At 70.6% G+C, this 111,242-nt stretch carries 110 protein-coding genes, 3 pseudogenes and 1 riboswitch (2 of these 114 cut by a window edge); of the genes and pseudogenes, 53 read left to right on the forward strand and 60 right to left on the reverse strand.

Annotated elements, in window-relative coordinates; translation table 11 throughout:
* On the reverse strand, positions 1–607 hold the 5' portion of the coding sequence (locus ACYVGD_RS07520) for a methylenetetrahydrofolate reductase (protein ID WP_460742595.1). Its footprint begins 296 nt before the window's first position; 607 of the gene's 903 nt are visible here — the first part of the coding sequence; its start codon is at positions 605–607; its stop codon lies off the left edge, out of view.
* A gap of 120 nt (positions 608–727) precedes the next feature.
* Between ACYVGD_RS07520 and metH the strand changes: the two genes are divergently transcribed.
* A complete protein-coding gene (metH, locus tag ACYVGD_RS07525; RefSeq protein ID WP_460742597.1) occupies positions 728–4,237 on the forward strand; it encodes a methionine synthase in 3,510 nt (1,169 codons plus the stop codon).
* A gap of 62 nt (positions 4,238–4,299) precedes the next feature.
* On the opposite strand, the gene ACYVGD_RS07530 is transcribed toward metH, so the two are convergent.
* The 3 genes from ACYVGD_RS07530 to ACYVGD_RS07540 all read right to left on the reverse strand — a co-directional run bounded on the left by ACYVGD_RS07530 (position 4,300) and on the right by ACYVGD_RS07540 (position 6,740).
* The gene (locus tag ACYVGD_RS07530) at positions 4,300–4,683 is read right to left on the reverse strand and encodes a DUF3040 domain-containing protein (RefSeq protein ID WP_460742599.1); all 384 of its coding nucleotides are present in this window, start codon (positions 4,681–4,683) and stop codon (positions 4,300–4,302) included.
* A gap of 105 nt (positions 4,684–4,788) precedes the next feature.
* Positions 4,789–6,006 carry a DNA polymerase IV gene (gene dinB / locus ACYVGD_RS07535; RefSeq protein WP_460742601.1) on the reverse strand — a complete coding sequence of 406 codons (1,218 nt, stop codon included), beginning with the start codon at positions 6,004–6,006 and terminating at the stop codon, positions 4,789–4,791.
* A 5-nt stretch (positions 6,007–6,011) separates the two neighbouring features.
* On the reverse strand, positions 6,012–6,740 hold the full coding sequence (locus ACYVGD_RS07540) for a methyltransferase (RefSeq protein ID WP_460742603.1): 729 nt from the start codon (positions 6,738–6,740) through the stop codon (positions 6,012–6,014).
* Between the two features lie 189 nt (positions 6,741–6,929).
* Here ACYVGD_RS07540 and ACYVGD_RS07545 point away from each other — a divergent pair, with 189 nt between their 5' ends.
* A complete protein-coding gene (locus ACYVGD_RS07545; protein WP_460742604.1) occupies positions 6,930–7,796 on the forward strand; it encodes a hypothetical protein in 867 nt (288 codons plus the stop codon).
* A gap of 5 nt (positions 7,797–7,801) precedes the next feature.
* Here ACYVGD_RS07545 and ACYVGD_RS07550 read toward each other — a convergent pair whose 3' ends face one another.
* From ACYVGD_RS07550 to ACYVGD_RS07560, 3 genes are read right to left on the reverse strand one after another with little or no spacing between them, the layout of a single operon-like run.
* Positions 7,802–11,533 (reverse strand): DNA polymerase III subunit alpha, encoded by a 3,732-nt coding sequence (locus tag ACYVGD_RS07550; RefSeq protein WP_460742606.1) that lies wholly within the window; start codon positions 11,531–11,533, stop codon positions 7,802–7,804.
* Positions 11,526–11,918, reverse strand: a complete 393-nt coding sequence (locus tag ACYVGD_RS07555) for an SAV_6107 family HEPN domain-containing protein (RefSeq protein WP_460742608.1) — start codon at positions 11,916–11,918, stop codon at positions 11,526–11,528. The genes ACYVGD_RS07550 and ACYVGD_RS07555 overlap by 8 nt, the downstream gene beginning before the upstream one ends.
* A 10-nt stretch (positions 11,919–11,928) precedes the next feature.
* Entirely contained in the window at positions 11,929–12,285 is a 357-nt protein-coding gene (locus ACYVGD_RS07560; protein ID WP_460742609.1) for a DUF6504 family protein, read from the reverse strand.
* 301 nt (positions 12,286–12,586) lie between these two features.
* On the opposite strand from ACYVGD_RS07560, the gene ACYVGD_RS07565 reads away from it, so the two are divergent.
* A complete protein-coding gene (locus ACYVGD_RS07565; RefSeq protein WP_460742611.1) occupies positions 12,587–13,816 on the forward strand; it encodes an Nramp family divalent metal transporter in 1,230 nt (409 codons plus the stop codon).
* Positions 13,816–14,481 carry a metal-dependent transcriptional regulator gene (locus tag ACYVGD_RS07570; RefSeq protein WP_460742613.1) on the forward strand — a complete coding sequence of 222 codons (666 nt, stop codon included), beginning with the start codon at positions 13,816–13,818 and terminating at the stop codon, positions 14,479–14,481. Before ACYVGD_RS07565 ends, ACYVGD_RS07570 begins: the two co-directional genes overlap by 1 nt.
* A 563-nt stretch (positions 14,482–15,044) precedes the next feature.
* Here ACYVGD_RS07570 and aceB read toward each other — a convergent pair.
* Both aceB and aceA read right to left on the reverse strand, forming a co-directional pair.
* Complete coding sequence (gene aceB / locus ACYVGD_RS07575) at positions 15,045–16,763, reverse strand: malate synthase A (RefSeq protein WP_460742615.1); 1,719 nt, start codon at positions 16,761–16,763, stop codon at positions 15,045–15,047.
* A gap of 295 nt (positions 16,764–17,058) precedes the next feature.
* Positions 17,059–18,342: an isocitrate lyase gene (gene aceA, locus ACYVGD_RS07580; protein ID WP_460742616.1), complete on the reverse strand. Its 1,284-nt coding sequence runs from the start codon at positions 18,340–18,342 to the stop codon at positions 17,059–17,061.
* A gap of 133 nt (positions 18,343–18,475) precedes the next feature.
* Here aceA and ACYVGD_RS07585 point away from each other — a divergent pair, with 133 nt between their 5' ends.
* Together ACYVGD_RS07585 and ACYVGD_RS07590 are read left to right on the forward strand one after the other, a co-directional pair.
* Positions 18,476–19,933 carry a helix-turn-helix domain-containing protein gene (locus ACYVGD_RS07585; protein WP_460742617.1) on the forward strand — a complete coding sequence of 486 codons (1,458 nt, stop codon included), beginning with the start codon at positions 18,476–18,478 and terminating at the stop codon, positions 19,931–19,933.
* A gap of 143 nt (positions 19,934–20,076) precedes the next feature.
* Positions 20,077–20,430 carry an ArsC/Spx/MgsR family protein gene (locus tag ACYVGD_RS07590; RefSeq protein WP_460742618.1) on the forward strand — a complete coding sequence of 118 codons (354 nt, stop codon included), beginning with the start codon at positions 20,077–20,079 and terminating at the stop codon, positions 20,428–20,430.
* A 13-nt stretch (positions 20,431–20,443) separates the two neighbouring features.
* Here ACYVGD_RS07590 and ACYVGD_RS07595 read toward each other — a convergent pair whose 3' ends face one another.
* Positions 20,444–20,719 carry a hypothetical protein gene (locus tag ACYVGD_RS07595; protein ID WP_460742620.1) on the reverse strand — a complete coding sequence of 92 codons (276 nt, stop codon included), beginning with the start codon at positions 20,717–20,719 and terminating at the stop codon, positions 20,444–20,446.
* Between the two features lie 57 nt (positions 20,720–20,776).
* Here ACYVGD_RS07595 and ACYVGD_RS07600 point away from each other — a divergent pair, with 57 nt between their 5' ends.
* The 4 genes from ACYVGD_RS07600 (at position 20,777) to ACYVGD_RS07615 (ending at position 25,677) form a co-directional block, all read left to right on the forward strand.
* On the forward strand, positions 20,777–21,283 hold the full coding sequence (locus ACYVGD_RS07600; RefSeq protein WP_460742621.1) for a GNAT family N-acetyltransferase: 507 nt from the start codon (positions 20,777–20,779) through the stop codon (positions 21,281–21,283).
* Positions 21,283–22,245, forward strand: a complete 963-nt coding sequence (locus ACYVGD_RS07605; protein WP_460742622.1) for a hypothetical protein — start codon at positions 21,283–21,285, stop codon at positions 22,243–22,245. Before ACYVGD_RS07600 ends, ACYVGD_RS07605 begins: the two co-directional genes overlap by 1 nt.
* Before the next feature lie 116 nt (positions 22,246–22,361).
* Positions 22,362–24,560: a HelD family protein gene (locus tag ACYVGD_RS07610; protein WP_460742624.1), complete on the forward strand. Its 2,199-nt coding sequence runs from the start codon at positions 22,362–22,364 to the stop codon at positions 24,558–24,560.
* A 19-nt stretch (positions 24,561–24,579) separates the two neighbouring features.
* Entirely contained in the window at positions 24,580–25,677 is a 1,098-nt protein-coding gene (locus tag ACYVGD_RS07615; protein WP_460742626.1) for a polyprenyl synthetase family protein, read from the forward strand.
* On the opposite strand, the gene ACYVGD_RS07620 is transcribed toward ACYVGD_RS07615, so the two are convergent.
* From ACYVGD_RS07620 to ACYVGD_RS07635, 4 genes are all read right to left on the reverse strand, one after another.
* A complete protein-coding gene (locus ACYVGD_RS07620) occupies positions 25,678–26,226 on the reverse strand; it encodes an ATP-binding cassette domain-containing protein (RefSeq protein ID WP_460742628.1) in 549 nt (182 codons plus the stop codon).
* Positions 26,227–26,306: 80 nt separating this feature from the next.
* Positions 26,307–26,696 (reverse strand): barstar family protein, encoded by a 390-nt coding sequence (locus tag ACYVGD_RS07625; RefSeq protein ID WP_460742629.1) that lies wholly within the window; start codon positions 26,694–26,696, stop codon positions 26,307–26,309.
* Positions 26,693–27,193 carry a guanyl-specific ribonuclease gene (locus ACYVGD_RS07630; protein ID WP_460742630.1) on the reverse strand — a complete coding sequence of 167 codons (501 nt, stop codon included), beginning with the start codon at positions 27,191–27,193 and terminating at the stop codon, positions 26,693–26,695. Before ACYVGD_RS07630 ends, ACYVGD_RS07625 begins: the two co-directional genes overlap by 4 nt.
* Before the next feature lies 1 nt (position 27,194).
* On the reverse strand, positions 27,195–28,055 hold the full coding sequence (locus ACYVGD_RS07635; protein ID WP_460742631.1) for a thiamine phosphate synthase: 861 nt from the start codon (positions 28,053–28,055) through the stop codon (positions 27,195–27,197).
* 259 nt (positions 28,056–28,314) lie between these two features.
* Between ACYVGD_RS07635 and ACYVGD_RS07640 the strand changes: the two genes are divergently transcribed.
* Positions 28,315–30,477 (forward strand): protein kinase domain-containing protein, encoded by a 2,163-nt coding sequence (locus ACYVGD_RS07640; protein ID WP_460742632.1) that lies wholly within the window; start codon positions 28,315–28,317, stop codon positions 30,475–30,477.
* Here the strand turns inward: ACYVGD_RS07640 and ACYVGD_RS07645 are convergent.
* The 8 genes from ACYVGD_RS07645 to ACYVGD_RS07680 all read right to left on the reverse strand — a co-directional run bounded on the left by ACYVGD_RS07645 (position 30,458) and on the right by ACYVGD_RS07680 (position 38,131).
* The gene (locus ACYVGD_RS07645) at positions 30,458–31,363 is read right to left on the reverse strand and encodes a DUF4031 domain-containing protein (protein ID WP_460742633.1); all 906 of its coding nucleotides are present in this window, start codon (positions 31,361–31,363) and stop codon (positions 30,458–30,460) included. The two genes, ACYVGD_RS07640 and ACYVGD_RS07645, sit on opposite strands and share 20 nt — an antisense overlap.
* 5 nt (positions 31,364–31,368) lie before the next feature.
* Positions 31,369–32,013 (reverse strand): MBL fold metallo-hydrolase, encoded by a 645-nt coding sequence (locus ACYVGD_RS07650; protein ID WP_460742634.1) that lies wholly within the window; start codon positions 32,011–32,013, stop codon positions 31,369–31,371.
* Between the two features lie 9 nt (positions 32,014–32,022).
* Positions 32,023–33,051 (reverse strand): threonine aldolase family protein, encoded by a 1,029-nt coding sequence (locus tag ACYVGD_RS07655; RefSeq protein WP_460742635.1) that lies wholly within the window; start codon positions 33,049–33,051, stop codon positions 32,023–32,025.
* Positions 33,052–33,053: 2 nt separating this feature from the next.
* Positions 33,054–34,454, reverse strand: a complete 1,401-nt coding sequence (locus ACYVGD_RS07660) for a class II 3-deoxy-7-phosphoheptulonate synthase (protein WP_460742900.1) — start codon at positions 34,452–34,454, stop codon at positions 33,054–33,056.
* A 166-nt stretch (positions 34,455–34,620) separates the two neighbouring features.
* Entirely contained in the window at positions 34,621–35,283 is a 663-nt protein-coding gene (locus ACYVGD_RS07665; RefSeq protein ID WP_460742636.1) for a response regulator, read from the reverse strand.
* 36 nt (positions 35,284–35,319) lie between these two features.
* Entirely contained in the window at positions 35,320–36,495 is a 1,176-nt protein-coding gene (locus ACYVGD_RS07670; RefSeq protein ID WP_460742637.1) for a sensor histidine kinase, read from the reverse strand.
* Positions 36,492–37,343 carry a lysophospholipid acyltransferase family protein gene (locus ACYVGD_RS07675; protein WP_460742638.1) on the reverse strand — a complete coding sequence of 284 codons (852 nt, stop codon included), beginning with the start codon at positions 37,341–37,343 and terminating at the stop codon, positions 36,492–36,494. The genes ACYVGD_RS07670 and ACYVGD_RS07675 overlap by 4 nt, the downstream gene beginning before the upstream one ends.
* Positions 37,343–38,131: a lysophospholipid acyltransferase family protein gene (locus ACYVGD_RS07680; RefSeq protein ID WP_460742639.1), complete on the reverse strand. Its 789-nt coding sequence runs from the start codon at positions 38,129–38,131 to the stop codon at positions 37,343–37,345. Before ACYVGD_RS07680 ends, ACYVGD_RS07675 begins: the two co-directional genes overlap by 1 nt.
* Positions 38,132–38,292: 161 nt before the next feature.
* Between ACYVGD_RS07680 and ACYVGD_RS07685 the strand changes: the two genes are divergently transcribed.
* The 4 genes from ACYVGD_RS07685 (at position 38,293) to ACYVGD_RS07700 (ending at position 41,249) form a co-directional block, all read left to right on the forward strand.
* The gene (locus ACYVGD_RS07685) at positions 38,293–39,072 is read left to right on the forward strand and encodes an alpha/beta hydrolase (RefSeq protein WP_460742902.1); all 780 of its coding nucleotides are present in this window, start codon (positions 38,293–38,295) and stop codon (positions 39,070–39,072) included.
* Positions 39,072–39,455 carry a hypothetical protein gene (locus ACYVGD_RS07690; protein ID WP_460742640.1) on the forward strand — a complete coding sequence of 128 codons (384 nt, stop codon included), beginning with the start codon at positions 39,072–39,074 and terminating at the stop codon, positions 39,453–39,455. Before ACYVGD_RS07685 ends, ACYVGD_RS07690 begins: the two co-directional genes overlap by 1 nt.
* 67 nt (positions 39,456–39,522) lie before the next feature.
* Complete coding sequence (locus ACYVGD_RS07695; RefSeq protein WP_460742641.1) at positions 39,523–40,647, forward strand: S-(hydroxymethyl)mycothiol dehydrogenase; 1,125 nt, start codon at positions 39,523–39,525, stop codon at positions 40,645–40,647.
* Positions 40,644–41,249, forward strand: a complete 606-nt coding sequence (locus ACYVGD_RS07700) for an MBL fold metallo-hydrolase (RefSeq protein WP_460742642.1) — start codon at positions 40,644–40,646, stop codon at positions 41,247–41,249. Before ACYVGD_RS07695 ends, ACYVGD_RS07700 begins: the two co-directional genes overlap by 4 nt.
* A 52-nt stretch (positions 41,250–41,301) precedes the next feature.
* Here the strand turns inward: ACYVGD_RS07700 and ACYVGD_RS07705 are convergent, their stop codons facing one another.
* The 4 genes from ACYVGD_RS07705 to ACYVGD_RS07720 all read right to left on the reverse strand — a co-directional run bounded on the left by ACYVGD_RS07705 (position 41,302) and on the right by ACYVGD_RS07720 (position 45,195).
* Positions 41,302–42,432: a glycosyltransferase family 4 protein gene (locus ACYVGD_RS07705; protein WP_460742643.1), complete on the reverse strand. Its 1,131-nt coding sequence runs from the start codon at positions 42,430–42,432 to the stop codon at positions 41,302–41,304.
* A 2-nt stretch (positions 42,433–42,434) separates the two neighbouring features.
* The gene (locus tag ACYVGD_RS07710; RefSeq protein ID WP_460742644.1) at positions 42,435–43,502 is read right to left on the reverse strand and encodes a hypothetical protein; all 1,068 of its coding nucleotides are present in this window, start codon (positions 43,500–43,502) and stop codon (positions 42,435–42,437) included.
* Positions 43,503–43,587: 85 nt separating this feature from the next.
* Positions 43,588–44,751, reverse strand: coding sequence for a C40 family peptidase (locus ACYVGD_RS07715; RefSeq protein ID WP_460742645.1), 1,164 nt, complete (start codon positions 44,749–44,751; stop codon positions 43,588–43,590).
* A gap of 4 nt (positions 44,752–44,755) precedes the next feature.
* Positions 44,756–44,894, reverse strand: a riboswitch (cyclic di-AMP (ydaO/yuaA leader).
* Between the two features lie 61 nt (positions 44,895–44,955).
* Entirely contained in the window at positions 44,956–45,195 is a 240-nt protein-coding gene (locus ACYVGD_RS07720) for a hypothetical protein (RefSeq protein ID WP_460742646.1), read from the reverse strand.
* A 234-nt stretch (positions 45,196–45,429) separates the two neighbouring features.
* On the opposite strand from ACYVGD_RS07720, the gene ACYVGD_RS07725 reads away from it, so the two are divergent.
* Positions 45,430–47,145 carry a DEDD exonuclease domain-containing protein gene (locus ACYVGD_RS07725; RefSeq protein ID WP_460742647.1) on the forward strand — a complete coding sequence of 572 codons (1,716 nt, stop codon included), beginning with the start codon at positions 45,430–45,432 and terminating at the stop codon, positions 47,143–47,145.
* 10 nt (positions 47,146–47,155) lie between these two features.
* Here ACYVGD_RS07725 and ACYVGD_RS07730 read toward each other — a convergent pair whose 3' ends face one another.
* A complete protein-coding gene (locus ACYVGD_RS07730; RefSeq protein WP_460742648.1) occupies positions 47,156–47,713 on the reverse strand; it encodes a dienelactone hydrolase family protein in 558 nt (185 codons plus the stop codon).
* A gap of 381 nt (positions 47,714–48,094) precedes the next feature.
* On the opposite strand from ACYVGD_RS07730, the gene ACYVGD_RS07735 reads away from it, so the two are divergent.
* Both ACYVGD_RS07735 and ACYVGD_RS07740 read left to right on the forward strand, forming a co-directional pair.
* A complete protein-coding gene (locus ACYVGD_RS07735; RefSeq protein ID WP_460742649.1) occupies positions 48,095–48,562 on the forward strand; it encodes an SRPBCC family protein in 468 nt (155 codons plus the stop codon).
* A gap of 25 nt (positions 48,563–48,587) precedes the next feature.
* On the forward strand, positions 48,588–48,863 hold the full coding sequence (locus ACYVGD_RS07740) for an Lrp/AsnC family transcriptional regulator (RefSeq protein ID WP_460742650.1): 276 nt from the start codon (positions 48,588–48,590) through the stop codon (positions 48,861–48,863).
* A gap of 157 nt (positions 48,864–49,020) precedes the next feature.
* Here ACYVGD_RS07740 and ACYVGD_RS07745 read toward each other — a convergent pair whose 3' ends face one another.
* Together ACYVGD_RS07745 and ACYVGD_RS07750 are read right to left on the reverse strand one after the other, a co-directional pair.
* Positions 49,021–49,917, reverse strand: a complete 897-nt coding sequence (locus ACYVGD_RS07745) for a rhomboid family intramembrane serine protease (RefSeq protein WP_460742651.1) — start codon at positions 49,915–49,917, stop codon at positions 49,021–49,023.
* A gap of 7 nt (positions 49,918–49,924) precedes the next feature.
* Positions 49,925–50,443, reverse strand: coding sequence for a peptidylprolyl isomerase (locus ACYVGD_RS07750; RefSeq protein ID WP_460742652.1), 519 nt, complete (start codon positions 50,441–50,443; stop codon positions 49,925–49,927).
* 889 nt (positions 50,444–51,332) lie between these two features.
* Between ACYVGD_RS07750 and ACYVGD_RS07755 the strand changes: the two are divergent.
* From ACYVGD_RS07755 to ACYVGD_RS07765, 3 genes and pseudogenes are all read left to right on the forward strand, one after another.
* Positions 51,333–51,494: pseudogene (locus tag ACYVGD_RS07755) on the forward strand (sunset domain-containing protein); the annotation flags it as partial.
* A gap of 193 nt (positions 51,495–51,687) precedes the next feature.
* Positions 51,688–52,242: a hypothetical protein gene (locus ACYVGD_RS07760; RefSeq protein WP_460742653.1), complete on the forward strand. Its 555-nt coding sequence runs from the start codon at positions 51,688–51,690 to the stop codon at positions 52,240–52,242.
* Between the two features lie 9 nt (positions 52,243–52,251).
* The gene (locus ACYVGD_RS07765) at positions 52,252–52,902 is read left to right on the forward strand and encodes a prepilin peptidase (RefSeq protein WP_460742654.1); all 651 of its coding nucleotides are present in this window, start codon (positions 52,252–52,254) and stop codon (positions 52,900–52,902) included.
* Positions 52,903–52,905: 3 nt separating this feature from the next.
* Here ACYVGD_RS07765 and trpD read toward each other — a convergent pair whose 3' ends face one another.
* Positions 52,906–53,958 carry an anthranilate phosphoribosyltransferase gene (gene trpD / locus ACYVGD_RS07770; RefSeq protein ID WP_460742655.1) on the reverse strand — a complete coding sequence of 351 codons (1,053 nt, stop codon included), beginning with the start codon at positions 53,956–53,958 and terminating at the stop codon, positions 52,906–52,908.
* A complete protein-coding gene (locus ACYVGD_RS07775; protein WP_460742656.1) occupies positions 53,955–54,383 on the reverse strand; it encodes a response regulator in 429 nt (142 codons plus the stop codon). The genes trpD and ACYVGD_RS07775 overlap by 4 nt, the downstream gene beginning before the upstream one ends.
* A 215-nt stretch (positions 54,384–54,598) precedes the next feature.
* On the opposite strand from ACYVGD_RS07775, the gene ctaE reads away from it, so the two are divergent.
* The 6 genes from ctaE (at position 54,599) to ACYVGD_RS07805 (ending at position 60,957) form a co-directional block, all read left to right on the forward strand.
* The gene (gene ctaE, locus ACYVGD_RS07780; RefSeq protein ID WP_460742657.1) at positions 54,599–55,255 is read left to right on the forward strand and encodes an aa3-type cytochrome oxidase subunit III; all 657 of its coding nucleotides are present in this window, start codon (positions 54,599–54,601) and stop codon (positions 55,253–55,255) included.
* A gap of 43 nt (positions 55,256–55,298) precedes the next feature.
* Positions 55,299–56,102 carry a cytochrome bc1 complex diheme cytochrome c subunit gene (gene qcrC / locus ACYVGD_RS07785; protein ID WP_460742658.1) on the forward strand — a complete coding sequence of 268 codons (804 nt, stop codon included), beginning with the start codon at positions 55,299–55,301 and terminating at the stop codon, positions 56,100–56,102.
* Entirely contained in the window at positions 56,069–57,211 is a 1,143-nt protein-coding gene (qcrA, locus tag ACYVGD_RS07790; RefSeq protein ID WP_460742904.1) for a cytochrome bc1 complex Rieske iron-sulfur subunit, read from the forward strand. The genes qcrC and qcrA overlap by 34 nt, the downstream gene beginning before the upstream one ends.
* Positions 57,212–57,217: 6 nt before the next feature.
* Positions 57,218–58,990, forward strand: a complete 1,773-nt coding sequence (gene qcrB, locus ACYVGD_RS07795; protein WP_460742659.1) for a cytochrome bc1 complex cytochrome b subunit — start codon at positions 57,218–57,220, stop codon at positions 58,988–58,990.
* A gap of 108 nt (positions 58,991–59,098) precedes the next feature.
* Positions 59,099–59,467 carry a zinc-ribbon domain-containing protein gene (locus tag ACYVGD_RS07800; RefSeq protein ID WP_460742660.1) on the forward strand — a complete coding sequence of 123 codons (369 nt, stop codon included), beginning with the start codon at positions 59,099–59,101 and terminating at the stop codon, positions 59,465–59,467.
* A 26-nt stretch (positions 59,468–59,493) separates the two neighbouring features.
* Positions 59,494–60,957, forward strand: coding sequence for a GuaB1 family IMP dehydrogenase-related protein (locus ACYVGD_RS07805; protein WP_460742661.1), 1,464 nt, complete (start codon positions 59,494–59,496; stop codon positions 60,955–60,957).
* A 78-nt stretch (positions 60,958–61,035) separates the two neighbouring features.
* Here the strand turns inward: ACYVGD_RS07805 and ACYVGD_RS07810 are convergent, their stop codons facing one another.
* From ACYVGD_RS07810 to ACYVGD_RS07835, 6 genes are all read right to left on the reverse strand, one after another.
* Complete coding sequence (locus tag ACYVGD_RS07810) at positions 61,036–62,202, reverse strand: trans-sulfuration enzyme family protein (protein ID WP_460742663.1); 1,167 nt, start codon at positions 62,200–62,202, stop codon at positions 61,036–61,038.
* 97 nt (positions 62,203–62,299) lie between these two features.
* The gene (locus tag ACYVGD_RS07815) at positions 62,300–62,713 is read right to left on the reverse strand and encodes a cytochrome c oxidase subunit 4 (protein ID WP_460742664.1); all 414 of its coding nucleotides are present in this window, start codon (positions 62,711–62,713) and stop codon (positions 62,300–62,302) included.
* Positions 62,710–64,470: an aa3-type cytochrome oxidase subunit I gene (ctaD, locus tag ACYVGD_RS07820; protein ID WP_460742666.1), complete on the reverse strand. Its 1,761-nt coding sequence runs from the start codon at positions 64,468–64,470 to the stop codon at positions 62,710–62,712. Before ctaD ends, ACYVGD_RS07815 begins: the two co-directional genes overlap by 4 nt.
* Position 64,471: 1 nt before the next feature.
* The gene (ctaC, locus tag ACYVGD_RS07825; RefSeq protein ID WP_460742667.1) at positions 64,472–65,296 is read right to left on the reverse strand and encodes an aa3-type cytochrome oxidase subunit II; all 825 of its coding nucleotides are present in this window, start codon (positions 65,294–65,296) and stop codon (positions 64,472–64,474) included.
* Between the two features lie 210 nt (positions 65,297–65,506).
* The gene (locus tag ACYVGD_RS07830) at positions 65,507–65,854 is read right to left on the reverse strand and encodes a HesB/IscA family protein (RefSeq protein WP_460742668.1); all 348 of its coding nucleotides are present in this window, start codon (positions 65,852–65,854) and stop codon (positions 65,507–65,509) included.
* A 115-nt stretch (positions 65,855–65,969) separates the two neighbouring features.
* A complete protein-coding gene (locus ACYVGD_RS07835) occupies positions 65,970–66,872 on the reverse strand; it encodes a glycerate kinase (RefSeq protein ID WP_460742669.1) in 903 nt (300 codons plus the stop codon).
* Positions 66,873–66,911: 39 nt separating this feature from the next.
* On the opposite strand from ACYVGD_RS07835, the gene ACYVGD_RS07840 reads away from it, so the two are divergent.
* On the forward strand, positions 66,912–67,430 hold the full coding sequence (locus tag ACYVGD_RS07840) for a hypothetical protein (protein ID WP_460742670.1): 519 nt from the start codon (positions 66,912–66,914) through the stop codon (positions 67,428–67,430).
* Between the two features lie 119 nt (positions 67,431–67,549).
* Here ACYVGD_RS07840 and pspAA read toward each other — a convergent pair whose 3' ends face one another.
* Positions 67,550–67,843 carry a PspA-associated protein PspAA gene (gene pspAA / locus ACYVGD_RS07845; protein ID WP_460742671.1) on the reverse strand — a complete coding sequence of 98 codons (294 nt, stop codon included), beginning with the start codon at positions 67,841–67,843 and terminating at the stop codon, positions 67,550–67,552.
* Positions 67,844–68,112: 269 nt separating this feature from the next.
* Positions 68,113–68,850, reverse strand: a pseudogene (locus tag ACYVGD_RS07850) (PspA/IM30 family protein); the annotation flags it as partial.
* Between the two features lie 122 nt (positions 68,851–68,972).
* Here ACYVGD_RS07850 and ACYVGD_RS07855 point away from each other — a divergent pair.
* Together ACYVGD_RS07855 and ACYVGD_RS07860 are read left to right on the forward strand one after the other, a co-directional pair.
* Complete coding sequence (locus ACYVGD_RS07855) at positions 68,973–69,575, forward strand: DUF3043 domain-containing protein (RefSeq protein WP_460742673.1); 603 nt, start codon at positions 68,973–68,975, stop codon at positions 69,573–69,575.
* Positions 69,575–69,751 (forward strand): hypothetical protein, encoded by a 177-nt coding sequence (locus tag ACYVGD_RS07860; protein WP_460742674.1) that lies wholly within the window; start codon positions 69,575–69,577, stop codon positions 69,749–69,751. Before ACYVGD_RS07855 ends, ACYVGD_RS07860 begins: the two co-directional genes overlap by 1 nt.
* Here the strand turns inward: ACYVGD_RS07860 and ACYVGD_RS07865 are convergent, their stop codons facing one another.
* Both ACYVGD_RS07865 and gcvT read right to left on the reverse strand, forming a co-directional pair.
* The gene (locus ACYVGD_RS07865; protein WP_460742675.1) at positions 69,752–70,507 is read right to left on the reverse strand and encodes a hypothetical protein; all 756 of its coding nucleotides are present in this window, start codon (positions 70,505–70,507) and stop codon (positions 69,752–69,754) included.
* A gap of 4 nt (positions 70,508–70,511) precedes the next feature.
* Positions 70,512–71,612, reverse strand: a complete 1,101-nt coding sequence (gene gcvT / locus ACYVGD_RS07870; RefSeq protein WP_460742676.1) for a glycine cleavage system aminomethyltransferase GcvT — start codon at positions 71,610–71,612, stop codon at positions 70,512–70,514.
* Between the two features lie 144 nt (positions 71,613–71,756).
* Between gcvT and ACYVGD_RS07875 the strand changes: the two genes are divergently transcribed.
* On the forward strand, positions 71,757–73,241 hold the full coding sequence (locus ACYVGD_RS07875; RefSeq protein ID WP_460742677.1) for a leucyl aminopeptidase: 1,485 nt from the start codon (positions 71,757–71,759) through the stop codon (positions 73,239–73,241).
* A gap of 321 nt (positions 73,242–73,562) precedes the next feature.
* Here the strand turns inward: ACYVGD_RS07875 and ACYVGD_RS07880 are convergent, their stop codons facing one another.
* The gene (locus tag ACYVGD_RS07880; RefSeq protein WP_460742678.1) at positions 73,563–73,919 is read right to left on the reverse strand and encodes a DUF5997 family protein; all 357 of its coding nucleotides are present in this window, start codon (positions 73,917–73,919) and stop codon (positions 73,563–73,565) included.
* Positions 73,920–73,955: 36 nt separating this feature from the next.
* Between ACYVGD_RS07880 and ACYVGD_RS07885 the strand changes: the two genes are divergently transcribed.
* Together ACYVGD_RS07885 and ACYVGD_RS07890 are read left to right on the forward strand one after the other, a co-directional pair.
* Entirely contained in the window at positions 73,956–74,594 is a 639-nt protein-coding gene (locus ACYVGD_RS07885) for a LysR substrate-binding domain-containing protein (protein ID WP_460742679.1), read from the forward strand.
* A gap of 109 nt (positions 74,595–74,703) precedes the next feature.
* Positions 74,704–75,249 carry an ATP-binding protein gene (locus tag ACYVGD_RS07890; protein ID WP_460742680.1) on the forward strand — a complete coding sequence of 182 codons (546 nt, stop codon included), beginning with the start codon at positions 74,704–74,706 and terminating at the stop codon, positions 75,247–75,249.
* Positions 75,250–75,291: 42 nt separating this feature from the next.
* Here the strand turns inward: ACYVGD_RS07890 and ACYVGD_RS07895 are convergent, their stop codons facing one another.
* On the reverse strand, positions 75,292–75,810 hold the full coding sequence (locus ACYVGD_RS07895) for a GNAT family N-acetyltransferase (protein ID WP_460742681.1): 519 nt from the start codon (positions 75,808–75,810) through the stop codon (positions 75,292–75,294).
* A complete protein-coding gene (locus ACYVGD_RS07900; RefSeq protein ID WP_460742682.1) occupies positions 75,810–76,151 on the reverse strand; it encodes a hypothetical protein in 342 nt (113 codons plus the stop codon). The genes ACYVGD_RS07895 and ACYVGD_RS07900 overlap by 1 nt, the downstream gene beginning before the upstream one ends.
* 92 nt (positions 76,152–76,243) lie before the next feature.
* Here ACYVGD_RS07900 and lpdA point away from each other — a divergent pair, with 92 nt between their 5' ends.
* The 7 genes and pseudogenes from lpdA (at position 76,244) to ACYVGD_RS07935 (ending at position 84,590) form a co-directional block, all read left to right on the forward strand.
* Complete coding sequence (gene lpdA, locus ACYVGD_RS07905) at positions 76,244–77,629, forward strand: dihydrolipoyl dehydrogenase (RefSeq protein WP_460742683.1); 1,386 nt, start codon at positions 76,244–76,246, stop codon at positions 77,627–77,629.
* A gap of 260 nt (positions 77,630–77,889) precedes the next feature.
* Positions 77,890–79,791 carry a 2-oxoglutarate dehydrogenase, E2 component, dihydrolipoamide succinyltransferase gene (gene sucB, locus ACYVGD_RS07910; protein WP_460742685.1) on the forward strand — a complete coding sequence of 634 codons (1,902 nt, stop codon included), beginning with the start codon at positions 77,890–77,892 and terminating at the stop codon, positions 79,789–79,791.
* A gap of 120 nt (positions 79,792–79,911) precedes the next feature.
* A pseudogene (locus ACYVGD_RS07915) lies at positions 79,912–81,553 on the forward strand (MFS transporter).
* A 169-nt stretch (positions 81,554–81,722) separates the two neighbouring features.
* Positions 81,723–82,445, forward strand: a complete 723-nt coding sequence (gene lipB, locus ACYVGD_RS07920) for a lipoyl(octanoyl) transferase LipB (protein WP_460742687.1) — start codon at positions 81,723–81,725, stop codon at positions 82,443–82,445.
* Positions 82,446–82,623: 178 nt separating this feature from the next.
* Positions 82,624–82,845 carry a hypothetical protein gene (locus ACYVGD_RS07925; protein WP_460742688.1) on the forward strand — a complete coding sequence of 74 codons (222 nt, stop codon included), beginning with the start codon at positions 82,624–82,626 and terminating at the stop codon, positions 82,843–82,845.
* A gap of 46 nt (positions 82,846–82,891) precedes the next feature.
* A complete protein-coding gene (gene lipA, locus ACYVGD_RS07930) occupies positions 82,892–83,818 on the forward strand; it encodes a lipoyl synthase (protein ID WP_460742906.1) in 927 nt (308 codons plus the stop codon).
* On the forward strand, positions 83,811–84,590 hold the full coding sequence (locus tag ACYVGD_RS07935; RefSeq protein WP_460742689.1) for a DUF4191 domain-containing protein: 780 nt from the start codon (positions 83,811–83,813) through the stop codon (positions 84,588–84,590). Before lipA ends, ACYVGD_RS07935 begins: the two co-directional genes overlap by 8 nt.
* 88 nt (positions 84,591–84,678) lie before the next feature.
* On the opposite strand, the gene ACYVGD_RS07940 is transcribed toward ACYVGD_RS07935, so the two are convergent.
* A complete protein-coding gene (locus ACYVGD_RS07940; protein WP_460742690.1) occupies positions 84,679–85,578 on the reverse strand; it encodes a hypothetical protein in 900 nt (299 codons plus the stop codon).
* 148 nt (positions 85,579–85,726) lie between these two features.
* On the opposite strand from ACYVGD_RS07940, the gene ACYVGD_RS07945 reads away from it, so the two are divergent.
* Together ACYVGD_RS07945 and ACYVGD_RS07950 are read left to right on the forward strand one after the other, a co-directional pair.
* A complete protein-coding gene (locus tag ACYVGD_RS07945; RefSeq protein ID WP_460742691.1) occupies positions 85,727–87,538 on the forward strand; it encodes an ABC-F family ATP-binding cassette domain-containing protein in 1,812 nt (603 codons plus the stop codon).
* 1 nt (position 87,539) lies between these two features.
* Positions 87,540–88,058: a hypothetical protein gene (locus ACYVGD_RS07950; protein WP_460742692.1), complete on the forward strand. Its 519-nt coding sequence runs from the start codon at positions 87,540–87,542 to the stop codon at positions 88,056–88,058.
* A gap of 12 nt (positions 88,059–88,070) precedes the next feature.
* Here the strand turns inward: ACYVGD_RS07950 and ACYVGD_RS07955 are convergent, their stop codons facing one another.
* Positions 88,071–88,499 carry an RDD family protein gene (locus tag ACYVGD_RS07955; protein ID WP_460742693.1) on the reverse strand — a complete coding sequence of 143 codons (429 nt, stop codon included), beginning with the start codon at positions 88,497–88,499 and terminating at the stop codon, positions 88,071–88,073.
* A 108-nt stretch (positions 88,500–88,607) separates the two neighbouring features.
* On the opposite strand from ACYVGD_RS07955, the gene glnA reads away from it, so the two are divergent.
* Positions 88,608–90,029 carry a type I glutamate--ammonia ligase gene (glnA, locus tag ACYVGD_RS07960; RefSeq protein ID WP_460742694.1) on the forward strand — a complete coding sequence of 474 codons (1,422 nt, stop codon included), beginning with the start codon at positions 88,608–88,610 and terminating at the stop codon, positions 90,027–90,029.
* Between the two features lie 145 nt (positions 90,030–90,174).
* Here the strand turns inward: glnA and ACYVGD_RS07965 are convergent, their stop codons facing one another.
* Entirely contained in the window at positions 90,175–91,056 is an 882-nt protein-coding gene (locus ACYVGD_RS07965) for a dioxygenase family protein (RefSeq protein ID WP_460742695.1), read from the reverse strand.
* A gap of 178 nt (positions 91,057–91,234) precedes the next feature.
* On the opposite strand from ACYVGD_RS07965, the gene ACYVGD_RS07970 reads away from it, so the two are divergent.
* Complete coding sequence (locus ACYVGD_RS07970) at positions 91,235–92,149, forward strand: polysaccharide deacetylase family protein (RefSeq protein ID WP_460742696.1); 915 nt, start codon at positions 91,235–91,237, stop codon at positions 92,147–92,149.
* Between the two features lie 118 nt (positions 92,150–92,267).
* Here ACYVGD_RS07970 and ACYVGD_RS07975 read toward each other — a convergent pair whose 3' ends face one another.
* Positions 92,268–92,999 (reverse strand): AAA family ATPase, encoded by a 732-nt coding sequence (locus ACYVGD_RS07975; protein ID WP_460742697.1) that lies wholly within the window; start codon positions 92,997–92,999, stop codon positions 92,268–92,270.
* 78 nt (positions 93,000–93,077) lie between these two features.
* Between ACYVGD_RS07975 and ACYVGD_RS07980 the strand changes: the two genes are divergently transcribed.
* On the forward strand, positions 93,078–93,539 hold the full coding sequence (locus ACYVGD_RS07980; RefSeq protein WP_460742698.1) for a PPOX class F420-dependent oxidoreductase: 462 nt from the start codon (positions 93,078–93,080) through the stop codon (positions 93,537–93,539).
* Between the two features lie 27 nt (positions 93,540–93,566).
* Here the strand turns inward: ACYVGD_RS07980 and ACYVGD_RS07985 are convergent, their stop codons facing one another.
* The 6 genes from ACYVGD_RS07985 to ACYVGD_RS08010 all read right to left on the reverse strand — a co-directional run bounded on the left by ACYVGD_RS07985 (position 93,567) and on the right by ACYVGD_RS08010 (position 98,879).
* Complete coding sequence (locus ACYVGD_RS07985) at positions 93,567–94,226, reverse strand: hypothetical protein (RefSeq protein WP_460742700.1); 660 nt, start codon at positions 94,224–94,226, stop codon at positions 93,567–93,569.
* Between the two features lie 49 nt (positions 94,227–94,275).
* Entirely contained in the window at positions 94,276–95,463 is a 1,188-nt protein-coding gene (locus ACYVGD_RS07990; protein ID WP_460742701.1) for an acyltransferase family protein, read from the reverse strand.
* Between the two features lies 1 nt (position 95,464).
* A complete protein-coding gene (locus tag ACYVGD_RS07995) occupies positions 95,465–95,683 on the reverse strand; it encodes an AbrB/MazE/SpoVT family DNA-binding domain-containing protein (protein WP_460742702.1) in 219 nt (72 codons plus the stop codon).
* 156 nt (positions 95,684–95,839) lie between these two features.
* Complete coding sequence (locus ACYVGD_RS08000; RefSeq protein WP_460742704.1) at positions 95,840–96,595, reverse strand: SDR family oxidoreductase; 756 nt, start codon at positions 96,593–96,595, stop codon at positions 95,840–95,842.
* Positions 96,571–97,629: a phosphotransferase family protein gene (locus tag ACYVGD_RS08005; protein ID WP_460742705.1), complete on the reverse strand. Its 1,059-nt coding sequence runs from the start codon at positions 97,627–97,629 to the stop codon at positions 96,571–96,573. The genes ACYVGD_RS08000 and ACYVGD_RS08005 overlap by 25 nt, the downstream gene beginning before the upstream one ends.
* A complete protein-coding gene (locus ACYVGD_RS08010; protein ID WP_460742707.1) occupies positions 97,626–98,879 on the reverse strand; it encodes an acyl-CoA dehydrogenase family protein in 1,254 nt (417 codons plus the stop codon). Before ACYVGD_RS08010 ends, ACYVGD_RS08005 begins: the two co-directional genes overlap by 4 nt.
* A gap of 39 nt (positions 98,880–98,918) precedes the next feature.
* On the opposite strand from ACYVGD_RS08010, the gene ACYVGD_RS08015 reads away from it, so the two are divergent.
* The 6 genes from ACYVGD_RS08015 to ACYVGD_RS08040 all read left to right on the forward strand — a co-directional run bounded on the left by ACYVGD_RS08015 (position 98,919) and on the right by ACYVGD_RS08040 (position 105,890).
* Entirely contained in the window at positions 98,919–99,473 is a 555-nt protein-coding gene (locus ACYVGD_RS08015; RefSeq protein WP_460742708.1) for a TetR/AcrR family transcriptional regulator, read from the forward strand.
* 249 nt (positions 99,474–99,722) lie between these two features.
* Positions 99,723–101,876: a transketolase-like TK C-terminal-containing protein gene (locus ACYVGD_RS08020; protein ID WP_460742709.1), complete on the forward strand. Its 2,154-nt coding sequence runs from the start codon at positions 99,723–99,725 to the stop codon at positions 101,874–101,876.
* Between the two features lie 220 nt (positions 101,877–102,096).
* Positions 102,097–103,089: a siderophore ABC transporter substrate-binding protein gene (locus tag ACYVGD_RS08025; protein WP_460742710.1), complete on the forward strand. Its 993-nt coding sequence runs from the start codon at positions 102,097–102,099 to the stop codon at positions 103,087–103,089.
* A gap of 11 nt (positions 103,090–103,100) precedes the next feature.
* A complete protein-coding gene (locus ACYVGD_RS08030; protein WP_460742711.1) occupies positions 103,101–104,093 on the forward strand; it encodes an ABC transporter permease in 993 nt (330 codons plus the stop codon).
* Positions 104,086–105,138, forward strand: coding sequence for an iron chelate uptake ABC transporter family permease subunit (locus ACYVGD_RS08035; protein WP_460742712.1), 1,053 nt, complete (start codon positions 104,086–104,088; stop codon positions 105,136–105,138). Before ACYVGD_RS08030 ends, ACYVGD_RS08035 begins: the two co-directional genes overlap by 8 nt.
* Positions 105,135–105,890, forward strand: a complete 756-nt coding sequence (locus ACYVGD_RS08040) for an iron ABC transporter ATP-binding protein (RefSeq protein WP_460742713.1) — start codon at positions 105,135–105,137, stop codon at positions 105,888–105,890. The genes ACYVGD_RS08035 and ACYVGD_RS08040 overlap by 4 nt, the downstream gene beginning before the upstream one ends.
* 10 nt (positions 105,891–105,900) lie before the next feature.
* Here the strand turns inward: ACYVGD_RS08040 and ACYVGD_RS08045 are convergent, their stop codons facing one another.
* From ACYVGD_RS08045 to ACYVGD_RS08060, 4 genes are all read right to left on the reverse strand, one after another.
* Positions 105,901–107,379, reverse strand: coding sequence for an aminotransferase class III-fold pyridoxal phosphate-dependent enzyme (locus ACYVGD_RS08045; RefSeq protein WP_460742714.1), 1,479 nt, complete (start codon positions 107,377–107,379; stop codon positions 105,901–105,903).
* A 119-nt stretch (positions 107,380–107,498) separates the two neighbouring features.
* On the reverse strand, positions 107,499–108,260 hold the full coding sequence (locus ACYVGD_RS08050; RefSeq protein WP_460742715.1) for a sulfite exporter TauE/SafE family protein: 762 nt from the start codon (positions 108,258–108,260) through the stop codon (positions 107,499–107,501).
* A gap of 186 nt (positions 108,261–108,446) precedes the next feature.
* On the reverse strand, positions 108,447–108,989 hold the full coding sequence (locus tag ACYVGD_RS08055) for a YbaK/EbsC family protein (protein WP_460742716.1): 543 nt from the start codon (positions 108,987–108,989) through the stop codon (positions 108,447–108,449).
* 3 nt (positions 108,990–108,992) lie between these two features.
* The gene (locus ACYVGD_RS08060; RefSeq protein WP_460742717.1) at positions 108,993–109,175 is read right to left on the reverse strand and encodes a DUF5302 domain-containing protein; all 183 of its coding nucleotides are present in this window, start codon (positions 109,173–109,175) and stop codon (positions 108,993–108,995) included.
* A gap of 98 nt (positions 109,176–109,273) precedes the next feature.
* Between ACYVGD_RS08060 and ACYVGD_RS08065 the strand changes: the two genes are divergently transcribed.
* Positions 109,274–109,501 (forward strand): hypothetical protein, encoded by a 228-nt coding sequence (locus tag ACYVGD_RS08065; protein WP_460742718.1) that lies wholly within the window; start codon positions 109,274–109,276, stop codon positions 109,499–109,501.
* 66 nt (positions 109,502–109,567) lie between these two features.
* The gene (locus tag ACYVGD_RS08070) at positions 109,568–110,632 is read left to right on the forward strand and encodes a GNAT family N-acetyltransferase (protein WP_460742719.1); all 1,065 of its coding nucleotides are present in this window, start codon (positions 109,568–109,570) and stop codon (positions 110,630–110,632) included.
* Positions 110,633–110,637: 5 nt separating this feature from the next.
* On the opposite strand, the gene ACYVGD_RS08075 is transcribed toward ACYVGD_RS08070, so the two are convergent.
* Both ACYVGD_RS08075 and ACYVGD_RS08080 read right to left on the reverse strand, forming a co-directional pair.
* Positions 110,638–110,958 carry a putative quinol monooxygenase gene (locus tag ACYVGD_RS08075; RefSeq protein ID WP_460742720.1) on the reverse strand — a complete coding sequence of 107 codons (321 nt, stop codon included), beginning with the start codon at positions 110,956–110,958 and terminating at the stop codon, positions 110,638–110,640.
* A gap of 37 nt (positions 110,959–110,995) precedes the next feature.
* Positions 110,996–111,242 carry the 3' end of a DUF3352 domain-containing protein gene (locus ACYVGD_RS08080; RefSeq protein WP_460742721.1) on the reverse strand. The gene runs 1,331 nt beyond the window's last position, so the window shows 247 of its 1,578 coding nt (coding positions 1,332–1,578); the start codon falls outside the window, past its right edge — the gene reads right to left on this strand; the stop codon is at positions 110,996–110,998.

Raw genomic sequence — 111,242 nt, forward strand, 5'->3', positions numbered from 1 at the left:
CGCAGCCGACCTCGCGCGAGCGCTCGACCAGCCTGGCGTACGCGTCGGCGTCGAACAGCAGCTGGGTGATGGCGAACTCGGCACCCGCGTCGCACTTCTCCTTGAGGATGCGGGCGTCCAGCTCGGCCGACCCCTCCGGGTGGACGTGGGGGAACGCGGCCACGCCCACGCAGAAGTCGCCGCGCGACTTCACCAGCTCGACGAGCTCGGTGGCGTTGGCCAGCCCTTCGGGGTGGGGGCGCCAGACGGCGTCCCCCGCGACCGGGTCGCCGCGGATGGCGAGCACGTGCTCGACGTCGGCTTCGGCGTACTCGTCGATGACGGCCTCGAGCTCGGCCCGGGACTGGTCGGTGCACGTGAGGTGCCCCATGACACGTACGCCATGGCGGCGGGCCAGGGCCGTGGCGGTCTCGACGGTACGCCCGCGGTTGGAGCCGTTCGCGCCGTAGGTGACCGCCACGAAGTCGGGTGCGAGGTCCTGCAGGTCGAGGACGGTCGACTGGAGGTCCCAGGCCTCGATGACGTTGCGGGGCGGAAAGAACTCGAACGACATCATGGGGCGCGCCGTCGACACGAGGTCTTCGGTAATGCTGGCGCGCTGGGTCATGACGGCTCCTCGTGAAGGTGTCGGGGAGCCAAGCCCACCACGACCGGGCCGTCAGCACGGACCCCGTTCAACCGGTGGACGGGGGCTGATCCTGCGCCGACGCGCCCCTAGGCTGCTGGGATGACCAATCCTGCGCACTCGTCCCTCCGGGCCGCCCTGATTGACTCCGTCGTCGTCGCCGACGGGGCGATGGGCACGATGCTGCAGACGTTCGACCTCACCCTCGACGACTTCGAGGGCCACGAGGGCTGCAACGAGGTCCTGTCGGTGACCCGCCCCGACGTGGTCGACGCTATCCACGAGGCCTATCTCGCCGCCGGTTCGCAGGCGATCGAGACCAACACGTTCGGCACGAACCTCGCCGCCCTCGGCGAGTACGGGATCTCCGACCGCATCGCCGAGCTCGCCGAGGCGGCAGCACGGATCGCGCGTACGGCCGCCGACCGTCACGCCGCACCCGACTCGCCGCGCTGGGTGCTGGGATCCGTGGGGCCGGGCACGAAGCTGCCGACGCTGGGCCACGTGCGCTTCGCCGAGCTGCGCGAGGCGTACCGCACGCAGGTCGCCGCCATGATCGCTGGCGGCATTGACGGCGTACTCGTCGAGACCTGCCAGGACCTCCTCCAGGCCAAGGCCGCCGTCATCGCCGCCCGCGACGCCATCGCCGAGGCCGGCCGTGACATCCCGCTGGTGGTGAACGTGACGGTCGAGACGACCGGCACCATGCTGCTGGGTTCCGAGATCGGTGCGGCGCTGACCGCGCTCGAGCCGCTCGGCATCGACGTGATCGGCCTCAACTGCGCCACCGGTCCCGCCGAGATGGGCGAGCACCTGCGCCACCTCTCCCGCCACGCCCGCATCCAGGTCGGCTGCATGCCGAACGCCGGCCTTCCCGAGCTCACCTCCGACGGAGCGCGCTACCCGCTGGGGCCCGACGACTTCGCCACGGCCATGACCGACTTCGTGCGCGACCACGGGCTCGCTCTCGTCGGCGGCTGCTGCGGCACCACCCCGGAGCACATCTCCCGCCTCGTCGCGGCCCTCGACGGCGTCGAGCGGGGGATGCGTACGCCGGAGCCGGTGAGCGCGGTCTCGTCGCTGTACGCCGAGGTGCCGCTCGCGCAGGAGGTGTCGTACCTGTCGATCGGCGAGCGCACCAACGCCAACGGCTCGAAGGCGTTCCGCGAGGCCATGCTCGCCGGGGAGATCGACGAGTGCGTCGAGATCGCCCGCGAGCAGGTGAAGGACGGCGCCCACCTGCTCGACCTGTGCGTCGACTACGTGGGCCGCGACGGCGTCGCCGACATGGATGAGATCGCCGGACGCCTCGCGACGGCGTGCACCCTGCCGATCGTGCTCGACTCGACCGAGCCGCCCGTGCTGCAGGCCGGCCTGGAGCGGCTCGCCGGTCGCTGCGTCATCAACTCGGTCAACTACGAGGACGGCGACGGCCCCGGGTCGCGGTTCGCGCGGATCATGCCGCTGATCAAAGAGCACGGCGCCGCCGTCGTCGCCCTGACGATCGACGAGGAGGGTCAGGCCCGCACGGCCGATTGGAAGGTACGCGTGGCCTGCCGGCTCATTGACGACCTCGTCGGCAACCACGGCATGGACATCGGCGACATCATCGTCGACTGTCTGACGTTCCCCATCGCCACCGGCCAGGAGGAGACCCGCCGCGACGCGCTGGAGACCATCGAGGCCATCCGCGAGCTGAAGCGCCGTCACCCCGGCGTACGCACCACCCTGGGCGTGTCGAACGTGTCGTTCGGGCTGTCGCCGGCCGCGCGTGTGGTGTTGAACTCGGTGTTCCTGCACGAGTGCGTTGAGGCCGGGCTCGACTCCGCGATCGTCCACACCGCCCGCATCCAGCCCATGAACCGGATCCCCGACGAGCAGCGCGAGGTCGCGCTGGACCTCGTCCACGACCGCCGCCGTGAGGGCTACGATCCGCTGACCCGCTTCCTCGAGCTGTTCGACGGCGTCACGACCGCCGACACGAAGGCCGAGCGGGCGGCCGCGCTCGCCGCGCTGCCCGTCAGCGAGCGGCTGCAGCGTCGCATCGTCGACGGCGAGGACAAGGGGCTGGAGGCCGACCTCGACGAGGCGCTGCAGTCGAAGAAGGCGCTGGAGATCGTCAACGACGACCTGCTCGAGGGCATGAAGGTCGTCGGCGAACTGTTCGGCTCCGGGCAGATGCAGCTGCCGTTCGTCCTCCAGTCGGCGCAAGTCATGAAGAAGGCCGTCGCCCACCTCGAGCCCCACATGGAGAAGGTCGAGGGCGACGAGGGCAAGGGCACCATCGTCCTGGCCACGGTGAAGGGCGACGTCCACGACATCGGCAAGAACCTCGTCGACATCATCCTGACCAACAACGGCTACACGGTGGTGAACCTTGGGATCAAGCAGCCCGTGAACGGCATCCTCGACGCCGCGACCGAGCACCGTGCGGACGCCATCGGCATGTCCGGCCTGCTGGTGAAGTCGACGGTGGTGATGAAGGAGAACCTCGAGGAGATGAACTCCCGCGGTGTGGCCGACCTGCCCGTGCTGCTCGGCGGCGCGGCGCTGACCCGCGCGTACGTCGAGCAGGACCTGCGCGAGGTGTACGCCGGCGAGGTCCGCTACGCCCGCGACGCGTTCGAGGGGCTGCGGCTCATGGACGCGGTGATGGCGGTCAAGCGTGGCGTACCCGGCGCCGCGCTGCCCGAACCGCGGCAGCGCCGCGTGCGCTCCACGACGCCCGACCTGGAGGTCGAGGAGTCGACCGAGCGCTCGGCCGCCGTCGAACCCGCGCCGGTGCCGACGCCGCCGTTCTGGGGCACGCGCGTGGTGAAGGGCATCAAGCTGGCCGACGTCGCCGAATGGCTCGACGAGCGCGCGACGTTCATGGGCCAGTGGGGCCTGAAGGGTACGCGCGGCGGCACCTCCTACGAGGAGCTGGTCGAGACCGAGGGACGCCCGCGCCTGCGCGCGTGGCTCGACCGCATCCACCGCGAGAAGATTGCCGAGCTCGCCGTGGTCTACGGCTATTTCCCCTGCTACGCCGAAGGCAACACCCTGGTGCTCCTCGACCCGGAGACCACCCGCTCTCCGAGCGAGCGTCATCGAGACGAGGAGATCGCCCGGTTCACGTTCCCGCGCCAGCGCCGCGGCGACCGGTTGTGCCTGTCGGACTACTTCCGTACGCGGGAGCAGGCCGCCGAGCACGGCCCCGACGTGGTGCCGCTGCAGCTGGTGACGATGGGCGCCCGCGTGGCGCAGGTGACCGCCGACCTGTTCGCCGGCGACGACTACCGCGACTACCTCGAGCTGCACGGCCTGTCGGTGCAGCTGACCGAGGCACTGGCGGAGATGTGGCACGCCCGCGTACGCGAGGAGCTCGGTCTGGGCGCCGACGACGACGCCGACATCGACACGATGGTGCGCGACCAGGCCTACCGGGGCTGTCGCTACTCGTTCGGCTATCCGGCCTGCCCCGAGCTGGAGGACCGGCGTACGCTCGTGCGACTGCTCGAGCCCGAGCGCATCGGAGTGGAGCTGTCGGAGGAGCTGCAGCTGCACCCGGAGCAGTCGACGGATGCGATGGTCGTGCACCACCCGCAGGCGTACTATTTCAACGCGCGCTGAGATCTGGCCGGAGTGGCGCGGGTGGGGCCACGGCCTCGCCCGCGCGGACGCCGATCAGGAGATCAATTGTCTTCCTGGCGCTTCTTCCAGCGCTCTTCCATCTTGTCCATGAAGGCGTTGGACGAGTTCGTCGAGCCGGTGCTGACACGGGGCCCGGGCTGGGCGGGCTGGGGGTTCTCGACCTTCTCGAACGACGTGATGGCCACGACGGTCGAGGCGAGCATGGCGACGAATCCGAGGACCGAGACGACCCAGTGGGTCTGGATGCCGGCGACCAGCATCACCGCACCGAGGACGAACCCGAGCCCGGCGAGCGCGGCGCGACGGCGGCGCAGGCGGCGGTTCGAGGCACCTCCACGGAGGGCATGGGCGAACTTGGGGTCTTCGGCGGCCAGCGCGGCCTCCATCTGCTCGAGCAGTCGACGCTCTTCTTCCGACAGTGCCACTGGTCCTCCTCCCACCTTCTTGTCAAGCAACCCCCTCGGCGGGGCTGGAACCATTCTAGGTGTCCGACGGCCCAAACCGGAACCCACCCGAGGGTGAGGATTGGTTCACGCTCGACGCCGAGGACGGGTCAGCGATGCCCGGCTGACGGCCTGGGGCCCGAACCGTTGGATGGCGGCATCCATCGCCTGCTCGGCCTCCCGCCAGCCGCGCTCGGGCTCGGTCAGCTCGGGCTGCCAGTGGGCGTCGTCGGCGTCGACGAGCCCCTCCACGCGTACGCCGACCTTGCGTACGCGCGCCCGCTGGAGCGCGAGCCGGTCCCACAGGGCGACGGCCTGGGCGTGGATGGCACCGGTCTCGTCGGTGGGCGTACGCATCGTGGCCGAGCGCGTGATCTGGGTGAAGTCGGAGAACCGGACGGTGAGGACGACCGTGCGCCCCATCACCCCCGAGGCGCGCATGCGCGCCGCGGTGCGCTCGGCCATCCGCAGCAGCTCGCGGCGCACCACGGCCGGGTCGTCGGTGTCTCGGCCGAACGTCTCCTCCGAGCCGACGCTGCGCTCGGCGACGTGTCCCACGACCGGACGCGGGTCGCGGCCCCACGCGAGGTCGTGGAGCAGGCGCCCCTGGTGGGGGCCGAACGCGCGCTGGAGGGTGGCCGGGGGCAGGTGAGCCAGATCCGCGACGGTGTGGAGGCCGAGGCGGTGGAGCTTCTCGGCGGTCGCCTCGCCGACGCCCCACATCTTCTCGACCGCGAGCGGGTGGAGGAACGCGACGACGTCGGCGGGCACGACCTCGCGCAGGCCGTCGGGCTTCGCGGAGGTGGAGGCGAGCTTGGCGACGAACTTGGTGGGGCCGATGCCGACCGAGCAGGTGATGCCCTGCTCGTCGGCGACCTGGGCGCGGACCATCTCACCGATCCGGGAGGGCGCGCCCAGGCGGCGCAACGAACCGGTGAGGTCGCAGAACGCCTCGTCGATGGAGGCGTGTTCCACCGTCGCGGTGACGGACTCGAAGATGGCGAACACGCCGCGGGACGCGTCGGTGTAGGCCTCGAAGTCGGGCGGCACGACGACCGCGTCGGGGCACAGGCGTCGGGCACGGGTCATCGGCATGCCACCGCTGACCCCGTGGGACCGAGCCTCGTAGGTCGCCGACAGCACCACCCCGCGGGTGGCCCCGCCGACGATGACCGGGCGCCCGCGCAGCTCGGGGCGGCGACGCAGCTCGACCGAGGCGTAGAAGGCGTCGATGTCGACGTGCATGATCACCGGCGCGCCGCGCGTGGCGCCGCCTGGTTCGTGCTCGTCGAGAGGGACGGCCACCGCGCTCACTCCCGGCGGGCCAGCACGTGGAGCTGAGTGGCGGTCTCGAGCCAATCCGGGTTCTCGGCGCACGCCAGCTCGAGGCGCAGCAGCGCGTCGAGGTCGTGGGCCGCGTCGCCGACCTGGTCGGACAGCACACCGATGCCGTGCTCGTCCACGACCGTGCACCCGGCCTCGGCCAGCAGACCCAGCAGCGCGGGCCGGTCGAGGAGATCGGCGTCGGAGAGCGTGCGCGAGGCCCCGACGAGGTCACCGACGACGGCCCGCTTGAGCACTTGGCCGTAGCGCTGGGAGATCAGCAGGGACAGCAGGCCTCCGGGGGCGAGTGTGGCGACCATCGTCGCCAGCGCCTCGGCCGTGCCCGGGACCCGGTCGAGCACCCGGTGGCACAGCACGACATCGGCGGATCCCGGCTCGGCCACCTCGGCGAGCGTGGTGGTGTCGCCCTGGACACCGGTGAGGCGGTCACCCAGCCCGAGCTCGGCCGCGCGTCGGGCGGTCGCGGCGAGGGCGTCGGGGCTGGGGTCGACCACGAGCACGCGGTGACCGGCCTCGGCCAGCGCGGCGGACACCCCACCCGTTCCGCCGCCGAGGTCGACGACGCGCAGGCCCTCGCCCTCGCCGGCCAGACCCCTGGTGAGCAGCTCGGCCAGGGCACGCTGAGCGACCGAGCGACGGCGCCCCCGGGACTGGGATGTGGACGGCTCCGTGGTGCGCTGGGACTCCGTGGACATGGTGACCTCCTGGGATCGGACCGGACGGCTTCGTGCGGGCTCCGGGAGAACGGGCTTCGTCGGCGAGCCTAGCGACTGGGTCCGACAGCTTCTCCACGGATCGGAGGATCCGTATGGTTGCTCGGTTTGCCGCGTGGGATGGGCCGCCCTAGGTTGGGCAGGCATCCTCCAACGAACCGGGGCGACACCATGAACCGAACTCTCTGTCTGGCCGCTGCGGCGCTCGCCGCCACGGCGCTCGTCGGCTGCAGCTCGAAGCCCGAACCCGTCACGGTGGCCGGCCCGACCCGGGTGTCGACCCCCACCACCGGCGCGGTCGCCACGACGCCGCCCGCCATGACGGCGGGCCCCTCGGCCTCGACCGACCCGTCGGCCACGCCGATGGCCTCGGCGAGCGTCACCGACGTCAAGGTCACCCAGAGCGGTGACCGCGTCCAGGTCAGCGGCCGGCTCCTCGACGGCGAGCGCCGCCCGATCATCGGCGCCGTCGGCGACTTCTTCCTCGACGGGTCGCCCCAGAACCTCGTGCAGAGCTATGCGACGAAGGAGGACGGGACCTTCTCGGCGACCTTCACCACCCGCGAGCTGCCGCCCGAGGCGACGCTGATGATGCACTACCGCGGGGACTCCACCAATGCCGCGGGGACGTTCCTGATCCGCAAGGGCACGCCGAGGCCCAACAGCGCTCCCCCGACGAGCGCCGCCCCCGCCACGTCCGCCGCGGCGCACCCGGGCGCTCCCACCACCCCGGCACCGGCGGCCTCCGCCCGGGCCGTCGGCTTCACCGACCTCGACGGCAACGGGCAGCCCACGGTCACCGTGACCGGTCAGCAGGCCAAGGTCACCGGCCGGCTCATCACCACCGCCGACGGCCGCCCCGTGCGCAACGCGACCGTCACCTGGAAGGTGGGCAACGACGCCACCGGTCAGGGACAGACCGGCGGCGACGGCGCGTTCGAGCTCACGGTAGAGGCCCCCCAGGGCGCCCACGAGATCGTGCTGGAGTACGCGGGCACCCCCGACCGGTCCCCCGCCACCGTGCGCCTCACGTTCTGACACGTTCATCGGCCCGAGCTCCCCGGGCTCGAGTGCCACAGCTTCCGCGGTGCGCCGGCAGCCCCGGCAACCGGCCCGTCGCCGAGCGCCTGGACCCCACCGGGTCGGATGTCGGCGTACGCGGACTGGCGGAACCCCGACGGGTGGACCAGCACACGACGCGGCTGCGGCGCGTACCCCTCGGGCTGGACGGAGAGCACGTCGCCGACCGCCGCCAGCGCCCGGTCGCGTGAACCGGTGAGCTCGAGTGTCGCCGACCAGGTGTGGAACAACGCGCCCAGGTCCCAGCAGCCCTGCGCGAGCAGCGACGCCCCGCGACGGCCGGTGCGGCGCAGGTCGCCGCGCACCAGCAGCATCCACGAGTCGAACAACGTCTTCGCGTACGGGCCCTGGACGTCCTCGAAGAACGTCGCGTCGACCGGGCCGGTGGTGTCGTCGAGCGTCAGGAACACCACGCGCCGCCCCGACCGCACCGGCGGTGTCTGGGTGGCGACCTTCACACCGGCGACCAGCAGGCCGTGACGACGGCGCGTCTTGAGCAGGTCCTTCGACCACGTGATGTCCAACGCCTCCAGCAACGGGCGGTAGAAGTCGACGACGTGGCGGCTCACGTCGAGCCCGAGCACGTCCAGCTCGGCGCGGACACGCTCGGCATCGGTCATCTCGGGCAGCCCCGACGGCAGGAGCTCGTCGCGCCCGCCGAGGTCGAGCGGGAGCTGGACCTCCTGGGGAGTCGGGCGGGCGGGCGTACGCGCCTGGGCAGCGGCCCGGTCGCGGGGGTCGACCAGGCCGGCACCAGCGCTGCGCGAGATCGGTCGACGCAATCCCCGGGCCCGCGACGCCGCACGCCGGTCGGCCCGCTCGTCGCGCTGGAGGTCGGCCAGGGCGAGCAGCAGGTCGCGGCGCGTCAGCCGGCCGCGCGGCGTGATGTCCTCCGCCCGGCCGATGCCGTGGACCGCATCGAGGCCACCGGCGAGCACGAGCCGCTCCGCGACCGGCGCGCTCACCCGGGCCCGCGACCACAGGTCGGACAGCGAGCTGTAGGGCTGGCCCGCCACGAGGCGGTCGATCTCGGGCTCGCTGATGCCCTTGACGTCGGACAGGGAGAGGCGGATGCCCCAGGCCGGCTCCTCACCTCGTCGCTGCGCTCCTCGCTCGGAGAGCGAGGCATCGGGGTCGAGGCGCTCCACGCGGTAGTCGCGGCCGGAGCGGTTCACGTCGAGGCCCAGCACCTCGACACCGCAGCGGCGTACCTCCTCAAGGACGAGGCGCTTGGGATACATGCCGGGGTCGTGGGTGAGGACACCGGCGAGGAAGTGGGCCGGCCAGTGGGCCTTCAGCCACGCCGACTGATAGGTCGGCAGCGCGAATGCCGCGGCGTGGGCCTTGCAGAACCCGAACGACGCGAACGACGTCAGCACCTGCCAGGCCCGCTCGACGACCGCGTCGGTGTAGCCGCGTTCCCGCGTACGCCGCCGGAACCAGCTCTCCACGTCGCCGATGAGCCCGGTGTCACCCAGCGCACGACGCACCTCGTCGCCCTGGGCGAGCGAGCAGCCCGTCATGGTCGCGACGATCTGGATGATCTGTTCGTGGAACACCACCACCCCTTCGGTCTCGGCGAGGAACGGCTCGAGGTCGGGGTGGATGCGGATCGGTGCGGCGAAACCGTGGCGGGCGTCGAGGAACGGCCGGATCATGTCGGACTTCACCGGCCCGGGCCGGAACAGGGAGATGTCGATGATGATGTCGGTGAAGTCGGCGGGGCCGAACTTGCCGATCAGCTCGCGCTGGCCGGGCGACTCGATCTGGAAGCAGCCCAGCGTGTGGGTGCTGGCGATCAGGTCGTAGGTCTCGGCGTCGGAGAAGTGGTCGTCGGCCAGGGCGTCGAGGTCGATCCGCTCCCCGGTGGTGCGCTCGATCTCGGCGGTCGCGTGAGCCATCGACGACTGCATGCGGATGCCGAGCACGTCGAGCTTCAGCAGGCCGATGTCCTCGACGTCGTCCTTGTCGAACTGGCTCATCGGATAGCCGCCGTGGCTGGCCTCGACCGGGGTGCGGTCGAGCAGGGTCGCGTCGGACAGGATCACCCCGCACGGGTGGAGCGCGACGTGGCGCGGCAGCCCGTCGAGCGACTCGACGAGCTCGAACAGCAGGTCGAGCCGCCGCTCGGCCAGGCCCGCGGCACGCAGCTCGGGCAGGTCACGCAACGCCGCCCGCGCGTCGCGGGCCCGGATGTGCGGGAACGCCTTCGCGATGGCGTCGACCTCGGCCGGTGGCAGGCTCAGCGCCGCACCGACGTCACGGACGGCGTGGCGTACGCGGTAGGTCTCGAGCATCGCCACGCAGGCCACCCGCTCTCCCCCGAAGTCGGCCAGCACGCGCTCGTAGATCTCGGTGCGCCGCGCCGACTCGACGTCGAGGTCGATGTCGGGCAGCGCCTTGCGCAGCGGCGACAGGAAGCGCTCCATGATCAGGCCGTAACGGAGGGGGTCGACGCCGGAGATACCGAGCAGGTAGTTCACCAGCGAACCCGCACCCGAGCCGCGCGCCGCACAGCGGATGCCCATCTCGCGCACCGTGGCGACGACATCGGCGACGGTCAGGAAGTAGGACGCGAACCCCAGCCGGGCGATCACGTCGAGCTCGTCGTCGAGGCGACGGCGTACGCGGTCGTCGGCGTCCCCGTAGCGCCACGCGATGCCGGCCTCGCAGCGCCGTTGCAGCACCTGCTGGGCCGTCGCCCCCTCCTCCACCAGACCGCGGCCGGACAGGACGTCGAGCTCGGGCAGGTGGATCTCGCCAAGACCGAGGTCGGCGCGCGGGTCGAGCCTGCAGCGCATCGCCAGCCGACGGGTGTCGGCGACGAGCCGCTCGGTCCCCCGCTCGTCGCGCCCGCCGCGGCGCGCGACCATCGCGGCGACCTCGAGCATCTGCTTGCCGGGCTTGAGCCATGCCTCGGCGTTGCGCCGGTCGACGTTGCGGGTGTCGAGCGGGACGAGCCGACGCGACGCGTCGAGCACGTCGATCGTCGGGGCCAGCCGCGGCTCGGCCATCCGCACCGCGTTCGTGAGCACCACGGGAACCCGGTGGGCGTCGGCGAGCGACAGCAGCCGGCCGGCCTGGTCGAGCGATCCCACCCCCGAGCCGGGAACCTGGTGGTCGGTCACGGCCACCACGAGGTCGGGCACCGCCGAGCGCCAGCGCAGCAGCACCTCCTCAGCCAGGTCACGCCGGCCGTTCGCCGCGTGGACGCCGAGCTCGGAGTCGGCCCCAAGCACCACCACGAGGTCGCCGGCGGCCGCGGCCTCGACGACCTGGGCCTCCGTCGCCACCGGATCACCACGCTCACCGCTGAGATGGACCGCCGACGTCAGCCGGCACAGCGCCGCCCAGCCCGCGCGCGACGTCGCGTACGCCACCACACGCGGGAGGTTGTGGTCTCGGACGGCGCCACCCTTGGCGGGGGCGGACGCTCGCTCTGCCCTCCCCCTCCAGCTCTCGGAGCGAGACGAGGAGGGCAGCACCGCCAGATCGACCCCCAACACCGGTGCGATGCCGGCCTTCGCACAGGCCTTGGCGAACCGGACCGCACCGTAGAGGCCGTCACGGTCAGTCAGGGCGAGGGTGTCCATGTCGGCGTCGGCCGCCGCGGCGACCAGGTCGGCCGGGTGGGAGGCTCCGTGACGCAACGAGTAGCACGAGGCCACCCGCAGGTGGACGAACGGGTCAACCATGGGCGCGGCTCCCCCGGGCGTGGCGCGTGCACCAGTCCTCGACGACGGCGCAGAAGCGCTCGGCGTCGCGCAGCATGTCGTCGGCCTCGCGCTGGCTGACCAGCGTGCGTACGCCGGCCTCGACGGCCTCCCGGCGGGCGCCCGTGGCCAGGAAGAAGCCGGCCCACTCGGCGAGCTCGGGGGCGACCCGGGCGACGAGCTGCCACGCGCTGTGGCGGCCCGTGGACCGTGGCGACCGTACGGCCAGCACCGCGCTCGTCGCGCGCAGCGCGGCCCGGTGTGCCAGCAGATAACGCTCGGCGGGGTGGTCGGCGAGCTCGGCGGCGACCAGGTCGCCGCGGACGAACCCCGTGGTCGAGATCTCGGGCGGGAAGTCCTCACGCATCGTCGTCACCTCAGTCGAGGACCCCGGCGAGCCGCCACTCGCCGGAGGACAGCCGATGGGTCAGGACGAACACGCCGGAGCGCTCCCCCAGCTCGGGGTCGACGCCGCGCGGCACGTCGACGTGGCGCCCGGCGGCGACGCGCCAGGTCTCGCGCTCGTCGAGGAGGTCGGCCTCGGGATCGGGGTCGACGCCGCCGCTGCGGACGGCCGTGGCCGCCGGGGAGTCCCACCAGGCACCGGTGGTCACCACGCGGGACTCGATCTCGAAGACGGTCCACACACGGTGGCGCCAGCGGAACGCGGCGGGGCCCTCGACGGCCCCGACCAGCCCCGGGCGGACTTCGATGGGTTCTTCGTAGACGCGCATGGACACTCCCCGTGGTCACCTCGGACACCGACATGAAGCACTCGACCCGGGAGAGCCCGGCGGGAGGGGTCGAGGTCTCCCGCCGGGCTGGCCCTGCTGTCCGCCCACCCGTGCATGATCGGCTCTTCCCCAAGCGCCGATCGAACAGGTGTTCGAACAGGAAGAACTATAGGCGACACCTCCGACGATTCGTCAAGACGAGGCAAGATCCCCACACCGCGCGCGCACAACTGGCCTCCGCGCCGCGCCTCGACTAGGGTCGGGTCAAGAGTTGACATCGCTTAACTTTCCGGAGGACCCCTTGGCCGTCGCCCAGGAGCTCGTCGATCGCGTACGCCTACCCCTGCTGCTGGGGCCGGCCTTCGTCGCCGCCGTCGCGTACGTCGACCCGGGCAACGTCGCCGCGAACCTCACCGCCGGGGCGCAGCACGGGCACCTGCTGGTGTGGGTCCTGGTCGTCGCCAATGCGATGGCCGTGCTGATCCAGTACCTGTCGGCGAAGCTCGGGTTGGTCACCGGACGCAGCCTCCCCGAGCTCGTCGGTGAGCGCTGGCCGCTGGCCGCGCGGCTCGCCTACTGGGGCCAGGCCGAGCTCGTCGCGATCGCGACCGACATCGCCGAGGTGATCGGCGGAGCGGTCGGCCTCCACCTGCTCGTCGGTCTCCCGCTGTGGCTCGGCGGCCTGGTGATGGGCGTGGTGTCGATGGCGCTGCTGATGCTGCAGACCCACGGCCAGCGCCGGTTCGAGGTCGCGATCGGTGGCCTGCTGGGAGTCATCGTCGTCGGCTTCCTCACCGGCCTGTTCGTGACGCCGGTCGACTGGGCCGGCGTGGCGGGCGGCCTGATCCCCCGGTTCGACGGCACGGGAACGGTGCTGCTGGCCGCGTCGATGCTGGGGGCGACCGTGATGCCCCACGCGATCTACCTGCACTCGTCGCTGGTGCGCGACCGCCACCACTCGTCGGCGCACGACCCGCGTCTCCCCCGCCTGCTGCGGGCCACCCGGTGGGACGTCCTGCTGTCGCTGGCGATCGCGGGCACGGTCAACATCGGCATGATCGTCCTCGCGGCCACGGCGCTGCAGGGCGCCTCCGGAACCGACACCCTCGAGGGGGCGCACGTCGCGCTGTCTGCCGCACTGGGGCCCGTGGTCGCCGCGGTGTTCGCCGTGGGCCTGGTCACCTCGGGGCTCGCATCCACCTCGGTCGGCGCCTACGCCGGCTCCGAGCTGATGGCGGGCCTGCTGCGCGTACGCCTCCCCCTGTGGGTGCGGCGGGCGGTCTCGCTCGTGCCGGCACTGGTCGTGCTCGCCGCGGGCATCGAGCCGACGTGGGCGCTGATCCTGTCGCAGGTGGTGCTGAGCATCGGCATCCCGTTCGCGGTGGTGCCGCTGCTGCTGCTCACCGGCGACCGCGGGCTGATGGGTACGCATGTGAACATCCGCCCGGTCGCTGTCGTCGCCTGGGTCGTCGTGACGCTGGTGATCGCGCTCAACGCCGTCCTCGTCGTGCTGACGCTCGGGGGTGCCTGATGGTCGAACCCGTCGACACCCCGGGCGCCACCGCGCTGGAGCTGCTGGCCACGATCTGGAAGGCCACCGAGTGGGGCGGCCCGCCCATCACCACCAAGGGACTGGCCGAACGCACCGGCACGACCCAGGCCAACGTGTCGGCTGCACTGCGTCGGCTCGCCGACCAGGGCTACGTGACCCGCGAAGCCTATCGACCGGTGGCCCTGACCGCCGCGGGTACGCGGCTCGCCGTCCGGCAGGTGCGGCGTCACCGCGTCCTGGAGACGTGGCTGGTCGACGAGCTGGGGTACGGCTGGGGCGAGGTCCACGCCGAGGCGGAACGCCTCGACCACGCCGTGTCCGACCTGCTGGTCGACCGCCTCGCCGCACGGCTGGGCGACCCCGCCACCGACCCGCACGGCGACCCCATCCCCACCACGGACGGGGCGGTGACCCGCCCGGCCGCCGCCACCACGCTGGCGGCTGCGCCACCCGGCCCGTGGGAGGTGCGTCGCGTCGACGACGCGTGCCCGCACGCGTTGCAGATGCTGCTCGCGCACGACCTGGGGCCCGGCACCCGGGTCGAGGTGCTGGCCACCCGCAGGGGGCGCGTACGCCTGCTCGTCGGGGGCCGCCACATCACCGCCGGCCACGAGGCCGACCACGTCTGGGGCGTGGCGCCCTGACGCCCGAAGCAGGAAATCTGCACCATCCACACCGACCAGCTGCTGGTCGCCCGCAACGCCCTCACCGACGACCTCGTCTGATATGCCCCACGCAGGAACGATGGCCTGCTCCATACCGCGTGGTCGCGTCCCGGCGGCCAGGTCGCTGTGGCGACGCTGTCGGGCGAGATCGTGCTCGTCGACGGGCGCACCGGCACCCGCCTGTGACAGGCCGATGTCAGCTGGTGGGGGCACGCGTGATGCAGACCGTCGAGACGATCGGCCCGCAGACCGTGGGCGTTGCCCTGCGCCGCCTGGCAGTGGTCACGCTGGTGGCCGCGGCGCTGCCGGCCGGCGTACGCGTCCCGCGGTCGCCCCGCAGCGGTGACGCTCCTCGTCTCGCTGTCGCTCGCTCGGAGAGCAGAGAGGCAGGAGACTGGCGCTCGCACGAAGACCAAGGGGCGCACCCGCGCGGAGACCAAAGCGCGCGCTCGGAGACGGGGCGGTGGAAGCGGCGAAACAGAAAGGAACGCCGGGCCCCCGAAGGGGCCCGGCGTTCCCACCAAGGGGACGGCGCCAACCGCTCAGACGGGGCTGTGCGGGCTGCGCGGGGTCGGGATGCGGCGGGGGGTCATCGCGTCGGACGACTCCGCCTCGTCGGCCGACACGTCGCGGTCGGGGGCATGGGTCTTGCAGAGGTAACGGACGTAGGCCGGGATCGTGAGGAAGGTCGGGTAGTCCTCCTCGAGGGCGACCTCCTCGAACAGCTCGCGGGCCAGGTCGAACTTGTCGCCGTCGAAGCGCTCAAGCTTGTCGAACTCCTCGCCGATGATGTCGGCGACCCACTCGCCGGTGATGGTGCGGCCGTCGTCGGTCTTCGACTCGGCGTAGATCCACTGCCAGATCTGCGAGCGCGAGATCTCGGCGGTGGCGGCGTCCTCCATCAGGTTGTTGATCGCGGCCGCGCCGTTGCCGCGGAGCCACGACTCGATGTAGCGGATGCCGACCTCGACGTTGGTACGCACGCCCTGCTCGGAGATGGAGGAGCCGGGGATCTCCAGGTCGATGAGGGCGCGGTCGTCGGGCTGGACGTCCTCGCGGAGGCGGTCGATCTGGTTGGGCTTGTCGCCGAGGACCGAGTCGAACACCTCGCGGCAGACGGGCACCAGGTCGGGGTGGGCGACCCAGGAGCCGTCGAAGCCGTCGTTGGACTCGCGGGTCTTGTCGGCGCGGACCTGCTCGAGCGCACGCTCGGTGGCGTCTGGGTCGCGGCGGTTCGGGATGAACGCGCTCATGCCGCCGATGGCGTGCGCCCCCCGGCGGTGGCAGGCGCGGACGAGCTGCTCGGTGTAGGCGCGCATGAACGGCGTGGTCATGGTGACCTGCGAGCGGTCGGGCAGCACGAAGCGCGGGCCGCGCTTACGGAAGTTCTTGATGACCGAGAAGATGTAGTCCCAGCGGCCGGCGTTGAGACCGCCCGAGTGCTCGCGCAGCTCGTAGAGGATCTCCTCCATCTCGAACGCCGCGGTGATCGTCTCGATGAGCACGGTGGCGCGGATGGTGCCCTGCGGGATGCCGAGGGCGTCCTGCGCGGCGACGAAGATGTCGTTCCACAGGCGGGCCTCCTGGTGCGACTCGGTCTTCGGCAGGTAGAAGTACGGGCCGCGGCCGCGCTCGATGACCTCCTTCGCGTTGTGGAAGAAGTACAGGCCGAAGTCGACGACGCCACCGGCCATGGGGTGGCCGTCGACGAAGACGTGCTTCTCGGCGAGGTGCCAGCCGCGGGGACGCATGACGATGGTGGGCGTCTGCTCGGCGGTGACCTTGTACTCCTTGCCCCCGGGCGAGGTGAACTCGATCTGGCCGCGAATGGCGTCGCGCAGGTTCACCTGGCCGCCGATCATGTTCTGCCAGGACGGCGTGTTGGCGTCCTCCTGGTCGGCGAGCCAGACCCTGGCGCCGGAGTTCATGGCGTTGATGGTCATCTTGCGGTCGGTCGGACCGGTGATCTCGACGCGGCGGTCCTCGAGGCCGGGGCCGATGGGCGCGACCTTCCAGGAATCGTCCTCGCGGATGTGGCGGGTCTCCTCCAGAAACTTCGGGTCCTTGCCGGAGGCGATCTCGTTGCGGCGCTCGCGGCGGGCGTGGAGCAGCTCCTGGCGGCGGTCGTGGGCCACGTCGTGGAGCTTGACGAGGAACTCCAGGGCCTCGGGGGTCAGGACCTCGTCCTGTTGTGGGTGCGGATGGGCGGCGCGGACCTTGATGCGATCCAGGGCCGTGCCGGTCGTCGTTGACTCAGTCATTGCACTTGTCCCTTCCTGGGATGTGTTCGGGTGCGGCCGCGCGAGGCGCGTGTCCGGGAAAGTTCTTGGGTGGGCCGAGGCCTCGAGGAGGAACCCTGAGCCTCTGCGAGGAGGTCCGCACGAGCGTGAGCGGACCCCCTCGCGAGCGTCGGTCAGGCGTGCCCCTTGCCTGGAGGCCCGAGCGAGCCAGCGCACGCCTTCACAGCGAACCGGGGCTCACAGCGAAGGTCGCATACGCTGCGCGAGCGAGGGCTGAAGGCAAGGGACTCAGCGCGCCGGGCGCGAGCGAGACCGATCAGTGGAACTGGGCGGTCTCCGTCGAGCCGGCGAGCGCGGTGGTCGAGGACTCGGGGTTGACGGCCTGGGCGATGGCGTCGAAGTAGCCGGTGCCGACCTCACGCTGGTGCTTGGTCGCGGTGTAGCCACGATCCTCGGCGGCGAACTCGGCCTCCTGCAGCTCGACGTAGGCCTTCATCTGCTGGCGGGCGTAGCCGTGGGCGAGGTCGAACATCGAGTAGTTGAGGGCGTGGAAGCCGGCCAGCGTGATGAACTGGAACTTGTAGCCCATGGCGCCAAGCTCGCGCTGGAACTTCGCGATGGTGTCGTCGTCGAGGTGCTTCTTCCAGTTGAAGGACGGCGAGCAGTTGTACGCCAGCATCTGGTCGGGGTGCGTCTCGTGGATCGCGTCGGCGAACTTCTTGGCGAGCTCGAGGTCGGGCGTGCCGGTCTCCATCCACAGCAGGTCGGCGTACTCGGCGTACGCGCGGCCGCGGGCGATGCAGGGCTCGATGCCGTTCTTCACCTTGTAGAAGCCCTCGCCGGTGCGCTCACCGGTGATGAACTCCTGGTCGCGCTCGTCGACGTCGGAGGTGATGAGCGTGGCGGCCTCGGCGTCGGTGCGGGCGATGATGAGCGACGGGGTGCCCGCGACGTCCGCGGCGAGACGTGCGGCGTTGAGGGTGCGCTCGTGCTGCTTGGTGGGGATGAGCACCTTGCCGCCGAGGTGGCCGCACTTCTTCTCGGAGGCGAGCTGGTCCTCCCAGTGCACGCCGGAGGCACCGGCGGCGATCATGGCCTTCATGAGCTCGTAGGCGTTGAGCGGGCCACCGAAACCGGCCTCGGCGTCGGCGACGATCGGGACGAGCCACTCGTCGACGGACTGGATGCCCTCGGCGCACTCGATCTGGTCGGCGCGGAGGAGGGCGTTGTTGATGCGGCGCACGACCTGCGGCACGGAGTTGGCCGGGTAGAGCGACTGGTCGGGGTAGGTGTGGCCCGACAGGTTCGCATCTGCGGCGACCTGCCAGCCGGAGAGGTAGATGGCCTTGAGACCGGCCTTGACCTGCTGGACGGCCTGGTTGCCGGTCAGCGCGCCGAGGGAGTTGACGAAGTCCTCGGTGTGGAGCTTCTCCCACAACTGCTCGGCGCCGCGGCGGGCCAGCGTGTGCTCCTCCTGGACGCGGCCGCGCAGGCGGACGACGTCGGCGGCGGTGTAGTCACGACGAACACCCTTCCAGCGGGGGTTCTCGTTCCAGTCCTGCTCGAGCTGCTCGGCGGTCATGGGAACGTTGTTGGTCATAGCGTGCTCCTTCTCCTCATCGAGATAGCTGGCGGTCACCCGCCCCTTGGTGACATCAACTCTGCGCGAAGAACGTCACGAAGTGGAGAGGATCAAAGGTGGAATAAATAAAGAATTTCACTACACTGGAAGAGTGACTGGATCCGACTGGCAGCTGGAGCGCAACCACCCTGAACCGGAGTCGGTTTTCGGCCCCTTTTCACTCGGACGCAGGCTGCGTGAGCTGCGCAAGGAGCGAGATCTCACTCTCTCGGAGGTGAGCGAGATGACCGGTCTGGCCTCGTCCCACCTGTCGATGCTGGAGAACGGCAAGCGCGAGGCGAAGGTATCGGTTCTTCAGAAGCTGGCGGCGGCGTACGACGTCACGATCGACGACTTCCTCAACGAGGTGCCGAGCAGGCGCACGATGCTGGAGATCGAGCTCGAGAAGGCGATGCGCTCCCCGCTGGCCCAGCAGCGCGGGCTCCCCCGCGTACGCATCTCGCCGCGCATGCCGATGGACGTGCTGGAGGCGCTGGTGAAGCTCCACCGCGAGCTGGCCCGCCAGGCGGAGGAGCACATGGCGACGCCGGAGGAGGCGCGGCGCGCGAACACCCAGCTGCGCGCGGAGATGAAGGCGCGTGACAACTACTTCCCCGAGCTCGAGGAGCAGGCGGCGGCGCTGCTGAAGAAGGTCGGTTACCGCAGCGGTCCCCTGTCCCAGCACGAGATCGGCGCGATCACCAGCCATCTGGGCTTCACGCTCCACCACGTGGGCGACCTGCCCCACTCGACGCGCTCGGTGACCGACCTGAAGCAGATGCGCATCTACCTGCCGCGCTCGACCGGCGGCGACCAGGACCCGCGCTCGGTGCTGCTGCAGGCGCTGGGTCACCACGTGCTGGGCCACGGCACCCCGGAGTCGTACGGCGAGTTCCTGCGCCAGCGCATCGAGACGAACTACTTCGCCGCGGCGCTGCTGATGCCGGAGTCGTCGACGGTGCAGTTCCTGGCCCAGGCCAAGCGCGATAAGCAGCTGTCGGTCGAGGACCTGCGCGACTCGTACGCGGTGTCGTACGAGGCGGCGAGCCACCGGATCACGAACCTCATCACCCACCACCTCGACATCCCCGTCCACTTCCAGAAGGTCCACGAGTCGGGGATCATCTACAAGGCCTACGAGAACGACGGGGTGACGTTCCCCGCCGACCACACCGGAGCCATCGAGGGCCAGCCGGTGTGCCGGTTCTGGACGAGCCGCCAGGTGTTCGACGTGGAGGACAAGTTCAACGCGTTCGATCAATACACCGACACCCCCTCGGGCACGTTCTGGTGCACCGCGCGCGTGGAGAAGGCGTTCTCGACGTGCATCGGCGTCCCCTACGTCCACGCCAAGTGGTTCCGCGGCCGGGGGACGAAGGAGCGCTCCCGTTCGCGCTGCCCCGACCTGGCGTGCTGCCGCCGCCCGCCGGCCGAGCTGGCGCGCACATGGTCGGGCAAGGCATGGCCCTCGGCCCGCGCCCACTCCCACCTGCTCGCCGCGCTGCCCCCGGGTGCGTTCCCGGGCGTCGACGAGACCGAGGTCTACGAGTTCCTTTCGTCCCACTCCTGAGCCGCCAGGAATCGTGGCGGTGGTGGGTCTCGTCTCGATGGCCGCGGTGTTCCCGATCCCGGCGGCGATCGTCGTCGCCCGCCGTGGCAGACCCCCGCGCCCACCTCAGCCGGCCTACGGGCCCGGGCCGTACGCTGGCCCGCATGGCTGACATCACCGTCCTGCACAACCCGCGCTGCTCGACCTCGCGCGCGGCCCTCGGGGCCGCCGAGGCGGCGGGCGTGGAGGTCGACGTGCGCAACTATCTGGTCGACCCGCTCACCCGCGACGAGCTCGTCGACCTGCTCGGCAAACTGGAGGACTCTCCCACCGACCTGGTGCGCCGCGACACGACGTTCACCGCGCTGGGACTCTCCGACGCGGACGTCGAGACCGCCGACCAGGTGGCCGACGTAGTCGCGGCGAACCCGAAGGTGATGCAGCGCCCGATACTGGTGCGCGGCGACCGCGCGATCATCGGCCGCCCGAAGGACCGGGTACCGGGCTTTATCGCCTGACGCCGCCGGGGCGTCACATCAGGCGCGGCTCGTCGCTTCGATGCACGTCGTCGGTGAGGCGGACGAGTCGGCCGAAGACCTGGGCCTGCTTCCACCACTCCTGGGCGTTGGTGTGGGCCTCGACGACGCCCCGCGGCGCGTCGGGGGCCAGCGGCGGCCAGTCCTGGGCGATGCGCCCCATGGCCGCGACGATCTCGAGGGCGGCGGCACGCTGGTCGGACGCGGTGGCCTCGGCGAGGCGCTGGGTCAGCTGGTCGACGACGGCGAGGCGGCGGTCGGGGGTCTCCATGGCGCTCATCGTACGCAGATCCGCGCCGGGCCGGGCGCAGAGCCGTACGCTGATGGGGTGACCCTCACCCTGCGACGTGTGGAGCCCGCCGACCACCGGGCCGTGGGCGAGCTGCTGGCCGCGGCCTACGCCCCCTCGGGCATGCACACAGACGACCCCTACTACGAACGGCTGCGCGATGTCGCCGCCCGCGACACGCAGGCCGAGGTGTGGGTCGCCGCCGACGGGTCCGGCGAGGTCGTCGGGACCGTGACCTGGTGCCCGGCGGGTTCGCCCCTGCGGGAGATTGCCGCCGACGACGAGGCCGAGTTCCGCATGCTGGCCGTCGCACCGGACCACCAGGGCCGCGGCATCGCGTCGGCGATGGTCCACTGGGTCGTCGACCGTGCCAGCGCCGAGGGCCTGGCCGCGGTCGTGCTCTGCAGCGCGGAATGGATGAAGACCGCCCATCGGCTCTACGAGCGTGAGGGCTTCTTCCGAATCCCGAGCCGCGACTGGAGCCCTGGCCCCAACGTGCACCTGCGGGCGTACGCACGCCCCGCCTCCGCCCCCTGCGGCTGCTGATGGGCGCCGTCACCGTCGTCGGCGACTCGCTGGCCGGCATGGCCGCGGCCGCCCGGCTCGCCAAGGTCGGCCACCGGGTGACGCTGGTCGATGTCCCCGGGGCGGCGCCGAGCGGCCTCCCGGATGTCTTCGCCTTCCCCGCGCCGTGGCGCGATCTGTTGAAGAAGTCCGGGCGGGCGTTCGACGCCGAGCTCACTCGAGCCGGGCTCGCTCTGGCCCCGGTCGCCTCGCGCACGATCGACGCCCCGGACGGCCCCTTCGAGCTGCCCGCGGAGCGAGGCGCCCAGTGGCACGCGCTGTCGGCGCGCTTCGGCGAGCCCGTGGCCGCCCGGTGGCGCGACCTGCTCGACGAGCTCGACGACGTGTGGCAGGAGCGCCGCCGCCAGGGGCTCGAGTTCGAGCACGACCCCGCGTACGCGAAGGCGCACCGCCACCAGCTGTGGGCCGACCGGACGGTGGAGAAGGTGGCGCGCCGGCTGGACCACCCGGTGCTGTCGGAGGTGGTGCGGGGAGCGGCCGAGGGAGACCCGCGCCGCAGCCCGGCCACCGACTGCGTGTGGCTGTCGGTCGAACGCACGTTCGGCCTGTGGCAGGTCGTCGATGCCGGCGGTGCCCCCGCGGGCACCGGCGCGCTGGTCGGCGTGCTCCGCCGCCGGCTCGCCACACGCGGCGTCGTCCGCGGCCCGGCCGACGACGACGCGCCAGAGGCGGACGCGGTCGTCTCCGCGACCGGCTCCATCCCCACCGACTGGCTCGGCCGCCCACGGCCGTGGTGGCGCCGCACCGGGCCGCGCACCGGCGGCCACACCTACGCGTGCGGGTCCCACACCGCGGCGGGATCGACGATGCAGGGACAGCTGTTGTCGGCGGCGCTGGCAGCGTACGCGGTCCACCGCGACCTCACCGGCGAGGACATCCACCCCACCAACAAGGACGTGAACCGGCGCAGGCCCAGAACCTGACCGGGGACGTGAACTTCCAGCGAACACATCCACCGGCGGGAACGACTCGCGTCCCACGGCCCCCGGGGTCGGCGTAGACTCACGTGTCTGTTTCTTCCACGTTAGGACTGAGCCACTTGAGTTCTCACGCCGAACCCAGCGGATCGACCGTCGAGCGCGAACTCGCGATCGAGCAGGCACACGTCGACGCCGTCTACGAGCGCCTCGGCGAGGCCACGCGTTCTGCCCAGCAGGTCGCGACGGAGGGTCGTTCCCTCTATCAGGGCGACCGCATGAGCTGGGCGCGCGAGGAGGACGGCACCGGCCTGTTCGAGCGTGACGTGTTCGCCTACCAGGCCGCCAAGCGGCTGGCCACGCTGGACGCCGAGCACGAGGGTCTGGTCTTCGGCCGGCTCGACCGTACCGACGGCGAGGTGCGCTATATCGGCCGCATCGGCGTACGCGACGCCGACTACGAGCCGCTGGTCATCGACTGGCGCGCGCGGGCGGCGGAGCCGTTCTACCGCGCCACGCCGACCGACCCGATGGAGGTCGTACGCCGTCGCGTGCTGCGCTGCCGCGGCGACAAGGTGATCGGCATCGAGGACGACCTGCTCGACGGCGAGAACGCGAACGACGAGCTCGTGGTCGTCGGCGAGGGCGCGCTGATGGCCGCCCTGTCGCGGGCCCGCGGCCCGCAGATGCGCGACATCGTCGCGACCATCCAGGCCGAGCAGGACGAGGCGATCCGCGCGCCCTACCAGGGCGTGACCACCATCACCGGCGGTCCGGGCACCGGCAAGACGGTCGTCGCACTCCACCGTGCGGCCTACCTGCTCTACTCGAATCGGAAGCGCTTCGAGGCCGGCGGGGTGCTCGTCTGCGGCCCGAGCCGGGTGTTCATGAACTACATCGAGCGCGTCCTGCCGAGCCTCGGTGAGGACTCGGTGACCCTGCGGTCGCTGGGCTCGGTCGCCAGCGACGTTCTGGGCTTCCGCGCCGAGGCCGTCGATCCCGCCCAGACTCACGTCGTCAAGGGTTCGACGCGCATGGTCACGATCCTTCGTCGCCTGGTCAATGAACCGCTCTCGTCCACCAGCGACGAGGGCCGCCGCCTTCGGGTCGCGGTGAAGGGCGAGGTGCTCACGCTCGACGAACCGGTCTTGATGCGGATCCGCAACGACGTCCTGCGCTCGACCAAGCTCAACGCCGGCCGTGCAGCCGCCGAGCGTGGCCTGCTCGACGCGCTGTGGTCGCGCCTGTCCGACGAGGTCGACCTCGAGCGCGACGAGTTCGACGACATCGTCACCGGCCAGGCGGCCTACCCGGCCTTCCTCGCCGCCTGGTGGCCGGCCCTGCGGCCCACCGACGTGCTGTCGCGTCTGGCCGACCCCGCGCTGGCAGCGAGGGTGTCCGCCCACGTGCTCAGCGCAGCCGACGCCGCCACCCTGTCGGCCTCGTACGCCGAGGACAACGGCTGGACCGTTGCCGACACCGCGCTGCTCGACGAACTCGCCCACATGCTCGGCCCCGTCCCGCCCGACGACGACACCGACCCGACGCTGTTCCTCACCGAGGGCGCCAACGTCAACGAGGTCGTCACCACCAGCGAGACGTGGCGCCCCCGCGCCGAGGCCGACCCCGACGCCGACCAGCACGACACGTTCACCCATGTGCTGGTCGACGAGGCCCAAGACCTCACGCCGATGCAGTGGCGCATGCTGCGCCGCCGCGGCTCGCAGGCGTCGTGGACGATCGTCGGCGACCCGGCGCAGTCGTCGTGGCCCGACCCCGAGGAGTCGCGCCGCGCGCTGGAGGACCTCATCGGCAACGCCCCCCGGCGTACGTTCCGCATGTCGACGAACTACCGGTCGCCGGCCGAGGTGTTCAACCTCGCCGCCAAGGTCGTCGTGAAGGCGTTCCCCAACGCCGACCTGCCCACCGCCGTGCGGTCCATCGGCATCGAGCCGCGCCTGCTGAAGTCGTCGCCCGACGCTCTGGAGCGTGACGTCATCGCCCAGGTCGCCGCGCTGTCGGACGAGGTCGAGGGCTCCATCGGCGTCATCGTCCCGCCGTCGCGCATGGGCCAGGTCTCCCGTGCGCTGGACCGGGGCGACCTGTCGGGCCAGGTGGCCGAGCGCGTCGCGCTGGTCACACCGCTGGAGTGCAAGGGCCTCGAGTACGACGCCGCGGTCGTGGTCTCGCCCGACGAGATCGTCGCCGAGTCCCCGGGAGGCGTACGCGTCCTCTACGTGGCGCTGACGCGCCCGACCCAGCGCCTGGTCACCGTCGACGTCGTCGGCTCCGGGTGGCGGCCCCGGCCGGACGCGGGTTGAGCGCGGGTAGGCTCGCGGTGTGAGCCTGTTCGATCCCGCGTCCCCGACGTCCCCCGCGCTGCGCGAGGCGGTGTCGTCGTCCATCACCCGGTTCATCGACGGCCAGCGCCCCCAGTTGGCCGCGATGGGTGACGAGCTGGAGACGCTGGCCGACCTCGCCGCGCTGTTCACCGGGGGCGGCAAGCGGTTGCGCCCCGCCTTCGCCGTCTGGGGATACACGGCTGCGGCCGGGCTCCCCGACGAGGCCGACGCCGAGGCCCTGGTCACAGCGTGCGCGTCGCTGGACGTCCTGCACGTCTCCGCGCTGGTCCACGACGACGTCATGGACGGCTCCGACACCCGCCGCGGCGTGCCCGCCGCCCACCGCCAGCTCGAGACGATGCACGGCGAGCGTGCCCTGCTGGGCTCGCCCGAGAAGTTCGGTCATGCGGGAGCGATCCTGCTGGGCGACCTGCTGGTGATGTGGTCGGTCGAGATGCTGGAGCGCGCCGGGCTGTCCGCCGAGGCTCTGGCGCGCGGTCAGGGGGTCGTGGAGGCGATGCGCACCGAGGTCACGTGCGGGCAATACCTGGACGTCCTCGCCCAGCACCTGCCCTGGGGCGACCCGCAGGACCTCCTGGCGCGCGCCCACCAGGTCGTGGAGCACAAGACGGCCCGCTACACGGTGCAGCGGCCCAGCCAGTTCGGGGCGGCGATCGGTGGCGCGTCCGCCGAGCTGATGGCCGCGCTGGCGGCGTACGGCTCTCCCCTGGGCCGGGCTTTCCAGTTCCGCGACGACGTGCTGGGCGTGTTCGGCGACGAGGCGACCACCGGCAAGCCGGCGGGTGACGACCTGCGCGAGGGCAAGCGGACGGTGCTGGTCGCCGAGGCGATGGCGGGGACCGACGGGGCCGGGCGTACGCGTCTGGCCGAGCTCCTGGGCGACCCGGGCCTGACCCCCGACCAGGTCGACGAGGCCCGCGGGATCATCCGTGCGTCGGGCGCGCTGGAGCGTGTCGACGCGACGATCGACCGCGGTCTCGGCGCGGCGCTGGCCGCGCTGGAGGCGCCGATGACCGAAGAGGGTCGTCGGGCGCTGACCGAGCTGGCCCACCAGGCCGTGCGCCGCGACTTCTGATCAGAGGTCCTCGGCGAGGTGGCCCGCGTCCATCACGAGGACGCGGTCGGCGATCAGCGCCGACGCGAAGTCGCTGGTGACGAGCAGGACGGTCATGTCACGCTCGCGGGCGACGGTACGTAGGCTCGAGAGCACCGCGTCGCTGGTCGCCCAGCCGAACGTGTCGACGACGACGAGCTCAGGGTCGTCGGCGAGCGCGCGGGCCACGGCGTCGGACAGGCGTGCGGCATCGAGCTGGGCCGGCACGAAGGCCACCCGGTCGACGGCCCGGACGACGAAGCCGACGTCGAGCCCTCGCTGACCGGCCAGGACATGGCCGAGCTCGCGGGCGCCGCTGCGCGGGCGGCCGGTGATGGCGGTGAACGATCCGCGCCGGATATTGACCGAGACGCCGTCGAGCAGCGGCTGGCCGAGCGAGGGGGACTCGACGGTGGCGTTGAGCGCCGAGCAGGCGATGACGTGGCGGGAACCCGCACGCAGGTCCGGACCGGGCTGGCGTCCGGGGCGGGGGGCGGCGTCGACGTCGCGGGGGAGAATGATGATCGTCATGCTTCCACGCTAGGTGGGCGACCGCCTGTGGCGGATCGTCCGGCGGGCCATCGTGGTGGGGCCGCGACCAGACCCCGGGCCTAGGGGGAAACCCCTGAGCGTCGGCCGGTGGCGACCAGAACAAGGGCGAATTCTGGCTCCTCGTCGACGCGCTCGCCGAGCAGCCCCCGCAGCGCGGCCCAGTCGCGGGGGTGGTTCACGGCCATCTCCTCCCAGCCCGACCAGACGAGCGCGGTCGGCCCGGTCAGGTCGGTGAGGCAGTCCCACAGCGCGTCGAGGTTGCGCCCGTACCAGCGCGGGAGGTCCAGCGCGCGCCCGACCTCGCCCAGGAAACGGGCCTTGTCGGCGGCACCTCTGACGACTCCCGTACGCCAGCCGGCAGCCTCCAGCTCGGCCGCTACCTCGCGCGCGTCGGCGCGTACGCGGACCACCCCCGCCTGGCCGGCGAGGATCTGGGCCAGCGTGCTCATCGGCGCACCCGCGCGAATGTCTCGTAGTGGTCGTCGGTCCAGAAGAACTGGGTGTCCCCGGCACCGGTGACGATGCGTCGGGCGCCGCGGTCACCCTCGCCGGGGGTCTTCACCGTGTACTCCTTGTAGTAGCCACGCTGCTTCTTCGGCAGTCGTCCCTCGAGGTTGCCGAACGTCGAGCCGTCCTTGTCGTAGGCGTAGGGGCCGCCCCTGTCGATCTGGGCCAGCACCTGCTGGGCCTCCTTCGGCAGCGCCGACTGCTCCACCCAGGGCAGCCCCGTATCCGGGTCGATGCCGGCGGTCGTACGGGTTGTTCCCCCTCTCGTACGCGATGCCTCGGGCGACGTGCTCACCTTCCGGATGCTCGAGGCGGTCGGCTTTCCGGACGTCGAGGTGTCGGCGGGGCGGTTCAGCCACCAGGCCACCGCGGCGAGGGCGACGACCAGAACGAGGACGACGACCGGGGCGTACTTGTTGGAAGCCGAGGTGTCGGCCACCTCAGCGACCGCGGCCGTAGTCGCGGTCGTTGCGCGACTGGTGGCGCGACGACCCCGTGCCGGGCGTGGGGTCGTGGACCTCGTCGTCGACCGGAATCGCGGCGGGCGCGCCGACCGGTGTGATGGTGCCGTCGGCGTTGGTCTCGAAGCCGTCGGCGCTGGCCCCCGACTGGGCACGCGACAGGAAGTCCTTCATCGCCGGGTCGGAATGCCACGCGGCGTGGAGGCGGTCGTTGAGGTCCTGGGCGGCGGCCCGGGGATCCTTCGCATCGGTGATCGTGGTGTCGACCATGACGCGGCGCGCGCCCGCGGCGAGCACCGAGTCGAGGTTGTCGGCGTCGATCCCGCCCGAGGCGAACCACGGCTCGGATGTGATGTCGCCTGGCGCCTGCACCGTCGCCGCGAACTCGACGAGCTCGAGCCCGGCCGCGTCGTCGCCGAAGACGGGGCCCACGGTCAGGTAGTTGACCTCGGCCTCGTTCATCGCCGCCTTGACCTCGTCCTCGGTGTGGACCGAGCGGCCGATGATGCCCCACTGGTGGAGCGACTTGCGCGCCACGTGGGGATCGAGGTCGCGCTGGCCCAGATGGAGCATGTCGGCCGAGAACTTCTGGGCCACGACGGCGGAGTCGTTGACGCACACGAGGCCCTGGTAGTTGTGCGAGATCGTCCGGGCCTGCTCGAGCGCTGCAAGGAGGTCCTTCTCGTCGACGTCGTTGTCGCGCACGAGTACCGCGTCGACGCCACCGGCGAACGCCGCGTCAAGGAGCTCGACGAAGTCGCCCTGCTCACGACGCGTGTCGGTGCACAGGTAGAGGCGGGCCATCTTGAGGCGGACGTCGAGTCCCAGAAGGAAAGTCACGCGGTCAGCCTAGTGGAGGCGCACTCCGCCGAGAAGGACCATCGCGGTGAGGAACCCTTCACACCCCGGCGCCGTCCATGGGACGTGCACGACGTCTGCTCCTACCACACGTCGCTGACAGATTTTTCGCCGGATCCATCCCTCCGGCGCGTTGCGAGGAGAAAGATTGAAGCCCACTCCTAGACTCGCACCCGAGGCCCAGCCCGCACCCCACTTCCCCAATCTGTGTGATGGAGCGCCGAACGTGACGACGAGAAGCATGTCCGACCCCATGGTCGGTGCCGTGCTCGACGGTCGCTACGAGGTGGTGCGCAAGCTCGCCCGCGGCGGCATGGCCACGGTCTACGAGGCCACCGACCTGCGGCTGACCCGCCCGGTCGCGGTCAAGATCATGCACCAGGGCCTGGGCGAGGACCACGACTTCGCCGCGAAGTTCGACCGCGAGGCCCGCTCGGCCGCCCGCCTGTCCCACCCGAACATCGTGTCGGTGTTCGACCAGGGCCACGACCACGAGCGCCCCTACATCGTCATGGAGTACGTGCCGGGCTGCACGATGCGCAACATCATCTCCCGGGAGGCGCCGCTCACGCCCACCGACGCCCTCGAGATGATCGACAACGTCCTGTCGGCACTGTCGGCCGCCCACGAGGCGGGCATCGTCCACCGCGACGTGAAGCCCGAGAACATCCTGATCTCCGAGCGCGGCCAGCTGAAGGTCGCCGACTTCGGGCTCGCCCGCGCGATCACGTCCCAGACCGCCACCCACACCCAAGGCATGCTCATCGGCACCGTGTCCTACCTGCCGCCCGAGCTCGTCACCTCCGGACGCGCCGACGCGCGTTCCGACGTCTACTCCGCCGGCGTGGTGCTGTTCGAGATGCTGACCGGTCAGAAGCCTCACACCGGCGAGACGCCGATCCAGGTCGCGTACGCCCACGTCCACAACGAGATCCCCGCACCCTCGACGCGCCTCACGACGAGCTGGCGCACCTCGCGCGACGGCGTACCCCCCTATGTCGACGCGCTGGTGCGCGCCGCCACCCAGCGTGACCCGAGGCGCCGCCCGCTGGACGCCCGCGCCTTCCAAAAGATGGTGCGCCGGGCCCAGTCCGCGCTGAACGCGGGCGTCATGAACGACCCCGCCCTCACCGCGGAGTTCTCCAAGTCGTACGCCGACCTCGAGACCACCGAGCCGATGGACTGGCACACACCGCTGTCGCCGTCGGTCGGCGAAGTCTCCTCGGACGGCCTGCACGTCTCGCGGCGTATCCCCGCCTCGCCCCAGAATCAGTCGGTCCAGGGCACCGTCGACACCGCGTCGTCGCTGCAGCGCCTCGGCCGGCTCCACTCCGGGTCGGCCCAGTCGGCGACCCCGCTGAGCCCGTCGATGATGGACGCCTATGAGACGTTCCCCTCCTCCGGTGCCCGCGAGACCGTCGCCGCCATCCCGATGACCGCTCCCCCGCGTCCTGGTGGCGGATCCCACGGAGCCGTCCCTCGCGGTGCCGTCGCCCACCCCGCGAAGCTGCGCCGCCCGCCCAGGCGTGGCCGGATCGCCGTCCTCGTGCTCACGCTCGTGCTGCTCGCGGGCACCGCGCTCGGCGGCGGCTGGTGGTTCACCCAGGGCCAGTTCGTCGCCACCCCCGACCTGACCAACCAGCCGCGCGTCGTCGCCGCCGAGACTGTGGCCGCCGCCAAGCTGCAGGTCGCGTGGCAGGAGGCGTACTCCGAGAACGTGCCCTCCGGATCCGTGCTGTCGACCGACCCAGCTCCCGGCCTCGACGTGCGCCGCGGCGGCACCGTAACCGTCGTCGTGTCGAAGGGCCCCGAGCGCTACGAGATGCCGACGGTCGTCGGGCAGCCCGTCGACCAGGCACGCGCCCAGCTCGCCCGGACCAACCTGGGCGTCGGTGCCGTGACCGAGGACTTCGACGACTTGGCCGTCAGCGGCACAGTCATCCGCGCCTCAGTGGAGCCCGGCACCCAGCTGCGCCGGGACGACCGCGTCGACCTTGTGGTTTCCAAGGGCCCGCGCCCCATCGACATCACGTCCTGGGCCGGCAGGTCGGCCGACGAGGCGAAGTCGTCACTCGAGAAGGCCGGGTTCAAGGTCGTGCTCAAGGACGAGAACCACAAGACGGTCCCCGCCGGCCGCGTGATCTCCCAGACCCCCGACAAGGGTCGTGGCCATCGCGGTGACACGATCACGATCGTCCGCTCGCTCGGCCCGGTCATGGTCGAGGTCCCCCAAACGCGCACCATGGGTGTGGCCCAGGCGACCGACATGCTGAAGAAGGCCGGTTTCCAGGTCGACACCAAGCCGTCTGGCACCTACCTCGGCCTCGGCTACGTCGCCTACTCCGAGGCCGCCGGCGGCACGAAAGCCCCCGAGGGCTCGAAGATCACGCTGTTCCTGGTCTGAGCCGGTACAGCGGGGCTCCCTCGCTCAGCTCGCGGGCGAGGTTCGCGTACGCCTGCTCCTGCCACAGCTCCCGGGCCCGGGCAGTCGCGTACAACGACGGACGCCCGGCGAGCGAGGTCAGCACCTGCCGCCGCCTGGCGGTGAACGTCGGGTCGTCGAGGTGGGCGTGCTCGAGGCGGACGTCGCGGGCATACACGTCGTACCGGCCGGGAACCGCGCCCAGCACCGCCAGGTCGGCGTCGCACAGCAACTGCCCTCGCTCGTCGACACGGTCAGGGGTGTGGGTCGCGGTGAGGCGGACCAGGCGCCCCACCTCGGCGACCTCGGCGGGCGCGACGAGACCGGGCAGCATGTCCTCCGCGAGCCGTGCCGACGCCTCCTCGTCCGCGGCTGGCTCGCCCGCGTACACCGCGTCGTGGAACCACGCAGCGAGGTGGAGGCGACGATCGGCCGCCCCGAGCAGGTCGAGCGCGGCCAGCATGGCGTGGAGGTGGCGTACGTCGTGGTAGTGGCGGCCCGCGTCGGCCCAGCGCGCGATCAGGTCCTCCCCCACCTCCGGCGCGTGCGGGAACAGGTCGTGCCAGCGCGCCCGCAGGGCCGCCACGGCGGCGGTCCGGCGAGGTGCGCGGGCACCGGGGCGTACGCGGAGCCCTGACGCGGCCAGACGGCTCGCGAGCTCACCAGCGCCGACCTCCTCGGCTCCTGCGGCGACCGTCGCCGCGTAGCGCTCGCGCGGCACGTCGTAGTGGTCGTGGTCGAAGGCCCGGGGAGACAGGCCCGCCCCCGCCGCGACCGCGTGCAGCTCGCCCAGCGAGGCGTCGGAAACCAGGTGGCCGAACTCGGTGCCGAGGGCGGGCCAGCGCGGCGGGTCGACCAGGACGGCCACCGTCGTCAGCCGAGCTCTGTGGCGCCGCGTCCGCGGAGGTCGACGAGCTCGGTCGGGGTCATCTCGCCGATACGGTTGGAGACGAGGCCCCAACCGCGGTCGTTGATCAGGCCGTGGTGGATGAGGAAGCCCTTCGGTGCCGCCACCTCGCGGGCGAAGTCGATGTGCTCCTTCATCGCGGCCCACGGGCCCATCGCAGGCAGCGCCAGCCAGTCGATTCCCTCGGGGCAGGCGGCGAGCGAGTCGCCGGGGTGGAACAGCCGCGGCTCGCCCTCGGCCTCCAGAACGAAGCCGACGTTGCCGATCATGGGGATGTCGCGGTGGATGACAGCGTGCTCGCCGCCGACGGTCTTCAGCGTGAGCCCGCCGACGGTTTCGGTCGATCCCGCGGGCATGCGCGTCGCACGGCCGCCCAGGTCGACCTTGTCGGGCACCCCCGGCTCGACGAGCACGCGCGCGTCGGGGTTCGCCGCCAGCAGCGCCGGCACGTGGTCGGGGTCGACGTGGTCGGGGTGGAGGTGGGTCACGACGACAGCGTCCAGGCCGGTCAGGCCGTGCCAGTCGTCGGAGAAGTCGCCGGGATCGATCAGTACGCGGGCGCCCGCCGCCTCGACGAGGACCGCGGAGTGGCCGAGATGGGTGATCTTCATGGATTCACGCTATCCGGCCAGCAGCGAGCCGAGGACCTCCCCCGCCCGGTCGCAGGCATTGGCGTCGACGTCGAGGTGGGTGACGGCACGCACCATGCGCGGGCCGAGCGCCGACACCAGGACCCCCTGTTCGGCCGCCGCCAGGGCGACCTCGCTGCCCGTCCGATCGCCGGTGTCGAGCACGACGATGTTGGTCTCGACCGTGGCGGGGTCGATGGCTCCCGGCGCCTTCGCGGCGACGGCCTCGGCGAAAGTGCGCGCGGCCACGTGGTCGTCGGCCAGCCGGTCGAGGTGGTGGTCGAGGGCGTGCAGGCAGGCGGCAGCCAGACCCCCGGCCTGACGCCAGCCACCGCCCAGCCGCTTGCGCTGGACGCGCGCCCACGCGATGGTCTCGGCGTCGGCCACGAGCACCGAGCCGACCGGTGCGCCCATGCCCTTGGAGAAGCAGACGCTCACGGTGTCGAACAGCCCGCCGTAGGTCGCCAGCGGGACACCCGTGGCCACGTGGGCGTTCCACAGCCGGGCACCGTCGAGGTGGAGGCGTACGCCTTGGTCGCGGCACAGGTCGTGGACCGCACGGAGGTGGTCGAGCGGCTGGACCGTCCCCCCGCCGAAGTTGTGGGTGTTCTCCAGCGCCACCGCCGCGGTCGACACCAGGTAGGGGCCCGCGTCGGGGGCGAGCATCGACGCGATGTCGCCGACCTCGGCCACCCCGCGGCGCGAAGGCCACGTGCGCATCGTGATGCCGTGCAGCGCGCCGTGGGCGCCCATCTCGGCGCGGGCGATGTGGGCGTCGCGGTCGCAGAGGACCTCCTGGCCCGGCTCGACGAGCGCGCGTACGCCCAGCAGGTTCGACATCGACCCGGTCACGCAGAACAGGCCTGCCTCGTGGCCCAGCAGCTCGGCCGTGCGCCGCTCGAGGGCCGCGATCATCGGGTCCTCGGCGTACACGTCGTCGCCGACGTCGGCCCGCACCATCGCCTCCAACATGGCGGGCGTGGGCCGCGTGACGGTGTCGGATCGCAGGTCGACGGGCACGCTCAGAAGTCCATCGGGGTGAACTGCTGCACCGGGTTGTGGCGGTCGGCGCGGCTCTCGCCCAAGCGCTCCGCCACGAGGAACGCGAGCTCCAGCGACTGGTTGCGGTTCAGCCGCGGGTCGCACGCGGTCTCGTAGCGCGTGCCCAGATCGGCCTCGGCGAGCTCGTTCACACCGCCGACGCACTCGGTGACGTCGTCACCGGTCAGCTCGATGTGGAGGCCGCCCGGCCAGCTGCCGACCTGTTCATGGACGTCGAACCAGCCGTTGACCTCGTCGACGACCTGCGAGAAGGCGCGCGTCTTGAACCCGTTGGCGGTCTCGAAGGTGTTGCCGTGCATCGGGTCGCAGACCCACACGACCTCGCGACCGGACGCCTGGACGGTCTCGATGACGCCCGGCAGGACGCCGCGGACCTTGCCCGCGCCCATGCGGGTGATGAAGGTGATGCGGCCCGGCGTGCGCTCGGGGTCGAGGCGGTCGGCCAGCTCGAGCGCGGCCTCGCCGGTCGACGTCGGGCCGAGCTTGATGCCGATGGGGTTGCGCACGTTGCGCAGCAGCTCGACGTGGGCGCCGTCGACCTGACGGGTGCGCTCGCCGATCCAGATGAAGTGGCCCGAGGTGTTGTAGGGCTGCTGGGAGCGCGAGTCGATGCGCGTCAGCGCGTGCTCGTACTCCAGCAGCAGCGCCTCGTGGGAGGCGTAGAAGTCGACCGTGCGCATCGACTCGTCGTCGATGCCGCACGCCACCATGAACGCCATGGCCCGGTCGATCTCGGCGGCGAGGTTCTCGAAGCGCTCGTCGACGGCGGAGTCGCGGACGAAGTCGGCGTTCCACGTGTGGACCGAGCGCAGGTCGGCGAACCCGCCACCGGTGAACGCGCGGGTCAGGTTCAGCGTGGCCGCCGACGCGTTGTAGACGTCGAGCAGCCGGTTGGGGTCGGGGACGCGGGACTCGACGGTGAACTCGAACCCGTTGACCGCGTCTCCGCGGAACGCCGGCAGCGTCACGTCGCCGCGCGTCTCGGTGTCCTTGGAACGGGGCTTGGCGTACTGGCCGGCGATGCGCCCCACCTTCACGACCGGCACCTGCGCCGCGTAGGTCAGCACGACCGACATCGCCAGCAGCACCCGCAGCTTGTTCTTCACGTTCTGGGCGGTCACGCCGGCGAACGTCTCGGCGCAGTCGCCGCCCTGCAGCAGGAACGCCTCGCCGCGCGCGACCGACGCGAGCTTCTCGCGCAGGTCGTCGCACTCACCGGCGAAGACCAGCGGCGGCCGGGACCGGAGCTTCTCGACGACGGCGGCCACGGCCGCGGCATCGGGGTAGGTGGGCTGCTGAACGGGCTTCAGGGCATGGAGCTGGTCCAGGGTGGGCATAGCGTCAGACACGGCGGCCAACATACCCGGTGCCGGTGACACCTTCGTGTGCGTACGCAGGCCGGACACCCGGGCGGACATCACACGCACGCCGCGCGCGGCGACGACGAGGGCGAGTGAGCCGATGATCACAACCGAACCGATCCAGCTGTCTCGCGAGACCTGCTAGGGCGGCTTCTGGTCGGCCACCTCAGTCCTCGTGGTAGCCCTGCTCCACCGCATACAGCGCCAGCTCGACGCGGTTGTGGAGCTTCAGCTTGCGCAGCACGTTCTGAACGTGGTTCTGGACGGTGCGGTGGGACACGTAGAGCTGGTCGGCGATCTCGCGGTAGGCCAGGCCCTTCGCGACGTAACGCAACACCTCGATCTCGCGTGCGGTCAGCGAAGGGCCGGTGTCGTTGCGGGCCTCGGCCCGGGTGACCATCCGGCGGAACTCGCCCAGCACCATGCCGGCCAGGCTCGGGGTGAAAACGGCCTCACCGGCCGCGGTCTGGCGCACGCCGTCCAGCATCTCCTCGGGGGAGGCCGACTTCAGCAAGTAGCCCCGCGCACCGGCCTTGACCGCCCGCAGGACGTCGGCACGCTCGCCGGAGGCCGACACGACGAGGACGTGCGTGTCGGGGAACTCTGAGAGCAGGATCTCGGTGCACGTCGCGCCATCGGGCTCGGGGATCTGGAGGTCCATGATGACGACCTCGGGCCGGGTCGCGCGGGCGCGGGACAGGCACTCCTCACCGCTGCGGGCCGTGGCCACGATCTCGAAGCCGTCGTCCTCGAGGTCACCGCTCATCGCCTCGATCCACATCGGGTGGTCGTCGACGATCATCACCCGGCGTGCGCGCTCGTCACTCATGCGCGAGTCGTCCTCCTGTCACTGCATCCTCAGTTCTCAGACCTCGACGGGGATGCGGAACTCCCACTCCACACCGCGGCCCGGTGCTGTGCGCAGGGTCGCGGTGCCGCCGAGCTCGTGGATCCGGCCGTAGATGGAGTGTTTCATGCCCATGCGGCCACTTCGCATCGCTTCGGCGAACTTGTTGGGGTCCCCACCGACGCCGTTGTCACGCACGGACACGATCGCATGGCTGCCCTCGATCTCGAGGAAGACCCAAGCGCGTGCGTCCGGTCCCGCATGCTTGGCGACGTTGCTGAGCGCCTCGGTGACCGCCGCGTCGAGCTCCGCTGCCCGCGCCGACTCCATCAGCAGCGGTTCGACCGGCGTCGAGACCGTGACCGCGCCCGACTCGTGGCGGTCGAGCATCACCGCGAAGTTCCGGTGGGTGACGTCGCGCGGGTCGTGGTGGTCGGGGTCGATGTCGGTCTGCTGGATCAGCGCCCGCAACTGGGCCTCCTGCTCGTGTGCGTGGCGGGCCAGCATCGCGCCGCGGGGACCCAGGTGTGCGCCCTCGCGCTCGACCATGGCCAGCACCTGCAGCACGCCGTCGTGGACGATCCGCGCGAGCCGCTGCCGCTCTGCGAGCGCCGCGTTCGTCGCCCGCATGTCCTCCCGCTCGTGGACCCCGTCACGGATCATCTGCGCCGACCAGCCGAACGCGACCACGCCGATGATCAGCGCGAGGGTCAGCCCCCACCGCTCGACGGACAGCTCGGGCTCGACCACCTGGGCGACGATGCCAAGCAGCAGCGACGCCGCGAGCCCCTGCCCCCAGCCGCCCGCCAGGATGACCGCGACGGGGCCGGCCGCCACCCAGAACCCGGTCAGCGGCGGGATCCGCAGCTCCACCGGCAGCGCGAACGGGGTCAGCACCAGGACAACGAGGGCCACGCCGACCTCGATCCACCCCGCGCGCGCCCGCCAAGCCGGCCGGCGTACGGAGACCCACGTCGCGAACACCGTCGCCGCGATCATGAGGATGCAGCCGGCCGCCACCAGCAGCGGACTGCCCGACGCCATGCGCAGGCCATCGGTGAGGAGGGTGAGCGCGAGCGTGACCCACCGCAGGGCCAGCAGGATACGGAAGAACGGCTCGACCGGGTCGACGGCCGTAGCGGTCCTACGAGCCGTGGGGGCCGGGACACGGCGCGCCGGGCCCGGAGCGGTCACCGGGTGGCGTCCTGTGTCCCGTCGGGCTTGGCGCGCTCGGCCTCCTTGACCTTCTCACGGGCGACCGTCGCGTACTCGTCCACGTATTCCTGACCGGAGAGCTCCATGATCACGTACATGATCTCGTCGGTGATCGAGCGCAGGATGAAGCGGTCGTCGCTCATCCCCTCGTAGCGCGAGAAGTCCAGCGGAGCGCCGAACTTCACGATCGGCGTCACCACCCGGCCGAAGTGCTTGTTCGCGGGCGCGATGATGTCGGTGTTGATAACGGCGGTCGGGATCACAGGCACCTTCGCCTCCAGCGCCAGCCGCGCCACGCCCGTACGCCCCTTGTAGAGCCTGCCGTCGTGCGAACGGGTGCCCTCGGGGAAGATACCGAACAGCTCACCGCGCCGCAGCACGCGCAGGCCCGCCTTGAGCGCACCCATCGACGCCTTGCCGCCGGAACGGTCGATGGGCACCTGGCCGGTGCCGGCGAAGAACCGGCGCTGAACGAATCCCTTGACGCCCGTACCGGTGAAATAGTCGCTCTTCGCGACGTAGGTGATGCGGCGGCGCAGAGCCAGCGGGGTGAACAGCCAGTCGGCGACCGAGAGGTGGTTGGACGCGATGATCGCCGGACCGTGGGCGGGCACGTTGTCGATGCCTTCCACGACGGGCCGGAACACACGCTTGATGCCGGGGCCGATGAGGATGTTCTTGAACAACCAGTACAGCGAGCGGCCGCCGCCGTCGCCGGTGACCTCTCCCGTCGACGGGTCGACGGTCACGATGTCGGGCCCCTGGGACGCCTTCACGTCGGACGTGTCCGGGCGGTGCTGCTGGGGCTTGGGCTCCTGCTCGGTCATCAGACCTCCTGGTTGGTGCTGCGCTGCTCGGCCTGCTGGATCTCGGCGGTCGTCGGGGGGACACGCAGGCCCTGGCCAGGGCGCTCACGCACGTAGTCCTCGATGTTCCGGCCCTCCAGATTGCCCGATTTCAGGCTGGTCGCATAGACGTCGACGTACTCCTGACCGGTCAGGCGCTGCACCGCGGCCATGATCTCGTCGGTCACCCAGCGCAGCACCTCGCGATCACCGGGGCGGTCGTAGTACTGGGAGAAGTCGAGGGGCTCGCCGATGCGGATACCCGGCCGGCGCAGCCTCTTGATCCCGAACGGCCCCGGCACCATCTCGGTGCCAATCGTCCCGACGGGGATCACGGGGACCCGGTGCTGGAGCACGAGGCGCGCAACGCCGGTCTTGCCCTTGTAGAGGCGGCCGTCCGGCGATCGGGTCCCCTCGGGGTAGATGCCGAGGAAGCTGCCGTCGGCGAGGACCTGCGACACGTGGTCGAGGCTCGCGCCGCTGGCCTGGCCGCCCGAGCGGTCCATCGGCAGCATCCCGATCGCCTTGAGAAACCATGCGACCACCCGGCCGCCCAGCGACTTCTGGTGGAACAGCTCGGCCTTGGCGGGGAAGATCAACTTCGGCTTCACCGAGGCGGGCAGCACCAAGGTGTCGTAGTAGGACAGGTGGTTCGACACGAGGATCGCGGGCCCCCGCGCAGGGACGTTCTCGAGGCCCTCCACCCACGGCTTCCACGCATGCTTGATGTAGGGCCCGAACATGAACCACTTGAAGAACCAGTAATACAACCGTCACCCCGCCTCTCGGTGGTAAGCCTACCGCCGGGCCGCCGTGGCGGCGATCCATCGGCAGGCGTACGCCGGGCCGCGGGCGGGCGCTGCCGTCGACGAGGCCCTGGTGTCGGCCTGACCGCGGAGGCCCACCGGATTACTATGGCGGGGTGGGAATCATGAACAAGCGCCGCACCGCCGACGACCACGACGCACTCGTCGCCCGGCACGCGGTCCCCTACTCCGGCGGTGACGGTGAGCTCGGCGTACTCCTGTGCCATGGCTTCACCGGCTCCCCCGCGTCGATGACCCCTTGGGCGAAACACCTCGAGGCCGATGGCTTCCGCGTGTCTGTGCCCCTGCTGCCCGGCCACGGCACGACGTGGCAGCAGATGAACGCCACCACCTGGCAGGACTGGTACGCCACCGTCGACCGCGAGTTCCGCAGGCTCCGTCGCGACTGCCGGCGGGTGTTCGTCGCCGGTCTGTCGATGGGCGGCGCGCTCGCCCTGCGCCTGGCCGAGCAGCACGGTGGCGACGTCGCCGCGCTCGCTCTGGTCAACCCGTGCATCGCACTCGCCGACAAGCGCCTGCTGGCCCTTCCCGTCCTTGCCCGCGTGTCGCCCTCCATCGCCGGCATCTCCGACGACATCGCCAAGCCCGGGGTCAGCGAGTATGCCTATCTGCGTACGCCGCTGAAGGCCCTGCTGTCGCAGACCCAGCTGTGGGACGACGTACGCCAGAACCTGCCCCGGGTCGACCAGCCGATCGTGCTGTTCCGGTCGTCGGTCGACCACGTCGTCGACCCCACGTCGGCGACACTCATCCGCAGCCGGACGTCGTCGCCGGAGCTCGTGGAGCACACGCTGGAGAACAGTTACCACGTAGCCACGCTCGACCACGACGCCGGGCTGATCTTCGGCGAGTCGTCGGAGTTCTTCCGCAAGCACGCGGGCTGATGACCGAGCGGCGCCCCGAGGACTTCGACCGCGACTTCGCCGACATCGTCGGCCAGATCGAGGCATCCCGGATGAAGGAGCCCGAGCACGGCTGGCTGAACCTCGAGGACGCCATCGACGACGTCGAGGTCCCCGAGCCGCCGGAGGAGGAGTGGAAGCCCGCTCCCCTCCCGCCGCCGTCACACCCGTCGGCGCTGGCCGCTGTGGGTTGGACCTGCGCGGCGTACGCGGTCGCCGTCGTTCTGCTCACGATCTTCCGGGTCTCGTTGCCTCCCGTCCTGGGCTATCTGGCCATCGCGGCCTTCGTCGCCGCGCTGGTGATCGGCTTCCTGAAACTGCCGCGCGACCGCGACCCGTACGACGGGGACGGGGCCGTCGTCTGAGACCTCGGCCGTCCTCGCTGTCGCCGGGTCTGGTACATGTGGGGTCTGACCGACCGAGGAGGAACCAGTGAGCCAGACCGTGAAGGGCGTCGTCGCCCGCAAGAAGGGTGCAGACGTCGAGCTCGTCGACATCGTCGTCCCCGACCCCGGGCCCGGTGAGGCCGTGGTCAAGATCCAGGCCTGCGGCGTGTGCCACACCGACCTGCACTACCGCGAGGGCGGCATCAACGACGAGTTCCCGTTCCTGCTGGGCCACGAGGCCGCGGGCGTGGTGGAGTCCGTCGGCGAGGGTGTCACCGAAGTCGCGCCCGGCGACTACGTCGTCCTCAACTGGCGCGCCGTGTGCGGCCAGTGCCGCGCCTGCGCCAAGGGCGAGCCCTGGTATTGCTTCGCCACCCACAACGCCCAGCAGAAGATGACGCTGGCCGAGGACGGCACCGAGCTCACGCCCGCGCTGGGCATCGGCGCCTTCATCGAGAAGACGCTCGTCGCCGCCGGCCAGTGCACCAAGGTCGATCCCCAGGCCGAGCCCGAGGTCGCCGGCCTGCTCGGCTGCGGCGTCATGGCGGGCATCGGCGCGTCCATCAACACCGGTGGCGTACGCCGTGGCGACTCCGTGGCCGTCATCGGCTGCGGAGGCGTCGGCATGGCGTCGGTCGTCGGCGCGGCCCTCGCAGGCGCGTCGAAGGTCATCGCCGTCGACACCGACCCCCGCAAGCTCGAACGTGCCACCGAGCTGGGCGCCACCCACACGATCGACCCGGCCGACGGCGACGTCGTCGAGAAGATCAAGGAGCTCACCGACACCTTCGGCGCCGACGTCGTCGTCGACGCGGTCGGCCGCCCCGAGACCTTCGACCAGGCCTTCCATGCCCGCGACCTCGCCGGCACCGTCGTCCTCGTCGGCGTACCCACCCCCGACACGAAGTGGGAGGTGCCGCTCATCGAGGTCTTCGGCCGCGGCGGTGCGATCAAGTCGTCCTGGTATGGCGACTGCCTGCCCTCGCGCGACTTCCCGATGCTGATCGACCTCTACCGCCAGGGGCGCCTGCCGCTGGACGCGTTCGTGTCGGAGAAGATCGGGCTCGGCGACATCGAGGCCGCGTTCGACAAGATGCACGCTGGCGACGTGCTGCGCTCGGTCGTCATGGTCGAGCAGACCGCTGCCCAGACCCAGGAGACCGACGCATGAGGATCGACCACGGAGTCACCACCGGCACCTTCACCCTCGACGGCGAGACGTTCGACGTCGACAACAACGTGTGGGTCATCGGCGACGACGACGAGTGCCTCGTCATCGACGCACCCCACTCGATCGACGGGATCATGGACGTCGTCGGCGACAGACGCGTCGTGGCGATCGTGTGCACCCACGCCCACGACGACCACGTACGTGTCGTCCACGAGCTGGCCGACCGTGTCGAGGCCCCGATCCTGCTGCACCCCGACGACCGGCCCCTGTGGGACCTCACCCACCCGGGCAAGGCGTGGGACCGTGACCTCGTCGACGGCGAGAAGCTCGTCGTCGCCGGTGAGGAAGTACGCGTGATCCACACGCCCGGCCATGCGCCGGGCGCGGTCTGCCTGTACCTGCCGGCCGACGGCGTGCTGTTCTCCGGCGACACGCTGTTCTCGGGCGGCCCAGGCGCGACCGGCCGCTCCTACTCGAGCGAGGACACCATCGTCGAGTCCATCCGGACGAAGCTGTTCGCGCTGCCCGACGAGACCGTCGTCCACACCGGGCACGGCGACTCGACGACCATCGGCGCGGAGGCCGAGGCGCTGGGCCGCTGACCCCGAACGATCGCACAACGGCACGCCGGTTCACCGGCGTGCCGTCGTCGTTCTAGGCCTCAGGCAGGTCGAGGACCTTACGCAACGTCTGCCGTGCGCGCTCCGCGGAGAATCGGTCCTTGACCCACAGCCGCCCGACCCGGCCCATGCGCTCGGCGCGGTCGAGGTCGCTCAGCAGTGCGTACAGGTGGCCGGCCAGCGCGGTGACGTCGTCGGACTCGACCAGCTCGCCAGACTCCCCCGGCACCAGCGTCTCCGACGCGCCACCGGAGTTGCCGGCGATCACTGCCAGGCCGCAGGACGCGGCCTCGAGGAAGACCAGCCCCAGTCCCTCGGGATTGAGGCCGGCACGACGCGTACGCACCGGCAGCGCGAACACGTGCGCGGCAGCCATGATCGCCGGCATGTCCGCATGGGCGACCCTCCCGACCAGCTCCACGCTGCTGTGCAGTCCAGCCGCGGCGACCTTCGCCTCGAGGGCGGCCCGCTCGGGCCCCTCACCGACGATCCGCAGCAACGGCAGCTCCTGGCCGGTCGGCCAGCGGCGTACCACCTCCGTCCACGCCTCGACGAGCGTGTCAAACCCCTTCTGGCGGACCAGACGGCCGGCGGCGAGCGCGGTCGGGCGAAGCGGCCGGGCGCCCGGACGGAACACGTTGGTGTCGACCGGCGGCGAAAGCCGCACCAGCGACCTGCGGGCCGCCGGCGACAACGCCGGACGGATGACCCCGGCGGTGAACTCGGAGATGTAGCTGACGTGGTCGACCGTCGAACCGATGCGACGGATCAGCGACCGGAACAGCGGCACCGTCGACCACCAGGTCTCGTGGCCGTGGGTCATGGCCAGCATCCGCTGGATGCCGGCCGGGCGCAGACGGGGAGCCAGGAGGCCCAACGGCGCGGCCGCACCGAACACGACGCGCGTGCAGTGGTGGCGGTCGATGAGTTCCCTGGCCCGGCGGGCCACAGCCGGCGTCGGCAGCAACGGGCCCCGCATCCGCACCACCGGGTACGGCAGGCGCGCGTCATGCTCCTCGGCGCCGGGCTCGGCACTGGTCAGCACCACGACGTCGTGGTCGAGGAGCTCGCACACGGCGGCCACGAACGACTCGATGCCACCGATGTGGGGCGGGAAGTCGTTGGTGATGACCAGCGTGGTGCGCGTCGCCGTGGGTGTGGCCATGGCTACTCCTTCAGCCGGGCGAGGGCCTCGGCCGTCGCGGCCGACAACGTCTCGCGTGTCCAGCCATTGTCGCGCAGCGCGTCGTCAAGCGCGGCTCCCGCGCCAAGTTTGTCCTGCACGCGTTTCGCAGCGGGGCCGAGGACGCGCACGCCGACGCGGGCCCGGGCGTACCCGACGGTGGCGTCGGGACGCGTCGGGTCGAGCTCCTCGTCGGCGGGTAGACGCGCCGGCGCCCCGGCCTGCAGCGCCGCCCGCAACTGCCGGTCGAGCTCGGCCTCGACCGCCGGGTGGGCCGTCGCCGCGACCTGATCGGCGTACCCCTCGATCCACCAGCGCGGCCACGACCGGTGGCCGGATCCGGTGACGGCATGCACGGACTCGTGCGTGAGCAGGAACTGGCGGGCCTCACCGGTCGTCGCCGCACCCGGACCCGGGTTGACGAGGATCCGGTCCCCCTCGCCGAACGGCCACGAGGCCGCCCCCGCCGAACGGAGGCTGTCGCCGGCGACCATGCGGCTCAGCTGCAACGAGTTGCGGGGTATCTCGGCGACCAGCACGCCGGGGGCCAACCCCGCGGCCCGCAGTTCGGTGGCGGCCCGCTCCAAGCCGTCCAGCCAAGACGCCGGGTCGTGGCCCGCCGTCGCGATCACGACTGCCGCTCCACGTCTGGTGACGGTGATCGGCTCGAGGGACCACAGCGGCTCGGGGTCGCGCTCGGCCGTGTCTCCCAGGCTGACGAGGCGGCCGTCGGCGTCGAGGGTGACCCACAGGACATGCGTCACCCCGCGGGTCTCACCGGCCACCCGGGTCGTGACGGACACGGCCCGGGCCTGCGCCTGCTCCCCCAAAGACGCGACCCGTTCGGGGCGGAGAGGGGCGGTCCGCCCCGTGTCCGCCACGGCGAGCAACTCGAGCCGGGCGAGGTTTTCGCGCACCATCCGCAGGCGGCTCGGCAGAGCCGGGTCGATGGTGGCCGAAGGGTCCTCGAGCAGCAGGGCCCGCACGTCGACGCGCCGGGTGGTCGTCGGCTGGGTGGTGGTTGTCGACCGGGTAGACGGTAGAACCGGCATCGGGGCGGGCTGCGCGCACCCCGCAACGGCAACGACCCCCGCAAGCGCCACGAGGGCGCGCGCGAGGGTCGTCGGCAGGCGTGGGTCAGCCGACGCGGACACCGAACCCGAAGCTCTTCGTCGTCGTATAGCGGACGACGTCGCCAGTGTGGGGAGCGTGGATGACGACCCCGTTGCCGACGTAGAGGCCGATGTGGCTCAGGCTGTTGTAGACCACGAGGTCACCCGGCTGGAGTTCGCTGAGCGACACGCGGCGCCCGGCACCCGCCTGGGCCTGGGAAGTACGCGGCAGCGACACGCCCGCCGCACCCCACGCCTTCATGGTCAGGCCGGAGCAGTCGTAGCCGGCTGGGCCCGTGCCGCCGTAGATGTAGGGCTTGCCGAGCTGGGCCTTCGCGAAGGCGATGGCCTCGCCCGCACGGCCTGATGCAGCGGGGACCGCGGCAGGGGCCTGAGGCGCATTGGCCTGCTTCGGCGCATTGGACGACGGGGCTGCGGACGGGCGGGCGCTCGACGACGGGCGTGCCGACGGGCTCGCCGAGGCCGAGGGGGCGGCCGCCGGCGTCGAACGGCCCGAGGTGGGCGCCTGGCCCGCATCGGCGGCAGCGGCGGCACGCTCGGCGGCCTCACGCTCCTCCTTGGCGCGCTCGGCCTCGAGACGCGCGCGCTCCTCGGCCGTCAGGCGGTTGAGGACGCGCTTGGCCTCGTCGAGCTTCGCGGCCGCATTCGCCTGCGACTCCTTGGCCTGCTTCGACGACTGCTCGATCGTCGCCACGTCGGCAGCCGCGCCGCGCTTCATGTCGGCGAGATTGGCCTGCTGGGACTGGAAGTCCTGGAGCATGCCGTTCTGGTTCGTCCCCACCTGCTGCACGGTCGCGAACTGGCTCATGAACTGCTCGGGATCGGAGCGGAAGAAGATCTGGGTGACCGGGTTGACCGAACCCTGCTGGTATTGCGCCAGCGCCACGGTGCCGACCTGCTTGCGCATGGAGTCCACGCGCTCGGTCTGCTTGGCCACGTCGGACTCCCGCGTCTTCAGACGGGCCTCCGCCTCCTTGAGGCGCTCCTCAGCCGCCAGGGCCTCTTGGTCGAACTGGGCCGCCTGCATCGAGAGGTTCTCGACCTCCGTGCGGGCCTTTGCCACGGCATCGGGGTCGGCTTGAGCGGCCGGAAGACCGGTCGCGAGGACTGCGGCTGCGGACAGCCCGATCAGGCCCGCTCTCAGGCCATAAGCCATGCGTGTGGTCACGCACTGTTCCCTTCACTTCTCGCCTACCGGGTTAGCTGACGGATTCGGGCTGGGAAGGTCGGCCCTACAGGGGTTTCCACCCGATTCACCCCATGGTGCTTCCTGGGTCCCCGGTTCAGTTTCTGATTCGGCGGACGGCTCGGTGCCGCCGCGCCAAACCCTAGGTCACAGGACTGTCACGAGCAAGTCGAGTCTGAAAGACTCTCAGGCGCGTCTGTGGAATGGCAACGGCCTCTCCAACGGCTCGTCCGCGACATGCGCGAGGCGGAGCGGGGGCACCAGTCCCGATGCCGCAAGTGCATCCAGCGCAGCACGCTCCTCCCCCTTGATCTCGACCGGCTCGGCGACGTCGTCGGGCCGCCCCAGCAGCACCGAGATGACGCAGTCTCCGCACGCCAGCGGGCGCGCCGAACAGCTGTGGCAGTCAACATGCAGGGTGTCCATGACAGAAGAGTGCAGGGAACCACTGACAATTTGTCCGGCGCGCGCTACGACGCGCGGGGCCCCATCCGTCGTCGCAGTCGTCGAACCACACGACTGCTGAGCTCCTTCTCGCGTGGGTTGTCGCGGGGCTTCTCCTTGGTGGTCGTCCAGACGCGGGGGTGCGCATGCCGACGCTCGCCGGTTGTCCGGCTCGCGACCGAATAATTGTCAGAGCGAGTTCGTAGGTTCTGGCTCATGTCCACGCCGCACCCTTCTCGCGACCTGCAGCCCACGTTCGACGACCTCGGGACACCGTTGTCGGAGGTGACGTTCGTCGTGGTCGACCTCGAGACGACGGGCGGATCGGGGGACGACCAGATCACCGAGATCGGGGCGGTGAAGATCCGCGGCGGCGAGGTCGAGGGCGAGTTCCAAACATTGATCAACCCCACTTCTGACATCCCTCCGCTGATCCAGGCGCTGACGGGCATCACCAACGCGATGGTGCTCGATGCGCCCCGGCTCGCGGAGGTCCTTCCGAGCTGGCTCGAGTTCAGCCGTGACGCGGTGCTGGTGGCCCACAACGCGGGGTTCGACGTCGGGTTCCTGAAGCGCGCCTGCGCCACCCACGGCCACGACTGGCCCGGCGGCCACGTCGTCGACACGGTGGCGCTGGCTCGGTGCGCGATGCTGCGCGACGAGGTGCCCAACCACAAGCTCGCGACGCTCGCGGCCCACTTCCACGCGACGACGACGCCGAACCACCGGGCGCTGTCCGACGCCCGGGCCACCGTCGACGTGCTCCACGGCCTCCTCGAGCGGGTCGGCAACCTGGGCGTACACACGCTCGAAGACCTCCAGGAGATGACGCGACGTGTCTCCCCCGCGCGTCGCGCGAAGCGTGGTTGGGCCGACACCATGCCGACGGGACCGGGGTGCTACCAGTTCATGAACGGCGACGAGGTGCTCTACGTCGGGAAGTCCGTGAACGTCCGGGCCCGCGTGCGCTCCTACTTCACCGCGGCCGAGTCGCGCCGGCGCATCGACGAGATGGTGCGGGTCGCATCCGGCGTGCGCGCCGTCGAGTGCGCCACGCCCCTCCACGCCGAGGTCACCGAACTGCGGCTGATCGAGGCCCACGCGCCGCGCTACAACCGGCGCTCAAAATTCCCGCGCAAGGTCCAGTGGCTCAAGCTGACGTGCGAGCCGTTCCCCCGGTTGTCACTGGTGCGGCGGGTCGCCGACGACGGCGCGACCTACTTCGGCCCACTGCGCTCCCGCCAGACCGCGGAGGACGTGATGCTCGCGCTCCACGAGGCGTTCCCGATCCGCCAGTGCACGCGCCGGCTGTCGACGCGCACGCCGTCGGGGGCCTGCGTACTCGCCGAGCTGGGGCGCTGCCTGGCGCCGTGCCAGCTGCAGGGCGACCTGCAAGACTACGCGTCGGTCGTCGAGCAGGTCCGCGAAGCCCTGACCAGCGACGTCCGTCCGGTTCTGGTCGCCGCGCGCCCCCGCCTGCAGCGGCTCGTCGCCGAGGAGCGGTTCGAGGAGGCGGCCACAGTGCGTTCGCGTCTGGAGGCGTGGTCGCGCAGCGCCACCCGCCACCACCGTGTGGCCAGTCTGGCGGCCGTGGCCCAGATCGTGGCCGCCGAACGGGTAGGTGCCTCTTGGGAAATCCATGTCGTACGCCACGGCCGCCTCGCCGGAGCGGCCGTCGCCCGGCCGGGTGACGACCCGCGCGCGGTGGCGGAGCAGGCGACGCTGCTCGCCGAGGCCGTCGCCGAACCGGTCGCGCCCGCCCCTGCGGCGACGATCGAGGAGACCGAGCGGGTGGCGGCCTGGCTGGAGCGCCCCGGCGTACGCCTCATCGAGATCGACGGCGACTGGGCGTGGCCGCTCCGGGCCGGCCTGGGTGAAGGCGATCTGGCGCGTTATGCCCTCACCGCCGGCGATGTCGAGCTCGCGTCATGACTCGGCAGGGTCAACAGATGAAGGCGTGGATGCGCCCGATCGAGGCCGCGTACGCGTCGGCATCCCCGTTCGGCTGGCCGAGGTCGGTGAACAGGTGTCCTTCACCTGGCACAACGATGTCCTCGAACGCCGCCCCGGACGCGCGGACCGCCTCGCCGAGCGCCGTGACGTCCGGCCCCTCGATCCAGGGGTCGGTGGCATAGCGGTGCACCTGCACGGGAACGCCGTTCCAGTCGCCGCGGGGGCCCGCCGCGGCGTGCAACAGCACGGCGGCACGCGCCGCGGGGCGCTTGGCGGCGAAGACCTGCGCGAAGAAGGCGCCCAACGAGAATCCGGCCAGCACGGCGTCGTCGGGGACATCCGCCAAGGCGTTGCGAGCGCGGTCGAGGAGCGCCCTCTCCCCCACCTCGTCGCGGTACGCGATGCCCGCGTCGACCTCGTCGAACACGTGCCCGTCGTAGTAATCGGGCGTCGTAACCCCGTGACCGAGGGCGCGCAGGCGATCGGCGGCGTCGAGCACGGCGGGACGCAGGCCGAGCGCGGAGTGCAGGAGAAGGATGTGGGCCATGCCCCCAGCGTGGCACAGCGTCCCGACCTGATGTCAGGCACCACGCGGAACGTGCACGTGCTGCCCGGCCAGGTGTGCCGCGATGGCTGCCGCCATCTGCGAGCGACGCAGACAAAGAGGATCTCAGGCACGGCCTTGACGACGCGCCCGTCATGTCGGGCGCGAGCCAGGGAGGTGGTCACACGCATGCTTCGCCACGGGGACGACGAGGTGGTCGGGATCTTGGCGCAGCTCGTCTACGACGTGGGCTTGGTCGGCCGCGATGGCTTGATCATGGGATCGGTTTACCTTTTGTCCATTTTTTGGACACCACTGGGTTGCCCGTCGCGGCTGTGGTGTCGCCCCGTCCGGCCCGCGGGCACATCTGACTAGGCTGCGACCATGGCGACCTACACCGTGACCCGCACGACGATCATCGACGCCCTGCCCGGGTATGTCCGTCCCCGGATCGCCGACCTGCGCGAGTGGGTCCACTGGTCCCCCTGGGAGGATCTCGACGAGAACCTCACGCGCACCTACACCGGGGCGGAGTCGGGAGTGGGCCAGCGCTACACGTGGAAGGGCAACAAGAAGGCCGGAGAGGGGTCGATGGAGGTCGTCGAGGCCGACACCCAACGCGTACGCATCGCCGTGAACTTCCTCAAGCCGTTCAAGTCCTCGAGCATGTCGGTGTTCACCCTCCGCCCCGAGGGCGCCCGCACCCACGTCCACTGGACGATGGAGGGTCAGCAGAACGCGCTCATGGGACTGGTGGGGCACCTCTACCCGATGGACAGGATGATGGGCCGGGACCTCGAGAAGGGTCTCGCGCGGCTCAAGGCGGCCGTCGAGGCCGACAAGCTGGCCTGACGGCCTGACGGCCTAGGATTCGACCATGGTCACCGCGATTGTGTTCATCCACGCCGACGTCGCCCGCATCCCCGAGGTCGCCGAGGGCATCGCCGCCCTCGAGGGCGTCACCGAGGTCTACTCCGTCACCGGCAACATCGACCTGATCGCCATGGTCCGCGTACGCGACCACGACCAGGTCGCCGCGGTCGTCGCCGATCAGCTCAACAAGGTTCCCGGGGTCAAGGACACCGAGACCCACATCGCGTTCCGCGCCTACTCGAGCCACGACCTCGACGCCGCGTTCTCCCTCGGCATCTGAGAAGGCCCCGGTGCGCACGCTCTCGACGACGCGTACGCCCCGTTCACCGGGAACATCGGCTTCGTCCGCGCCACGCTCGACGAAGCGCTCGAGATCCGGCTGACCAGGACCGCGAGCTGTTCGTCGACTGGCCGGCAAGGGCGGGAGTAGTGAGGCGTCAGACCAGCGCGCCGACGGCCGAGAGCACCAGGCACGCGACACCGATCCCGGTCATCCCCAGCGCCTGGAACCGGTCACGCCCCTGCCACGGGGCCTTCGCCAGCACGAGCCCCGCGGCGCCGCCAGCCACGAGCGCACCCAGCTGCGCGAGGAACCCCGCCGGACCGAACAGGAGGTTCATGCCGAGCAGCAGGGCGAAGAGGATGAGGTCTCCGCGGATGTCCTCGCCGTGGGCGTACTTCACGGCGGCCAGGGCGGACAGCAGGCCGAGGATGGCCGCGAAGAGCAGGCCCATGCCACCGACGCCGGCCAACATCAGCGCAGCCGAGGCGCCGAGCGTGGAGACGACCAGAATGCCCAGCAGGCGCCAGCGTCCGATCTCACGCTCCACCTGGGTGCCGACGAGCCACAGGAACAGGAGGTTCAGCGCCAGGTTCAGCAGGCCGCCCGAAACGAACACGCCGGTGACCAGGCGCCAGACCTGCCCCGCCGACACCGCGGGGGCGGAGAACGCGAGGAACGAGGACGCCATCCCCCGCGTGACGAGGTCCATCATCGCGACGGCGGCGCTGATGACCATGATGGCCACGGTCGTGGAGACCGGGCCGGACGCGCCGAACCGGCCCGCCAGCGCCCCACCGGAGGGGCGCCGGCGGCCGGCGGAGGCACGGGGAGGGACGGAGGCACCGACGCAGCCGGGGCACTGGAACCCCACCGACGCGGGGTGCATGCACTCCCCGCAGATCGGCTTGTCGCACCGCTGGCAGCGGATGCCGGTGGTGCGGTCCGGATGCCGGTAGCAGCCGGTGAAGCGCTCGTCGTCGCTGGGCGCCGGCTGAGAGCCGGCGCGGCGCTCGAACTCTTGCCAGGTGAAGTCGGGCCTCTCGTCACTCATCTCGCGATCAGGCCTCGGAGACCTCGACCGACTCCATCACCACTGGCTCGACCGGGCGGTCCATCATGCCGGTGCGGACCTTGGCGATCTTGTCGACGACCTCACGGGAGGCCTGGTCGGCGACCTCGCCGAAGATCGTGTGGCGGTTGTTCAGGTGGGGCGTCGGGGCGACGGTGATGAAGAACTGCGAGCCGTTGGTGCCGGGGCCCGCGTTGGCCATGGCCAGCAGGTAGGGCTTGTTGAACTGCAGCTCGGGGTGGAACTCGTCGGCGAACTTGTAGCCGGGGCCGCCGGTGCCGGTGCCCTGCGGGCAGCCGCCCTGGATCATGAAGCCGTCGATGATGCGGTGGAAGGTCAGGCCGTCGTAGAACTTGCCCGTGGTCTGCGCACCGGTGGCGGGGTCGGCGTACTCCTTGGTGCCCGTGGCCAGGCCAACGAAGTTGTCGACGGTCTTCGGCGCATGGGTGTCGAAGAGGTTGATGACGATGTCACCGTGGTTGGTGTGCAGGGTCGCGGTCTTGGCCACGTGATGCTCCTTGCTCGCTGGATGGCGTACGCGCCGGACGGCGCTCCCCCATCTTGGCACGCCGCACCCAGCGCGGACCGCGCCGGAGCGGGGGTGGGGGGTGTCGCCGTTGGTACCGATGGGTACGGTGGTAGCCACTCCATCCGGAGCAACCAACCCACACGGAGGAATCGTGAAGGTCAAAGTCAACGCCGCCGCAGAGAACACTCACACGGCCGCGGGCACCCGTGCCGCCATGATCGCTGACGCCAAGAGCCGCCTCAGCCCCCTGTTCGATCAGGGACGCGACAAGCTGACGCCGCTCGTCGAGGACGGCCTCAGCAAGCTGGCGCCCTTCGCCGACGAGGCGAAGGCCCGAGGTGCTGAGTACGCGGCCCAGGCGTCCGAGAAGCTCGCGCCCGCCCGCGCGGTCGCCCAGCAGCGCTACCAGGAGCTGCTGCCGAAACTCGGCGACGCCCTCGAGCAGCTGGTCAACGATGAGAACGCGCAGGAGGCCCAGCACCGCGGGCTCGCCGCCCTGGCCGCCCTCCGTGGCGACCTCGCGCTGCCCAAGAAGGAACAGAAGCGTCTCCACAAGGAGCAGATGAGGCAGGTCAAGGCGCTCCAGAAGGTCGCCAAGAAGCAGGAGAAGGGTGGCTTCGGCTCCAAGCTGAAGACTGTCACCCTCTTCGCCCTGCTCGGCGGCATCGGCTACTTCGTCTACAAGCAGTTCTTCGCGGCGAAGAGCTCCTCCGACTGGCAGGCCCACAACGCCTCGTCCTACAAGTCGACCACGACGACGCCCACCACGACGCCGACGACCACCCAGTCCTTCAGCGAGCCGGTGGACGCCCCCCAGACCGAGGCCGGCGCCACGGTCGACCGCTCCAAGTACGGCGCCGACGCCTTCGTCGGCGCCGAGCCGCCGGCGGGCTACACCATCAAGGGCAACGAGCGCTCGATGAAGTACCACACCCCTGACTCGGGCGGCTACGACCGCACGATCGCCGACGTGTGGTTCACCACCGAGGCCGCTGCCGAGAAGGCCGGTTTCTCGCGCGCCCAGCGTTGATCCGCTGATCCACATCCACGAGGGCCGTCCCGACGGGGCGGCCCTCGTGGCATGTCCAGGTGTTGGCACGAGTGTTGTCCGGCTCCGAGAAGGTGTTGTCCGAGGCGTGGCCGATGTTGTCCGTCGCCGCTGACCCCTTCCCCTAACCGCTCCCTTCTGGCTGTCTGGTGTCACCCACACACCAGGAGACACCGTGAGCACCTACCCCCACCTACCCGTCCCGCGCCGCGACCGTCCCGCCGAGGACCGCTACGACTGGGTCGCCGCCCACCCGTTCCGCCTCCACGTGCGCCGGCTCATGGCCTCGGAGAACCTCGACCACCGGGTCGTCGCCGGGCTCGCCGGGGTCCCCGACAACGTGGTCCGCACACTCGTCCACGGTCGCGACGGTCGGCTCCGGCCCCGCATCGCCCGCAGGGACGCCCGCGCCCTCCTGTCGCTGGACGCCGGTCGCCTCCAGATGGCCCGGACCACTTCGGTCCCCGCCACCCGCACCAGTCGCGCCGTGGCAGCCCTACTGGCCGAAGGCGCTGCCACAGCCGACGTGGCGCGGGCCCTGTCGGTGAGCCGGACGCGCGTCGACGCCCTACGGCGCGGACGGGTCACCCAGGTCACGATCCTGCTGGAGCAGGAGGCCCTCGCCCTGGCGCGCGCCCATGGCATCCACCTCGCCGAGCGGGACGCCGACGCCGACGCCGCTCGGGCCGCGGCCCGCCCGGTGTGGCGACGAGACATCCCGGCGGCCTAGAGTCCGGCTGTGCCCGAGCTCCTGCCCGCGCTCACCCTCGCGGTCGTCGCCAGCTCCGTGACCGCGTATGCGTGGCCGCGCCTGATGACCGGGCTACCCGAGCCCGACGAAGCGCCAGACAAGATTCCCTACCGCCGGCTGGCGGGCCGGACGACCACCCTGACCGCCTCCGGGCTGGTCGGTGCGGCCGTGGCCCTGCTCGCGTGGGTGCCGCTGCCGCTGTGGCCCGTCTGGCTCGGCGTCGCCACGATCGGTGTGTGGCTCGCGGTCGTCGACGGCGCCACGACCTGGCTGCCGCTGCGCCTGACCCAACTGTTGTGGGCCGCGACGGCGGCGGGTGCGCTGGCTCTCTCTCTGACCGCAGGCCCCTCCGCCTCGTTCAGGTCGGCCGGGGCGGCCCTGGGCGCGGGCGTTTTCTTCTGGCTGTTCTGGCGGCTCGGCGGAGGGATCGGGTTCGGTGACGTCCGGCTTGCTCCCGCGCTGGCGGCCGCCGCGGGGTCGGTCGGCCCGACCCATGCGATGGCGGCGGTGCTCCTCGGCACGCTGGTGGGCGCACTCCACGGCGTCGTCAGGACGGCGTGCGGGCGCAGGGGCGCGTACGCGTACGGACCCTCGCTCGTGGCCGGGCCCTGGCTGGCGGTGGCGGTTCTCGGTGGGTAACGCTCAGGTGCCCGCGGGCTCCCGGGTCGCCGCGACCCACGTCTCGAGGGTCGCGGTGGCCGCCCCGTCGTCGAGGACCGCACGCGCGCGCTCGAGCCTGGGCGACAGCTGGCCGACGAGGTCGGCATCGAGGTCGGGACCCTCGAACGCGAGCAGGGCCGCGGCCGCGTTGAGGGTGACGATGTCCCGCACCGGACCGGTCGCCCCCGCAAAGACGTCGCGGGCGATCGCGGCGTTGACCGGCGGCTCGCCGCCGACGAGGTCGTCGACCTGCGCGCGCTCGATGCCGAGCTCTCGGGGGTCGAGGGTGGTCTCGTGCGTACGCCCGTCGGCGATCAGCCACACCGATGACGTGGTGGTCGTCGTCAGCTCGTCGAGACCGTCGCCGCCGTGAAACACAAGGCCCCGCGCGCCACGGGCCGCAAGCACGCCCGCGACCAGGGCGGCCATGCGCCGATCGGCGATGCCGACGGCCTGGGCGATCGGCCGGGCGGGGTTCGTCAGGGGACCGAGCGAGTTGAAGGCCGTCGAGATCGCGAGCTCGCGTCGGGTGGCGGCGGCATGGCGCAGCGACGCGTGGTAGCGGGGGGCGAAGAGGAAGACGATGCCAGCACGCTCCATGACCGCCCGCTGGCGCTCGGGCGCGACGTCGAGCACGAGGCCGAGCGCCTCGAGACAGTCGGCCGTGCCGCAGGCCGACGAGGCCGCACGGTTGCCGTGCTTGACGACCCGCGCCCCGCCGGCAGCCGCGGTCACGGCCGCCATGGTCGACACGTTCACCGTGTTGGCGCGGTCTCCCCCGGTCCCCACGACGTCGACGGCCTCCGGATCGAGGTCGACGGGCGTCGCCTTCTCGAGCATGACCTCGGCCAGCGAGCGGAGCTCGTCAACCGTCTCGCCCTTGGCCCGCAGCGCCACGGCGAAGGCGGCCAGCTGGACCGGGGACGCGTTGCCCTCGAGGACCTCGCGCATGGCCCACCGGGCCTGGTCGCGCGTCAGGTCCTGACCCGACACCAGGCCGGTGAGCAGGTCGGGCCAGCGGCGGTCGGGACTCACGCCGTCGCGGCGACGCCACCGAGGCGCTGGCGCAGCAGGCCGGCGACCTCGGACGGCAGACGGATCGGGTCGATGGGATGGGCGACGACCGCCTCCGCACGCGACCACGTCGCCAGCCAGGCGTCCTGCACGCGCCCCACGACGAGCAGGACGGGCGGGCAGTTGGGGATCTCGTTCTTGATCTGGCGACAGATGCCCATGCCGCCCTCGGGCACGGCCTCGCCGTCGAGGACGACCAGGTCGACGCCGCCGTTGTCCATCGCCGCGATGACCGCAGCGGGTGTGGCGCACTCGAACACGTCGATCTTCGGCAGGTCGGCGGCCACGCGCGACCCCATCGCCAGGCGAACCTGCTCGCGCACGGTCCGGTCGTCGGAGTAGACGAGGACCGTGGCATGACGCTCGGTCGACTGTTCTGCGCTCATTGTCATCCTCTGGAGGGCGTCGTGGTTCGATTTCCCGGTCATCATAGCCCTCCCCACCGGGGGCGACCCCGCGTGCGGATGCCGGCCGCGTGGATGATCCCCGTCACAAGGGGCGCCGCGCGGTGGCCCGACGACGCTGCAACGGATTGGTTGCGGTCGTCCCCAAGTCTCGGGATCGGGATGACCAAAACGAAAAGTATGGCAATAATGCTCGCGTGGCTACTTCTACCGACTCGACGCATGCGCTCCCGACGGGGGCGGTCCATCCGATCGCGCCTTCCCGCCTGAAGGGCGTCAAGGGCCGACCCGACATGGTCGCCGTGGGCACCATCATCTGGCTGGCGAGCGAACTGATGTTCTTCGCCGCCCTCTTCGCCGCATACTTCACGATCCGATCGGCAACCAACGCCACCACCGGCGGCCAGCTGTGGGAGCAGGGCCACGGCCTGCTCAACGTCCCGTTCTCGACGATCAACACCGCCATTCTGGTGGCGTCGTCGGTCACCTGCCAGCTCGGCGTGTTCGCCGCCGAGAAGGGTGATGTCAAGAAGCTGCGCCTCTGGTACATCATCACGTTCATCATGGGCTCGATCTTCATCGGCGGTCAGGCGTACGAGTACGCCGAGCTGTACCACGAGGGCCTCACCCTGTCGTCGGACGTCTACGGCTCGCTGTTCTACCTGGCCACGGGCTTCCACGGCCTCCACGTGACCGGCGGCCTCATCGCGTTCCTCTTCGTGCTTGGCCGCACGTACATGACGCGACGCTTCACCCACGAGCAGGCCGTGTCGGCCGTCGCGGTGTCCTACTACTGGCACTTCGTCGACGTCGTCTGGATCATCCTGTTCGGCGTCATCTACTTCCTCGCGTGACGCGCGCGTCCACGCACCAAAACATCGATCGAAGGGACCCGCAGTGAGATTCCTGTCTGCCAGGCGGCGACACCCCGCGGCCAAGCCACTGATGCTGGTGATGGCGCTGTTCCTCATGGGCGCGCTGTACGCCGGCTTCGCCCCGGCCACGAAGTCGTCCGCCGACACCGCCAAGACCCAGCAGGTCGAGGAGGGCAAGCAGCTTTTCGCCGTCGGGTGCTCCTCGTGCCACGGCCTGAACGCCGAGGGAACCTCTCAGGGCCCGTCCCTGCACGGCGTGGGCGCCGCTGCCGTGGACTTCCAGGTAAGCACCGGCCGCATGCCGATGGCACGCCCGGGCGCCCAGGCCCCGCGCAAGGCCAACACCTACACCGAGAAGGAGACCGAGGCCCTGGCCGCGTACGTCGCGTCACTGGCCCCCGGCCCCGCCATCCCGGCCGCACAGGACTACTCGCCCGCCGGGCTGAGCGACGAGGAGATCGCCCGCGGCGGTGAGCTCTTCCGCACCAACTGCTCGGCCTGCCACAACTTCGCCGGCATGGGCGGCGCCCTCCCCGAGGGCAAGTACGCGCCGACGCTCGAGGGTGTCGACAACCGTCACATCTACGAGGCGCTGCGCACCGGCCCCCAGCAGATGCCCGTCTTCTCCAAGGAGAACCTGACCGATCAGGACGTCCGCGAGATCATCGGCTACCTGAACCACCTCCACGAGCAGCCCACCTACGGCGGCAACGACTTCGGCGCCATCGGCCCGGTGTCGGAGGGCTTCTACATCTGGATCCTCGGCCTCGGCGGCTGTCTCCTGCTCGCCGGCTGGCTCGCCTCGAAGGGAGCACGCGCCAAGTGAGCACCAACGTCGAGAACAAGGACGCAATGAACACCCCTGATCCCAACTCCGGCGTCCTCGAGACCCGTCCGGTCGCCGACCCGGGCCTCGAGGAGCACGTCGAGCGGTACGCCGACGTCGACGAGGCCGCCGGCCGTCGCGCCACGCGCCAGGTGCTGACCTGCTTCGCCCTCGCGCCGCTGTTCGCCCTGGCGTTCATCGTCATCTACTTCACCGTCCCCGGCGGCCCGACCGGCCCGTCGATCTCATTCGGCTACCTGAAGGGCTCCGCGCTCCATCTGGGCCTGGGCCTGACCCTCGGGCTCGCCGTCCTGTTGATCGGCCTGGGCGCAGTGCAGTGGGGCCGCATGATCATGTCCGACGAGGAGATCATCGAGGAGCGTCACACCGCCCATTCCTCCGACGACGACAAGGCCGCCACGATGGCCGAGGTCGACAAGGGCATCGCCGACTCCGGCATCAAGGGCAGCCGTCGCTCGATCCTCGCCGCCCTCGGCGGCGCCGTGGGCCTCACCGCCCTCGCTCCCTTGGTCACGCTGGCCGACCTCGGCCCCTGGCCGACCCCGTCGCGCATCCGCGGCACCCTCGAGCGCACCCTGTGGGCCGAGGGCACGTCCTCGGAGCCGATGTACCTGGTCAACGACGTCACCTACAAGCGGATCAAGGCCTCCGACATGGAGATCGGCCAGCTCATCAACGGTGAGCCCGAGAAGCTGAAGGACCTCGTCGCACACCACCACCAGGTCGAGAAGGCGAAGGCCGCGATCATCATCGTGCGCATGGACCCCAACTCGATCAAGATCCCCGAGCGCCGCAAGGACTGGCACGTCAACGGCATCCTCGCGTATTCGAAGATCTGCACCCACGTCGGCTGCCCGATCTCGCTGTGGGAGCAGCAGACGCACCACCTGCTGTGCCCCTGCCACCAGTCCACGTTCGACCTCGGCGACGCCGGCAAGGTCGTCTTCGGCCCGGCGGCCCGCGCGCTGCCGCAGCTGCCGATCACGACCGACAAGGACGGCTACCTCGTCGCCCAGCGCGACTTCACCGTCCCCGTCGGCCCGAGCTTCCCCGAGCGCCAGTTCTACCCCGAAGACAAGGGTGAGTGATCTCTGATGGCAAAGCCTGCACAGGTCGTCCAGACCGACGACTCCGTCGCCGCGAAGTCCCCGTCCGGCGCCCACCCGTTCAAGGCGCTCTCCGGCCCTGCCACCTGGGCCGACGACCGCCTCGGCCTCGCCGCCATGGGCAAGAAGAACCTCCGCAAGGTCTTTCCCGACCACTGGTCGTTCCTACTCGGTGAGGTCGCGCTCTACTCGTTCATCATCCTGCTGATCACCGGCGTCTTCCTGACCCTGTGGTTCAAGCCGTCGATGGGTGAGATCCACTATGAGGGCTCCTACCAGCTTCTCAAGGGCCTGCCGATGTCCGAGGCCTTCGCCTCGACGCTGGCGCTGTCCCACGACATCCGTGGTGGCCTGCTGATCCGCCAGATGCACCACTGGGCGGCCATGCTGTTCATCGCCGCGATGTTCTCCCACGCGCTGCGCGTGTTCTTCACCGGCGCGTTCCGCAAGCCGCGCGAGCTCAACTGGCTGCTGGGCGTCGGCCTGGTCTCCATGGGTATGGTCGAGGGCTTCGCGGGCTACTCGCTGCCCGACGACCTGCTGTCGGGCACCGGTCTCCGCTTCGTCGACGGCATGATCCGTTCGATCCCGATCATCGGCACCTGGGCGGAGTTCTTCGTCTTCGGCGGCGAGTTCCCGGGCGAGATCATCATCCCCCGCCTCTACATGGTCCACATCCTCCTGATCCCCGGCCTGCTGCTGGGTCTGATCGCCGCCCACATGGCGCTGGTCGTTTACCACAAGCACACCCAGTTCCCGGGTGCCGGGCGCACCGAGAAGAACGTCGTGGGCTACCCGATGTTCCCCGTGTACGCCGCGAAGGCCGGTGGCTTCTTCTTCATCGTGTCCGGCGTCATCACCCTGTTCGGCGCGCTGTTCCAGATCAATCCGGTGTGGATGTACGGCCCGTACAACCCGGCCCAGGTGACCGCCGGCTCGCAGCCCGACTGGTACATGGGTCCCGCCGAGGGTGCCGTCCGCATCATGCCGGGCTGGGAGTCTCACATCCCCGGCGCGTCGGTCTTCTCGACCTGGTCGTGGAACATCGCGGTCCCGGGCCTCGGCGTGCTCGGCCTGCTGTTCACCTCGATGGCGATCTACCCGTTCCTCGAGCAGTGGATCACCGGCGACAAGCGTGAGCACCACATCCTGCAGTACCCCTACCAGGCGCCGACGCGTACGGCCCTGGGCGCAGGTGCGATCACGATGTACCTGATGTTCCTCATGGGTGGCGGCAACGACATCCTGGCCACGAAGTTCCACCTGTCCCTGAACACGGTCACCCACTTCCTGCGGGTGGCCTGGATCGTCGCCCCGATCGTGGTCTTCATGATCACCAAGCGCATCTGCCTGGGCATTCAGCGCCAGAAGGAGGAGCGCCTGCTCCACGGCTCCCCCACCGGTCAGATGGAGCGTACGGCCGAGGGCGAATACTTCGAGGACCACGCCCCGATTTCCGACGACGAGGTCTGGACGCTCACCCAGCACGACGAGTTCGTGCCGATCGAGCCGGGCGCGACCGAGGATGCCGACGGCGTACGCGTGTCCGGGGGCGCCTCCAAGCGTCGCGCCGCCGCCCACCGCTGGTTCTACCGCGACTCGGTGGCCAAGCCGACCGCGAAGGAGCTCCAAGAGGCCCGCGACCACATGCTGGGCCACGGTCACGGCGGTGACCACGACGAGCTCGCCAACGAGGAGCCCGGCCACCAGCTGTCCGGCCACGGCGACGACCAGCGCAACCCGGTCGACGTCAAGCACTGACGCACTCCACAGGGCCCCGGATTCGCGCGGATCCGGGGCCCTGTGCCGTTCCGTCGGCCGGTGCCCGATCTCCAGCCCCGTATCGACATATGCCCATACACTGTGGGCATGCTCATATTCGGCTTCTCCAGCTATGCGAAAGTGCTTGGCGTCATGATGTCGTTGTGCGGGCGGTGTGGGAACAACGCCGCCCACCACGTCGTGCGACGGGGCACCAAGTTCTCGCTGTTCTTCATCCCGCTCATCCCCTTGTCGAGCCGGTATGCCCTCGAGTGCTCTATCTGCGGTCAGGCCCGTGCGCTGACGAAGCAGGAGGCGGCGTCGCTCGCGGCCGCCCCCGACCCGGCCCCCGTCGACCGCGGACGCCCCACGTGGGATCCCGAGCAGGCCTCCTATCCCCAGCAGCCGGGCGGTACGAAGGGGTTCCCGCAGTACCCGCGCCAGCCCCACCAGGACAACCCGTGGCAGCAGGGTTGACGCCACCGGGGCCGTAGACTCCTCAGGTGCGATTCCTCAACGACCTGCGCCCCACCCACGACCTGACCTACAACGACGTCTTCATGGTGCCGCGCCGCTCCGGCGTCACGTCTCGGCTCGACGTCGACCTCACGTCTACCGACGGCCTGGGCACTCCCCTCCCCTTGGTCGTGGCCAACATGACGGCGATCTCGGGGCGCCGGATGGCCGAGACGATGGCGCGCCGCGGCGGCATCGCGATCATCCCCCAGGACATCCCGACCGACGTCGTCGCCGAGTCCATGGCGCGCGTCAAGCGTGCCCACCGCATCTTCGACACCCCCGTCACCGTGTCGCCGTCGACCACCGTCGGCGAGGCCATGAGCCTGCTGCCCAAGCGCGCCCACGGCTTCGTCGTGGTCGTCGAGGGCGACCGCAGGCAGGGCGACCTGCGGCCCGTCGGCGTGCTCCACCCCAGCGACACCGTCGACCTCGACCGTTTCGCGCAGGTCCACGAGGCGATGAGCCAGGACTTCATCCAGGTCGCGCCCACCGCCTCCCCCAAGGAGGTCTTCGACGAGCTCGCCGCCCACCACCAGGACGGCGCCGTCGTCGTCGACGGCGACCGGCTCGTCGGCGTGCTCACCAAGAAGGGCGCTCTGCGCTCCGCTCTCTACACCCCGGCCCTCGACGCCCAGGGACGCCTGCGCGTGGGCGCCGCCGTCGGCATCAACGGCGACGTCGCGGGCCGCGCCACCCGCCTGCTCGAAGCGGGCGCCGACGTGCTCGTGGTCGACACCGCCCACGGCCACCAGGACAAGATGATGGACGCGCTGGGCGCGGTCGCGAAGGCCCGCGAGGCGCACGGAGCCGACGTCCGCATCGTCGCCGGCAACGTCGTGACCGCCGACGGCGTGCGCGACCTCGTGGAGGCCGGTGCCGACGTCTGCAAGGTGGGTGTGGGCCCGGGCGCCATGTGCACCACTCGGATGCAGACCGGAGTGGGGCGCCCCCAGTTCAGCGCTGTCCTCGAGTGCGCGGATGCCGCACGCGAGCTCGGGCGTTCCGTGTGGGCCGACGGCGGCGTACGCCACCCCCGCGACGTGGCCCTCGCGCTCGCCGCGGGTGCGGGCTCGGTGATGATCGGCTCCTGGTTCGCGGGTACGCACGAGTCGACAGGGGACCTGTTCACCGACGCCGACGGGCGCATGTACAAGGAGTCGTTCGGCATGGCTTCCGCGCGCGCCGTGCGCATGCGTACGCGGGACCAGTCCGGCTTCGACCGTGCCCGTGCGGGACTCTTCGAGGAGGGCATCTCCAGCTCCAAGATGTACCTCGACCCCCAGCGCCCCGGCGTGGAGGACCTCGTCGACTTCATCGTCTCAGGCGTCCGTTCCTCCTGCACGTACGCCGGCGCCCGCACGCTCACCGAGTTCGCCGACCTCGCCACCGTCGGCCTGCAGTCCAGCTCGGGCTACGACGAGGGACGCCCCCTCCACGCCTCCTGGTGAGCGCGTGGGGGCTCGGTGCCCCAAGGCGACAGGGCGCCCCGGGGACTCCTCGGGGTGCCCCGTGCGCGTGGTGGATCCTCAGCCCAGGGCGCGGGCCAGGTCGTCGATCAGGTCGCTCGGGTCCTCGAGCCCGATCGACAGCCGCACGATGCCGGCCCCGGGCCGCTCCTCGGGCGCGACGGGCCGGTGGGTCAGCGACGCGGGGTGCTGGATCAGGGAGTCGACGCCGCCCAGCGACACGGCGTGGGTGAACAGCTGCACGTCGTGGGTGAGCCGTGCGGCGGCCTCGTGGGTGCGCACGTCCACGGCCAGCATGGCGCCGGGGCCGCGCATCTGCGTACCGATCAGGCCCTGCGGGTCGGCGTCGGGCAGACCCGGGTAGAAGACGCGCTCGACGGCGTCGTGCTCGGCGAGATAGCCGGCGACGACCTTCGCGCCCTCCTGCTGGGCGCGGATACGGACCGGCAGCGTGGCCAGCCCGCGATGCATGAGGTACGCCGACAGCGGGTGGGCCAGCGCGCCGCTGGCCGCGCGTACGCGGCGTACGGCCTCGACCCAGCGCCGCGAGCCCGCGACGACGCCGCCGATGACGTCGCCGTGACCGCCGATGTATTTCGTCGCGGAGTGGGCGACCATCGCGGCACCGAAGTCGCCGGGGTTCTGCAGCACGGGGGTCGCGAAGGTGTTGTCGATCATCACGGGGACCTCGCCCGCAGCGGCGACGAGCGCCTTGATGTCGACCAGCTCGAGCGTGGGGTTTGCCGGGGTTTCGGCGACGACGAGCGCCGTGTCGGGGCGCAGGGCGTCCGCGACGGCCTCGAGCGAGTGGACGAAGGTCGTCTCCGTGCCGTAGAGGTTCGTGGCGAGCACCTGGTCGGTGCCGCCGTACAGGGGCCTGAGCGCGACGACGTGGCGATGACCGGACTCGAGGCAGGCGGCCTGGATCGCCGCACCGATACCGGCCATGCCCGATCCGAACGCGACGGCCCCGCCGGTGTGCTCGAGGAGGGCGAGCGCCTGCTCGAACCGGGCGACCGTCGGGTTCCACAGCCGTTGGTAGATGAACGAGCCCCCGTCGATCGGGTCTCCTCCGGTGGCAATGGCCTCGTAGGAGTCACCGCCGAGTTCGATGTCAGGCAGCGGGTTGGTCGAAGACAGATCGATGGGGAGCGCGTGGACGCCGAGGGCGGTGAGATCGTCCCGGCCGGCGTGCACGGCGAGCGTGTCCGGAGAGAGGTGGTCCATGAGCCGATCATGCACCAAAGCGACCGCGCGCGCAGAGGAATGCCCGCGTACGCGAAGACGCCCGCCCCCTAGGGGGACGGGCGTCGACGTGGTCGGTTCAGTGGGAGTAGTCGCCGCGGTAGTACTGGTAGACCCAGCCACCCACGGCCCACACGCCCAGGCCGAAGCCGATGATCGTCAGCCACCAGCCGAAGACCGGTCCAAGGAAGACCAGACCGACGATCACGGCGCAGACGAGGGGCCAGATCGAGGCGGGCGGGAAGAAGCCGATTTCACCGGCACCTTCGGCGACCTCGGCCTCCTTGCGGTCCTCGGGACGCAGGTCCATCTTGGCCCCGGTGATCGAGTAGAAGCCGCCGATCATGAGGATCATCAGGCAGCTCAGCGCCAGCGTCAGGATGCCAGCCCACTCGATCTTTCCCCCGTCGAAGCGACCGAGGAAGTAGTAGACCACGGTCATCAGGCCGAAGAAGCCTGCGAGCGGCAGGTAGATCCACGCTTCCTTCTTCATCGGAGGTCACCCTTCTTGTCGTCGCCAGCGCGCTCGGTCAGGACGGACACACGGCCGCTGTCCTCGGGAGCATCCTTCGGGCCACTGTCGGGGGCGGCCTGCGCCTGGTATTCGCGCAGTGCGATCTCCGGGTGATGGAGGTCGAAGGCCGGGGCCTCCGAGCGGATACGCGGCAGCGAGGTGTAGTTCTTCTTCGGCGGCGGGCAGGACGTGGCCCACTCGAGGGAGCGGCCCCAGCCCCACGGGTCGTCCACCGTCACCTTGGGGGCGTAGCGGCTGATCCACAGGTTCCAGAAGAACGGCAGGAAGGATACGCCCAGCATGAACGCGCCGACCGTGGAGATCTGGTTCAGCAGCGTGAAGCCCTCGTCGGGCAGGTAGTCCGCGTAACGACGCGGCATGCCCTCGATGCCCAGCCAGTGTTGTACGAGGAAGGTGAGGTGGAAGGCGAAGAACAGCATCCAGAAGTGGACCTTGCCCCACGTCTCGTTGAGCATGCGGCCCGTGAACTTCGGCCACCAGAAGTAGAAGCCGGCGAACATCGCGAATACCACGGTGCCGAAGAGCACGTAGTGGAAGTGGGCGACCACGAAGTAGGAGTCGGACACCTGGAAGTCCATAGGCGGGGAAGCGAGGATGACGCCCGTCAGGCCACCGAAGAGGAACGTCGTGAGGAAGCCCGCGGCCCACAGCATCGGCGTGTCGAAGCTGATGGAACCTCGCCACATCGTGCCGATCCAGTTGAAGAACTTCACACCGGTCGGGACGGCGATCAGGAACGTCATGAACGAGAAGAACGGCAGCGAAACCGCGCCGGTGACGAACATGTGGTGGGCCCACACTGCGACCGACAGGGCGGCGATCGACAGCGTCGCGGCGACGAGGCCGACGTAGCCGAAGATCGGCTTGCGGGAGAACACCGGGATGATCTCGGTCACGATGCCGAAGAACGGCAGGGCGAGGACATAGACCTCGGGGTGACCGAAGAACCAGAACAGGTGCTGCCACAGGATCGGGCCGCCATGAGCGGCGTTGAAGATGTGGGTGCCAAGGCGACGGTCGGCCTCGAGGACCAGCAGGCCGGCGGCGAGCACCGGGAACACCAGGAGGACCAGGATCGAGGTGACCAGGATGTTCCAGGTGAAGATCGGCATGCGGAACATCGTCATGCCGGGCGCGCGCAGCGTCGTGATGGTGGTGATGAAGTTCACCGCGCCGAGGATCGACGACAGGCCCAGCAGATAGAGGCCCATGAGCCACAAGTCGCCACCGGCGCCCGGCGAGTGGATAGCCGTCGACAGCGGGGCGTACGCGAACCAGCCGAACGAGGCGGCGCCGTCAGGGGTGAGGAAGCCCGAGCAGGCGATGATCGACCCCACCACGAACAGCCAGTAGGAGAAGGAGTTCAGACGCGGGAAGGCCACGTCCGGGGCACCGATCTGCAGCGGCATGACGAAGTTGGCGAAGCCCGCGAAGCAGGGTGTGCCGAACATCAGCAGCATGATCGTGCCGTGCATCGTGAACATCTGGTTGAACGTCTCGAGCTGCATGAACTGCATGCCCGGGAACGCCAGCTCGGCGCGCATCGCCAGAGCCATCACACCGCCGATGAGGAAGAAGATGAAGGCGGTGGTCAGGTACATCTTTCCCAGCAGCTTGTGATCGGTGGTGGTCAGCCACTCCATCACATGGGCGCCGAGGCGCCGGTCTGCCGGCGCCGTGCTGGTGGCATCGGCCACACGTCCGACGGTTGCCATGTCACTCACCTTCCTTTTTCGCGACCTGGAGCGAGTTGGCCCCGGTGGAACCCTTGATCTTGCCGACCTGGCCCTTGGCCTTCAGCTCGCCCATCTTGGCGTCGAACTCCTCCTGGGGCACGACGTGGACGTTGAACAACATCGCCGAGTGGTAGGTGCCGCACAGCTCGGCGCACTTGCCGGCGAACACACCCACCTTGTTCGGCGTCACCTGGAACGAATTGGTGCGGCCCGGGATCACGTCGAGCTTCATGTAGAAGGTCGGGACCCAGAACGAGTGGATGACGTCGGGCGAGTCGAGGTTGAACGTCACCGTCTTGTTGACCGGTAGGTACAGGTCGGGCGTCTTCTCGATCGTTCCCGCGTCCCAGACTCCGGCCTCGTTGTAGTTGAAGGTCCACGACCACTTCTGACCCACCACGTCGACGGTGTGGGCGGAGGTCTCGGACTTGTCGTACATCGCGTTCTGGGTCTTCACGGTCCAGAAGAACAGGACGCCGATGATCAGGAACGGGACGATCGTGTACATCACCTCGAGCGGGAGGTTGTAGCGCGTCTGCTTGGGCACCTCGTCCACGTCACGACGGCGGTAGCGGATGAACGCCCAGCCCATGAGACCCCAGACGAGGATTCCGATGGCCAGCGTCGCGATCCACGAACCGACCCAGAGGTTGCCGATGTGCGGCGCCCTGTCGGTCGAGGGTTCCGGCAGGCCGAACAGATGGCCCTGGCCAGGTCCAGCCTGTGCACATCCACTCAGCGCCACTGCAGCCAGACCGAACAATGCAGCTCCGGTCAGCCGACGGCCTCTCTTCGTCAGACTCACGTCACGCCCTTCCTTGGTTCCCGGAGCAGCCGAGAAGCGGCCACTCTAGTCGGCGCCACACTAACCCATTTCTCCGTGGGGTGCGGCCCCGCCTACGGCCTGTGGGACCCCTTGGTATCAACCCGTGACGTCGTCCCACAACGTCGACGACCCCCACATCGGGGGATGTGGGGGTCGGCACGAGACCTGCGTCACACGCAGCTGGTGGGATCAGTTGAACGACTCGCCGCAGGCGCAGGAGCCCTGCTGGTTCGGGTTGTCGATGGTGAAGCCCTGCTTCTCGATGGTGTCGACGAAGTCGATCGACGCGCCTGCGAGGTAGGGGGCGCTCATGCGGTCGGTGACCACATTGACGCCGCCGTACTCGTTGACGATATCGCCGTCGAGCTTGCGCTCGTCGAAGTAGAGCTCGTAACGCAGGCCGGAGCAGCCGCCCGGCTGCACGGCGACGCGCAGGGCGAGGTCGTCGCGGCCCTCGCGGTCGAGCAGGTCCTTGACCTTGGCCGCTGCGCCGTCGGTGAGGATGAGGCCCTGGGTGATGCTCGCCTCGGTCGTCATATCTGCCTCCACAAGAAGAGTCTGTCGTCGGGCTGCTGGGTGGCAGTCCCTCGTCGGGTGAACCGTGCTCCGCGCCAGTGTATTCCCGTCCGAGGCCGTGACAAAGGTCGTGGCGTCACCAGCGCCAGGTGCGGGCCACGCGAGCGGCGAGGGCCTCCAGCTCGGCGGCGCCCGGACCCTCGGCCGCGTACGCCGACTCGACTCCCATGGTGCGCATCTCGCGGCCGGCGATGAGCACCCGCTCGGCCAGCACGATGCACGGCGTGAGCGCCGCCTGGGCCACGTCGGCGACCTCCCGGACGACTCCCCCGCCGCGCGAACCGAAGTCGAAGCTGGTGGTCCCGGTGATGACCAGGTCTGCCACGCGCGCGGTCGCGGGCAGCTCCAGCCTGCGTACGCACTCGGCCGGCCCCTCCACCAGGCGCCCGCCCAGGGCGGTGATCGCGTACGCCGTGCCGCCGGCCGCCCCGTCACCGGGTTCGGGAGTGCGGCCCACGGCCATCGTGAACGCCTCGAGCGCGGAATCGGTGGCCAGCATCGTGGCCGGGTCCTCGCCGGTCTCGCGGCCGCGTACGGCGGTGATGCCGCGCAGGCCGAGCAGGTGGCGCTCCAGCCCGCCCGCGGCGACGACGCCGACCAGCTCGGTGTCGCCGACGAGATCGCGTGCGCGGGAGAGGTCGACGCGTGCGCCGCCGTCCCCCCTCGTCACCTCGGCGCCAAGGCCGGCCAGCAGCGCTTCTCCCGCGTCGTGCGTGCCCGCCGGGACGGTTCCCAGGTCCACGAGCAGCCGGCGCGGCCTGTCCAGCAGCGCGCCGGCGACCTCACGGGGATGGGCGGTGACCGCACGCTCGTCGGCGTCGAGCCTGACGGAGGACAGGAAGCCCTCCCCCGCCGCGCCGAGCGGCGCGACCGCCAGCTCGGCCGTCGGGTCGGCCGCCTGCCAGCCGCGGGCGATCGCCTCACCCGCCTCGAGTGAGCCGAGGTCGCCCTGCAGGTCGGTCGCCACGAGGATGCGCATGACCGCAGGCTACTGCCGCGCCCTAGTAGCGTTGATCGCATGGCCACACGCATGTCCTCCCGCCAGCTGATCGGCGCCGCGCTCGCCGCCCTCGTGGGCCTGTACGCGCTGGGCACCGCCTACACGTGGCTGGACGCGATGCTCGCCGAGCAGGCGGCGCCCTACATCGTGATGTCGGTGCTCGCGATCGTCGGGGCGCTGATGATGGTGGCCGCCGTCCCGACCAACCACCTCTGGCGCCGTCAGCTGACCGCTGCCCGCTGGATGCTGCCCGTCCTCGCCGGGGTCGGCGGCATCTGCGCCGCGGTGTGCATGTGGTTCGTCTCGATGTTTCGGGCCTGCGAGGGCGTCTGCCAGCCCGTCGACACGTGGAAGATGCTGCCGTCGCTGATCGCGGTGGGCGCGCTGTGCGGGCTGGGCCCGGCTTGGGCCGCCCTCGGCCTCCGCGGCCGCGAGGGGGCCGGCCGTTGGTGGGCCGTCGCCGTCGTCATGACCATCATCGGGTTCTGCGTCGGCATGTTCTTCTGGGTCGAGACCGGGCTGTATCCGAACGCCTGAGCCGTCCACGGCGAGATCCCCGAACCCAACTTGTGCACAAACCTGCGGGTCTGGGTTCAACGGAGAGAGACGAAGGGCCCCGGATCGCTCCGGGGCCCTTCGTCGTGCAGAGGCGGATGTCAGCCGGGGATGAGGCCGTCGTCGCTGCCCGAGTCGTCGAGCCAGGCCTGGATCTCCTCCAGGGTCGACTCGGCGTCCGGCACGATCAGGTCGGAGTCGTGCAGATCGTCGTCGGGGAGCGGCTCGCCAACCTCGGAGATGGTGCGGATCAGCTTGGCCAGCGCGTTGGTGAGACGCTCCTGGTCGTTGGCGTCGACGGCCGACTCGATGGCGTCGTCGCACTCGTTGAGCACGTCGAGGTGCTTGTCCTCGTCGATGCGGAACTGGCCCTCGTTGAGCACCCGGACGATCATCGCTGACCCTCCCAGCCCTGCTGCGGCTCGGTCGGGTAGGCCTTGAACGGCTCACCCTCGGCCTGGTCCTGGGCCGGCGGCATCGCGTGACCCTGGCCCTGCTGGCCCGCCGGCGGCATGGCGTACCCACCTTGCTGCGGCTGCTGGCCCTGCTGGAACCGGCCGCCCTGCTGGGGCTGACCCTGCGAGTACTGGCCACCCTGCTGGTACTGGCCACCCTGCTGGAACTGGCCGCCCTGCTGCTGGAACTGGCCCTGCTGCTGGGCGGGGCCGCCCTCGAGCTCGGGGCGGTGGCCGGCGTGGCCGGAGCCGAGCTGGGCCTTCATGCGCGACAGCTCGTTCTCGACGTCGGAGCCCGAGGACAGCGCCTCGAGCTCGCGCGCGATGTCGTCCTGGCCCGAGCTCGTCGGGTCGTCGAGGACGCCGGAGGCGAGCAACTCGTCCATGGCGCCGGCACGTGCCTGCAGCTGGGCCGTCTTGTCCTCGGCGCGCTGGATGGCCAGACCGACGTCACCCATCTCCTCGCCGATGCCGGAGAAGGCCTCGTTGATCCGCGTCTGCGCCTCGGCAGCCGAGTAGGTGGCCTTGATCGTCTCCTTGCGCGTGCGGAACGCGTCGACCTTCGCCTGCAGCCGCTGGGAGGCCTTGACGAGCTTCTCCTCCTCCGCCTGCAGCTGGGCGTGCTGCTGCTGCAGGTCGCCGAGCTGCTGCTGGAGGCCGGACTTGCGGGTCAGGGCCTCGCGGGCGAGGTCCTCCCGGCCCACCTCGAGCGCCTTCTGGGCCTGGGTGCTCAACTTGTCCAACTGCTGGTTCAGCTGCGTGGCCTGGAGCTCGACGCGCTTGCGCGACGTGGCCACGTCGGCGACGCCACGGCGCACCTTCTGCAGCAGCTCGAGCTGGCGCTGGTAGGAGTAGTCAAGGGTCTCTCGGGGGTCCTCGACCTTGTCCAGGGCCTTGTCGGCCTTGGCACGGAACACTGTCGACATCCGCTGCATGAATCCGCTCATGCGTCCAAGACTAGGGGCAGGGGTGTAACGGATCACAGGGTGTGCGCGTGGTTGATTCGGATTCCGGGGTTGTTTGGGGGACAATCCGGGGGTCCCCAGAACGACGAACGACGAGGTACGCCATGGCCAGACTGTTCCGCCCCTACAACAAGGAGGCGAAGTCCGAAACGGCCGTCAGCGACCCCGCGCCGGTCGAGGAGACCGGGGTCGACGCGCAGGGACGCCGCGTACCGAAGAAGAAGGACGCCCCCACGCCGCGCCGCAAGGACGCCGAGAAGGCCCGTCTGGAACGCGTCAACCCGACGCTGACAAGGAAGGAAGCCAAGAAGCGCGCCGCCGAGGCCAACCGCGAGAAGCGGATGGCGGCCCTCGAGGCGCGCGACTCGACGCCTGAGAAGCTACTGATGCGCGACGTCGTCGACTCGCGGTTCAACCTGGGCGAGGTGCTGCTGCCGACCCTCATGCTGGTGCTGGCCCTGTCGTTCGTCCAGCCCTACTGGCCGCAGGCCGCCAACGCGTCGATCATCCTGATGTACACGTTCATCGTGCTCGTCATCGTCGACCTGTTCGTGCTGTGGCGGAAGTTCAAGAAGATCTGGGAGGAGCGTCACCCAGGCAGGTCCACGAAGGGCACCGGCGTGATGATGTACGGCTGGAACCGGGCCATCCAACTCCGCCCGCTGCGCATGCCCAAGCCCACCGTGAAGCGCGGGGACAAGATCTGATGTGGCGCTGGGAGCCCGACCAGGGCACGATCGACACGACCTTCCCGTCGCAGGCCGAGGCCGAGGCCTGGCTGACCGAGGCGTACGAGGACCTCGCCGACCAGGGCGTCACCGAGGTCACGCTCCACGAGGGCGACCGGGTCGTCTACGGCCCCATGTCGCTGCTGCCGAGCTGATCAGCCCGCGACGACCTCCAGCACCGTCCCGTCCCAGCGGTGGACGGCGTCGGAGACGCGACCACGCGCGGCCGCGTACGACCTCGACACCTGCTCCCGGACCCACGACAGCGTCGCGGGATCCGCAGGATCGGGGAAGACCCACACCTCGCGAGAGCTCGGCACCGCCACCAAGTAGGGCCGCGACGGGTCGGCGCCCAGCTCACGCAGCAGCCGTGCGCAGTCGAGCAGCCGTGTTGCGGTGTAGATGTCGCCGGTGACCCGCCAGCCCGACAACGGCGGACCGGTGAAGGCCTGCACGTGCACGGGCTCGGCCAGCGTCGGGCCAAGCGCGGCGACACCCGCTGCCTCCAGCCCGCCGCGGTCGTCGATCTGGGCGGGGGTCAACCGGGTCGCCGCATGGGCCTCGTCGAGCACGAGATAGGCCACGAGCCCCGCCGGGCCCGGCAGCGTCGAGGTCGGGTCGACCTCACGCGGGTGGGTCAGGCGCAGGCGTACGCTCCCCCGCCCACCGACCTCCCGCAGGTGGGACTCGTGCTGCTCCAGAGAGGCGACGACCTCCCCGGCCGCCGCCACCGGGGACATGCCCCGGGAGACCAGCCCCGCGTACGCGAAGGCCAGATCGTCGAGGCGCTGGGCGACGCCGGAGTCGAGCACAAGCACGGCGTCGCGCACCTCGTAAGCACGCCCCTGCGCCCGCAGCCGCTCACGGACCGCGGTGATCGGCTCGTCCTCGGGACCCGACGGCACGCCCACCGGCTCAGACCTCGCGGACGCCCGGCGTCACGAACGGCGGCTTGACGACCTCGAACTCCTCGACGCGGCGGCGCACCTCGACGCCGACTGTGTCGCCCTCGGCGACCGACGCGTCGACCAGCGCGAGCGCGACGCCCTGCTTGAGCGATGGCGAGAAGGTGCCCGAGGTGATCTCACCGACCGGTCGTCCGCCGACGACCACCGACATGTGGGAGCGCGGGATGCCGCGGCCCTTGGCCTTCAGACCACGCAGCAGTCGCTTGGGCTTCGCCTCCTTCTCGGCCCGGAGCGCCTCGTGGCCGTCGAACGACTCCTTCTTCCAGCCCACGGCCCAGCCGAGACGGGCCTGGACGGGCGTGATCTCGGGAGAGATGTCCTGGCCGTGGAGGGCGTAGCCCATCTCGAGGCGCAGGGTGTCACGGGCACCGAGACCGCACGGGCGGATGCCGTCGGCCTCCCCCGCCGCCATGACTGCGTTCCAGACGGTCCCCGCGTCGGCGCTCAGGGCGACGAGCTCGTAGCCGCGCTCACCGGTGTAGCCGGTGCGGCACACCGTCAGGCCCACGCCCTCGAGCTCGGAGACGTCGAAGGACATGTAGTCGTGGCCGGTCGGCAGGCCGAGACGCTCCAGCACGTCGTCAGACCTCGGCCCCTGGACGGCGAGCACCGCGTACTCGTCGTGCTCGTTGGTGAGCTCGAGTCCCGCGGGCAGCCCGTCGCGCAGCGTCTCGACGACCTTGGCGTTGTTGGCGGCGTTGGGGATGAGGAAGACCTCCTCGTCGGAGAAGCGGTAGGCGATCAGATCGTCGACCACGCCGCCGTCGGCCTGGCACAGCATCGTGTATTGGGCCTGGCCGTTCGAGATCTTGTCCAGGTCGTTGGTGAGGCGCGTGTTCAGGTAGGCCACCGCGCCCGTCCCCTTCACCCGGGCCTTGCCCAGGTGGGAGACGTCGAAGATGCCCACGCCGTCGCGAACCGTGTGGTGCTCGGCCAGCACGCCGCCCCCGGCGTACTCCAGCGGCATCGACCAGCCGCCGAACTCCGCCATCTTGGCTCCGGCATCGACATGGCACTGGTGCAGGGGTGACTGCTTCAGCTCCGACATCCTGACTCCCTCGTCTCTCGTCTCGTGGACGTGGCCGAACCTACCGCAGGACAGATCGGCCACCACCACGGGACAGGGCTGTCGGAGCCGACGGGTAGCGTGTCCCGACGAAGCAACCGTTTCCGACCTGTGAAGGAACACAACGTGCCCACACCCGCCCTGCCCAAGGTCACCGTGGCCAAGTCCGTCCCGGCCGACGCCGACGTCCTCGTCGTCGCCGCCCAGGGCTCCGAGCCGGCCCTCATCACCTCCGACCGCGCCCTCGACAAGGCCCACACCAAGCAGCACGGTGCCGGCGTCGCCGAGACGGCGGCCCGCACCGGGTTCACCGCCAAGGTCGGCGCGACCTCGCTGCTCCCGGGTGTCGGCGGCCGCATGCTGGTTGTGGCCGGTGTGGGCACCGCCGAGCAGGCGACCCTCGAGCAGGCGCGTCGTGCCGCGGGCGCCGGCGTACGCGCCGCCTCCGGTCTGGGCAAGGGCCTGCGCGTCGCCGTCGACATGGACGCCACCGAGCCCGAGATCCTGCGCGCCGTCACCGAGGGTGCGCTGCTCGGCTCCTACTCCTACGCGGGTGTCCGCTCCGGCGACGCCCCCGAGGCGAAGATCTCCGAGATCGTCATCGTCTCGCCGTCCGCCGACAAGGACACCGTCGCCGCCGCCGTGGTCATGGCCACCGCAGTCGTCGCGGCCCGCGAGTGGGTCAACCTCCCGCCCAACCTGCTCTACCCCGAGACGTTCGCCGAGGAGGCCCGCGCCCACTGCAAGGGCTCGAAGGTCTCCGTCGACGTCCTCGACGACAAGGCCCTCGCGGCCGGCGGCTACGGCGGCCTGACCGCAGTCGGCGGCGGCTCGTCGCGCAAGCCCCGCCTCACGCGCCTGGCGTACGCGCCCCGCGGCGCCAAGCAGCACCTCGTGCTGGTGGGCAAGGGCATCACCTTCGACTCGGGCGGCCTCGACATCAAGCCGCCGGCCTCCATGGAGACGATGAAGTCCGACATGGGCGGCGCCGCGGCCGTCATCGCCGCCGTCCGCGCCATCGCCGACCTGGGCCTGAAGGTCAAGGTCACCGCGTACGCGTGCATGGCCGAGAACATGCCCGGGGGCGAGGCCTACCGCCCCTCCGACGTGCTGACGATGTACGGCGGCACCACGGTCGAGAACTACAACACCGACGCCGAGGGCCGCCTCGTCATGGCCGACGGCCTCGCCCGCGCCAACGAGGACGACCCCGACCTCGTCGTCGACGTCGCCACGCTCACCGGCGCCTGCATGGTCGCGCTCGGCTCCCACACGTTCGGCGTCATGTCCGACGACGACGTCGTGGCCGCCGCCGTGCTCGATGCCGCCGAGGCCGCTGGCGAGGATGCGTGGCAGCTGCCCATCCCCGAATGGGTCGACGAGACCCTCGAGTCGAAGGTCGCCGACGTCCGCTCCGGCGGCGAGCGCATGGGCGGCGCCCAGGTCGCCGCCGGATTCCTGCGCAAGTTCGTCGACGCCGACACCGACTGGGCCCACCTCGACATCGCCGGCCCGGCGTTCAACGAGAAGGGCGCACACGGCTACACCCCCAGCGGCGGCACAGGTGTGGCCGTACGCACGCTGGTCGAGCTCGCGCGCACCTTGTCCTGACGCTCGCGCCCGCGCGCCGGGGTCCGGCGTCCTCCTTGCAGTCGTCGGGTTGTCCCGGCTCGCGCGCGACGCGCGGAGTCCCCTGTCGTCGTCGCAGTCGTCATCGCCCCCGGGGCAGTTTTCGTTCTCACCACGAAAGCTGTCGCGGGGGCGATTCCTTGGTGCTCCTTACGACAGGGGGCGCGTCGCTCGACGCTCGCCGGGGAGGTCCGCTCCCTGCCCACTCACGCTCTCCGAGCGAGTGGTTTCCGAGCGAGCGCCAGCGAGACGAGGAACGCCAGCGAGACGAGGAACGCCAGCGGAACGAGGAGTCCTGGCGGACTAGCCCCGCTGCTCCTTGAGGCGCTCGTTCTCGGCGACCACCTTGCGGTGCACCTCGCGCTCGCGCTCCAGCCACGCGGGCGGGTCGGCCAGCAGCTCGCCCACCTGGTCGGCGTTCAGCGGCTCGGTGATGCCGCCGCGGGCCAGACCGGAGTTCGAGACACCCAGCTTCTGGGCGGTGACCTCGCGCGGGAAGGGGCCGTTGCGGCGCAGGTCGACGAGCCAGGCCGGCGGGTTCTCGCGCAGGGCGTCGAGGTCGTCGCGGGTGAAGGACCTGCTCTGGAAGTCCTCGGGCGCGGCGGACAGCAGGATGCCCAGCTTCTGGGCGGCGGTGGAGGGCTTCAGGGTCTGGCTCACAGCCGTGAGCTGTAGCCCAGCCGCTAGCCTGCAGGGGTGAGCCAGACCCCGTCGACACCGCCCGGCCTGCGCATCGGGCACGTGCGCGGAGTGGTCCTCCACAAGTGGCAGCGCACCTGGGAGGAACGCTTCCGCAACCCGCTGACCATCACCGAGGTCACCGACGACGCCCAGCTGGCCGGCCTGCACGACGGCAGCCTGGACATGTGCTTCGTGCGGCTGCCCATCGACCGCGACGGCCTCCATGCCATCCCCCTGTACGAGGAGCAGATGGTCGCGTGGGTCGCCAAGGACCACCTGTTCGCCGCCGCCGACGAGCTGACCTCCGCAGACCTCGCCGACGAGGAGACGGTCCTCACCGAGCTGGACGCCGTCGCCGTCGACCGCGTGCTGGCCGGTGCGGTGCTGGTGGTGCCGATGTCCATCGCCCGCGGCGCCAGCCGACGGGACCTCGTCTACCGGCCGGTCGTCGACGCCGAGACCTCCCCCGTCGCCCTGGCCTGGCGCACCGACGACGACAACCTGTTGCTCGACGAGTTCGTCGGCGTCGTGCGGGGCCGCAGCGCCAATTCCTCGCGTACGCAGAAGGAACGCGCGGCATCGGGATCCCGGCCGGTGAAGGCACGGCCCCAGCCCAGGAAGCAGAGGCCACAGAAGGGACGTCGCGGCCGCTGAACGGGCACGCGCGTGGGGTTACGGTCTTGGAGCACCACGGCAGCGAGCCGTACGTCAGGGTCGAGCGGCACCGCGGGCGGTTCTCGGTCCCTAGGCCTAGGATGCCTGCGTGACCGAGCGCTCCACCTGGACCACCACGACCCACCACTGGGCGAAGGACGTCGACCTCGACCACCTGGCAGCCGTCCGGGCGGAGCTCTCCCGGCCCGGGGTCGCCGGCGGGCGCCGCCACCTGATTCTCGAGGTGCTTGCGTACGCCGATGACGAGGCCGCAGCGGCGGGGCGTCGCGGCACCGTCCAGGTCACCCACCTCGAGGACGGCGGCATCTCGGTCGACGACGACGGACGGGGCACCGACACCCGCCTCGACGAGCGGGGAGAGCCCATCCGCAAGCCCGTGATGGCCACGGCCGACGTCCGCTTCGGCGACCCCGCCACGGCGCCGCTCCTGCCCGACGGGCTCCGCCGACGGGGCATGTCGACCGTCGCAGCGCTCAGCACGGTCCTGATCCACGAGAACCATCGGTACGACGGCGCATGGTCCCAGACCTATCGCCACGGCATACCCGACGCCGACCTCGCGCCCGTCGTCCCGCGGGTCACAGCGGGACCGTGGTCACGTTCCACGCCGACGTCGACGGCCCCGACCGGCTGACGCCGGGAGATCTGCTGGCCTTCTCCTTCCTGGAGGTCCGGGTCAGCGGTCCTCGCGCGTGAGCTGGAACATCCGGTGGTCGCGCCACCGGCCGCCGATCTGCAGGTAGCGCGGCGCGACCCCGATCGCGGTGAACCCGTTGCGGACCAGCACGCGTTGCGACCGCACGTTGTCGACCAGCGTGCTGGCCTCGACGCGGTGCAGGGCGAGCTCGCCGAACGCCAGGTCGAGCATCTCGGCGACGGCCTGGCTCGCATACCCCCGGCCGTTGGCGTGCTCGGCCACCCAGTAACCGAGGTGGCACGACTCGAACGCGCCGCGAATCACGTTGGCCAGCGAGATCCGGCCGACGATCGCGCCTGCGTCGTCGACGACCACGTGGGCGCGGCCCTGGTTGGCGCGCGACAGGGAGGTCAGGACGGCCAGCACCTGCGCCTGACCATCCTCGGTGAACCAAGCCTCCTGTCGTTCCGGCTCGTAGGGCGCCAGGAAGTCACGGTTCGCCACGTACGCCGCCGCCAGCTCGGCCGCGTCCTGGATCTCCGCCGGCCGCGTACGCATCACTGCGCCTCGCGCCGCCTGTCGATCTTCTGGCGCGCGTTGTAGTCGCGCAGGCGCTGCGGGTAGGAGACGATCCCCGCGTCGTGGGCCGGCACCTTCATCTTCGCGGCCAGGCGGTGGCCGGCCTCGACCGATCTCACCGTGCGCCTCGTCGACTCCCCGTCCCACGCGACCAGCAGCATCGACGGCGTGGAGATGGTGGTCTCGGGCTCGATCCAGGCCTCGACGCCTTCCCGTTCGCGGGCCCACGCCACGAGGTGCGCCTCAGCCGCGTCGACGACGGCGGCCTTCTCCTTAGCGCGCTCGCGACTGACCTTCGGCTTCCGGCTGAACCACCCCACGGATCCATGATGGCGTACGCACCAACCACGGCCACCAACATCGACGTCGTCCGGCGTCGACAGCGGACTGCCCGGCTGCAACGATGGCGCCCATGACTACCACCTACGACGTTGTAGTGCTGGGTGCAGGCAGCGGCGGCTACGCGGCCGCCCTGCGTGCAGCCCAGATGGGACTCACGGTCGCCCTTGTCGAGAAGGACAAGGTGGGCGGAACATGCCTGCACCGTGGCTGCATCCCCACCAAGGCCTGGCTCCACGCCGCCGAGATCGCCGACCAGACTCGGGAGAGCGAGAAGTTCGGCATCAGGTCCACCCTCGACGGCATCGACATCGAAGGCGTCAAGAAGTACGCCGACGGCGTGGTTGACCGCCTCCACAAGGGACTCACGGGCCTCATGAAGCAGGACGCCATCGAGACCGTCGCCGGCGACGGCGTGCTCACCCCCGAGGGCGTCAGGGTCGGCGACCGACTCCTGCAGGGCCGCTACACGGTCCTCGCGTCGGGCTCGACCTCCCGCACGCTCGGCCTGCCGGTCGACGGCGAGCGGATCATCACCAGCGAGCACGCGCTGCGCCTGGACGAGCTGCCGAAGACGGCGATCGTGCTCGGCGGCGGCGTCATCGGCGTCGAGTTCGCCTCGGCATGGACCTCGCTGGGTGTCGAGGTGACCGTGGTCGAGGCCTTCGATCGTCTCGTGCCCGCCGAGGACCCCGAGATCTCCAAGGCCCTGGCGCGCGCGTTCAAGAAGCGCGGCATCAAGGCCCTCGCCGGCACCCCGATGAAGTCCGCCGAGCGGACCGACTCCGGCGCACGCCTCACCCTGGAGGACGGCGCCACCCACGAGGCCGACGTGCTCCTGGTGGCCGTGGGCCGTGGGCCGGTGTCCGAGGGACTGGGCTACGAGGAGTCCGGGGTCACGCTCGACCGCGGCTTCGTCACCGTCGACGACCGCCTGCGCACCACGCGGGAGAACACGTACGCCGTGGGCGACCTCGTCCGTGGGCTGCAGCTCGCCCACCGCGGCTTCGCCCACGGCATCTTCGTGGCCGAGGACATCGCCCACCGCGAGGGGAAGCTCGACGAGGCCCCCACGCTGGTGGCCGACGTGGAGATCCCCAAGGTGACCTACTGCGATCCCGAGATCGCCTCGGTCGGCCACTCCGAGGAGACGGCCCGCAGGGAGTTCGGCGACGAGGTGGAGACCTACTCCTACAACCTCGGCGGCAACGGTCGCTCGCAGATCCTGGCCACGCAGGGCTTCATCAAGGTCATTCGCCGCAAGGACGCCGAGGTCGTCGGCATCACGATGATCGGCGCCCGTGTGGGCGAGCTCGTCGGGGAGGCCCAGCTCATCACCGCCTGGGGCGCCTATCCCGAGGAGGTCGCCTCGCTCGTCCACGCCCACCCCACCCAGAACGAGGCGCTCGGCGAGGCCCACATGGCGCTGGCGGGCAAGCCGCTGCACGCGCACGCCTGATCCCACCCAGCCCTTCCGTCCACGACGCCACGGCCCACCCGTGCGGGCCGTGGCGTCGCGCGTGCACGGGGTGCGTACGGGCGGCGCCACGGGGCGTACGCGCGCCTGATCGACGAAAAAATGTGCGGCCCCCGGTGCGCGTCGCTGGGGTGTCCAATACGGTGGAGTGGAAACAGATGGATGCTGTGGTCACGCCCTCGTGCCACAGGGATAGGGTGTCCCCACAGCAGAATTGACGACGATCCCGAGGAGTCTCGTAAATGTCGACCGAAGTAACCCTTCCCGCCCTTGGTGAGTCCGTCACCGAAGGCACCGTGTCCCGCTGGCTGAAGCAGGTGGGCGACACCGTTGAGGTCGACGAGGCCATCGTCGAGATCTCCACCGACAAGGTCGACACCGAGGTCCCCTCCCCGGTCGCCGGCACCATCCTCGAGATCAAGGCCGAGGAGGATGAGACGGTCGAGGTCGGCGCGGTGCTCGTCGTCATCGGTGACGAGGGCGAGTCCGTCGGCTCCGGTGGCTCCGACGACTCCGCCGAGGCGGAGCCGGAGCCCGAGGCCGAGCAGCCCACGCAGGAGGAGAAGGAGGAGACCGAGGACGCCGCCCGCGAGGAGGCCGAGGCCGAGGGCCAGGCAGATCCGGCGGAGCAGCCGAAGCCCAAGGGCGAGACGAAGAAGTCGTCCGGCTCGGGCACCGAGGTCGCGCTCCCCGCGCTGGGTGAGTCGGTCACCGAGGGCACCGTCTCCCGCTGGCTGAAGCAGGTCGGCGACTCGGTCGAGGTCGACGAGCCGCTCGTCGAGATCTCCACCGACAAGGTCGACACCGAGGTCCCGTCGCCGGTCGCCGGCACGGTCATCTCGATCAACGCCGACGAGGACGAGACCGTCGAGGTCGGCGCCGTCCTGTGCGTCGTCGGTGACGCCGACGCCGCCGGTGGCGACGACGAGGCTGATGACGAGCCCGAGGCCCAGCCCCAGCGCGCCGCCGAGGACGAGGCCCCGGCTCAGGATGAGACGAAGTCCGAAGACGCCCAGTCCGTCGAGTCGGTCGAGTCACAGGCGGAGGCCGGCGACGAGGGTGGCCAGGCTCCGATCCCCGCACCGTCCAAGGAAGAGTCGCCGAAGCAGGAGTCCCCGAAGCAGGACGCCCCGAAACAGGACGCCCCCAAGCAGGACGCCCCCAAGCAGGAGTCGCCGAAGCCAGCCGCGCCGCGCGCCACGTCGGGTGACGACGCCGCGTACGTCACGCCGCTGGTCCGCAAGCTCGCCGCCGAGCACGGTGTCGACCTCGCCGGCCTGAAGGGCACCGGCGTCGGCGGCCGCATCCGCAAGCAGGACGTCCTGACCGCCGCAGAGGAGGCCAAGAAGGCGGCCTCCGCCCCGGCCGCCGCGGAGAAGCCCGCCGCCGCCCCGGCCGCGTCGTCGGCCGACGCCGACGCGAAGCGTGGCACGACCGAGAAGCTCTCGCGCATGCGCATGACGATCGCCAAGCGCATGGTCGAGTCGCTCCAGACGTCGGCTCAGCTGACGGCGACCGTCGAGGTCGACATGACCACGATCAGCCGCCTGCGCGCCCAGGTGAAGGACGACTTCAAGGCCCGCAACGGCGCCTCGCTGTCGTTCCTGCCGTTCATCACGAAGGCCGTCGTCGAAGCCCTGCGCGTCCACCCGAAGATCAACGCCACGATCGACACCGAGGCCGGCACGGCCACGTTCGCCAACGCCGAGCACATCGGCATGGCCGTCGACACCGAGCGTGGCCTGATGGTCCCGGTCATCAAGGACGCCGGCGACCTCAACATCGGCGGCATCGCGAAGAAGATCGGCGAGCTGGCCGACAAGGCCCGCACGGGCAAGGTCACGCCGGACGACCTCATGGGTGGCACGTTCACGATCACGAACTACGGCTCGGCCGGCACCCTGTTCGACACGCCGATCATCAACCAGCCGCAGGTCGCGATCCTCGGCACGGGCGCCCTGGTGAAGCGTCCGATGGTGATGACCGACAAGAACCTCGGCGAGACCATCGCGGTCCGCGACATGATGTACCTGTCGCTGACCTACGACCACCGTCTCGTCGACGGTGCCGACGCGGCCCGCTTCCTCTCGGCGGTCAAGGAGCGCCTCGAGGAGGGCGACTTCGGTCCCGAGTTCGGCCTCTGATCCAGCCGCGCGGACGCGGCCGTCACCTCCGGGTGGCGGCCGCGTCCGCGTCTTCCGTCCGTTCGGACCGGTGCGCCGCCGCAGCCGGGTCCTAGGCTGGTGGGGAACCGAGGAGAACCCATGATCGAGCGACCGCCGACCGACGCGCCCACCGAGGACGCCCCCGACCCGAAGCGCTGGAGGGCGCTCGGGGTCCTGGCGGCGGGGCTGTCGATGATCGTGCTCGACGGGACGATCGTGGGTGTGGCGCTACCCGCGATCATCGCCGACCTCCACCCTCCACCTCACCGACGCCCAGTGGGTCAACTCGCTCTACAGCGTCGTGTTCGCCGCCCTGCTGCTCACCACGGGCCGCCTGGGTGACCGCTGGGGACGCCGGGGCATCTTCATCGCCGGGGTCCTGGTGTTCGTCACAGGCTCGATCATGGCCGCCGCGGCCGGGGGTGCCGGGGCGCTGATCTGGTCGCGGGTGGTGCAGGGGCTGGGCGGTGCCATGATCCTGCCGTCGACCCTGTCGACGGTCAACGCCACCTTCCGCGGCCGCGACCGTGCCGCCGCCTTCGGCGTCTGGGGTGCGGTGATGTCCGGCATGGCCGCGGTCGGTCCGCTGCTCGGCGGATGGCTGACGCAGTCGCTCGACTGGCGGTGGATCTTCTGGGTCAACGTCCCGTTCGGCGCCGCGATCCTCGTCGGCGCCTTCCTGTGGGTTCCCGCGACCCGCGGCCTCCCGGGTCGCAGGGGCCTCGACGTCGACGGCCTGCTCACCTCTGGCATCGGGTTCGGCGCCCTGGTGTTCGCCCTCATCGAGGGCAACCAGCTCGGTTGGTGGCGGCCCAAGGAGCAGTTGACGGTGCTGGGCCTCACCTGGCCGACCACTGCCCCGGTCTCCCCCGTCCCCGTCCTGGCGGTCCTCGGCGTCGCCTTCATCGGCCTGTTCGTCCTCTGGGAGCGTCACCGCGCCCGGGTCCGCCGCGACGCCCTGCTCGACCTCGACCTCTTCCGTACGCCGACGTTCGCCTGGGGCAACATGACGGCCATGGCGGTCGCGATGGGAGAGTTCGCCCTGGTCCTGGTGCTGCCGCTCTACCTCATCAACGTGGTCGGCCTGTCGGTGCTGAGCACGGGCCTCGTCTTGGCGACGATGGCGCTGGGTGCGTTCTTCGCCGGTGCCTCGGCGCGCCACCTCGCCGCACGGCTGGGTGCCTCGGGGACGGTCGTGCTGGGGCTCGCCCTGGAGGTCGTCGGTGTGGCGGCGGTTGCCACGGCGGTCGTCCTGCGCGTCAGCCCCGTGGTCCTGGCCGCCGTGCTGGTCGTCTACGGGATCGGCCTGGGTCTGGCCTCGGCCCAGCTCACGTCCACCGTGCTGGCCGACATCCCCGCCGAGCTCTCCGGGCAGGGTTCCGCGACCCAGTCGACCGTACGCCAGCTGGGCTCTGCGCTCGGCTCCGCGGCCGCCGGGACGGCGCTGGCCGTGGGTCTCACCGCCAGCCTGCCCGACCGCCTGGCGGGCCTGGTCCCGCCCGCCCAGGCCTCCGCACTGACCGAGTCCGTCATCGCGTCGGCGGGTGGGGTGATCGCCGGCATGCGTACGCACGGCGCGACGCCGGTGACGGACGCCCTGGCCGCCGGCTTCGCGCAGGCCACCGCCCTGGCGGTCGGGCTCGCGTGCGGCTTCCTCGCCCTGGGCCTGATCGGTTCGCTCGCCGTGCGGCGGGCCGACCGCCGCAGCGCGGTGCCACCGGTCGGGCACGAGGTCGACTGACCCCTGCGGGTTCGCCAGATCCGGTGCCCGTGACGCAGGAGGGCGCTGGGCCGTGGCCGCAGCTGCCGCCCTGGTCGGTGACGGCCTGCTGGTCGTCGCGGCCCAGACCGTGCTCGGCGCCCTCCGCGGGTTGTGACCTCAAGCCGACCGGCGGGCGTATAGTCCCCGCATGCTCGAATTCCGCCGTCTGGGTTCCGTCGACTACCTCGAGGCCTGGGACCTGCAGCGCCAGGTGCACGACGATGTCGTTGCCACCGGCGAGGGAGTGGTCCTGTTCCTGGAGCACCCGCCGGTCTACACCGCGGGGCGGCGCACCGAGGACCATGAGCGGCCCGTCGACGGCACGCCGGTCGTCGACGTCGACCGCGGCGGCAAGATCACCTGGCACGGCCCCGGACAGCTGGTGGCGTACCCGATCGTCACGCTCCCCCAGAGTTCCGACGACCAGCCGGGCATCGGCGTCGTCGACTACGTGCGCCGCCTCGAGGAGGCGATGATCCGCATGATGGCGGGCTACGGCATCGCCACGGGACGCGTACCGGGCCGCTCGGGCGTGTGGCTCTCCCCCGACCCCCAGCGCGGTCTGCCGGAGCGCAAGATCGCGCAGATCGGCATCCGCGTCTCCCACAACACGACCATGCACGGGCTCGCGATCAACGTGGCCCCCGACATGGGCGACTTCGGCAAGATCGTGCCCTGCGGGATCGCCGATGCGGGCGTGACGTCCATGGCGATGGAGCTCGGCGACGCGGCGCCGACCGTCGACGAGGTCGCCGACGCCCTGCAGCCCCAGCTGGCCGAGATGCTCGGGTGGCAGCCGTACGAGCCGTCGCCCGACCTCACCCACGACCAGGCGCCGACCGAGGGCGTCACCTACGGGCTCACGGTCTGACCCCGTCTGGCCCCGCGCTCTGCGGGGCTCGCGACCTGACCGAGTGGGCGGTCGTCCCGTACGCGCTGGCCGCGACCGTGGTCGTCGGGATCCTCTCTCTGCTGGGCCTCACCGCGGCGCTGATCGGCCGGAGCACTCTCGCAGGACTGGGCACCTCCTCGCGTGGGGCATCCTCACGGTGCTCAACCACTGGTTCCTCAGGATCCTGCTGAAGGAGGCCGGCTGGAAGGACCCGCCCTGGGTGGGGCTCGAGATCGCCATCACCCACGTGCTCACGCTCGTCTCCCCCAGCAGCCACAAGGGCGATGCCATCTGGCTGTCGGCGGTGGTGCTCGTCGGGACGGCCATGTTCGCTGTCGGCGCAGGCTGGCTGGCGCTGACCCGTCGCGACGTCCGCTGACCCGGCGTACCATGGCCCGGTGACTGTTACCCCCGAAGGCCGCAAGATGCTCCGACTGGAGGTCCGCAACGCGCAGACCCCCATCGAGAAGAAGCCGAGCTGGATCAAGACGACGGCGAAGATGGGGCCCGAATACCGCGACCTCCACGCGCTGGTGAAGGACGAGGGCCTCCACACCGTGTGCCAGGAGGCCGGCTGCCCCAACATCTTCGAGTGCTGGGAGGACCGCGAGGCGACGTTCCTCATCGGCGGCGACTCCTGCACGCGCCGCTGCGACTTCTGCCAGATCGAGTCGAAGAAGCCCGAGGAGTACGACACGGGCGAGCCGGTGCGCGTGGCCGAGTCGGTGAAGACGATGGGTCTGAAGTACGCGACCATCACCGGCGTGTGCCGCGACGACCGGGAGGACCTGGGCGCGTGGCTGTACGCGGAGACGATCCGCAAGGTTCACGAGATGAACCCGGGCGTGGGCGTCGAGATGCTCGCCCCCGACTTCAACGGCCGCCCCGAGCTCCTCGGCCAGCTGTTCGAGGCGAGGCCTGAGGTGTTCGGCCACAACGTCGAGACCGTCCCCCGCATCTTCAAGCGCATCCGTCCGGGCTTCCGCTACGAGCGCTCGCTCGACGTACTGACTCAGGCGCGTGACGCCGGGCTGGTCACCAAGTCGAACCTGATCCTCGGCATGGGCGAGACCCGCGAGGAGATCAGCCAGGCCCTGCGCGACCTCTACGACGCGGGCACCGAGCTCATCACCATCACGCAATACCTGCGTCCGACGCCGATGCACCACCCGATCGAGCGCTGGGTGACGCCCGACGAGTTCACCGAGCTCGGCCAGGAGGCCGAGCAGATCGGTTATGTCGGCGTCATGAGCGGCCCGCTGGTACGTTCCTCCTACCGCGCCGGCCGTCTCTACCGTCAGGCCATGGAAGCGCGCGCGAACCAGGACAAGAAGGATGCGGTGAATGGCTGAGCAGCTCAGCGCCAAGGAACGTCAGGCCCAGGTCAAGGCCGCGAAGAAGGCCGAGAAGGAACGTCGCCGCAGTTCCACCGACCCGGCCGACATGGGGCGCATCCGCCAGATCCGTGAGGCCTACCGGCTGACCCACGAGTACGACAAGCCGCTGCCGTGGATCATGCTCGGCTGCCTGCTGGCGCCGATGCTGTTGTTCGTGATCATCGGGCTGGTGTTGAAGGCCACGTGGTTCACGTGGATCATGCTGGTCCTCACCGGTGTGCTGTTCGGCATCATGCTGGCGATGTGGGTCCTGACCCTGCGTACGAAGAAGGCGACGTTCGCCCGCTACGCCGACCAGGCCGGCTCGGCCGAGGTGGCCCTGCAGATGCTCGGCAACAAGTGGATCCACGACCCGGTGATCAACGTGAACCGCCACCAGGACGTCGTCCACCGCGCCATCGGCCCAGCCGGTGTCGTTCTCGTGTCGGAGGGTGACCCCCACCGCGCCAAGCAGCTGTTGATGCAGGAGAAGTCGAAGCACGAGAAGTTCGCTGGCCACAACGTCGTCGTCCACACCATCCAGATGGGCAACGCCGAGGGCCAGGTCCCGCTGAACCAGCTGACCAAGCACGTGTCGAAGCTGCCGAAGACGCTCGAGCCCCACCAGATCACCGCGGTGAAGTCGCGCCTGCGCGCCGTAGACGCCGTGCGTCCCAAGGCGCCGATCCCCCGTGGTCCGGTGCCCACGAGCATGAAGGGCGCCCGCAAGGGCATGCGCGGCCGCTGAGCCGTCGCCCCCTCCGCCACAACAGGCCGAAAACTCCACAGCAGGCGTTGCATCGCCTGTTGTGGAGTTTTCGGCCTGTTGTGCTGTGTCAGCGTCGTCGTGCGACCTCGGCGTCCCAGACGTCGCGCAGGCGCTGCGGCTCGGCCAGATCTGCCCATGTCCACCTCAGGACGCCCCAACCAGCGGTACGTAGGTCGCGCTCGCGCCGCTTCTCCTGCAGCACGACCTCCTCGGGTGCGCCGTAGGTACCCGCGTACTTCACCGCACCGTCGAACTCGCCGACGACTCGTTCGTCCTCCCACAGGAAGTCGGGACGCGCGATGAACAGGCCCGTACGCGGGCAGAACACCTCCACCTGCAGCTGCGGCGCAGGGATCCCTGCCCGGTGGAGCGTGACGCGTGAGTATGACTCGCCCGGTGTCTCGGCCCGCCCGTCGGCCAGGCGGGCAGCGGCCTTCGCACCGCCGATGCCTCGCCGGCGCCCCAGGCCCTCCAGCCCGACGAGCAGCAGGTCGGGATCGATCCCCTCCCCCGCGACGACGTCCGCCACGGCGACCGCTTCCTCGAGCGGGCGCGTCATCATCACGTCCAGCACCGTCCGCAGGCGTGACGTCGCCCGTACCCCCGCGACAAGGGCCACCTCGTCGGCCTCGAAGGCACCGGGGTGGACATGCAGATGGCGGCTCCGCCACGACTGCGTGGCGGACTCCCTGGTCACGTGGACCCGGTCGAGAGCGGAGCCCCACACGGGCAACCCGTGCAGCACCGCCGCGGAGACGTGGCTGACGACCGACGTCGGGTCGATCTGGGTGAGTGTGGCGAGGACGAGCCGCCGGTGCCGGTCGACCGCCGTCCCCTCCAGCGGTTCCTCCGCGTACACACCTCGGCGGATGGGGAACAGCTCTCTCCCGCGTACTCGCCGGGCGATGTCGTTGGAACGGAATCCCTCGGACGCGAGTGAGCGTGTGGTGCGCTGCATGCCCTTCACACATACCCCGCCTTCGCGGGGGATTGGCACATCCGGCCACAAACACAGGCCGAAAACTTCAGCACAGGCCGGCCAACGCCTGTTGTGGAGCTTTCGGCCTGTTGTGGGAGGGAGGGGGTACGCCGGCGGCAGACTAGACTCACCCGACGTGTCGACTCCCGCCCCCAACCTGATCAACGCCGAGCGCATCTCGAAGCAGTACGCGACGCGTACGATCCTCGACCACGTGACCCTGGGGCTGGGCCGCGGCGACGTCATCGGCGTGGTCGGCCGCAACGGTGACGGCAAGTCGACGCTGCTGGGCATCCTCACCGGGCGCATCGATCCCGACGACGGTCGCGTCACTCGCAGCGGCGCGGTCTCCATCGGCTCGCTGGACCAGGTCGACACCTATCCCCCGACCGCGACGGTCCGCGACGTGATCGTCGGCGGTGACCCGGACCACGTGTGGGCGTCCGACTCCTACCGTCGCGGCGTCGTCGAGCACCTGCTCGCCGACATCGACCTCGATGCGCCGGTCAGCCGGCTGTCGGGCGGTGAGCGCCGGCGTACCGCGCTGGTGGCGATCATGCTCGGCGAGCACGACCTGCTGGTGCTCGACGAGCCCACGAACCATCTCGACGTCGAGGCCGTCGCCTGGCTGGCGGAACACCTCAACACGCTCCAGCAGCGTGACGTGGCCATGCTGGTGGTCAGCCACGACCGCTGGTTCCTCGACGCGATCTGCAACCGTGTGTGGGAGGTCCATGACGGTGTGGTCGACGCCTACGACGGCGGGTACGCGGCGTACGTGCTGGCCCGCGCCGAGCGCGCCCGCCAGGCCGCCGCGAACGAGGCACGACGCCAGAACCTGGTCCGCAAGGAGCTCGCGTGGCTGCGACGCGGCGCGCCCGCGCGCACGTCGAAGCCGAAGTTCCGCATCGACGCCGCCAACCAGCTCATCGAGGACGTGCCGCCGCCGCGCGACAAGCTCGCCCTGCAGCAGTTCTCGGTGACGCGCCTGGGCAAGGACGTGTTCGACCTGACGGACATGACATACGACCTGCCGACCGGCCAGCGGCTGTTCAACCAGCTCACCTGGTCGATCGGCCCGGGCGAGCGCATCGGGCTGGTCGGCGTCAACGGCGCGGGCAAGTCGACGCTGCTGCGGCTGCTCGACCACAGCCTCGAGCCGACGTCCGGTCGGGTGAAGCAGGGCAAGACGCTGCGCATCGGTCACCTCACCCAGGCCGTGCGCGAGCTCGACGACTCCGACCGCGTCCTCGACAACGTCAACCGGCTCAAGCAGGAGACGAAGCTCGCCACGGGTCGCGAGGCCACGGCGAGCCAGCTGCTCGAGGAGTTCGGCTTCACCGGCGACAAGCTCGTCACGCGCATCGGCGAGCTGTCGGGCGGGGAGCGACGCCGCCTGCAGTTCCTGCGGCTGCTGATGGCCGAGCCGAACGTGCTGCTCCTCGACGAGCCCACGAACGACCTCGACATCGACACGCTGACAATCATCGAGGACTACCTCGACGGCTGGCCCGGCACGCTCATCGTCGTCAGCCACGACCGCTACTTCCTCGAGCGCGTCTGCGACGTCACCTACGCACTGATGGGCGATGGCCGCTGCGTCCTCCTCCCGGGCGGTGTGGACCAGTACCTGGAGCACCGGCGTACGCGCGAGCGCGGCGAGTCGAAGTCGCAGCAGGTCGCCGCCGACTCCCCCACCGCGAAGCCGGCGGCGTCTGGTTGGTCGGCCTCGGCGGCGGAGGTACGCCAGGCCAAGAAGGACATGGCCCGCGCCGAGCAGCAGATGTCGAAGCTCACGGCGCGGATCGAGAAGCTCCACGCCGAGATGGCGGAGGCCGCCGCCGACTACGTACGTCTGGCCGAGCTGCAGCAGAAGGTCGACGCGCTGACCGCGGAGCACGACGAGCTGGAGATGGCCTGGCTCGAGGCGGCGGAGGTCGCCGGCTGACATGGCCCGCGTACGCCGCATCCTCGTCCTCGGGGTCATCGTTGCGCTGCTGGTGACCCTGCCGTCGGTGATCGACGCGGGGCCGGCGTACGGGCGTTCGGTGGTGGGCGTGGCCCGGCGTACCGATGGTGCGGTGGTGGTCGTGACGGCGTGGTGCATCGGCAACCGCGAGGAGGACGTCCGCATCACCAGCTACAAGGAGGCGGAGGTCGGAGAGGAGCTCTACCGCACGCGCGGCCCGTCGAGCGACCCGTTGACCGTCGTGACAGCTGGCAAGCCGGACCGCGGCTTCGAGGTGCTGGTGAACCGGCCGATGCCTGACCATCCGATGATCGCGTACAACGCGGGGGCACGCCGCGACTGGCTGATCAAGCGCACTTACCCGTCGGCGGCGACGGTCTTCGTGCTGGGCGAGCTGCCGTTGACCGATGCCCCGGTCCCCGAACAGGTGATGGTCGGCCACCTCAAGGTCGTGCCGGTGCAGCAGCTCATCGCCGCCAAGTGCGTCGATCCCGGCTGAGGCGTACGCGGGTCAGCGGCGGTTGACGACGACGGTGCCGTTGACGAGGTCGTGGAGGCCGCGGCGGTGCATGCCGATCACGATCGCTGGCAGCACGAGGCAGATCATGGCCTGCCGCAGCGCGGCGCGCAGGATGCCGACGGGTTCGCCGTCGAGACGGATCACGGCGATGCGGGCGACGAGCTGGCCGAACGAGCCCCCGGTGGTCGCGGTGAGGATCGTCGACCCGACGTAGAAGACCGCCAGGATCATGAACGAGCGCCAGCCGTTGTCGCGGACCACGCCGGGGCCGAAGATCGCCACGGCGACGAGCATCGAGGCGGCCCAGTCGCCGACGAGGGCGGCGATGCGGGCACGCCAGCTGGCCAGCGATCCACGGCCCTTCTCCGGCAGGCCGATGGTCTCGCCGATCCACTTCTCCTCGATTTCCGTCGCGCTCACGCCGCCGATCCTAGGCCGTGGCCTGTAACACGCCCGAAACATGGCGGCAAAGCCCCGGAAATGACCACGACGTAAGGTCGGACCCGTAACCAACCACATGGAGGAAACATGTTCACCGGTGCCGACGACTTGCTCGCCTACCTCAAAGACGAGAACGTCGAGACCGTCGACGTGCGGTTCTGCGACCTGCCCGGCGTGATGCAGCACTTCACGGTCCCGGCCCGCGCGTTCGACGAGTCGGTCTTCTCCGACGGGCTGAGCTTCGATGGGTCGTCGGTACGCGGGTTCCAGAAGATCCACGAGTCCGACATGGCGCTGCTGCCGGACCCCACCACGGCGTACATCGACCCGTTCCGCAAGTCGAAGACGCTGTGCGTGAACTTCTTCGTCCACGATCCGCTGACCAAGGAGGCCTACAGCCGCGACCCCCGCAACATCGCACGCAAGGCGGAGGCCTACATGGCCTCGACGGGCATCGGCGACGCGGCGTACTTCGCGCCGGAGGCCGAGTTCTACGTCTTCGACGACGTGCGCTTCGAGACCAAGCAGAACGCGGGCTACTACCACATCGACTCCATCGCCGGCGCGTGGAACACCGGCCGCGAGGAGGAGGGCGGCAACCGCGGCTACAAGGTGAAGTACAAGGGCGGCTACTTCCCCGTCGCGCCGACCGACCACTTCGGCGACCTGCGCGACGACATCGTCCGCCACATGGAGAACCTCGGCCTCGAGGTCGAGCGGGCCCACCACGAGGTCGGGACCGCCGGCCAGGCCGAGATCAACTGGCGCTTCAACACGCTGATGAAGTCCGCCGACGACGTCATGAAGTTCAAGTACATCGTGAAGAACACCGCGTGGGCCGCCGGCAAGACGGCGACGTTCATGCCGAAGCCGATCTTCGGCGACAACGGCTCGGGGATGCACGTCCACAGCTCGATCTGGAACGACGGCAAGCCGCTGTTCTACGACGAGGGCGGGTACGCCGGCCTGTCGGACATGGCACGTCACTACATCGGCGGCCTGCTCAAGCACGCCCCGTCGCTGCTGGCCTTCACCAACCCGACGGTGAACTCCTACCACCGCCTCGTGCCGGGCTTCGAGGCGCCGGTCAATCTGGTCTACTCCTCGCGCAACCGCTCGGCGTGCATCCGCATCCCGATCACGGGCTCCAACCCGAAGGCCAAGCGCGTCGAGTTCCGCTGCCCCGACCCCTCGTCGAACCCCTACCTCGCCTTCTCGGCGATACTGCTGGCCGGCCTCGACGGCATCCAGAACAAGATCGAGCCGCCGGAGCCGATCGACAAGGACCTCTACGAGCTGCCGCCGGCCGAGTACGACGACATCGCCGTCGTGCCGCCGACGCTGGAGGCCGTGCTCGACTCGCTCGAGGAGGACCACGAATACCTGCTGCAGGGCGACGTGTTCACCGAGGACCTGATCGAGACGTGGATCGACCTGAAGCGCGCCGACGTCGACGCCGTACGCGTGCGCCCGCACCCGCACGAGTTCGAGATGTACTACGACATGTGATCCGTACGCGACGGCCCCGCTCGAAGAAGCGGGGCCGTTGTCGTTGGCACGGAGCAGTTCCTCAGCAACCCGCTCCCGCCCCGCGAGGACGAGGAGCGTGCCAGGCAGTTCGTCGCCTCGGCGCTGTCGTCGTGACCTGTCGCGCTCAGCGCGGCGCGCCGGGCGGCTGACCGCCGGGGCCCATCGGTCCGCGCGAGCCACCGGTGGCGCTCACACCGCCGCCCGGCTCCACCCGCATCGTGAGGGCGGCGGTGTATCCCTGCGACACCGATCCCGTGACGGACGCAAGCTGGAGGACTCCCCCGTCCTCGCCGAAGACGTTGTCGCTCTGCAGCGACAGTCGGGACAGGTTGGCGGTGCTGCCCGCGTACGCGGACTCGCGGTAGACCTCCTCGCAGACGCTCTGCGGCAGCGCCAGCTGGGACGTCTGCACGATCTGGCCCGAGCCGGAAGTCGCCTCCGCCACCGAGCTGAACACCTCGAAGTGGATGTGCGGCCAGCGCCCGGCGTAGCAGCCGGGGAAGACCGTCGTGAAGGACACGTTCCCATGGGCGTCGGTGGGCTGGACGCCGCGGAGGTAGTTCTGGTCGGTGTGCCCGGACGAGTACAGCGAATAGCTCCCGTCCGGCGTGCAGTGCCACAGGTAGACCGCGCCGTTCGCCACGGGTGCCAGGGCCTCGCCGGTCAGGACAGTGAGGTTGACCGTCAGGGGTACGCCGGTGACCTCACCTGAGCTGGCACCGAACGACCTGGTCAGGTCCTGCCGGACGATGCCCTCGGCGTCGAGGGTGTTGACGCCGTTCGAACCGTCCCCCGGGTAGGGACCGGCCGTCTCCTCGGGGATCTCGGCCAGTCCGCCGGCAGCGCTCGTGGTCGGGCCGCTCGTGGATGCCCCGGTCGCCCCGGCCGCGGCCGCGCAGCCGGCGAGCCCGGCGGCGCCGAGCCCGCCCAGGACGCCGAGCAGGCCGCGGCGGCTCAGCGTACGCAGGTCGTGGTGAAGCCCCTCGGTGTGCTGGGGTGTGGTCATGGTTCTCCTCCGGTCGTCGGTCCCTCCACCGTCGCGACCCGACCTGTGCGGCCGCTGAGAACCGGGTGTGCAGCACCTGCGGGCCGACGCTTCCTACGACGGAACCCAGCCCCGCCTTGGTGGCCGACTGACCTGCGACGCGCCTACCCTGTGCGGGCCCGCCCAGATTGGAGTAGTCATGAAGCGTCCCGTGATCCTGACCGCCGCCGCCACCCTCGCGCTGGCCGGGTGCGGTACGCCGCCCCCGGAGAACACGGCCGCGCCATCGGCGTCGGCGTCCGCGTCGAAGCAGGCGTCGCAGAAGCCGAGCGCGACGCCGTCGGCCGCCCCGACGCCGACCGCCTCTCCGACCCCGGCCGGCTCGACCGAGCTGAAGAGCGGCGCGAACCACAACGAGCGCGCGGCGGCGTACGCCTATCCGGCGAATGACGTGCACGACTGGCTGCACGGCGCGAAGGAGAAGTCGCCGACCTACCCGAAGGACAAGAAGGTCGCCTTCCTGACCTTCGACGACGGACCGACGACCTCCACGCCGAAGGTGCTCGATGCGCTGAAGGAGGCCGGCGTGCCGGCGTCGTTCTACATCATCGCCGGCCCGCAGGGACTGGAGAAGTCCGACCCGGCGATCCTGAAGCGCACCATCGCCGAGGGTCACGCGGTGTGCATCCACACCTACTCCCACAGCTACAAGACGCTCTACCCGGGCAACCGCGCGAGCGCAGACAACATCGTCGCCGACTACGACAAGGCCGTCGCATCGGTACGCAAGGTCCTCGGCGACGGTTACTCCTCGAAGTGTCAGCGCTACCCCGGCGGTCACGGCTGGAAGGCGATGGAGGCGTCCGACAAGGCCATGCAGGCCAAGGACGTCTGGTATCTCGACTGGAACTCCGAGAACGGCGACGGCACCGACTCCGCCCCGGGCTCCGGCGAGGGCCGCGCGGCGCGTGCGATGTCGACGCTGGGCTCGGGCCCGAACGTGGCGGTCGTGCTGATGCATGACTACCAGGGCTCCGACATCACCGTCGCCTCCGTCGCCCCTCTGGTCCAGCAGCTGAAGGCCAAGGGCTACGAGTTCGGCATCATCGGCTGACCCCTCGCCCGGCCCGACGAGCTGAAGGACCACGGGAGGACGATGAAGAAGTCCGAGCCGGGCAAGCTCGCGTACCTCGTGGCCCACAAGGAGAAGCACGGCATCCGCTGAGGCCCGTTCACCGCAGGTGGCGCAGGAAAGCCTGCGGGTCGCGCAGGAAGTGTCGCTGGTCGACGACGAGCGACAGGTCTTCCCACACGGTCTCGTGGAACCCGTCGCCGTCGAGCTCGAGGATCCGCGCGCCCGGCAGAGCCGCCAGCACCGGTGAGTGGGTCGCCACGACGAGCTGGGCCTTCGGCTCGGCCATCAGGTCGATCATCATGGCCAGCAGCCGCAGCGACGACCCGAACGACAGCGCCGACTCGGCCTCGTCGAACACGTGGAGCCCGGGGCGCGGGCCGCCGCGGGCGAAGCAGCGGGTCTCGACGATCTCGAGGAACGACTCGCCGTGGCTCATGTGGTGGAGCCCGGGCGAGCCGATCGACTCGAGATAGGTGTAGTAGCCGTGCATCGTCTCCCCGCGCAGGAAGAACCCGTCCTTCGACGCGCCCGCTCCCCGCTCGACGCGCAGGTCGTCGGCCAGCGGTGACTCGGTGGCCGCGGTCTGGTGCATCGCACCGGCGGAGCCGCCCTCCGGGTTCAGGCCGTACGCCGCGGCCAGCGCCTCGACGATCGTCGACTTGCCCGTGCCGTTGTCGCCGACCAGCACCGTGGCCTGCCCCAGGTCGAGCCCCTCGGTGAGGAGCTGGCGTACGGCTGGGACGGTGTGGGGCCACAGGCGTCCCACGGTCACGTCGTCGCGCGCCCTCACCCGTCGCACGGGGCGCGCCACCTGCCAGTCGTCGATCACGCGACAGACGGTACGCGACCCCACCGACACGACCCGTCCGGTCGTCGGGTAGGCATGGACCTGACCGAAGGAGCGCCCATGCCACGCCAGATCGCCACCAACACCTCCGTCGACCTCGACGGGCTGCTGGAGTTCGTCCGCCCGCGTCACCACATGCTGCTGATCACCCGCCGCGGCGACGGCTCCCCACAGGCGTCGCCCGTCACCGGCGGGGTCGACGACTCCGGCCGGATCGTGATCGCGACCTACCCCGAACGTGCGAAGACCCGCAACGCCCGCGCCCGCGCGGACGTGAGCGTCGTCGTGCTCTCCGACGAGTGGAACGACGCCTGGGTGCAGGTCGACGGCACCGCCGACGTGGTGGACGCGGCCGACGACGTGGAGCCTTTCGTCGAGTACTTCCGCAACATCGCCGGCGAGCACTCCGACTGGGACGACTACCGGAAGGCGATGGTCGACCAGGGCAAGTCCCTCATCCGGGTCACACCCACGTCGTGGGGCCCGGTCGCCACGGGCGGGTTGCCTGCCCGGCTCGCCTGACCGGGAGACCTGCGCCCGGCCGCGGGCTCACTTGTGGAAGACCGACACCCCGCTGTCCATGGCGGTGACGAAGAAGTTCTCACGGCCGCCAAGTGCCCCGTCCTTCTTGACCGAGCAGGCCGGCTTCTCGTCCAGGCGCGTGTTCTTCGGCACGACCTGGACCTCGGGAAGGTCGGCGGCACAGCGCACGTCGGAGTACTTCTGGCCGCGCGCGCCCGCTTCCTGCACGGCCTTCAGCATCGCCAGCTGGACGCCGCGGGAGGTCACGACGACGTCGCGCTCGGGCACGACGAACGTGATCAGCGCAGCGCTCTCCTTGGTGACCTGGACCTTGTGGCGGATCGGCTGGCCGGCGTAGGTGACCGTGCATTCGTACTGCTTGTTCCCCGTCGGCGTGCACGTCGCGCTGATCGGTCTGTCCAGGGCGGACTGCTGCAGGACCTCGTTCTCCAGGCGGTAGCGGATCTGGTCGCCCATCCGATGTTCCTTCGACGCGCTCGGATCCGGGTTCTTCGCCGGATCGGACAGCGACGGCTTGCCCTTCTCCGGGGCGAGGCCCTCCGGGAGCGGTACGCCGTCGCCTCCGCCGGAGCAGCCGGCGGCGACCAGGCACGCGGCCACCTGGCGGTCAGGACAGCACTCTTGAAAGTCGACATGGTCCCCCATCTTGGCGGCTCGTCGGTTCATGCCCCGCGGGAGACGGCGGTCGCCTCGACCTTCCGAGACCGCGTCGGTCCTAGGAGTGCGGCGGCCTGGGCCACCACCCGACCCAGGGGTACTTCCGGCCGTTGAGCCACTTGCCGAGCCACGTCGAGCGGACCAGCAGGTGATAGCTGCCGAGCAGGACGAGCGTGCACCCGACGATGACGACCAGCGACTTGAGCAGCCACGGCAGCGGCGAGCCGAGCAGCAGGAACTGGGCGAGGACCACGAGGGGCAGGTGCACGATGTACATCCAGTAGGAGGCGTCGGCGACGTAGCGGGCGGCGAAGCTCTCGGCGGCGAACAGCTGCGCGAACATGCCGAGGAAGCCGTAGCACCACGCCCACACGGCCACGGCCACGACCAGGCGCATCCACCAGGGCGTCACGGTGGACTCCATGTTGAACTCGGCGCCCCCACGCACCACGAGCAGCGATGTGGTCGCGAGCGCGAGGAGGAGGTGCACGGGCCACGACCTCATCAGTCGGGGCAGCGCCTCTTCCCGCCCCCAGCAGAACCAGCCAGTCAGGAACGCGCCGAGGAAGGCGATGCTCGAGGGCAGCTCGGGGAGCAGGGTGACGGGGCCGCCGATGATCTTGTGCGAGAGCTCCAGGCCGGCCCAGTAGGTGGCGGCGGGCACCAGGACACCCCCGGGTCTGGTGAGCAGGTCACCCAGGAGCACACCGGACCGCTCGGCCCAGGCGTACCGCCCCACGAGGGCGCGGGCGACCAGGACCACGGCGTACAGCTGGAGCAGCGTCCACAGGAACCAGAGGTGACCGGGCGACAGGATCAGCAGCCACAGGGGTACGCCGGGCGGCGGCTCGGGAGGCGGGACCCCCTGACCCGCGTAGGTGAGCGCCCCCACGGCGATCAGGGCGATGAGCATCAGGGGTGCGAACACGACGAACGGGAGCCCGATCCGCTTCAGCCGGTCCTTGACGAAGGACGCCGTTCCGCGGCGCCCCACCGACATGCGCGCGAAGAAACCCGCGAGGAAGAGGAAGAGCGGCATCCGGAACAGGTGGATCCACATGGACAGGACGCCGGCGACGGGAGAGGTGCGGGTGTCGGTGACGAGCCACGGGAAGCTCGGGACATAGGCGAGCAGTCCGTGCAGCACGATCCCGAGGAGCAGCGCGGCCCCGCGGAGCGCGTCGAGGCCGTGGATGCGCTGACGGGGTGCGGCCGTCGTCTCGGTGGTGACGGTCCGGGCGGACATGTCAGGCCTCCGGCTCGGGGCCCACGCCGGGCAGGACGGTGTCGATGAACTGCTGGAACCTGTCGGGGTGGACGATCGCGATGCCCTGGTCCCGGTCGGCGAGGACCAGCAACGTGTCGCCGGGCTTGATCCCGTAGAGGTCGCGGGCGGCCTTCGGGATGACGATCTGTCCCTTTTCGCCGACGACGACCGTCGCCGCGTGCTTGCCGGGTGGATTCATGACTCCTCCTAGGTGAACCAGTAGGAAAAGTGTAACTCATCCCACCCGTCACCGAGACGGCCATGTCCGCACCCGCGAGGCCATCGGCGTGACGACGGCGACGTTCGCGCACGGCGGGACGGCCGGCGAGCGTGTCCCGGGCTCTGGCGCGCCCGGTCAGACGATCTTCTTCACCACACGCATGGGCGCATGGGAGAGCACGAACCCCATGGGCACCCACGGCCACGCCGGGACGAACGCCTTCGTCTTCCGCGCCTCCATTGCGGCGACCATGGCGCGCACGCCCGTCTGCGTGTCGACCATGAACGGCACGTCGGCGCCCTCGTTCATCTCCGAGCGGATGTAGCCCGGGTAGAGCACGGACACGTCGATGCCGGTGCCGTCCAGCTCGGCGGCCAGGCCCTCGCCCATGCGCGCGACGGCGGCCTTGGTGGCGGCATAGATGTTGAAGTACTTGCGCATGCCGCGCAGCGCCGACATCGACGACACGAGCACGAGGTGTCCACGCCCGCGGGGACGCAGCAGCTCCAGCGCCGACTCGCACTGGTTCAACGTGCCGATGAGGTTGGTCTGCACCGCCATCCGGTTGGCCTCGGCCTTGCCCTTGCCGATCGTCGCGCCGCCGCCGACCCCCGCGTTGGCGATGAAGCGCGCGATCCCTCCATGGGCGGTGTCCGCATCGCGGAACACCCGTGAGACGGCCTCGTGGTCGGCGACGTCGAGCGCGTGGGTGGTGACCTTCACGCCGTAGGTCTTCTCGAGGTCGGCCGCGAGCGCGTCGAGGCGGTCGACGCGGCGGGCGCACAGGGCGAGGTCGCAACCCTTCGCGGCGAGCTGGCGGGCCATCTCGGCGCCGAGCCCGGACGAGGCCCCGGTGATCAGGGTGGTCAGGCGTTCATCAGTGCGAGGCATCGCTGCTCCAAATAGATCACGGCCTGCCGGAATTCAGCGAAGGCCTCGTTGGTCGTCTGTCCGTGGAAGTACCGGTAGTGGATCTGCTGGGCGATCCCGGCGAGCCGGAACAGCCCGAAGACGTCGTAGAACCGCCACTGCTGCGGGGTCACGGTGAGCCCCGTCCGCGCGGCGTAGCGTTCCACCACCTCGGCGCGGGTGAGCATGCCGGGCGCGTTCGTCGGCTGGCGACGGAAGGCTTGGAAGACCTTGTCGTCACCGGCCTCGACCCAGTACGCCAGCGACGAGCCGAGATCCATCAGCGGGTCGCCGACGGTCGCGAGCTCCCAGTCGAGGACGCCGCGGATCGTGGTCGGGTCGGCCTCGTCGAGCACGAGGTTGTCGAAGCGGAAGTCGTTGTGGATGAGGCACTGGCCCACGTCGCCGGGCTGGTTGTCCCGCAGCCACCCGATCACTGCCTCGTAGTCGCCGACGTCCGGCGTACGCGCGGCCGCGTACCGCTTCGCCCAGCCCTCGACCTGGCGCCGAACGTAGCCGTCGCCGCGCGACAGCCCGCCCAGGCCGAGCGCCTCGACGTCGGCCGCGTGCAGGTCGGCGAGCGTGTCGACGGCACGCTCGCACAGCGTGCGCACCTGGTCCTCGGTGATGTCGGCGGGCATGTCGCGGCGCAGGATCAGCCCCGGCACCTTCTCCATCACGTAGAACTCCGAGCCGATCACCGACTCGTCGCCGCAGTACGCGACCATGCGCGGCACCAGCGCGAACCCACCGGCCAGCGCGGCCTGCAGGTCGTGCTCACGCTTCATGTCGTGGGCACCCCGCGACTTCGTCCCGGCCGGCGGGCGGCGCAGGATGAGCTCACGGTCGGGCCACGTCAGCTGGTAGGTCAGGTTCGACGCGCCCCCGGAGAACTGGCGCACGCCGGGCTCACCCGCCACGTCGACGCCTTGGCCGCGCAGCCAGTCGGCGACGGCGGCGGCGACGAAAGCGTCCTCGTCGCGGACGTCGCGGGGCTCGTTGGCGGCGCTTGTCATCGTGCCTCCCTGTACTTCTTGAGCTCATGGCGGGCCACCTGGTTGAGGTGGACCTCGTCGGGGCCGTCGGCGAGCCGCAGTGAGCGCGCGGCGGCGTACGCCATGGCCAGCGGTGCGTCCTGGCACATGCCCTGGCCGCCGTGGAGCTGGATGGCCATGTCGATGACGTCGCAGGCCATGCGTGGCACCGCGGCCTTGATCTCGGAGACACCGGAAGCGGCACCGCGTACTCCATCGGTGTCGAGGAGCCATGCGACGTGGAGGACGTGCAGGCGGGCCTGATTGATGCGGATGCGCGCCTCGGCGATGCGCTCGCGGTTGCCGCCGAGGTCGATGAGGTTCTTCCCGAACGCCTCGCGTGACAGACCACGACGGATGGCGAGCTCGAGCGCGTTCTCGGCCAGACCGATGAGGCGCATGCAGTGGTGGACGCGGCCCGGCCCCAGGCGCCCCTGGGCGATCTCGAACGCACGGCCGGGTCCCGCGATGATGTTGGATGCGGGCAGGCGTACGCCCGTCAGCGATACCTCGCCATGACCCAGCGGCTCGTCCCACTGCCCCATCGCCTGGAGCATGCGCTCGACGCGTACGCCGGGGGCGTCCATGGGCACGATGACCATGGAGTGGCGGTGGTGCTTGTCGGCGTCGGCGTCGGTGACCCCCATGAAGATGCCTACCTTGCAGTCGGGATGGCCGGCTCCCGACGACCACCACTTTCGGCCGTCGAGGACGACCTCGTCGCCGTCGAGGCGGGCGGTGGCCTCCATCGTCGTGGCGTCCGACGAGGCGACGCCGGGTTCGGTCATGAGGAAGGCGCTCCTGATCTCGCCGGCGAGGAGCGGCTCGAGCCACTGCTCCTGCTGCTCGGCCGAGCCGTACTTCAGCAGGACCTCCATGTTGCCGGAGTCGGGCGCGTTGCAGTTCAGCACGATCGGCGCGAGGAACGACCGGCCGCTGCGCTCGGCGATGCGTGCGTAATCGACGTTGCTGAGGCCGCCGTGGTCGGCGGGCAGGAACAGGTTCCACAGGCCACGCTCGCGCGCCTTCGCCTTGAGTTCGTCGATGCGCGGGTCGACGTCCCAGAAGGTGCCGTCGTCGCGACGTGCGCCCTCCCCTCCGCTCTCCGGTCGAGGAGCGCGGCGACGAGACGGGAAGTCGATCTTCGCCTCGAGGGGCTCCACCTCGGTGGCCAGGAAGTCGTCGACGGCGGCGAGCAGCTGGGCGCCTCGGGTGCTCGGTGAGAGGTCCATGACTTGATCGTGACACGTTATTGAGCAATGCTCAACAGCATGGCCGAGAAGAAGTCCCGACTCACCCCCGACGAGCGCCGCCGCCAGCTCGTGGGGATCGGGCTGCGCATGCTGGTCGAGAAGCCCATCGAACAGCTCTCGGTCGACGCCGTGGCCCGCGAGGCGGGGATCTCCCGGACGCTGCTGTTCCACTACTTCGCCACCAAGACCGACTTCCACCGCGAGGTGCTGCGCGCCGCCGCGCGCCGCGTGGCCCGCAACGTCGCGCCCGACGACGAAGCCACCGGCACCGAGGCGCTGCGCCAGATCGTCGACCGCTACCTCAGCCAGATCCGGCGCCGACGTGACTCCTACGTCCCTCTGGTCTTCGGCCAGACCGAGCCCGACACCGCCGAGAACCTGCGCGCCATGCTCACCGAGGTGGCCCTCCCCCACACCGACGCCTCTCGCGAGGTCGTGCACGCCTGGTTGGCGTACGTCGAAGACCGGGGCCTGCTGCTCACCGCCCCGGGGTCGAGGCAGGAACAGGACGAGGTCGCCCGACACTGCGTACGCGCACTCGCCGCCCTGGCCCAGGCCGACCGCACGGCATGACCGGTCGGGACCACGTGGCATGACCAGCGGGGCACCACGTGGCATGATCGGCGGCACCGACGACCCAGAAGCCCCGATGCACCAGGAACAGCCGACCAAACCCCGCCCCGACAACGCAACGCTGCGCGCGATCAGCGAGCGGGTGCTGTGGCTCGCGACCGCGATCGTCGACGGCGCGAACCGCCAGGGGCCCGGCACGGGCGTCAAGATCGGCGGCCACCAGGCCTCCTCGGCGTCGATGGTCACATCATGGTCGCCCTGTGGTTCGCCGAGCTCGAGCGCGAGGACCGCATCTCGGTCAAGCCGCACGCCTCGCCGGTGCTCCACGCGATCAACCACCTGCTGGGCGGCCTGGACGCAGCGTACCTCGACCGGTTCCGCCAGCTGGGTGGCCTGCAGTCCTACCCGTCGCGCCGCAAGGATCCCGACCAGGTCGACTTCTCCACCGGCTCGGTCGGCATCGGCGCCACCGCGCCGATCTGGGCGGCGCTGTCGCACCGCTACCTCACATCGCGCTTCGAGTCGACGCCCGCCGGCGGCCGCTTCATCAGCCTGGTGGGTGACGCCGAGCTCGATGAGGGCGCCATCTGGGAGGCGCTCGGCGATCCCCACACCAGCTCGCTCGGCGAGGTCATCTGGGTCATCGACCTCAACCGCCAGTCGCTCGACCGCGTCGTGCCCGATGTCCAGGTCCAGCGCCTCACCCGCATGTTCGAGGCATCCGGTTGGCAGGTGATCATCCTCGACTGGGGTCGCCGCATCAAGGAGGTCTTCGACCGGCCCGACGGTGGCGCCGCGCTGCGCGAGCGCCTGACGCTGATGCCGAACGAGGAGTACCAGCGGCTGCTGCGTACGCCGTCGCCCGCAGAGCTCGTCCGCCGCCTGCTCGGCGCCGAGCCGTCGGCCGGGCTCACGCGCATCGTCGGCTCGATCCCCGACGACGAGTGGCCCGCCCTGGTCCGCGACCTCGGCGGCCATGACTTCGACGAGCTCCTCGACGCGTTCTCGCGCGTCGACGACGACCGTCCGACCGCGGTCTTCGCGTACACGATCAAGGGGCGAGGCCTGCCGACCGAGGGCCACCCCAACAACCACTCCGCGCTGCTGTCGCCGGAGCAGGTCGACGAGCTCGCCGCCCGCCTGGGCATGAGCATCGAAAACCCGTGGGTGCGCTTCAGCGAGGGGACGCCCGAGGCCGACCTGTGCGCCGCGACGGCCGAACGCCTCGAGCGCGAACCCGTCGACGAGGCGTCCGCCCTGCATGTGCCAGCGACGATGGTCCACAGGTACGCCGACCGCATCTCCACCCAGGCCGTCCTCGGCAGGTTCCTGCGCGACATCGCCCGCGACGCACCCGACGTGGCCGCCAGGATCGTCACGACGTCCCCCGACGTCGCGTCGTCGACCAACCTTGGCGGCTGGATCAACCTCAACGGCGTATGGTCGGCGGTGCCACGCCACGACTGGTTCGACGACGACCGGCAACGCCTGCTGCGCTGGGTCGAGGGCACCAACGGCCAGCACATCGAGCTCGGCATCGCCGAGGTCAACCTCGTGTCGTTCCTCGGCGAGCTCGGCACGACCTGGTCGCGCTGGGGCGAGCGCCTCATCCCCATCGGCACGCTCTACGACCCCTTCGTCGAGCGCGCGCTCGAGCCGTGGCGCTACGGCATGTACGCCGGTGGCCAGTCGATCCTGGTCGCCACGCCGTCGGGCGTCACCCTGGCGCCGGAAGGGGGCGCACACCAGTCGATCGTCACCCCGTCGATCGGCATAGGCCTACCCGAGTGCGTCGCCTGGGAGCCCGCGTTCGCCAAGGACCTCGAGTGGACCATGCTCGCCGCGATGGACCGCGTAGGCGTGCCGGACGGCACCTCGGCGTACTTCCGCCTCTCGACCCGCCCCGTCGACCAGACGCTCGCCGGTCTCCCGACCGACGACCTGCTGCTGGAGCGCCGACGACGCCACGTGCTCGAGGGTGGTTACCGCCTGCGCGGTGGCGCGGACGACGAGGTGACGCTCGTCGGTCAGGGCGCGGTGATGCCACAGGTGGTCGAGGCCGCGGAGCGCCTGGCCGGCATGGGCGTACGCGCCGGCGTGCTGTGCCTCACCAGCGCCGACCTCGTCCACCGCGACTGGCGCGGGGAGCCCTCGCCGCTGACCGGCGCCACCACCGGCGTGGCGCAGCGCCTGTTCCCCGGGCGCGGCGGCGCGCCACTGGTGACCGTGCTCGACGGGCACCCGCACGCGCTGTCGTTCCTCGGCGCGATCCAAGGCGTCCCCGTACACAGCCTGGGCGTCACGGAGTTCGGCCAGTCGAGCCGGCTGGAGGACGCGTACGCGCTCCATGGGCTCGACGAAGTGGCGATCGTCAACGCGGCGCTGGACCTCACCCACCGCTGACCCAGGGACCCGCGGACCTTCGCGCGTGCACTCACTGGTCCGGTACGCCGATTCCCGGACCGATTCCATGAGCCCTCAAGCACGGATCTTGCTTCGTGGCTCGCCCTGCGGGAACGACGACTTGCAAATTCCTGCGACTCAGATAAGGCTACCCTCACCAAGGATTGATTAGGGCAGCCTTACCTACTAGGCCGTCACCCCGAGACAGCAGGAGTCCCCCATGTCCCTCGCGCACCGTTCCCCACGCGTCCTCGCGGCCGCCTCCCTCGCCGGCGTGCTGCTCTTGTCGGCCTGCGGCGGCACCCAGCAGGCCACCTCCCCGGCCTCGAACCCGGGGACGACGGTGACGATCGCGGACAATCGCGGCGAGCAGAAGGTCACCACCCCGCCGAAGTCGGTCGTCTCCACCGACAACCGCACGTTCGAGACCCTGCAGGCCTGGAACGTGAAGCTCGCGGCGGCTCCGCGCGGCCTCATGCCCACCACGAACCCCTACAAGACCGACGAGGCGATCGTCGACCTCGGCACCCACACCGCGCCGAAGATGGAGTCTGTCGTCGCCGCCGAGCCGTCGCTGATCATCAACGGCCAGCGCTTCGCGACCAAGTACGACGAGTTCAAGAAGCTCGCCCCCGACGCCACGATCCTCGACCTCGACCCGCGCGAGGGCCAGCCGCTCGACGCCGAGCTGAAGCGCCAGACCTCCGCCCTGGGCCAGATCTTCGGAAAGACCGCCGAGGCCGACCGACTCAACGCCGACCTCGATGCCGCGATCGCGCGCGTCAAGAACTCCTACAGGCCCGGCACGAAGGTCATGGCCGTCAACGTGTCCGGCGGCAAGATCGGCTACGTGGCGCCGTCCAAGGGCCGTACGCTCGGCCCGCTTTTCGACATGTTCGGCTTCGAGCCTGCACTGAAGGTCGAGAAGGCCACCAACGACCACCAGGGCGACGACGTGTCGGTGGAGGCCATCGCCCAGTCGAACCCCGACTGGATCCTGGTCCTCGACCGCGACGCCGCGATCTCCAGCACGCAGGGCAAGTCGAAGCCCGCGAAGGAGGTCATCGAGGGCACCGAGGCGCTGAAGAACGTCAACGCCGTCAAGGGCCAGAAGGTCGTCTACATGCCCAACGACACCTACACCAACGAGGGCATCCAGACCTACACCGAGTTCCTCAACACCCTCGCCGACGCGCTCGAAAAGAACAGCTGACGCGGTCCCCGATGGCCACCCTCGCACCCGACGGGACCACCACCCGTACGCGAACGCGTAACCGCCTCGTCGACCCTTGGCTCGTCCTGGGCATCGTCGGGGCGCTCGCGCTGCTGGCGCTCTCGCTGATGACCGGCGTCTACAACGTCTTCGGCGCCGAGGACGGCGGCGAGATGTTCGCCATCACCCGCATCCCCCGGACCATCGCCCTCGTGCTCGCCGGCGCGGCGATGGCGATGTCCGGCCTGGTGATGCAGCTGCTGACCCAGAACCGGTTCGTCGAGCCGACGACGACGGGCACGACCGAGTGGGCCGGGCTGGGACTGCTCGCGGTCATGCTGCTCGCCCCCGACGCCTCGCTGATGACACGCATGGTGGGCGCCGTCGCCGCAGCCTTCGTGGGCACGCTGGTGTTCTTCGCGTTCCTGCGCCGCGTCACGCTGCGCTCGTCGCTGATCGTGCCCATCGTCGGCATCATGCTCGGCGCGGTCGTCAGCGCGTTCTCGAGCTTTCTGGCCCTGCAGTTCAACGCCCTGCAGACGCTCGGCGTCTGGTTCGCCGGCAGCTTCGTCGCCGCGATCCGCGGGCAGTACGAGGTGCTGTGGGTGGTCGGGCTCGTCGCCGTCGCCGTGTTCGTGCTCGCCGACCGCCTCACCGTGGCGGGCCTCGGCAAGGACGTCGCCACCAACGTCGGCGTCGACTACGACCGCATCATCCTCCTCGGCACCGGCCTGGTCGCCGTCGCCACGGGAACCGTCACCGTCGTCGTCGGCAACCTGCCGTTCCTCGGCCTGGTCGTCCCGAACATCGTCTCGCTGTTCCGCGGCGACGACCTGCGCTCGAACCTGCCGTGGGTGTGCCTGCTCGGCATCGCGATCGTCACCGTCTGCGACCTGATCGGGCGCACGATCATCATGCCCTTCGAGATCCCGGTCTCCCTGATCCTCGGCGTCGTCGGCGCCGTCGTCTTCGTCACCCTCCTGCTGAGGTCCCGCCGTGGCTGACACCCTGACGCGTCCCGAGACCATCCGGCGTACGACCCCGTCCCACCGCACGTCGGGCGCCTTCGCCACCCCGGCCGCCCGCCGCCGCTACCTCCTGGTCGTCGCCGGCCTGGCCGTGGCCGCCGCCCTGTTCACCTTCGGCCTGCTGGCCTGGGCCAACCCCATGCCGGTCGGCTCGCGGGGCTTCTGGCTCATCGCCGAGCGCCGCTCCACCACCGTCGTCGTCATGGCGCTGGTCGCCTGCTGCCAGGCGCTCGCCACCGTGGCGTTCCAGACCGTCACCACCAACCGCATCATCACCCCGTCGATCATGGGCTTCGAGTCGCTGTTCGTCGCGGTCCAGACCACCGCCGTCTGGGCGTTCGGCGTCGCCGGCCTGGTCGCGCTGACGGGCACCACGCAGTTCCTGGTGCAGGTCGCGCTCATGGTCGGCCTGTCGCTGGCGCTGTACGGCTGGCTCCTGTCGGGCCGGTACGCGAACCTCCAGGTGATGCTGCTCATCGGCATCGTCATCGGGGGCGGCCTGGGATCGGTCTCGTCGTTCATGCGGCGCATGCTCTCGCCCAGCGAGTTCGACGTCCTCACCGCGCGGTTGTTCGGCTCGATCTCCAACGCCCACGCCGGCTACCTGCCGTACGCGATCCCGCTGTGCCTGCTCGCCGGTGGCGCGATCCTGATGTCGTCGCGCCGGCTCGACGTGCTCGCCCTGGGCCGCGACGCCACCATCGGGCTCGGCCTCGACCACCGCCGCGAGACGATCCGCATCCTGTTCCTGGTCTCGGTGCTGATGGCCGTCTCCACGGCGATGGTCGGCCCGATGACCTTCCTGGGCTTCCTGGTCGCCACGCTGGCGTACCAGCTCGCCGACACCCACGACCACCGCTACGTGCTCCCGGTCGCCGCGCTGTGCGGCTTCCTGGTGCTGACCGGCGCCTACTTCGTGATGAACCACGTCTTCTACGCCGGCGGCGCCGTGTCGGTCATCATCGAGCTCGTCGGCGGCTCGGTCTTCCTGTTCGTCCTGCTGAAGAAGGGTCGCCTGTGATCACGCTCACCGACGTCGCCAAGCGCTACGGCTCCGAGGTCCAGATCGGGCCCGTCGACATCCAGATCCCCTCGAGCGGGATCACCGCGCTCGTCGGCCCCAACGGCGCCGGCAAGTCCACGCTGCTGACGATGATCGGGCGCCTGCTCGACCTCGACCAGGGCACCATCGACATCGCCGGCTACGACGTGTCGAGCACGCGGTCGGCCGACCTGGCGAAGATCGTCTCCATCCTGCGCCAGGAGAACCACTACGTGACGCGCCTGACCGTGCGCCAGCTCGTCGGCTTCGGCCGGTTCCCCCACTCGAAGGGACGCCTGACCGAGGGCGACGAGGAGGTCATCAGCCGCTGCATCGACTTCTTCGACCTCACCGAGCTCGAGCACCGCTACCTCGACCAGCTCTCCGGCGGGCAGCGCCAGCGCGCGTACGTCGCGATGGTCCTGGCGCAGGAGACCGACCACGTGCTGCTCGACGAGCCGCTGAACAATCTCGACATGCAGCACTCGGTGCAGATGATGAAGCACCTGCGCGCCGCCGCCGACGAGTTCGGCCGCACCATCGTGATCGTGCTGCACGACATCAACTTCGCCGCCCACTACGCCGACCACATCTGCGCGGTCAAGGACGGGCGCGTCGTCGAGTTCGGCACGCCCGACGAGATCATGGCCGACGAGGTGCTGACCCGCGTTTTCAACACCCCCGTGCACGTCATCGACGGGCCGCGCGGGCGCCTGGCCTCCTACTACTGAGGGGGTGCGCTCAGCGACGCGGTCCCTCGCGCAGCGCGCGACCGACCATCTCGACCACGAGCTCCACCTCCTGGGCGGTCATGCGGAAGTGCGGCGTGAAGCGCAGCGAGTTCTCGCCGCCGTGGATGACGTTGAGTCCCTGCATGCGCAGCCACTCCTCGGTCGAGCCGAAGCCGTGGCAGGCGTACGCGTCGGACAGCTCGCACGAGAACAGCAGGCCGGTGCCCTGCACCTTGGTGATGGCCCCGCCCAGCTCGTCCTTGAGCGCCTCGAGCAGGTCGAGGGCCTGGCGGCCGCGCTCGGCGATGTTGGCGCGTACGTCGCCGGTGAGCATCCCGAGCGTGGCGCAGGCGACGTCGAGGGCGCGCGGGTTGGTCGTCATGGTGTTGCCGTACACGCCGGTGCGGTACATGGCGGCGGCGCGCTCGGTGACGGCGAGGACCGATAGCGGGAATTGCGCGGCGTTGAGCGCCTTGGAGTAGGTCTCCATGTCCGGGGCCTCCTGGCCTTCGAAGCCCGGGTAGTCGACGATCGACAGCACGCCGTGCGTACGCAGTCCCGCCTGGATCGAGTCGACCAGCAGCAGGCTGTCGTGCTCGCGCGTCAGGCGACGGGCGGCGGCGTAGAACTCCGGTGGCACGCCACGGCCGGGGTCGCCCTCGCCCATGACGGGCTCGAGGAAGACGGCCTCGATGAACCAGCCGTGCTCGTCGGCCTCGGCGAAGGCGCGCTCGAGCTGGTCGATGTCGTAGGGGTCGATGACGACCAGCGAATCCTCGCCCTGGAACGAGGCGAGGTGTTCGACGTAGGTCTCGCGCGACGAGTGCGAATAGATCGCCGGACGGTCGGTACGGCCGTGGAAGGCCCCCTCGACCACGACACGCCTGACCGCGCGACCGGCGAAGCGGCCACCGGGGCGCACCTTGTCCCACGCGTTGATGTCGGCGATGCGGGCTGCCAGCCCGACGGCCTCGGAGCCGGAGTTCAGACACATGAACCGGGCGAACGGGCAGCCGCCGATCGAGTGGCCGATCTCGGCGCGCAGCGCGGCGTCGAAGCGGCGCTGGGACGTGTTCGGCGTCATGATGTTGGCCATCACCTGCGGGCGGGCCAGCGCCTCCATGACGGGCTCGGGGGCGTGACCGAAGCCCACCATGCCGTAGCCGCCGGTGTCGTAGACGACCGCACCCTTGAGGGTCACGATCCACGGCCCGCGCGCCGCCAGCGCGACGTAGGGGTTAACCGACCCCGCCGCGTAGAAGTTCACGAACCCGGCCTGGAGGGCCTGCACCTGGGCTTCCTCGTCGAGGTCGAGCACGTCGGCCAGCTCGTCGCGCTGGTCGGCGTACGCGGCGGCGGCCGCCTCGACCGCCGCCTTGAGGTCGTCGTCGAAAGCGAACCGCTCCAGAACATCGTCGGGGAGGCCCTCGGTGCGGCGTACGCCGTCGTGGGCGCGCAGCGGGGCGAGCGGCAGCGTGATGGCAGTCATGGGGGCAACCTCCGGTGATCGGTGCAGAAGTTCGCGTTATTACGCGAAAGAGCGGGATGATCTCACGCATTGTGTGAGGCAAGCCATAACTATCACATAGCTCAAGGGTGCGTGAAGGGCTAGCGCAGCAGCATGGCGACGGCGGCGGTGGCACCAGCCACCACCACGAGGGCCCGCAGCACGGCAGGGTTCAACCGTTTGCCGATGCGCGCGCCGACGAGCCCGCCGACCACCGACCCGGCGGCCAGGAACACCACAACCATCCAGTCGAGGTCGGCCATCACGATGAAGATCGCCGTCGCGACGAGGTTCGAGGCGAACACGGCCAGCGTCTTGAGCGCATTCACGATGCGCAGGTCGAGGTCGAGCCCCAGCGCGAGCACGGCGAGCATCATCACGCCCGAGCCCGCACCGAAGTAGCCGCCGTAGACGCCGGTCAGCGCTGCGAAGAACGTCGTCACCGGGCCCGGGACCAGCCGTTCCCCCTCGTGACCCGACCGCCGTCGCAGCCACGCCGAGAGGCGCGGCTGCAGCCCGACGAGCACGCACGTGCCGAGGATCAGCCACGGGACGAGCGCCTCGAACACCGACCCGGGCAGGCGCAGCAGGAGCAGCGCGCCCACGATCGCCCCCAGCCCGCTGGTGGCCATCACCGTGGCGGTGACGCGGGGATGTGTACGCAACTCCTCGCGGTAACCCCACGAACCGCTCAGCGCGCCGGGGGTCAGGCCGACGGTGTTGGAGGCGTTGGCCACCACCGGCGGGAGGCCGAGGCCCACCAGCACGGGGAACGACAGCAGTGAGGCCACGCCTACCGTCGAGGTGAGGATGCCCGCGCCGAGTCCGGCGGCCAGGACCGCCAGTTGTTCGAGCCAGGTCATCACAGCAGTCTGGCAGGCGTACGCGCCGACGCCCACCGGTCCGCAGGTTTCCGACAACCCCCCGTGCCCTGTCGCGGGCCGGGCCCCAAGCTCGCAGTCATGACGATCTCCCGGCGTTCTCTCGTGCTGGGCGCATGGGCGCCGTGGTCAGCCCCGCCGTCGCCGCACACCCAAGCGAGACGATCCTCACGTCGGTGTGCGGATATCGGCGACCGCAACTTCGGCCGCGCGCACTGGAGCCGACGGCTGGTGCTGGTCGGCGTCCGGCAGCTTCGCGACCGGCACCCACCCGACGGAGCCGGAGGCCTGCTCGAGCTCCGCGAGCGACAGCTCGACCATGCTGCTGGCCGAGCCCGCGGCCGGGTAGACCACGTCGAAGCGCCGCAACGACTCGTCCAGGTAGACGGGTACGCCGGGGTTGACGCCGAACGGGCACACGCCGCCGGGCGCATGGCCGATGAGCTCCTCGACACGGTCGCCGGGGATCATGCGAGCCTTCGTCCCGAAGCTCTCCTTGAACGCGCGGTTGTCGACACGCGCGTCACCGGCGAACACGATCATCACCGGCGCCTCGTCGACGAGGAACGTCAGGCTCTTCGCGATGCGGGCCGGGTCGCAACCGATCGCCGCGGCGGCGAGCTCGACCGTCGCGCTCGAGCCTTCGGTCTCCCGGACGCGGTCGGCGAGCCCGTGGGCCGCCAACGCCTCACGGGCACGCTCGATCGGCACTGCTCAGCCACCCGCCTTGCGGCGCGTGAACTGCTTCTTGCCGGCAGCGGGTCCGTGGGCGGCCCCGGTTGAGCGCTGGACCTCCGTGTGGTTCTCGCCGCCGCCGTGGTTCTGGGCCTTCTTGCGCTCCAGGGCCTGGCGCATCTGCTCCTTGGGGTCGGGCGTGGCCGACGTGTCGTTGGTCATGTCTCACTGTGGCACAGGGGAGCACGACCCCACCACGTCGTCCACCCCCGAGTCGTGGGCGTCCGAAACTGTCTGGGGACCTCCTTAGCGTGGTCGGCATGTCGTCCCGCACCCGCTCCGACTTCGGCTCGCTCGGTGAGCGGGTGACGCATGCACCCTCGACGCGTCACGTCGAGGTGCGCAGGGGCGACACGTGGCTGCCCGGGTTGTTGGTCGACTGGATCCGCGTGGGCGACCTGTGGGCGGCCCAGGTGGCGTGGGTCGACGGCGAGCTTCGCAGCGCGATCGTGGCCGCCGAGCAGGTCCGTCCCGCCGGGCGATCCTGAGGCCCCCAGCCGTTCGGCCACGCCCCGCCCCGCCCGGTCGACCGCACCGCAGGAATAATGCGGTGAGTGACGAACCCGATCCCTCCGCTCGCCCCGCCCGAGCTGCCGCCGACTTTTCGGGCCCGCCAGCCCGGCCTCGATGACATCCCCGCGGTGCAGGCGCTGGTCCTCGCCCAACGGCGTCGCGTCCGCGGTGACGACGCCGGCATCGACCCCCGAGCGATCGAGTCCCAGGTGGCCGGCCCCGCGTCGTGGACTCGCCGGCAGGTCATTGTCACCCGCGACGGCGAGCTCGTGGCCTGGGCGTACGCGCACGACCGTGCCGCCGGCCGCACAAACGTCGACGTGTTCGTCTCCCCCGACCTCCACGACGCGGACGCCGTGGCGCTGCCGCTGCTGGAGTGGGTGCGGGCGGCGGCACGGCGACTGGCGCGCGTGCGTGGCCTCGACGGCACGACGCTCGACTTCGTGACGTACGCCGACGACACGCGCATGCGCAGCTGGCTGGAGCGCGCGGGCTTCACGCGGGCCCGCACCTGGCTCGAGCTGACCCGCCCGGTCTCGCCCGAGGAGGCGACGTCGCTGCCCGGTCCGCGTCCTGGCGTACGCATCCGTCCGGTCCGCACGCACGCCGACGGGACGCCGCTGGCGACCGACCTGCAGACGGTCCACATCATGCTGGAGGAGTCGTTCGCCGACCACTTCAATTCCTACCGGGAGTCGTTCCCCGAGTTCCTCGTCCGCATGCTCGAGAGCGGCGGGCACCGCTGGGACCACTGGTGGCTCGCGGAGTTCGAGCTCGACGGCCAGTGGTTCCCCGGCGGTGCGGTCGTGTCGTCGGTGCTGCCACCCGATGCGCAGGGTGTGGCCGGCAGCTATGTCGACTACATCGGCGTCCACCGCTCGGCCCGCGGCCGCGGCATCGCGAAGGCCCTGCTCCATACCGTGATCGCCGACGCGGCGGAGCGTGGCCGCGACCGCGTTGATCTCGAGGTCGACGCCGACTCCCCCACGGGCGCCGACGGCATCTACCGCTCGATGTGCTGGGTCGAGGACCATCGCACCGAGTCGTGGCACGCCACCCTGGGCAAGCCGGTGGTGGAGCCCAAGGAGGACTTCACCACCGGCTGAACGGCTCAGAGCTCCAGCTCGCCCAGCTCGTTCCAGCCGTCGCCGGGGGCCTCGACCGACACGACCTTCGGGCGCTCGGCGACGTACGCCCCGAGCGTCGACATCGCCTTCGCGAAGTGGTCGGACGACGTGTGGGCTGCGCCGGCGTCGCCGTCGCGGAACGCCTCGACGAGCACGTAGGTGTTTGGTTCGTCGAGCGAGCGAGACCACTCGAACCACAGGCAGCCGTCCTCGGCGCGCGTGGCCTCGGTGAACTCACGGCTGATCTCGGGCCACTGCTCGGCGTGTTCCGGCTTGACGGGCCACTTGACGACTATGGCGATCATGGTGCCTCCTTCGGGTTGTGGGCCCTCAGGCTAGCGGTCATTTCGCGGTGAGCCGGAGGGTGCCCTTCTGGTAGTCGTCGCCGGAACTGGAGGCCGACAGGCCGAGGGCCTGGAGCGCCTCGAGGTCGGCACGGTCCTTCGCCGACATCGACTTGCCCAGCTGAGCCTTGAACGCTGCGAGGTCGACGTAGACCGCGGTCTGGGCGGAGTCGACGTCGGCCACTGCCTTCTTGAAGTTCTCGTTGTCCTTGAGCTTCTTCGTCGGCCTGGCCATCGAGGTGGCG

This window comes from Mariniluteicoccus endophyticus, from assembly GCF_054780035.1.

What these genes read in the sequence shown, in the direction of transcription:
- metH (WP_460742597.1), top strand. Translation starts at nt 728, where the DNA reads ATGACCAATCCTGCGCACTCGTCCCTCCGGGCCGCCCTGATTGACTCC.
- ACYVGD_RS07540 (WP_460742603.1), bottom strand. Translation starts at nt 6,740, where the DNA reads ATGTCCACGGAGTCCCAGCGCACCACGGAGCCGTCCACATCCCAGTCC.
- ACYVGD_RS07545 (WP_460742604.1), top strand. Translation starts at nt 6,930, where the DNA reads ATGAACCGAACTCTCTGTCTGGCCGCTGCGGCGCTCGCCGCCACGGCG.
- ACYVGD_RS07550 (WP_460742606.1), bottom strand. Translation starts at nt 11,533, where the DNA reads ATGGTTGACCCGTTCGTCCACCTGCGGGTGGCCTCGTGCTACTCGTTG.
- ACYVGD_RS07555 (WP_460742608.1), bottom strand. Translation starts at nt 11,918, where the DNA reads ATGCGTGAGGACTTCCCGCCCGAGATCTCGACCACGGGGTTCGTCCGC.
- ACYVGD_RS07560 (WP_460742609.1), bottom strand. Translation starts at nt 12,285, where the DNA reads ATGCGCGTCTACGAAGAACCCATCGAAGTCCGCCCGGGGCTGGTCGGG.
- ACYVGD_RS07570 (WP_460742613.1), top strand. Translation starts at nt 13,816, where the DNA reads ATGGTCGAACCCGTCGACACCCCGGGCGCCACCGCGCTGGAGCTGCTG.
- aceB (WP_460742615.1), bottom strand. Translation starts at nt 16,763, where the DNA reads ATGACTGAGTCAACGACGACCGGCACGGCCCTGGATCGCATCAAGGTC.
- aceA (WP_460742616.1), bottom strand. Translation starts at nt 18,342, where the DNA reads ATGACCAACAACGTTCCCATGACCGCCGAGCAGCTCGAGCAGGACTGG.
- ACYVGD_RS07590 (WP_460742618.1), top strand. Translation starts at nt 20,077, where the DNA reads ATGGCTGACATCACCGTCCTGCACAACCCGCGCTGCTCGACCTCGCGC.
- ACYVGD_RS07595 (WP_460742620.1), bottom strand. Translation starts at nt 20,719, where the DNA reads ATGGAGACCCCCGACCGCCGCCTCGCCGTCGTCGACCAGCTGACCCAG.
- ACYVGD_RS07605 (WP_460742622.1), top strand. Translation starts at nt 21,283, where the DNA reads ATGGGCGCCGTCACCGTCGTCGGCGACTCGCTGGCCGGCATGGCCGCG.
- ACYVGD_RS07620 (WP_460742628.1), bottom strand. Translation starts at nt 26,226, where the DNA reads ATGACGATCATCATTCTCCCCCGCGACGTCGACGCCGCCCCCCGCCCC.
- ACYVGD_RS07625 (WP_460742629.1), bottom strand. Translation starts at nt 26,696, where the DNA reads ATGAGCACGCTGGCCCAGATCCTCGCCGGCCAGGCGGGGGTGGTCCGC.
- ACYVGD_RS07640 (WP_460742632.1), top strand. Translation starts at nt 28,315, where the DNA reads ATGTCCGACCCCATGGTCGGTGCCGTGCTCGACGGTCGCTACGAGGTG.
- ACYVGD_RS07650 (WP_460742634.1), bottom strand. Translation starts at nt 32,013, where the DNA reads ATGAAGATCACCCATCTCGGCCACTCCGCGGTCCTCGTCGAGGCGGCG.
- ACYVGD_RS07660 (WP_460742900.1), bottom strand. Translation starts at nt 34,454, where the DNA reads ATGTTGGCCGCCGTGTCTGACGCTATGCCCACCCTGGACCAGCTCCAT.
- ACYVGD_RS07665 (WP_460742636.1), bottom strand. Translation starts at nt 35,283, where the DNA reads ATGAGTGACGAGCGCGCACGCCGGGTGATGATCGTCGACGACCACCCG.
- ACYVGD_RS07675 (WP_460742638.1), bottom strand. Translation starts at nt 37,343, where the DNA reads ATGACCGAGCAGGAGCCCAAGCCCCAGCAGCACCGCCCGGACACGTCC.
- ACYVGD_RS07685 (WP_460742902.1), top strand. Translation starts at nt 38,293, where the DNA reads ATGAACAAGCGCCGCACCGCCGACGACCACGACGCACTCGTCGCCCGG.
- ACYVGD_RS07690 (WP_460742640.1), top strand. Translation starts at nt 39,072, where the DNA reads ATGACCGAGCGGCGCCCCGAGGACTTCGACCGCGACTTCGCCGACATC.
- ACYVGD_RS07700 (WP_460742642.1), top strand. Translation starts at nt 40,644, where the DNA reads ATGAGGATCGACCACGGAGTCACCACCGGCACCTTCACCCTCGACGGC.
- ACYVGD_RS07705 (WP_460742643.1), bottom strand. Translation starts at nt 42,432, where the DNA reads ATGGCCACACCCACGGCGACGCGCACCACGCTGGTCATCACCAACGAC.
- ACYVGD_RS07710 (WP_460742644.1), bottom strand. Translation starts at nt 43,502, where the DNA reads ATGCCGGTTCTACCGTCTACCCGGTCGACAACCACCACCCAGCCGACG.
- ACYVGD_RS07720 (WP_460742646.1), bottom strand. Translation starts at nt 45,195, where the DNA reads ATGGACACCCTGCATGTTGACTGCCACAGCTGTTCGGCGCGCCCGCTG.
- ACYVGD_RS07725 (WP_460742647.1), top strand. Translation starts at nt 45,430, where the DNA reads ATGTCCACGCCGCACCCTTCTCGCGACCTGCAGCCCACGTTCGACGAC.
- ACYVGD_RS07730 (WP_460742648.1), bottom strand. Translation starts at nt 47,713, where the DNA reads ATGGCCCACATCCTTCTCCTGCACTCCGCGCTCGGCCTGCGTCCCGCC.
- ACYVGD_RS07735 (WP_460742649.1), top strand. Translation starts at nt 48,095, where the DNA reads ATGGCGACCTACACCGTGACCCGCACGACGATCATCGACGCCCTGCCC.
- ACYVGD_RS07740 (WP_460742650.1), top strand. Translation starts at nt 48,588, where the DNA reads ATGGTCACCGCGATTGTGTTCATCCACGCCGACGTCGCCCGCATCCCC.
- ACYVGD_RS07745 (WP_460742651.1), bottom strand. Translation starts at nt 49,917, where the DNA reads ATGAGTGACGAGAGGCCCGACTTCACCTGGCAAGAGTTCGAGCGCCGC.
- ACYVGD_RS07775 (WP_460742656.1), bottom strand. Translation starts at nt 54,383, where the DNA reads ATGAGCGCAGAACAGTCGACCGAGCGTCATGCCACGGTCCTCGTCTAC.
- qcrB (WP_460742659.1), top strand. Translation starts at nt 57,218, where the DNA reads ATGGCAAAGCCTGCACAGGTCGTCCAGACCGACGACTCCGTCGCCGCG.
- ACYVGD_RS07800 (WP_460742660.1), top strand. Translation starts at nt 59,099, where the DNA reads ATGCTCATATTCGGCTTCTCCAGCTATGCGAAAGTGCTTGGCGTCATG.
- ACYVGD_RS07810 (WP_460742663.1), bottom strand. Translation starts at nt 62,202, where the DNA reads ATGGACCACCTCTCTCCGGACACGCTCGCCGTGCACGCCGGCCGGGAC.
- ACYVGD_RS07815 (WP_460742664.1), bottom strand. Translation starts at nt 62,713, where the DNA reads ATGAAGAAGGAAGCGTGGATCTACCTGCCGCTCGCAGGCTTCTTCGGC.
- ctaD (WP_460742666.1), bottom strand. Translation starts at nt 64,470, where the DNA reads ATGGCAACCGTCGGACGTGTGGCCGATGCCACCAGCACGGCGCCGGCA.
- ACYVGD_RS07830 (WP_460742668.1), bottom strand. Translation starts at nt 65,854, where the DNA reads ATGACGACCGAGGCGAGCATCACCCAGGGCCTCATCCTCACCGACGGC.
- ACYVGD_RS07835 (WP_460742669.1), bottom strand. Translation starts at nt 66,872, where the DNA reads ATGCGCATCCTCGTGGCGACCGACCTGCAGGGCGACCTCGGCTCACTC.
- ACYVGD_RS07840 (WP_460742670.1), top strand. Translation starts at nt 66,912, where the DNA reads ATGGCCACACGCATGTCCTCCCGCCAGCTGATCGGCGCCGCGCTCGCC.
- pspAA (WP_460742671.1), bottom strand. Translation starts at nt 67,843, where the DNA reads ATGATCGTCCGGGTGCTCAACGAGGGCCAGTTCCGCATCGACGAGGAC.
- ACYVGD_RS07855 (WP_460742673.1), top strand. Translation starts at nt 68,973, where the DNA reads ATGGCCAGACTGTTCCGCCCCTACAACAAGGAGGCGAAGTCCGAAACG.
- ACYVGD_RS07860 (WP_460742674.1), top strand. Translation starts at nt 69,575, where the DNA reads ATGTGGCGCTGGGAGCCCGACCAGGGCACGATCGACACGACCTTCCCG.
- gcvT (WP_460742676.1), bottom strand. Translation starts at nt 71,612, where the DNA reads ATGTCGGAGCTGAAGCAGTCACCCCTGCACCAGTGCCATGTCGATGCC.
- ACYVGD_RS07895 (WP_460742681.1), bottom strand. Translation starts at nt 75,810, where the DNA reads ATGCGTACGCGGCCGGCGGAGATCCAGGACGCGGCCGAGCTGGCGGCG.
- lpdA (WP_460742683.1), top strand. Translation starts at nt 76,244, where the DNA reads ATGACTACCACCTACGACGTTGTAGTGCTGGGTGCAGGCAGCGGCGGC.
- sucB (WP_460742685.1), top strand. Translation starts at nt 77,890, where the DNA reads ATGTCGACCGAAGTAACCCTTCCCGCCCTTGGTGAGTCCGTCACCGAA.
- lipB (WP_460742687.1), top strand. Translation starts at nt 81,723, where the DNA reads ATGCTCGAATTCCGCCGTCTGGGTTCCGTCGACTACCTCGAGGCCTGG.
- lipA (WP_460742906.1), top strand. Translation starts at nt 82,892, where the DNA reads ATGCTCCGACTGGAGGTCCGCAACGCGCAGACCCCCATCGAGAAGAAG.
- ACYVGD_RS07935 (WP_460742689.1), top strand. Translation starts at nt 83,811, where the DNA reads ATGGCTGAGCAGCTCAGCGCCAAGGAACGTCAGGCCCAGGTCAAGGCC.
- ACYVGD_RS07950 (WP_460742692.1), top strand. Translation starts at nt 87,540, where the DNA reads ATGGCCCGCGTACGCCGCATCCTCGTCCTCGGGGTCATCGTTGCGCTG.
- glnA (WP_460742694.1), top strand. Translation starts at nt 88,608, where the DNA reads ATGTTCACCGGTGCCGACGACTTGCTCGCCTACCTCAAAGACGAGAAC.
- ACYVGD_RS07965 (WP_460742695.1), bottom strand. Translation starts at nt 91,056, where the DNA reads ATGACCACACCCCAGCACACCGAGGGGCTTCACCACGACCTGCGTACG.
- ACYVGD_RS07970 (WP_460742696.1), top strand. Translation starts at nt 91,235, where the DNA reads ATGAAGCGTCCCGTGATCCTGACCGCCGCCGCCACCCTCGCGCTGGCC.
- ACYVGD_RS07980 (WP_460742698.1), top strand. Translation starts at nt 93,078, where the DNA reads ATGCCACGCCAGATCGCCACCAACACCTCCGTCGACCTCGACGGGCTG.
- ACYVGD_RS07985 (WP_460742700.1), bottom strand. Translation starts at nt 94,226, where the DNA reads ATGAACCGACGAGCCGCCAAGATGGGGGACCATGTCGACTTTCAAGAG.
- ACYVGD_RS07990 (WP_460742701.1), bottom strand. Translation starts at nt 95,463, where the DNA reads ATGTCCGCCCGGACCGTCACCACCGAGACGACGGCCGCACCCCGTCAG.
- ACYVGD_RS07995 (WP_460742702.1), bottom strand. Translation starts at nt 95,683, where the DNA reads ATGAATCCACCCGGCAAGCACGCGGCGACGGTCGTCGTCGGCGAAAAG.
- ACYVGD_RS08000 (WP_460742704.1), bottom strand. Translation starts at nt 96,595, where the DNA reads ATGCCTCGCACTGATGAACGCCTGACCACCCTGATCACCGGGGCCTCG.
- ACYVGD_RS08005 (WP_460742705.1), bottom strand. Translation starts at nt 97,629, where the DNA reads ATGACAAGCGCCGCCAACGAGCCCCGCGACGTCCGCGACGAGGACGCT.
- ACYVGD_RS08010 (WP_460742707.1), bottom strand. Translation starts at nt 98,879, where the DNA reads ATGGACCTCTCACCGAGCACCCGAGGCGCCCAGCTGCTCGCCGCCGTC.
- ACYVGD_RS08015 (WP_460742708.1), top strand. Translation starts at nt 98,919, where the DNA reads ATGGCCGAGAAGAAGTCCCGACTCACCCCCGACGAGCGCCGCCGCCAG.
- ACYVGD_RS08020 (WP_460742709.1), top strand. Translation starts at nt 99,723, where the DNA reads ATGGTCGCCCTGTGGTTCGCCGAGCTCGAGCGCGAGGACCGCATCTCG.
- ACYVGD_RS08025 (WP_460742710.1), top strand. Translation starts at nt 102,097, where the DNA reads ATGTCCCTCGCGCACCGTTCCCCACGCGTCCTCGCGGCCGCCTCCCTC.
- ACYVGD_RS08030 (WP_460742711.1), top strand. Translation starts at nt 103,101, where the DNA reads ATGGCCACCCTCGCACCCGACGGGACCACCACCCGTACGCGAACGCGT.
- ACYVGD_RS08045 (WP_460742714.1), bottom strand. Translation starts at nt 107,379, where the DNA reads ATGACTGCCATCACGCTGCCGCTCGCCCCGCTGCGCGCCCACGACGGC.
- ACYVGD_RS08050 (WP_460742715.1), bottom strand. Translation starts at nt 108,260, where the DNA reads ATGACCTGGCTCGAACAACTGGCGGTCCTGGCCGCCGGACTCGGCGCG.
- ACYVGD_RS08060 (WP_460742717.1), bottom strand. Translation starts at nt 109,175, where the DNA reads ATGACCAACGACACGTCGGCCACGCCCGACCCCAAGGAGCAGATGCGC.
- ACYVGD_RS08065 (WP_460742718.1), top strand. Translation starts at nt 109,274, where the DNA reads ATGTCGTCCCGCACCCGCTCCGACTTCGGCTCGCTCGGTGAGCGGGTG.
- ACYVGD_RS08075 (WP_460742720.1), bottom strand. Translation starts at nt 110,958, where the DNA reads ATGATCGCCATAGTCGTCAAGTGGCCCGTCAAGCCGGAACACGCCGAG.